The organism is Bremerella sp. JC817 (assembly GCF_040718835.1).
Classification (GTDB): domain Bacteria; phylum Planctomycetota; class Planctomycetia; order Pirellulales; family Pirellulaceae; genus Bremerella.
Map to the genome: position 1 here is coordinate 922,428 of NZ_JBFEFG010000280.1, position 115,343 is coordinate 1,037,770.

Here is a 115,343-nt window from a genome sequence, read left to right on the forward strand (position 1 = left end):
TGGATCGAAGACGAGAACGCCGCCGTGCATGCCATCGAAGCGGCTCGTCGTCAGAAGATGGACAAGCTGGTCGCGATGGGCATCGACCCCTGGGGTCAGCGCTTCGACAATCAGCAGCCTGTCTCCGAGGTGCGTGCCCTGGAAGGGGAAATCACCGAGACGACCAGCAACGAAAATGGTCGCGATCAAACCACCTACAGCGGGCCCAAGGTTCGCGTCGCAGGTCGTATCGTGCTGATGCGTCCGACCGGCAAGCTGATCTTCATCAACCTGGTCGATCGTACCGGCACCATCCAGTTGTTCCTCGGCCAGGCGCAAGTCGGCGAACGCAACTGGGAGATCGCTCAGTGTCTCGACTTGGGTGACATCATCGGTGTCGATGGCGAACTGAAGAAGACCAAGACCGGTGAACTGACAATCTTCGTCGAAGAGCTGCACTTCCTGACCAAGACGCTGGAAGCCCCGCCGGAAAAGCACAAGGGTCTGACCGATCCCGAACTGCGTCAGCGGATGCGATACCTCGACCTGGCCTATGGCGACGGCGTGCTGGAACGTTTCGTGCAGCGTACCCAGATCGTCCGTTCGGTTCGCGATACGCTGGTCGAAGAAGGTTACTTCGAGATCGAAGGCCCGACGCTGCACACCATCGCTGGTGGTGCTGCCGCTCGCCCATTTGAAACCTTCCACAACGCGCTCGGCATGCCGCTGGTGATGCGAATCGCCCTCGAGCTGCATCTGAAGCGACTGCTGGTTGGTGGCATGGAACGGGTCTTCGAGCTGGGACGCGTTTATCGCAACGAAGGGATCAGCCCGCGTCACAATCCAGAGTTCACCATGCTCGAATGTTACCAGGCCTTTGGTAACTACGAGACGATGATGGACCTGACGCAGAAGATCATCGTCAACGCCCTCGACGCGATCGGCTCGGGCTACAAGGTTCCGTTCGGCGACAAAGAAATCGATTTCACGCCGCCATTCCAGCGTCGCTGCTATCGCGATCTGCTAGCAGAACATGCCGGTATCGATCCAGCGAACGAAGCGGAAGTGATCGCTTGTGCCAAGAAGCTGGGGCTTGAAACCAAAGGCAAGCATCCCGACGTGCTGCGAAACGAAATCTTCGAAGAGACGGTCGAAGACAAGCTGGTCGGCCCGATCTTCGTGATCGACTATCCTGCTAGCATCTGCCCGTTGACCAAGCGGAAGACGGGCGAGCCGGAAATTGCCGAACGTTTCGAGCTGTTCATCCAAGGGATGGAACTGGCCAACGCCTATACCGAGCTGAACGATCCCGATCTGCAGGAACAGCTGTTCCGCACGCAGTTGGAAGGGATGTCGGAAGAGGACTCGATGGCCAAGATGGACAACGATTTCGTGCGTGCTTTACGCAACGGAATGCCGCCAGCTGGCGGACTTGGTATTGGCATCGACCGGCTTGTCATGTTACTAACTAACAGCGCGACGATTCGCGAAATCATTTTGTTCCCGCTGTTGCGGCATGAAGCCTAGTTCGAGGTGCCTCTGCTGACCTGGTTCGGCAGACTTGAAAGCGTTCGCTTTCACCCATTGCAAGCTTCTGCCTGCTGGATCGACCGGCAGGCAGTCACGCACCTCGATCCATTCGTACGGCCACCCTCTCCCCCGGGGGCAGTCCTGCGGTGCCGCGTTTGCCGAAGGATTGGCAATGTACAAGTTGATGCTCTGTCTGCGTTATCTCCGCACGCGCTACATCGCGCTGGCGTCGATTATCAGTGTGACGCTGGGCGTGGCGACCATGGTGGTCGTGAACGCCGTGATGTCTGGCTTCTCGCACGAGATGCACATTCGCCTGCACGGCATTCTGTCGGACGTGGTCATGGAAAGCCACAGTCTCGATGGCTTCTACCAATGGCAGAAGCACATGGATGCCGTCAAAGCAGTGGCTGGCGACGACATCGAAGACATGACCGTCACCGTCCACGTGCCAGCGATGTTGAACCTGCGCGTTCGCGATCAATGGTATCCGCGCCAGGTCACCGTCATTGGGATCGACGACGAGACCTACAACAAGGTCAGCGACTTCTCGAAATATCTGAAGCACCCAGCCAACCGTCAGCAGGTTGATTTCAACCTGAAAGAGAACGGCTACGACGGCCCCGACGACTCGAAGCTGGTTGAATCAGGTTGGGAGTATCGTCGCGACAAAATCAAATATCAGCGCGAGCTGGAAGACGAGATGCGACGTTTTGAAACGCTGCATCAAACCGGTCGTATGCCGGAAGCCCGGCGCACGAATCCGAACGAGTTCGCCGCGATGCCAAGTCCGCTGGGCGAGAACGGCGCAGCCGAGGTCGACGTGGTAACGCCGAAGTTTGCCGACGATCCGAGCGCACCACCGTTGCCGGGGCCACCGCCTTCCGATCTGGCGGATCGCATGGCGAAGCAGGCAACCCAAGCCGTCAATGCTTTGGCGGCCGCCGGTGGCGATCCTTTCGCCCAGCGATATAAGCAGCCGGAAAGCACAACCTTCGATCCGATGAAGCACCAGGCCCCTGGGATCATTCTGGGGATGGCCGTCGCCAGCATTCGCCAACGCGATGCCGATGGTAACGTAAAAGATATCTTCCTGGCGGTTCCTGGCGACGATGTTCGCTTGACTTTTCCCTCGGCTGAAAGCCCACCGAAGGCTATCAGTGAAACGTTCACCGTGGTCGACTTCTATGAAAGCAAGATGAACGAGTACGACGCCGGCTTCGCGTTCGTACCGCTCAGCAAACTGCAGTCGCTGCGCTACATGACCCATCCAGAACTTGGCTCGGCGATCTCGACCATTCAGATTCGCTTGAAGCCAGGGGCCAACCTGCAAGAGTTCACCAACCGCCTGCGATCAGAGTTCCCGGCCGAAGTTTATCCGTTCCGGATCCAGTCGTGGAAAGACATGCAGGGACCGCTGTTGGCTGCCGTGCAAATGGAAAAGACGATCCTGAACATCTTGTTGTTCCTGATCATCGGCGTGGCAGGCTTCGGCATTTTGGCGACCTTCTACATGATCGTCGTCGAGAAGACCAAGGACATCGGGATCCTCAAATCGCTGGGTGCCAGCGGCGGCGGGATCATGAGCATCTTTGTCGGTTATGGCCTTTCGCTGGGGATCGTTGGTTCTGGGGTCGGTTGCATTCTGGGGCTGCTGTTTGTGTGGAACATTAACCACGTCGCCCGCTTGATCGAGATCATAACCGGTCAGGAAGTCTTCGATCCGACAATCTATTACTTCCAGGAAATCCCGACGATTGTTGAACCGATGGCAATCGTCATGGTGGTAACTGGGGCGATGTTGATCGCCGTGATGGCAAGTGTTCTGCCGGCGATTCGTGCCGCGCGACTTCACCCGGTGGAGGCCCTTCGATATGAGTAACACGATGAGCGACAGTTACCTGACCACCACGCCAGTTCCTGCCGTGACGCCTCAAGCCAAACGGCCAGCCCCTCACATCAATACCGATCGTTTCGATACGCCGATTGAAGTGGATCGTCCCATCCTGAAAACCACCGGACTGTACAAGAGCTACCGCAAAGGTCAGCACATCATTCCGGTGCTGCGAGGGGTCGACTTCGTCGCGAATGAAGGACGTATCACCTCGATCATCGGCCAGAGTGGAAGCGGCAAGAGCACGCTGTTGCATCTGCTCGGTACGCTCGATGTGCCTGATCGGGGCGAGATCTACTTCGACGAACAGCGGACCGATAATCTGCCGACCCGTCAACGAGATCGTCTGCGGAATGGCCAGTTCGGGCTGATCTTTCAGTTCTATCACTTGCTGCCAGAACTGACGATGCTCGAGAACGTGCTGACGCCGGCAATGATTTCACACGGCTTGTTCAAGTATTGGGCCAACCGCAAACAGCTCAAAGACCGAGCCCGGCAGTTGCTGGAACTGGTCGGTCTGGGGCATCGTTTGAATCACAAGCCGCGTGAGCTTTCCGGTGGCGAGATGCAGCGCACGGCGATTGCCCGGGCGTTGATCAGCAATCCGAAGGTTCTGCTGGCGGACGAGCCGACCGGCAATCTCGATCGCCAGACCGGCCGAGAAGTTCTGAACATTCTTCGTAAGCTGAACGAAGAGCAAGGGCTGACCATCGTGATGGTCACGCACGACCAAAGCATCGCCGACGAAGCCGACTCGATCGTGCGGCTGGTCGAAGGATGCGTCGAGCACGTCTAAACTATTGCCGACAAAATCCCCTCTCCATCAAATCGGAGAGGGGCGTTCTCTTTCGTCTGCGAACTCTTATCGCATGACCGATCCGCCAATGATCATCGCGATGCCGACGGCGATCGGAATGATCGAGTACGACATCGTGTGGACCACGTAACCACCGACAGGTCCGTAGACCTGCTGCATCGCCTTCAACTTGCGAAACACCGCAGGGGTCGTCAGCCGTAGCACGAACGTGATCGTACCGAAGCAGATCGCGGCGAAGCCAAGCAGTTGAGTGGGATCGGACATGTTCCGGTGCTCGTGGAGGGATAGAGTGGGCACCAAAATTGTATCAGTCCAACTCGTCCGCTTCATCATCCTGCGCCGGCAATAGCGTCCGTTCGACGACGGTCACCTCCGGCAGATCGAGCCCGCTAAGCAGGTACTCGATCTCGCGCTCTGCATCGGGATTCAATTCGACCCGCAGGATCTGTGGATGATTCTGAGAGACGTAATGGATGAAGGCCCAGAACCGCTGCGGCGGCTCCGCTCCGGTTTCCGCAATCGTACGAACCACTTCGCCGAATTGCCGTAGGGTGTCGATATCGAGGTGATGATCGCTGAAGGCAATATCGAGCGACATGTCGCCGGTCGATGTGGTTTCGCACTGAGGGCAGGGGCAGATCGCCCCGAACTTGATTTCACCACAATTGAAACAGAGTGCCATCGTCATCTTCTGGTCTCCTGGGGATAGGATGAGATTTGAAGAATAGGACCAGGTCGTTGCCTGAGGGTTCAGGTCTTACGGTGGAAAAGAGTGGTTAAGCGACTGGAAAGAAAAGCAGGCTCTGGTCTGATTCTAGAAAGGTGAAGGCCTGTTGTCGCCAATTTTGTGGAAAACAGACCGTCAGCGATCGACAAGCGGTGACCAATAGATTTCGCACCAGGGCATCTCGGCCCGCAGTCGGTCGACAGCTTGTTGACTGGTCGGAGTTCGCCTTAAGCCGAGGCTTCGCAAATTTCTTAGTCTGCGGAATGAATCGAGCCCGGCGTCGGTGACTGCCGTTCGTTCAAGGGTTAGATGTTGCAGCGAAATCGGTAGATCGGCGATCGCAGCATCAGAAAACCAGGTATGCGATAGGTTAAGTTCCACGAGCCCCGTACGGCGAAGCTCTGGGAAAGGACCGGCTGTCAAGTGACTGCGCGGAGCAACCAGTTGGCCGATGCGCGTCGTACCTAGTGCCTTGGCCAACTGGGCCTGGGTGAAACGCGGGCCTTCCTTATAGGTGTCTAGTTCCAGCGAATCGAGTTGGTCAAGCAGTGCCACGGCTGCTACCACTTCATCGTATTCTTCTGGTTTCAGCGGCGTCGTAATCTTGACGGTTCGGACGCGCTGAAAGATCGGGGCGATGCCAAGTTGGGTCATCCAGCGGGGATCGCTGCGCTCCTTCACCTTATAGATCACCAGGTCCGTTGCCCGGGATGTGATAGGGTCATAGTTCGACGGACTGATCGATTGCGAGGAAAAGTTCCCTTCGTAATTCCAGCTCAGGCGAATCCTGGCATGACGATACGAATACGACCGACGGCTACTGATTTCGAGCAGCTTATCGCTCGCCATGCTATGAAGCTGGCCGACGCGATGCAGATAGCTGCCCCAAGCCAGCAGGCCACACAGCAGCGTGAACACGACGATCAACAGCCGCAACGAAATACGCAGCGGCAAACGCCAGGTGGGCTTCGCAGGAGAATCGTTCGTGGGAGCGGGTTCGGACATCGTTCGAGTTGCGCCTCTGTGGATCGCTGGGTCAGGTCACGACCCAGCACCAAGGCATTTCCTTTTGAAGGGCTTTGAGTGCCTGGCGAGAGATCCCGGCCTGATCGATATCCAGCTGCTTCAAGTTCTTCAGCCGGATCAGCTTCTTCAGGCCCTCTTCGGTAAGGTGATTTCCGGTAAGGGTGAGTTGTGTCAACGACTCTGGCAGGTCATCGAGCCCTTCGTCGCGGAGCGAAGTATGCGCGAAGGCCAAGTCTTCCAACTGGCTGCTCTTTAGGAACGGCATCGGCTCGCCACCGATCTGCTCGCCTTGCAGCAATAACGTCTTGAGACGGACCTGCTGGAGCAATCGCTCGACATGATCGTTGGTGACCTCAGGGCTGACGATGCTCAAGATTTCGACCTGGCCAAGCTGGCCGAACAAGTCGAGAAACGCTTCGAGCTTTTCCAGCGATCGTTCGTGATAGAAGACCAGGTCGACTCGCTGGAAGGCCGGTTCGATGTCCCAGGCAGCCATCCAGGTCGGTCCCCCTTCGACGCGAACATAGTCGCGGCCGATCCGCGAACCTTCCGAGTAAGCTCCTTTGGACGTAAGCGAGACATCCTGGATCAGCTTCATCTGCACGCGGGCACCCATCTCGCGCATTTGCTGAGCGGCTTGCATATGCAGATTGCCTTCCGCCATCCAGTGACGAAGCGTCAGACCTGCCGCCGTCAGCAAGACGATCACCACAATCAGTGTGGTGATCAGCACACGGCGGAAAGGGCCTCGCCGCGCAGTTTGGGGGCGAGGTTCAGAAGATGCGTCAGGCTGCGACAATGGTTGCCTTTAGTCTTGAGGGGGACAAGGAAGAAAGTCCTCTCAAGGCAGGCTATCGCGGCGGCGTGACGTTGTCAAATTATCGGCGGACCGTGACCTTCGAGCCGACCGACAAGATACCGTAAATGTCTTCGGCATCTCGCTGGCTCATGCTGATCGAACCGCCAGCACCGCCAGAGCCATGCAGCACGACGCCGCCATCCAAATGCACGGCAAAGCCGCCGTAAGGATTTTCGGGATCGTCCGAGGTCAGAATTCGTTGGGTCGAGTCGTCATAGAACTGCGGATTGGTTTCCTTTCGCAGCACTTCATGCTCGCCGGCAGGAATGATCGCGCCATTCTCGATGGTGATCGGGAAGCGGCCTGCGTAGCAGCCATCGACTTCCAGGATCAGTTCGTTGTGGGTCAGATCGACCTTGGCGGCGAACGGACCCCGCATGACTTTGATCTTCATGCCAGGCGTCAGGGCGTTCGGGTTATCGATACCATTGATTCGCTGCAGCAAGATCGAAGGGATCTGGAACTGCTGGGCAATGCTTTCGAGTGTTTCACTGCTGCCGACCGTGTAAGGCTCTTCCAGAGTGTGCTGCGTCGAGTAGACGACGGTACCGGCCAACTGGCTGAGCAGCAGGTTCAGCTTATCTTTCTGTGAAGGATTCAGTTCGAGGCTATTCCGCCAAGGGGTCAGGCGGCGCATTGCTTCGACCAGGTCGCCTTGCGTCAGATAGAGCTGGGCTTCGTCCCAATCGGCTTGAAACTGTCCGGAAGGAGGCGAGTTCGGGTTGCCACCCATCCCGCTGGGCATGGCTCCCATATCGCCATGGCTATAGACCGAGGCCAACTGGTTGCGCGAAGCATCGGGGGTGGCCGGAATGTGTGATTCTGGCGTGGGCATCGTGCCGGCTGGCTTGGTTGCGGTCGGGTTGTCCATGGGAGGGAAGTCGGACGCACCGGCGAACTTGGGAGCCGCATCGGAACCGCCGTGCGAAGCGTGATCTTGATGATCATGGTCGTCGTGCTGAGCCATTTCACGCTGAGGCGATAAGGTCGGCGTGAACGACGGAGCACCGCCGCCGGTGTTGTTCAGTTGAGGAGCGGTCAGACGGCCGCTGGCAAAGCCTGGGGCGTTGTCGTCGCTGGCAGGGGCCGGCATCGCGACCGAGGTGCCAGGCGAAGCCGCAGGAGCGCCGGTCGGCATCGGCAACGTCGAGAAGTCGGGGAGAGTCAGATCCATGTTGTCGGCAGCGTCGGCCACTTCGGGCGGAACTTCTTCCGGCTTGTTCAACACGGTATAGACGCCGTAGCCAATGGCCATGAGTACAATGACCATGCAAGCGGTTTTAATCGTTTCCACCTTCGTCCTCCCTGACGAATTCGGCTCATCCGCGGCAAATCCTTTTGCCGATAAGTGATGATGCCCTGGTGCGCTCTGACGTTTCTTAATCCATCTTAAATGCATGCACGACAGCGACGAGTACGACGACTGGATCGATGACGAGCCTGAAGATGACGATCAGGACTACACGATCACGTGCCCCGAGTGCGGAGCGGAAGTCTTCGAGGACGCCGACGTCTGCCCAGTCTGCCTGCATGCGATCATTCGAGACACCAGTCCCTGGGCAGGGAAGTCGCTCGGATGGGTCGTTTTAGGCATGTTGGGCATCATCGCCATGATTGTGGCGATGGTCATGCTAACTCCGTAGCTTGCCTGGTTCGGCAAGCGTTCTGCGATCCTACCGAAACGCGCAATTTGAACAAAGGCCGGTTTTTCTCGGCTGCTAGCTGTTGCCTGATTCCCGGCAATCTTGGGGGAAGCCTGGGAAAGAGCGTTTTGGGGAAGGGCTTTAGCCTTCCTCTTCCCCCCGCAATCGCTTGCGATAGACCTCAACACGTTTCTGCAGTGTCGCCTCGAAGCCTCGCGGCACCGGGCGATAATATTCGCGATCGATACCCAGATAACTTTGAGCGGCGATCCCATCGGGGGCGTTGTGGGCGTATTGATAACCATCCCCGTGCCCCAGATCTTTCGCTCCGCCATAGTGAGCGTCGCGCAGGTGCATTGGAACGGGCTCGACGCGTCCCTCGCGAATGTCGGCTCGGGCCTCGCCAATCGCGAGCGTCGCGGCATTACTCTTGGGAGCACACGCCAGGTAGGCCACCGTTTGCGAAAGGGTGAGCTGGCACTCCGGCAGGCCGATCATCTCGCAGGCCTGCATCGCCGAGACCGCGATCGTCAACGCGTGTGGGTCGGCGTTACCGATGTCTTCGCTGGCCGAGATAATCAGTCGCCGCGTGATGAAGCGAATGTCTTCGCCACCTTCCAGCATCTTGGCCAGCCAATAAATGGCCGCGTCGACATCGCTACCGCGAATGCTTTTGATCAACGCGCTGGCCGTGTCGTAATGCGTGTCGCCATCGCGGTCGTACTGAACCGCTTTCTTCTGGATCGACTCTTCGGCCAGTTGCCGCGTGAAATGGATCGGACTCGCTTCGGTCGACAGGACGCCAATCTCCAGCGCATTCAAAGCCCGGCGGGCGTCGCCATCGCAAACCTCTCCCAGAAACTGCGCGGCATCGTCGTCCAGCTTAACGTCGAACTTGCCGAGCCCCCGGTAAGGATCGCCGAGCGCGTTCTTCAGCACATCGTGGATCTCTTCCGGCGTGAGCGGTTCAAACTGAAAGATCTGGCTGCGGCTTACCAGGGCGCTGTTCACCGCGAAGAAAGGATTGCTGGTGGTCGCACCCACCAGAATCACAATTCCATTCTCGACGTCGGGCAGCAGGGCATCTTGCTGCGACTTGTTGAAACGATGGATCTCGTCGACGAAGAGTAGCGTCTTGCGGCCGCCGGTGGCGACTTCGCTTTGTGCTTCCTGCAAGACTTCGCGAAGTTCTTTCACGCCCGAGGTCACCGCGTTGAGCTGACGAAAACGCGACTTCGTTTCAGAAGCCAACAGTTGGGCCAGCGTGGTCTTGCCGCAGCCCGGCGGGCCATAGAACAGCACCGAGGTCAGCCGGTTCGATTTGATCAGCCGCCACAAAAGCTTGCCTTCCGCCAGGAAGTGCTTCTGGCCGACGAACTCGCCGAGGTTGCGCGGTCGCATCCGAGCCGCCAGCGGCTTGGCTTTGTCGAAGTTCTTCGCTTCCGCTTGGTCAAACAGAGACATCGAAGTGCAGGGGACTTATGGAGATTGAAGCAATAACGCTCCATTGTACGAAAATCGGCCCCAACAAAACCTGGCAAGAAAAAGTTTGCACTCCTCCGGAAACCATCCTATAGTTCAAGTGTCCGGGCGAATGGGCCCTTCTGGATGGTTGCTCCAACCGTCTGCGTTCGGACGAGGACACCACACGGAGCGTTAAGCAACCCCCGTGGTGTGAGCCCGACGTACGTTGATGCTTAACAAACGTACGCCGGGTTTTTTTATTTCTTGTCCGTCTCGGCGATGCCTTGGGCGATCAATACGCCAAAGCTTCTAGCATCCCGTTCCACAGCAATTGCCGGGCTTCGAGGCTGCGCAGAGCGGCGTCTTCCGCGGCTTGCCATTTGTCGTCGTCGTCGCCACAAAGATGCGAAAGCAGACGATGGGCCATCGGGCCGTGGTGATCGCCATCGAGCTCGATATGGCGTTCCAGATAAAAGACAAACTTCGAGGCCGAGCCCGACAGTTCGGAATTGACCTGTTCGACGATCTTCTGGAAGACGCCCGGCAGCAGATCTTCGCGGCCGTAGGTGAAGCCAGATGCGATCGCACACAAGTTATCGCTGGCGATCAAATCGAAGGTGTTGGTCACGAACTGCACGATCGAACGGGGCAGGTCCGATTCGTACAACGCAGCCGTCACGTCGCGGCCTTGGCCCAGTCGCGTGATGAAGCGATCAATCAGGTAGCCATCGGCACCCATCTGACGCATCGAGGCCTGGTACAGTTCGTAGTGACTGCAGAAGCCACCTTCGCCATCCTCGTCGCTCTCTTCGCCAAGGACGATCTCGTTCACCAGGCGGCGCCCCAGATTGTTCTCGGTCGGAAGCCAAGGCACCGCGACGCAGGTCAGTTTCTGCTGCAGCGCCTTCAGCAGGGACATGAAGTCCCAGACGGCGAAGACATGGTATTGCATGAAAGTCCGCAACGAAGCTGCGTCGCGAATCTTCTGGTAGACGTCGTGTTCCAGCAGCGCCTGGCGTTGGGGCTGCAGTACCTGTTCGATCCGATCCAGACGCTCTTGCGCGGAAGGTGGCATGACAATCATGGGACTTTGCATTTTGGGTAGTGGGGGTTGAACGGGCCTGAAATTACCAGGTCCGCATTGAGCTGGAGGCTATCAAAAATGCTACCGGGCGCAAATGCAGATGCGTAGGCTCGCCTGGGGGGGTCTCGCTACCCGTAGGGTTTGTTTCCGGAAGTTCTCACTTGCGTGTTCTGGCATACAGAAGTAGCGTGAAGGGACTTCGCAAAATGGTGTTATTACACATCATAATTGAAAGTATTTCCCGTCGCTTTGACAGGAGTGAAAGATGCAAAGTTCGAATGATTTCCCGAGTTCCTCTGCGGAAAAGTCTGACAATTTGGCCGACAACGCGTCGACAGGCTGCCAACATAGCTCTGCCACAAATTGGATGATGAAGTCCGTTTATGGCATCGCCGGGCTGGTGATGTTGGCCTTGATCATTACCGTGGTCTCGCCCGAGACCGCCGTTGCGGTTTCGCGCTATCTGCCAGAGAACGTCCAGCAGTCGTTCTTCGCCGCCACATCGAGCAACCATCGCTGCTGCAGCAAGGGACCACGGACCAATCGCACCGTGCCGGTCTCGACCGGAGCGAGTTGCAGCTTGGGCGAAGGAACTTGCCCGGCCGATTCGTGCTGCCCGATGGACCTGCAAATGACGGCGACCGAAGCCGACTTCATGCAGCTCTCGCTCGACGAAATGCTGGCCGGCGTCGACGCTGCCCCGGCCACTTCGCCGTAGGGGACTTCCGGCAGACTGCCTCGCAAAGGTTCCATGGCGGATTGAGATCGATTAATATCGGGACTGCGGCCGCGCCCCATTTGGCGGCCGTTCTCGTCGATTTCAACTTCCCCCTGACCAACCTGTCCGAGAACCTGCCCCATGTTCCGAACCATTCTGACCCCAGCGATGCTGCTGGGCGTGATGCTGCTCGCTGCTCCGACTTCCTCTCTTTGCGCGGACGAACCGACCGGCGATCCATCGGTCGTTTTGAAGACTCCTAACCTTGTCGCGTTCTGGACCTTTGCCGAAGAGGCAGGCGAACCGCGGAAGTCGATCGCACCGGAAGGAACCTATCCGCTCCAGGAAGTCAACGGTCCGATCCCTCGTGCTGACGAAGGACCTTACTCCGGGCATAGCCTGCAGCTCAACGGTAAGCAGTACCTGGAGCTCGACTACGCGAAGACGGGCAAGTTGAACATCAGCGGACCGAAGGCTCAGGTCAGCATGTTCGCCGTCGTGCGGATTATCGATCTTCGCCAAAGCCGAACGATCGCCGGGATGTGGAGCGAAGGGAAGGGACGCGACGACGACAGCGGCACGCGTCAGTATGCGATGCTGATGAACATGCCAACCTACGGCGGACCGAATCAGTTGGTTCCGCACATCAGCAGCGAAGGTGGCGTCACGCGTCGCGCGGATGGTTCCGCCTTCCCATGGTGCGCTGACTATGCCGCCACCAAGCAGCCGGTTCCAGAAGAAGAGTGGTGCACGCTCGCGTTCACTTACGATGGCGAGTACATCAAGGCGTACATTAACGGAACCTTTGAAGAGCGTAAGCTCGACGCGAAGAAAGATCGTCGCGACGATCGCTACTTCACCCAGGAAGGTCCCGACGGCAAAGATCGCGGGATGAATCCTTACTATCACGGTCGAGGCATCTTTGCTTACGACCCTGACAAGCATGCTGAAACGAAGCCAGATGGCGGGGCCGACTTCACCGTCGGGGCACGCTATGCGGTCGGTTCGTTTCTGCGAGAGGCCACCAAAGGGAAGTTCGGTGGATTGGCGGTCTTCGATCGGGCACTCACCGACAAAGAAATCGCCCAGCTCCATGCTTCGGCGAATGTCGATGCCTTGAACAAGAAGTCGCAGCCGTAGTTGCTCGACGCACGTTCCCACCCACTTGCCCCTTCAGGTCTTGCCCCCATGAAACGACGTACTTTCCTGCAAGCATCGATGGCCGCGGCGATCGCCACTAACGTTTACGCTGCCCCTGCAAAGCGGCCTCGCATCATCCTCCGGTCTTCGTGGCAGGTCGTGAACATCGGCGACATCGCCCACACGCCAGGCGTGATGGCCCTGTTGGAAAAGCATGTGCCTGAAGCAGAGGTCACGCTGTGGGCTTCCGGTGACTTCTCGGACGAAGTCCACCACATGGAACAAAAGCGGTTCCCGAACCTGAAGGTGGTCAAGGGTTCGATCGGCAAAAGTGGGAAGGCCTCCAACGCCGACCTGCAGGAAGCGATCAACGCCAGCGAGTTCCTGCTGCATGGCTCTGGACCGTCGTTCGTGGCTCGCCGCGATGTCGGTCAGTACGTCGCCGCCACTGGCAAACCGTTCGGCATCTATGGCATCACCTACGGTGGTTCCGATGCCGAAACCATCGACCTGATGAGCCAGGCCAAGTTCGTCTACTTCCGCGATACGGTCTCGCTGGCCAAGGGGAAGAAGGATGGCATCAAGAGCCCGGTCATGGAGTTCGGTCCTGATGGTGCGTTTGCGTGCGATCTGCGTGACGACGCTTCGGCGGAAGCGTACATGAAGGAAACCGGTTTGGAGGAAGGCAAGTTCGTCTGCTGCATTCCGCGACTTCGCTACACGCCTTATTGGCTGGTGAAGAAAGGGCGGACGCTCGACGAGAAGCGGCACGAACGAAACGAGGCGATGAAAGATCACGATCATGCCCCGCTGCGAGAAGCGATCGCGAAGATCGTGACCGAAACCGACTACAAGGTTTTGCTCTGCCCGGAAGACATGACCCAGATGCAGGTCGGCAAAGACAATGTCTACGACAAATTGCCGGACGACATCAAGCAGAAGGTTGTTTGGCGCGAGAAGTTCTGGCTGACCGATCAGGCCCTGAGCACGTACATCCGCTCGGCAGGCTTCTTCGGTCTCGAGATGCATTCCCCTATCATGTGTATTGGCAACGGCGTGCCGGCGATCGTCGGTCGCTTTGAAGAGCAGACCTCGAAGGGATTCATGTGGAAGGATATCGGCCTGGGCGATTGGTTGTTCGATATCGATCAACCGAAGCAGGTCGCCAGCTATCCTTCCACGGTACTCGAGATGGTACAGAAGCCAGAGCAAGCCCAAGCCAAGGTCGCCAAGGCACAAGCCGTGGTGGCTGACCGCCAACAGAAAACGATGGAAATGGTTCGACAGTGCGTGGGTGTCTAACCGCCACCGATCGAACGTCCCACTAACCAGTCCTTTCCTCCACGAAACCGATCATGAACCGAGTTCTAACATTCACGTTGCTCGCGATCCTCGGGTGCTGCTTTGTCAGTACATCCCAGGCCGAGACTAAAAAGCCCAACATCATCTACATCCTGGCGGACGATCTGGGGATCGGCGATTTGGGGTGCTACGGTCAGGAAAAGTTCGAGACACCTAACCTCGATCGCCTGGCCGCCGAAGGGATGAAGTTCACTCAGCACTACTCCGGCAGCACCGTGTGTGCTCCAACGCGAAGCGTGCTGATGACCGGGCTGCACACGGGGCACACCCCGGTGCGTGGCAATGCCGAGGTGAAGCCGGTCGGGCAAGAGCCTCTGCCAGGCGACACGGTGACCTTGCCGGAACTGCTGAAGACCGCTGGTTACGCGACCGGGGCGTTCGGTAAGTGGGGCCTGGGATATCCTGGCTCGGAAGGGGATCCGAACCATCAAGGCTTCGACGTCTTCTATGGTTACAACTGCCAGCGGAACGCCCACACCTATTACCCGACCTGGATGTACGACAACCAGACGAAGATTGAATTCGACGGCAAGACCTACTCGCACGATCTGATCATGGATCACGCCTTACAGTTCATCCGCGACAACAAAGACAAGCCGTTCTTCTGCTACTTGCCGATCACCATTCCGCACGCGGCCATGCATGTGTCGGAAGAATACGTGAAGCCATTCCGCGAGAAATTCTCGGAGTTTGAAGACAAGGTTGGCAAGTACGCTGGCCCACCGGTTAAGAACCCAATCGCGGCGTTCGCAGGCATGTGCACCAAGATGGATGACGACGTCGGCCGCGTGATGCACCTGGTGAAGGAGTTGGGGCTGGACGACAACACGATCATTCTCTTCTCGAGCGATAACGGCGCGCATCAAGAGGGTGGCCACGATCCGGTGTTCTTCAACAGCAACGGACCTTACCGCGGTCACAAGCGTGACCTGACCGATGGCGGCATCCGCGCTCCTTTCATGGTGCGTTGGCCAGGCCACGTGAAGGCGGGCACCGAAAGCGATATGATCAGTGCCCATTGGGACGTGTTGCCCACGCTATGTGAACTTGCCGGTGTCGAGGTTCCCACGGGGCTCGATGGCATCAGCATGGTGCCCACGCTGACCGACAAAGGAGACCAGCCGCAGCACGAATACTTGTACTGGGAGTTCTTTGAACGAGGCGGCAAGCGAGCCGTTCGCCTGGGCAAGTGGAAGGGGATTCAGCTGAACATGACCAACAAGCCGAACGCCCCGATCGAGATCTATAACATCGAAGAAGATCTCGAAGAGCAAAACAACGTCGCCGATAAGCATCCCGAAGTGGTTGCCCAGGTGAAGCGAATCTTCGACGAGGCCCACACCGAGAACGATCGCTTCAAGTTCAAGTTCGAACGCAAGTAAGCGGCGTCTGGCAGATCGCCGGCCTTACTTCAAGCGGTCGGCGAACTGCTTGCGGAACTTGTCGACCTTCGGACGGACGACCATCGCACAATAAGGATTGCCTGGGTTATTGGCCAGGTAATCCTGATGGTAGTTCTCGGCCGGGTAGTAGTTGTTGATCTCGGTCACTTCCGTGACGATCGGATCGGCGAAGGTGCCTGCGTCGGTCAACTTCTGAATGAATGCCTCAGCCGTCTCTTTTTGCTGGGGCGAGTGATAGAAGATCGCACTGCGATACTGCGGGCCGACATCGTTCCCCTGACGATCCTTGGTGGTGGGATCGTGCGTCTGGAAGAAGATCTCGAGCAGGTCTTCGTAGCTCACCTCGTCGGCATCGTACGTGATCTGAATCACTTCGGCGTGCCCGGTCGTCTTGGTGCAGACTTGTTCGTAGGTCGGATTGGCCACGTGACCGCCGGCATAGCCAGAGGTGACACTCTGCACGCCACGCAGCTCCAGAAAGACTGCCTCGGTGCACCAGAAACAACCACCGCCGAACGTTGCCGTTTGAATATCTGCCATCGAAGCGCCTTGATCGCGAGAGAGTTCGAAAATCACATCGGGGAAGAGCCCCACGGCGAATTATTCGCCGGCGTGCCCATTAAGCAATGGTTTGAGGTACTGACCGGTATAGCTCGCCTCGCAATCGGCGACTTGCTCCGGCGTTCCGGTCACGATAATCTCACCGCCGCCAGAACCACCTTCGGGGCCAAGATCGATCAGCCAGTCCGCACACTTGATCACGTCCAGGTTGTGCTCGATCACCAGCACCGTGTTCCCCTTGTCGACCAGCCGGCTCAAGACCGACAGCAGCCGACGAATGTCCTCGAAGTGCAGGCCAGTCGTCGGTTCGTCGAGGACGTACAGCGTCGAACCGGTTTCGGTTCGGGCCAACTCGGTCGCCAGCTTGATACGCTGGGCTTCACCGCCGGAAAGGGTCGTGCTGGGTTGGCCAAGCGAAAGGTAGCCAAGGCCGACGTCGCACAAACTGGCCAGCACACGATGAATGGTTGGCACCGCGTCGAAGAACTCGGCCGCTTCTTCGATCGGCAGGTTCAGCACGTCGGCGATCGACTGATCCTTGTATTTGACTCGCAGCGTCTGGCGGTTGAACCGTTTGCCATGGCAAGCGGGACACTCGACGAAGAGGTCTGGCAGGAAGTTCATTTCGATCTTCCGCAAACCTTGTCCCTGGCATTCCTCGCAGCGGCCACCTTTCACATTGAAGCTGAAACGTGACGCTTTGTAGCCATACTGTTTTGCCTGACGGGTTTCGGCGAAAACCTTTCGGATTTCGTCGAACACGCCGGTATAGGTGGCCGGGTTGCTGCGAGGTGTGCGGCCGATCGGCGACTGATCGATCGGGATCACTTTGTCGATCTGGCTTGTACCACGCAAGCTGGTGAACGGCCCAGGCCGCTGCGACGGCTGGCCAAGTCGGCGAAGCAGTGCCGGCGTGATCGTTTCGTTGACGAGCGAACTCTTCCCGCTGCCACTCACGCCGGTCACGCAGACAAACGCACCTAACGGAACCTGCACGCCCACGTTCTTCAGATTGTTGGTGGTGGCACCTTCCAGCGAGATCATCCGCGTCTTGGCAATCTTGCGCCGCGATGGGGGAATCTCGATCTTCTTTCGGCCGGAAAGATATTGGCCGGTGATCGAACCATCGACATCCGAGACCACCGCAGGCGTCCCTTCGGCGATGATCTGCCCGCCACGATGACCTGCCCCAGGCCCCACGTCGACGAGGCGATCGGCGACCCGCATGATCGCTTCGTCATGTTCGACGACGATCACTGTATTGCCATGGTCTCGCAGTTCGACGAGCGCTTCAATCAAGCGATGATTATCACGCGAATGAAGCCCGATCGATGGTTCGTCGAGGATATAGCAGATGCCGACCAGGCCACTGCCGATGCCAGTTGCCAGGCGAACTCGCTGCAGTTCGCCACCGCTGAGCGTATCGGCTGCGCGGTCGAGCGTTAAGTAATCGGCCCCGACCTTCTCGAGGAAGGCGAGACGCTTGGCGATCTCGCGAACGATGGGCGTGGCGATCAGGCTCTCGTGTTCGTCGAACTCAAGTTCATCGAAGAAGCCACGGGCATCGTTGATACTCTTGCGGACGATCTCGTGGATGTTGTGATCGGCGACCCGGACAGCAAGTGCCTCAGGACGCAGTCGTGCACCATGGCAGGCAGGGCAGGGGAGTTTGCCACGGAACTTCGAGAGTTGTTCAAGCCGCTTCTTCCGCGTGGTGGTGACAAACTCTTTCTCCAGAGCGATCAACACGCCGAGGAACTTGTCGCCATCGCCCGAGAGAAGCTTCGTCCGTTGTTCTTCGCTCCAGTCGCTCAGCTTCGACGTGCGATCAACCTTCTGCTTGGTCAGAAACGCATCGAGTCCTTTGCTGAGCTTCGTCAACGAGGAGGCGGTCACGCCCCGCCAAGGTGCGATCGCTCCATCATCCAGCGAAATCTCGCGATCAGGCACAACCAGGTCAGGATCGAACTCTTCGCAAATGCCCAGGCCTTCGCACTTGGGGCACGTGCCGTAGGGGCTGTTGAAGCTGAACGTCCGTGGCTCGATGTCGATAAAGCTCAAGTTGCAATCGACGCAGGCCAGTTCGGTGTTGAAAATCTGATCGATCCAGGTTCCCTTCGGGTGATCTGGGTCGACGACGTCGGTATCGAGGTGGCAAGACAGCAGTCGGCCGTCACCCAGTTTCAGGGCCATCGCTACCGAGTCGCTCATGCGCGAGCGAAGGCCTTCGCGGATGATGATTCGGTCGACGACCGCTTCGATGGTGTGATTCTTCTTCGGATTGAGTTCCGGGACTTCGTCGATCTGATAGACCTCGTCATCGACGCGAACTCGCAGCAAGCCTTCGCGTCGGATCCGATCGATGACTTCTTTGTGTGCCCCTTTGCGGCCTTGGACCATGGGGGCCATGATCATCAGCTTCGTTTCTTCAGGCAGGGCCAGAAGGCGATCCTGAATTTGTTCGGCCGTTTGCTGCGTGATCTCGAGACCGCACTTCCAGCAGTGAGGCTGCCCGAGGCGTGCCATCAGCAGACGCAGGTAGTCGTAGATCTCGGTGATCGTGGCGACGGTACTGCGTGGGTTCTGGCTGCCGGTTCGCTGGTCGATACAGATGGTGGGCTGAAGGCCGACGATCAGATCGACGTCGGGGCGTTCCATCTGGTCCAGAAACTGCCGGGCATAGACCGACAAGCTTTCGACATATTGCCGCTGTCCTTCGGCGTATAAGGTGTCGAGCGCCAGAGAGCTTTTCCCGGAACCGCTTGGACCGGTGATGACAATCAACTGGTCCCGGGGCAGGTCGATATCGACGTTCTTGAGATTGTGGACACGGGCCCCGCGAACGCTAATGCAAGAAGCATCTTGGGTCGGATCGATGGCAGACAGCTTGTCTCGATGAAAATCCACGATGGCAGACAATCATGCTGGGCTGGAAAGACCGGGCCACACGCCTGCCCCTGCCATGGGGCAAACCCGACCTTAAAGGTATAAATGACGAGCGCTAATTCAGTTCAGGCTAACAGGGCCCGTCAGAGGTGGCAACTAGAGGTTAAGGGCCGAACCACTTACGTGGGAGATGCCGCAACACCTTAGGTGAATTGTCAGCGTCTGCCGACCGCGCCGAACTTAGGCCTCTACTGGGAGTTACGGCCGATGGGCGATATCTTAAGGGGCGTAGCCGAAAGGGAACGATTCAGGGGCTGCAACCGGATGTGATTTGCCTTGCGAACCGCATCAACACCGGAAAACGAGAGGCGTCCCGCAGAAGGAACCATGCGAAGTTTCATGAATTACAACGAGCGAGAAGAGCGGCTTCTGGCGCCCTACGCGCTGCGGAGCCGACAATCGCGCGGTCGCGAGTTCGATGAGCCCGACCACCCTTACCGCTCGCCATTTCAACGCGATCGCGACCGGATCATCCACAGCAGTTCCTTCCGCCGACTGGCCGACAAGACGCAAGTCTTCATGAACATCAGCGACTATCATCGGACGCGTCTGACGCACACGATCGAAGTCGTCACCATTGCCCGCACGATCGGCCGCAGCCTGGGCCTGAACGAAGAATTGATCGAAGCACTGGGCTATCTGCACGATATCGGCCATCCACCGTTCGGCCATACAGGCGAAGACGTGCTGAAGGAATGCATGGTCGACTGCGGCGGTTTCTCGCACAACGCGTTCGGCCTGATCCTGGTAAAGCACCTGGAAGTTCGCAGTCCCCATTACGACGGATTGAACCTGACGTACGAGGTTCTGGAAGGGCAGCATACCCGCGTCGACAAGCGTCAGATGACCTTTCTGCGGCCGCTGCTGGAAGCCCAGACGGTCGAATCGTGCGACAGTATCACCTACGACGCGCACGATGCCGACGACGCCTTAAAGCTGGGACTGGTCACCTTCGACGAGTTGATGCAGATTCCACTGTTTGCGCAAAGTGCCGAACGGGTCTATCAGCGCTACGGCGAACTGACAGGACGCCGGCTGCGGAAGCTGGTCATTCGACAACTGATCGACCTGCAAGTGACCGACGTGACCGAGACGGCGCTGGAGCGTCTGGCGAAGTGGAATCCGCAGACGCCGGAAGAGGCGGAGATGTGCGAACCGATCGTCACCGTCAGCGATGATCTGCGTGCGCAAAAGACGCAGCTCGAACAGTTTCTGTTCCATCGTGTTTACCGCCATCCCGACATCGTCGAGTTCCGCGACCGGGGCCAGGACCAGCTTCGGCGGATGTATGACGGGTACCTTCGACGGCCGGAACTGATTCGCGGAAAGCTGGCGGAATGGGTCGACGTTTGGGGGCTGCCTCGGACGGTCGGCTATTACATCGGAACGATGACCGACTCCTACTGCCAACGGGAGTTTGACGCCCATTTTCGGTAGTCTATGGGGATGCTTTCCGAAGAATTGCGGAGTAGAATACGCACTCGGAATAGTGAACAGGTTTATCTTTTAAGGGGAGCTCGACCTGCCTGAATGGGGGTTGCTGGCGCAACCGCCTCGTATCGGGTCGGCTCCTGCAGGGTCTCTCGTGGCGCTGATCGTTCTTAGAATCGTTTTCATCCTGGTGGCGGCCGGGGTGGGCATCACCGTCATCCAGGTAGATGCCTTTCGTAGCGCGCTGCAAGATCAGCCCTTCTGGGCTTTTATCGGGGTGTTGATCCTGGCGTTTGGTGTCATCGGCATCGATATCGGCGTCAAGAACAAGCGATACGACACCATCTCAGGCGTCTACTTTGGTCTGCTGGTCGGACTTTCCTTAACGTATATCCTCGGGCTCATTACGCAGGTCTGGTTCCCTACGGAAAACCCTGGCGCCGTGACGGCTCACCGGGCACTTCAGTTGGTGGTGGGGATGGTGCTGTGCTATTCCTGTATCAGCCTCGTGCTGCAAACCAAAGATGACTTCCGCTTCATCATCCCTTACGTCGAATTCGCCAAGGAAGTGAAGGGGCCGAAGCCTTACGTGCTGGATACCAGCATCGTGATCGACGGCCGGATCGCCGACGTGGTCGAGACCGGGTTCTTCGACAACGTGCTGATCATGCCTCGGTTCGTTTTGGCGGAGTTGCAGGGCATTGCCGACAGCAGCGACAAGCTGAAGCGCAGCCGTGGACGTCGCGGGCTCGACATCTTGAATCGCTTGCGAAACAACGATCAGGTCGACCTGAAGATCCACGACCGCGAAACGCCCGACATGGAAGGGCAGCCGGTCGATATGAAGCTGGTCCTTCTGGCGAAACTGCTGGAAGGGAAGATCGTCACCGGCGACTACAACTTGAACAAAGTGGCCAAGCTGCATAACGTCGAGGTGATCAACCTCAACGAAATCGCCAACGCCCTGAAACCCGTCTTTTTGCCAGGCGAACATCTTTCGGTTCGGATTGTCAAAAAGGGGGAAGAAGACAGCCAAGGGGTTGGTTACCTGGACGACGGCACGATGATTGTCGTCGAAGGTGGTCGCGATCACATCAATTCGCAGGTCCGCATTCTGGTTACCAGTGTGCTGCAGACCAGCGCTGGCCGCATGATCTTCGGTCGCTACGAATCGCTCGAAGGGGGCGGATCTGGCGGTCACAAGACTCATGCGAATACCTCGGCCTAACCCTGGCCCACGTACCGAACTACATTCGTCTCCTGTTATCTGAAGCAATCGCGTGACTGATTCCGAAAAGCCTGAAACTCCCGCCGCCGGCGACAATCGCAGCCTTCAATTGGCCACGGCCGCCGCGCAAGTGATTGAAGACAACAAGGGACGCGATATCTGCATCCTCGACATGCGGCACCTGACGCCGATCTTCGACTACTTCGTCATTGGCACCGGTGGCAGCCGCCGCCAATTGCACGCCATGAGCGAAGAGATCGACGACAAGCTCGAAAAAGAGATGGGCGACCGCCGCATGGGCCGCGAGGGATACGACGAAAGCCGTTGGATCCTGCTGGACTATGGAACGGTCGTGTGTCACCTCTTCGACGAAGAGACCCGCGAGTACTTCCAACTGGAGCAGTTGTGGGGCGACGCCAAGAAGGTTGATATGACCAACATCCTTCGCAGCCCCGGCGAATAGTCTTTCCCCGGGTCCCCTTGGGACCGTATCTGGGTGATAATCGGAAACTGAGGCCTATCTGATCCAAGGTCGCTTGTTTCGCGTCTTTCCGTCCCCTCGCCCCTTTGGCGAGAGGGTTAGGGTGAGGGGTGAAGCAAGTACCAGCGTTCCAAATAGGTTCAGAGGTTGGCTCTCGATGGATGTCGAGAAGATGCGTCGACGCTTCTCTACAATTTGGCATCGAGGTCTGTAATCCCTCACCCTGGCCCTCTCCCTTCGAGGGAGAGGGGACAAGAAGAGTTACGACAGAATTTTTCTCTAAGCCAAGCTATGAACATTCTTGCTCTGTTGCGTGCCCGGTTTCAGCCTGTCCTTCAGCCGATGACGGACGATGTTGCTCCGTTGCTGGACATGATCCGCCCGGCTGGCGATCCGAAGTTTGGCGACTACCAGGCCAACTTTGCGATGGGCCTGGCCAAGAAGGTGGGCAAGTCGCCACGTGACCTGGCCGCCGAGATCGTGGCCGCGGTTCAGCTCGACGACTTGTGCGAAACGCCGGAAGTCGCCGGACCAGGCTTCATCAACTTGAAGCTGCGCGACTCGTGGATTCAACAGCAGCTCGATTCCGCCCAGGCCGATCCGCGCCTTGGGGTCGACAAGACCGAGACCGCCAAGACCTACATCGTCGACTACTCTTCGCCGAACGTTGCCAAGCCGATGCATGTCGGGCACATCCGCAGCACGGTGATCGGCGACGCGATCTGCCGAACTTTGAAATTCATGGGGCACAACGCCATCAGTGATAACCATCTCGGCGACTGGGGAACGCAGTTCGGGATGATCATTTATGGTTATAAGAACTTTGCTGACGCCGATGCCTACAAGGCGGCCCCGGTGCCTGAGCTGTCGCGAATCTATCGCGTCGTGCGTGGCTTGATGGACTACTTCGACGCCAAGAAGGAACTGCCGACGCTCGAGGCGAAGTTGGCCGAGCGCACCACGGAATGCGAAGCACTGAAAGCGGCCGGCGAACCTGCCGACAAGGCAGAAGCGAAGAAGCAGAAGAAAGAGCTTGGTCGCCTGCAATCGCAGATGGACGACTTGACCAAAGACATCGCCGCCACGCAGGCCAAGATTGCCAAGACCGAAGACTCACCGCAAGCAAGCGCGATGGCTGCCCAGCATGCCAACATCGCCGAGGCCGTTCTGCAAGAGACGGTCAAGCTGCACCAAGGGGACGAGCAGAACCTGGCGTTGTGGAAAGAGTTTCTGCCTTACTGCGAAGACGAAATCAAACGCGTCTACGAACGGCTGAAGGTCACCTTCGATTACCAGCTGGGCGAAAGCTTCTATCACGATCGCCTGGCATCGGTGGTCGAAGAGTTTGAGAAAAAGGGCTTGGCGAAGGAGTCAGAAGGGGCGACGTGCGTCTTCCTGGATGGCTTCAAGGCTCCGATGATCATCCGCAAGCGAGATGGTGCGTTCCTCTATTCGACGACCGACCTCGCCACGATTCAGTACCGCATGGAAACGTGGAAGCCTGACGCGATTCTGTACGTCGTCGACTTCCGCCAGGGCGAGCACTTCGACAAGTTGTTTGCCGCGACAAGGCTGTGGGGCTTCAACGACATCGAGCTGAAGCATGTCAGCTTCGGTACCGTGATGGGGGACGATGGCAAGCCGTTCAAGACCCGTTCCGGCGATACGGTCGGGCTGGAAGGCTTGCTGGACGAAGCCGTTGCGCGAGCCTTCAAAGTGGTGAGCGACGCCGACGATGCCGCTCCGGAAGGTCCTTCACTCGACGACGCCCAGCGGAAGCAAATTTCGGAAACGGTGGGGATCGCCGCGCTGAAGTATGGCGACCTGTCGCAGAACCGCGAGTCGGACTACAAGTTCAGCTACGACAAGATGCTGGCCCTGCAGGGGAACACGGCGACCTACATGCAGTACGCGTATGCTCGTGTGCAAAGCATCTTCCGTCGCGGTGAAGTCGACATCGCAACGCTACGAACCAGCGGCGCGAAGATCGTCATCGAGCATCCTGCCGAACGTCAATTGGCGATCGCTGTGCTGCGGTTCTCGGAAGCCCTGGACGATGTTCTGGCCGACTATCGCCCGAACTACCTGACGAACTACTTGTTCGATCAGTTGGCCAAGTCGTACAGCACGTTCTTCGATCAGTGCAAAGTGCTGAAGGCAGACACTGAAGAGCAGAAGAACAGCCGGCTCTTGCTTTGCGATTTGACCGCTCGGGTGTTACAACAAGGCCTGAATCTGTTGGGCATCGATACCGTCGAGAAGATGTAGTTGCCAGGGAGGCAGCATGCCAAGGAAGGGTTCCAAGAAGACCTCGCTCCAGTTCGCGTTGAATGCCGTCTATCACGGGCACTCGCGCGACGTGCTGCAAAGCTTCCCCGATGAAGTGGTCGACTGCGTGGTGAGCAGCCCTCCTTACTTCCAGCAGCGAAACTACGACGGCGACGACCAGATCGGTCAAGAGACCTCGCCGGAAGAGTATGTCCAGAGCCTGGTCGAAGTCTTCCGCGAAGTGCGCCGGACGCTTAAAGAAACCGGCGCTTTGTGGCTGGTGCTCGGCGACAAATACCTCGACGGCGAATTACTTGGTCTGCCATGGCAAGTCGCGTTAGCTTTGCGTAGCGATGGCTGGAAGCTGCGCAGCGATGTGATCTGGCACAAACCCAACGCCATGCCCAGCAGCGTGAAGACGCGCCCCACAACCGATCACGAGTATGTCTTTCTACTGGTGAAGAACAACCAGTACTTCTACGACGCCGACGCCATTCGCGAGCCACACGTTACCTTCAGCGAGAACAGCAAGATGAAGGGGGGCCGCAACCACTTTCATCGTCGCGGAAGCACGCCAGAGGCGGGCAAGAATGGAGGCAGCAGCAATCTGCACGATGCTCGCTGGGACCAGGCCTTTCATCCCAAGGGACGCAACAAGCGGACGGTCTGGTCGATTCCGTTGTCGAAGTTCCGCGACGCGCACTTCGCCGTCTTTCCAGAGACCTTGGTTGAAACCTGCATCAATGCGACCTGCCCGGAAGATGGCGTCGTGCTCGATCCGTTTCTGGGAAGTGGTACCACGGCGCTCGTTGCTCAGCGTTTGGGACGAAGCTATCTCGGCATCGATCAATCGCAGAAGTACGTCGAGATGGCGAAGGGGCGTCTTGCGGATGCCAGCCGCGGGCAGATGAGCCTGCCTGGCGTCGCGAAGCAATAGCGAACGAGTGGCCGGTTAAGCCGTCTTGGGGGAGGCAGGCGATCGCGATTTCCACGCCACCCAGGCAATCGCCACGATCGTTCCCAAAAGCACGCAGCCCAGCAGCGGCAAGCTGTGCGTCAGCTTCATCCAGCCAAAGCTTTCCAGGTACAAGTACCAGCGACGTGGTGGATCAGGCCGAACGACCGGCGTCAACAACAAACCGACAAAGAAGCTCGCGACGATCAGGGCCAGGGCGACATGGCTTCGCCGCAGATAGCTAATCGCCACCAGGGCCAGCAATGTGCCTGGCAGGTATTGAAGGTAGGGGAGCGAAGCGAAGACGACCTGACCACGAAAGGCGGCGAAGAGTCCGAGCACGAGGGCGATCAGGCCGAGTTTCCACGCCGGTGTGACCCAGTCGACGGGGGCTCGATCTGGAGCGGTTTCAAAGTCCATGGAAGTACCTTCGCAGAATCGCTGGCGGACGAAAGCAACTGCCAGTCAGCTTCGCATGATTCCGCGGATCCGGCAACGATTTTGCCGGATCGGATGCGTTCGGCCTACTTCATCGGTTCGGCCGTAGGGATCTTCAGCTTCGTCGGATCAAGCTCGACATGCTTGATCGTTTCGCGGCGATAGGTGTAGACGATATGCACCTTGCCGTCGGCAGTCTGAATGACGGCCGGGTACGAGTACTCGCCAGGCTGGCGTTCCAAGGTCAGTAGCGGATGCCAGGCCTGACCATCTTCCGAGATCGCCACGTTCAGCATGTTACGACCGGCGGGAAAATCCGATTCACGAACGGTGTGGTTGTAGACCAGCAGTTGGCGACCATCGGCCAGCGTGACCGCATCGGTTCCGGAATTTGGGTTCGGCAGTTCGGTCGGGCTAAGGGCGCTCCAGGTCTTGCCACCATCTTGCGACCAGCCGGAAGCAACGACGTTTTCTCGTGTTCGGCAAAGGATCTGCATCCGGCCATCCTGATAGGTCAGGATGCTAGGCTGGATGGCATTGAACAGTTTGGCGTCGTTGATCGGGCCGATCACTTCCCAGGTTTGACCTAGGTCTTTAGTCGCCTCGAAGTGGACTCGCCAGCCCTTGGTCTCGGTGCTGGAAGGACACAAAATCGTGCCATCCGCCAACTGGATCGGCTTGTTCTTCACAGGGCCCAGCAAGTGACCGATCGCTTCGTTCTCGCCCAGTCGCTTGGGCTCGCTCCAGGTCGCGCCGTTGTCGGTCGATGTCATCAGCATGCCCCACCAACTGGTTGGGCTGGGGCCGACTTTATAGAACAGCATCAGCGGTCCTTCTTTCGGTTGAAAGAGGATCGGGTTCCAGGTTGGGTAACGCAGTTCTTCCGATTCGACGCCATTGGCGACCTCAACCGGAGTGGTCCAGCCTTCGGGCGTGTGACGGGAAACCCAGATGCCGACGTCTGGGTTCTTTTCATGCGTTCCGCCAAACCACGCCGCAACCAGGCCTTCTGGCGTTTCGACGATGGTCGAAGCGTGGCTGTTGGGGGTTGGGCGGTTCTCGGCCGGAAAGATGTATTCAGACATGACAAACGCTGGCGTCTCGGGGCCGACGACGTTTGGCAGCTTCGGTGCCTTGGCATCCGCGGCTTGAACAAGGTGGGTGCCGGCCAGTAGCGAGGCTACCAGGGCAACGATTCCGATTGATTTTAAGGTCAGGTTCATGGCAATGCTGAGCAGTCGTTTGGGACTGGAAGTCTTGAGAGCAAGTGGGGCGGGGTGCGCGATGGGTTCACGCAGATGCACCAATGTTCGGACATTCGGCCAACCGTGTCAAAGCGAATCGGACAGGCAAAATTTGATCGGTCGAGATTTGTTCAAATCTACCCTAAGAAATGCGCGCACGAAAAAACCCTCGGAGGGAAGATCCATCCGAGGGTTTTGATGGTTTTGGCGGTTAAACCGGGCGAATTACATGGTGCCCAGCTTCTTGACCAGGTCGGCAGCACGGGCCGAGTAGCCAGCTTCGTTGTCGTACCACGAGACAACCTTGACCAGCTTGCCGCTGATGACCGCGGTGAACGGAGCAGCGAAGATCGAGCTGTGTGGGTCGCCGATGATGTCGGACGAGACGATTGGGTCTTCGGTGTAAGCCAAGATACCCTTCATCGGACCTTCAGCGGCAGCCTTCATGGCAGCGTTGATTTCTTCGGCGGTGGCTTCCTTCGACAGGTTAGCGGTCAGGTCGACGACGCTACCGGTTGGGACAGGAACTCGCATGGCGATACCGGTCAGCTTGCCCTTCAATTCCGGAATGGCCAGAGCCACTGCCTTGGCAGCACCGGTCGAGGTCGGAATGATGTTCTGGGCAGCAGCGCGAGCACGGTAAGGATCTTTGTGTGGCAGATCCAGAACCTGCTGATCGTTGGTGTAGGCGTGGATGGTGGTCATCAAGCCGTTTTCGATACCGAACGAATCGTTCAGGACCTTGGCGACTGGAGCCAGGCAGTTGGTCGTGCAGCTGGCGTTCGACACGGTGGTCATGTCGGCAGTCAGCTTGTCGTCGTTCACGCCCAGAACGCAGGTCAGATCTGGTTCGTCCTTGGCAGGAGCGGACAGGACAACCTTGCGGGCACCAGCGTCGAGGTGCGAGTCGTAGCCTGGCTTATCGCCGGTCTTCTTGCCGGTGAAGACACCGGTGCTTTCCAGAACAACGTCAACGCCCAGATCGCCCCAAGGAAGGTTGGCTGGGTTACGTTCTTCCAGAACCTTGATCTTCTTGCCGTTGACGGTCAGGCCTTCGCTGTCGAATTCGACCGTGCCTGGGAAGCGGCGGTGGGTGCTGTCGTACTTCAGCAGCGTCGCCAGCATCTCGTTGTCGGTCAGGTCGTTGATAGCGACGACCTCGAATTCCTCAGGACGAGCGATCATGTTGCGGAAGGTGAGTCGACCGATGCGTCCAAAACCGTTGATTGCAACCTTTACTGCCACGGTACGTAATCTCCTGAGGGGGTAACTTCTGCGAGCAGCGAGCGATTCGCTGCAAACTATTCGATGGTTGTGGTCTTCTCGGGAAGATCCCGAGTGGGGTGTATTCCCGGCGTTATAGCACGCATCGTACGCGTGCCCAAGCGGGCAAGACATCCGTGCCCAGAAAACCTAGCTTCTGCGCCAAGTGAAAAACGCTCGAAGAGCGGTGGCTTCGCCAGTGAAGGCGATTATACGACCCCTTAATTTGATACACAAGCGGCGTAAGGGGATCCGTCTAGAAGTGGGGCAACTGGCTTGCTAGGGGTGCGATCGGCCCGATAAAGCCGCTTTAGTGTGCACGAAGATGCCTCAGGTATAGGCAGAAATATTGCTTCTTCAGATATTCATCTGATTTTTCATCCGCCGAGAATGGTGTCCCTCGGCGAGCGAAGCGAATCGGAACCGAATCGAGCCCTTTATCGAGCCAGCGCGGCCGAATGATCGTGCGTGAGAGAATTGTCCGCGATCTTACCCGACAATGGTTGGTCGGTATCTGACATCGCGTCGGGAGGGGTGATCGAACTGCCGAATATCTTATGAATCCCGAACAAAATCGCGAAGACCGCACCCCAGGCCAACGGATACATCAGGATGCCTGGCCCCAGAACAAAGGCCCCCAGCACACACCATAGGGCGGCAATCGACGCTAAAAGAGATACCAATTTCATAGCTATTCATCTCCTTGGCGAAGCAGCGAACGTTTCACTCCTCGAAACGACCAGTTGGCCACTCTGGTAAATAGTGCCGCATTGGTGGCCATCTATGGGAATTATACGCTCCGGGTAGCAAGGGGGACCACACAAACTTTTCCAGCAAATCCGAGTCCAAATGTCGCTGTGGTCGCAATATATGGCTCTCACGCAGTAATTTATGGCCTTCTTGTCTGGGTTTTCGGTTGTTGGGTCGGTTATCTTAGGCGGTCAACTAGCAATGCCGCGGCAATCCGAGGGAGGAACCCGAATGAGCGACACCCAAGATAAACCCCATACCGACAACAGCATGCGAGGTCTGATCCTCATCCTGGTGGGCATCTTCTTAGGTGTGACGCTGGGCCTGGTCTATGGGAAGTCGATGTGGCTGGCCTCGGAAGGTCCCGAGAAGCAACTGACTCGTCTCGAGAAAACGATCGAGCAAAAAGAGGCGGACGCTGCCAGGTTCCGCGAGCAAGCGAAGACCGAGACCGATCCGCAAGAAGTTCAGCGGCTCAATAAAGAGGCCGACCGTCTGGAAGGGCAGTTGCCCAAGATCCAGGCCCGCATCGACGCGACCCGCGATACGGTCCAGGAGGTCGAGAAAGAAAAGGCTGCCGGCAACCTCGGCGTGCCGCAAGGCATTTACATCATCTGCGAGTTCTGTGGCGACTTGTTCCTGCAGGTCCTCAAGTTGTTGGTCATTCCGCTGGTGGTCACCAGCATGATCAGTGGGATCACTTCGCTGGGGGACGTTCGCAAGATGGGCCGCGTCGGTTTGTCGACGATCATCTATTACTTTAGCACCGGGGCGATCGCGGTATTCATCGGCATTCTGCTGGTGGTCATCATTCAGCCAGGGAACTCGGCCGACGATACCTTCGCGTATCGAACCGACTCGGTCGAAGCGAAGCAAGGGCAGACGACCATTGAAGTCTTCCTCGATGTCTTCCGTGGTCGTGAAGGAGATCCTGGCAGTGGTATGTTCCCGTCGAACTTGTTTCTGGCGGCGACCAACACCAACGTGCTGGCGTTGATCGTGTTCGCAATCGTCTTTGGTGGTGCTTTGACGACGCTCGGGGAGGAAGGGATGCTAGTCATCCGCTTCTTCAACGTCTGCAACGAGGCGGTCATGAAGATGGTGCACATGGTGATGATGTTTGCGCCGATAGGTATCTTCGGGCTGGTCTCTTCCAACATCGCCAAGAACGGCGGCGCGGCAGGCTTCCTCGAACAGCTGCAAGCGATCGGCTGGTACGTCGGAACGGTGGTGATTGGTTTGCTGTTGCACTCGATCGTGCTGGCTACGCTTCTGTGGGCGTTGGGCAAGCGGAATCCGTTCGTGTACACGTTCAACTTGTTGCGGGCCTTGTTGACCTCGGTCAGTACCGCCAGCAGCGCGGCGACCTTGCCGGTGACGATGGAATGCGTGGAAGAGAACAACGGCGTCTCGAATCGCTCGGCTTCGTTCGTGTTGCCATTGGGGGCAACCATCAACATGGATGGTACCGCGTTGTATGAAGCAGTCGCGGTGATCTTCATCGCCCAGACGCTCGGCATTCATCTCGATATGGCCGACCTGGTGATCATCTTCCTGACGGCGTCGCTGGCGGCGGTTGGTGCGGCCGGTATTCCGGAAGCTGGCCTGGTGACGATGGTCATCGTGCTGCAAGCCGTGGGGCTGCCATTAACCGGTATCGGTACGATCCTGGCGATCGACTGGTTCCTGGATCGCTTGCGAACGACTGTCAACGTCTACGGCGACGCTTGTGGTGCCGGGATCATCGACACGATGGTCGTGCAGAAACAGCAAGCCGAGGCAGAAGCGGCCGCGGCGCCTGGTTAGCCGGACGAAGGCATTTCGCGAAAACCAAGCACCCGGCGAATCTCCGCCGGGCTGGTGATGCCGGCCGCAAGCATGGCTTCGGCTTGCTCCCACCGCGAAGCCATGCCTGCTTCATGAGCCCAGGCTTCAATCATGGCCGTTGTCGCCGACTCGAGTTCGGCTTGGGCCAATCGATGCTTGTGCGGGACGAGCCATTCCCCGAGAAGCGTTCGTCCCAGGTAGCCGGTGCCTCGGCATTTCTCGCAGCCGACCGGCTGACGCATCCCTTCCAGGCGGAAGCCGTATCGCTGCGGCTCTTCGCAAGCAACCGCACAGTCGCACAGCTTGCGAACCAGCCGTTGATGCAGCACGCCGAGTAAGGCCGACTGGATCATGTAGGTGGGAATGTTCATGTCGATCAGTCGTCGGATCGCTTCGGCAGCGCTGCCGCTGTGAAACGTGCTGACGACTAACTGCCCGGTTAAGCTGGCCTGCATGGCCGTTTCGACGGTGACCGGATCACGCATCTCGCCGACCAGGATCACTTCCGGATCTTGTCGCATCAGGCTGCGAAGTCCCGTGGCGAAATCGAACCCGGCCGAAGGACGGATGTGACTTTGCGAGATGCCTGGGATTTCGGTTTCGATCGGATCTTCCAGGGTGACGATGCTGCGTCCGCCATCTTCCAGCGAGTCGATATGTCGCAAGCAGGCATAAGCAGTCGTCGACTTGCCGCTGCCAGCTGGTCCGGCGATCAGGATCATGCCGGATGACTCTTGCAGCAGGCTGGCCAGTTCGCTGGTGGTGGCGGTGTCGAGCCCGAGATCTTCCAGGTGATGCAGCGTTTCTTTCTGCCACAAGATACGAATGACGACCCGTTCGCCATGCAGGGCCGGGAAGGTGCTCACGCGAACTTCGTGTCCATGGGAAAGCTCGCTGACGCGGCCTTCCTGCGGGATGTCGGTGCGATAGGTGAGCAGGCCTGCCATGATCTTCAGCCGAGCAGACGTGTCGGTTTTCTCGCCACGCGGAAGATTGCCGACCGTTTGCAGCACCCCATCGATTCGCAGCTTCACGTCGAAGCCTTGCGCGGTCGGCTGCAAGTGAACGTCGCTGGCTTCCAATTGGATCGCGCCAGCCAGCAAGGTCTCGACCACACCTTCGGCGTAGGTGTCTTTGGTGCGGTCGTGGCGGAGTAGTTGCTGGTGAAGTTCAGACAGTTGCATCGGATAGTTCGCCCTGGGGGAAGAGGTCTCTCAGTCTATCGTCGCTTGCCAGGCGATGACAAACAACCCAACCGCAAAACACCACCACGCGAACCAGTGCAGGCGACCACGCTGGACCACCTTGATCAGCAGCACCAGCGAGAACCATCCCACCACAAACGAAATGGCCGCACCCAGCAGCAGTAGCCAAGCCGGTGTTTTCGAGGCGTGGTCCCAGTCGCCGATGCTCTTGGCGACTTTCAACGTGATGGCACCCAGAATGGCCGGGACCGCCATCAGGAACGAGAACGTCGCGGCCCCTTCGCGGGAAAGCCCCAGGGCCTGGCCGCTGCAAATGGTCGAACCGCTGCGCGAAATGCCGGGCAAGATTGCCAACGCTTGGGCACAGCCGATCCACCAGGCTTGCGACCACGAGGTTTGTTCGTAGGTTCGTTCTGTCTGCGGAAGTCGCTGCGACAGAAGCAGAATCGTTCCGGTCACCAGAAAACAAATTCCGGCGACCAGCGGCGACTCGAGCAGCGAGTCGGTATCGGTTGCCTTCAAAACCAACGCCGCGATCACGGCCGGAATGGTCGCGACCACCAGCAACAACAAAAGCCGCCGGTCTTTGGTCAGGGCTTCGTAAAGCTGCTGACGATAGACCACCAGGATCGATCCTAACGTGCCGGCATGCAGCACGATGTTCAGCCCCACCAGGTCGAAGTGGTCGGCGTCGGCATCGAGCAGCGTGGCCAACACCACCAGGTGCCCTGACGAACTGATCGGCAGGAACTCGGCGACGCCTTGGACGATCGCCAGCACGATGATCTGCCAGACAGGTAAATCCACGAAAGATACTTCCCGAAGTCGAATCGTTTGCACATACGTGCCAAAGAGAGCGCTTTCCGATGAAAGCCGAGGCACAAGATAGTTTTCGCCGTAGAGAAAGAAGCGGCGAGTGAGGCCTGGTGGTTTGTCAGGCTCGGCACCGATCGCAATCGTTGCGATCGGCAGATCCGGCATGTTCGTTACGGAGATTCTTCCGCAGCAGGTTCGCTTGCCGGCGTGACTGGTTCAGCAACCGCCAGCGGAGCGACCTCGATGTAGCGAACTACTGTTCCGATTCGTCCGGAACCATGGGCGTCGATCAGCAAGCGATAACGGCCGGGCTCTTGTGGCAAATCGACCGGAATCGAGACCCGGCCGTCGGAGTTGGTCGAAAGACGTGGCTGCCACAAGATCGGTTGCGGAAGCAGCTTTCGGCGAAGCGATTCCGATTCCGCTGGGATCGGATTATCGGCTGTCTGGGCCTTCAGTTCCATCGCTCGGCGTGGTTCCTGCATGCCCATTCCTTCCATCCCCATGCCTCGCATGTCACCGATGCCGCTCATGCCGGCATCGGCGGCTCGGGCCTGACTTCGCATCGCTCCCGGCATGCCTGCGCCAGGCATCGCACCGCCATAGCCACCCTTGGCGAGATTGTCGACGCTTGGTCGGCCCGTCTTCAAATTGATTTGTTGCTGTTCGAGTGCGATGCCATTGCGTTGGAACTCTGCCGCCGGCTGCAGCAGCTTCGCCGCGCTGACTTTCGGAGCACCTTTTCGTAGGGCACCATCTGGCAGCGAGCGTTCTTCGATAATCGCTTTCGCGTCGCTCAAGTCGTGGCGGTCGGCCATCATTGGTTTGGCGATCGGTTCGTTCAGCGCGACCATGTCAGGGATCGCCTTCGTCGTGCTCATGCTCGGCAGCGAAAGGTTCAGCGACATCATGCCCCACAGTATCGCGCCGAGGGCGACCAGCAGGCCAGGACCCCAAACCTTGATCTTCGACATGCCTTGCAGCACGGCCAAAGCGATCAAGCAAACAATCAGCACACTGCCGGCGATCGACAGAAGCCAACTGGAGGTGAGGCGAACTTGTTCGAGCTGATTCTCCCAGTCCGAATGCAGGGCAGCGATCGCCTTCTGATAGTCGGTCGCGATCGCCTTCTTGTTACTGCGTCGTAGCAAGGGAAGATCGACTGAGGTGTCAGGCAACGCATCGGCTGCTGGAGCCATCCCGAACGCCATGGCTCCCATGGAATCGACTTGCGTGGCATCGTTTCGCCACGACGAAAGGGCGAGCACCTGGTCGAACCAGACGGTGTCTTGTTCCAAATCGCGAACGTTGTCAGGCATGCCGGCAGCACCGCGAGGAACCTGAACGCGACGATTGAGGAACAGTTCCCCTTCCAGTCCCAGCGGTTGCTGCGATTGGGGAAGAACGTCCGACAAACGTTCCATCTGCACACCCAGCGTGGCCGGGGCAGGGGAATCGTATTCGTCGGTAACCGCAACTTGCAGATCTAGCTTTTGACCTGGCTGGGCGACCGTTGGCAGGCCATCGACAGCGATGTCGTACCGTTGAACCGGAATGCGATAGATGATGCGTTCCGCAATCAACTGCGGCTTCTGATCGGCGGTATCCTCGTCGTTCTCTTCCTGCGGGATGCTATAGAGCCGGACTCGCTGAGCACCGGTGGCCTCGGCAGGCAGATCGAGCTGAACCGGCTGCGTGATCGGAGCGTTTACGCCGACGTTCCAGACGTTATGTCCGATCGTGGCGTAGTCGTCACCGGCAACCAGCGCGAGCGTGGTGTTCGGCTGGGCGACGCGGACTTCTACTTCCAGTGGCTGGTCGGCGGGAGCGACCCCATTGTTGATTTGCAACGCGGCTGGCAATGGAAGGGCCTGAGCGATCGACTGCTGGATCGAATCTTTCGCGGTTTCGGAAACTTCCAGCGTGTAATCTTGCATCGCTTCAGGAACGAACTCGAAGTAGCCGTATGCCTGCTCTGGCTTGTTGCTGGCAGCGACCTGAGCTTCCGGGGCACCGTTGATCTGAAACTGCGGAGCTGTCTCCGGCTGATCGGCATCGACCCGGTTGGCCATGTAACGCAAGCGGTTTTTCACGCCGGCGACCAACTGGCCACCTTCCGGTTTCGCTTCGACGGGAGGCAACGCTGTGGCACGACTCAATAACGCAGCGCGGGCATTGTTGGATAGATTGTTACTGTAGACACTCTCGTATCGACGCTGCGACTCCGCGAGGTAAGCGTCGTCGCCGTTCAGGTGATTGTCGACGACCGGGACGGCCCGCTGCTGATAAGCGTTTTGAAGCTGCGGACTTTGCACACCGAGTTCGACGATCGGCGTTCGTTCGTCCGCCGGCAGCATCATTTGCCCTTGCGCGACACCCTTCAGCGTCGAACTCTCGGCACTGGCGATATGATTTTTGGGACCACCCTGGGCGAAGCTCCAGACGAAGTCGACATTGGCCGACTGGTCTCGATTGGTTTGTGGATCGAGGACGACCGCGCGGAAGTTGAGAAGCTCGCCCGGCTCGACCATTTCGCGATCGGTTTGCAGCACCGCAATTGGTTTCGGCGGAGCGACGGCCAGGTCGAGACCCAGTTCGCTCTTCGATTGGCCATGCTTGGCAACCACTTCCAGCTTGGCGGCGCTCGAAACTTCGTCAGGTGGAATCTGGCAAACGACCTGGCCGTTGACCGCTTGCGTCAGGCCGTAATAAACGGTGTTGCCTTCGGGTGACTTGAAGGTGTACTCGACTTCGGCATCGACGGGCTCGTCGGCGGCGTTCTCGACCGAGACATAGAAGTCGTTGCGAACGTCGGCCGCCATCAGCGATGGCCCGCTCACCGAGACGCTCAAGAAGTTGTTGGCCAGCGATTGTTGCTGCTTAGCCATCGCCAAGGTTTGTTCTTCGGTGTCGATGCTCAGCCGTGGGTAACCCAAGGCGGCGATCAGCAAGCAGGCTGCCAGGGCGGCGACGACTTGTAGGGTTCGCGAAGTCCACGTGGCGGCACCCTTCGGAGTTGGACGATCGTCGTTGCGATCCGCTTCCCGCTTCCACTTGTCGTAGTCGGGCTGGGGCTGATTGATCCGGGTCACTTCGGCCAGCAGCTCGGTTCGTTCTTTCAGCTCGGCATATTCGCGGGCCAGCTCGCCATCGGAACTGATACGATCGACCAGCTCTGCGGATTCTTCATCCGAGAGTAGGCCGTATATCAGTTCCAGCATCTGCTGCTGGAGTAGCTCGCGATCGTTCATGGTTAAATTTGTTGCTGCCGGGCACGAGTCGCCTCCGAGGCTTCTCGTACGCTGAAGGAAAGTTACAAGGGATTCTTTCGTGGTTGGTCTTCTGGGGCCAGATATTGTCGCAGGTGGGTCAGGGCCATACGCATTCGCGTCTTGACCGTTCCCAGCGGAATGGAAAGCGTCTCGGCGATTGCCTCGTACGTCAGGTCACCGTTCTGACGAAGCAGGAACACTTCCCGTTCTTCGTCTCGCAGTTCTGATACGGCAATCCGTAGGTGTTCCATTTGCTCGGACCTTTGAGCATGGAAGGCCGGGGTGGCCTCGTTGCTGGGAACCGCTTGCTGCTCGTCTCCCAGGGCCTGACGCTTCCGGCGCCAAGCCGTCATCCGCATATCGCGACCCGTATTCACGGCGATGCGGAAGATCCATGCCCTGACATTCTCAATTTCGGGAAGTTGATCTCGATGCCGCCAACACTTGATAAATGTTTCCTGAAGAGCGTCGTGCGCGTCCTCCATATTGCCCAAAAGGTGGTACAACGTGCCCAATAGTTCCCCGTGAAGACCCGAAAAATGGGACTCCAATAAATCCCCTCGGCTTTCCGATGGGGGGGAACTGCTTGCACGACGCGGATGCTCCACAATGGGCCTTTATGCTTAACTAGACGAAGTGACCGGGGAAAACGATTCCGCCCAGGCACCGATTTTTTAGCAGAATGGATGCGTTTTAACACCAGATTGCCCGGTTTTGTGGGTTAATGCCGGTCTAGTTCCCCCGGAATTCTACCTTGGCGGCTTGCTGCCTACCCCTCTCGACCAAAATAATAACAGTATGTGGCCGGAAACCGACAAAACGCAGCAGCTCCTGGACGGAGCCCGAAATGGAGACACTTCGGCTCGCGATGCGCTTCTTCAGCGTCATCGCGATTCGCTGCGCCGTATGATCGAGATGCGGCTTGATAAACGCATCCAGCAACGAGTCGACGCCAGCGACATTGTCCAGGAAGTTCTGGTCGACGCCAACCGCCGCCTGACCGATTACCTGGCAGAACCCAAGATGCCGTTCCATTTGTGGCTGCGGCATATGGCCAAAGATCGGATTATCGATGCCCATCGTCGGCACCGCGTCAGCGGCAAGCGGAGCGTCGACCGCGAGCAGAACTTGAACGTCGGGTTCAACATGGACCAGTCGTCGGTCGACCTCGCCGCCCAGCTGTGCGATCAAAATACCACGCCTGGGGCAGCGGCAACCATGCAAGAGCTGCATATCCGCTTTCAGGCCGCCATCGAAGAACTGGACGACCAGGATCGCGAAGTGGTCATCATGCGACACTTCGAACAACTCTCGAACCAGGACGTTGCCGCGGCGCTCGATCTGACACCGGCCGCGGCCAGCATGCGGTACCTGCGTGCGATCCGTCGTTTACGAGCCTTGCTGGGACCCACCGCCGTCGACGAATAAAACCTCTTCCCCTCAAAACGCTGCATGGCCACCGATCAGGATCACATCGACGAACAACTGGCCCAGCTGCTGGACGAGTTGACCCAGCGAATGCAAAAGGGGGAAGTGGTCGATCTGGATACCGTCGTCCAAGAGCATCCGCACCTAGCGGCAGATTTGAAGGAAGTGTGGGGCGCGGTCATGCTGGCTGATGCCGTCGCGCTGAATCTCTCCGTAACCCAGCCCGGCCCCGATGAAAAGCCGATGCCGGAGAAGCTCTCGCAGCTGCAGTTGCCGATTCGCTTTGGCGACTACGAACTGCTGGAAGAGATTGGCCGCGGGGGAATGGGGGTCGTCTACCGTGCCCGCCAGGTGAGTCTCAACCGGATCGTCGCGGTCAAGATGATCCTCAAGGCACAGCTTGCCTCGGAAGATGAACTGAGCCGCTTTCTGGCGGAAGCCGAGTCCGCCGCCCGGCTCAGCCACCCTGGGATCGTTCCGGTATACGAAGTGGGGCAACGCGATGGCCGTTACTACTTCAGCATGAAATACATCGAAGGGGAGACGCTTTCGCAGCGTCTGGCCCGGGGGCCAATGCCCGCCAAAGAAGCGGCCCAGATGATGCGGATCGTGGCCAGTGCCGTGCACGAAGCGCATCAGCATGGCATTCTGCACCGCGATCTGAAGCCGTCAAATATCTTGATCGACAAAACAGGCTCGCCAGTGGTGACCGACTTTGGGCTGGCGAAACAGGTCACCAGCGATGTCGACAGCATCACCCGCAGTGGTGCCATCCTCGGAACGCCTGCTTTCATGGCGCCAGAGCAGGCCAGTGGCGACCGAGGTGCCGTCGGCGTCCGCAGCGATGTCTATGGACTGGGGACGATCTTGTTTGCCATGTTAACCGGGCAGCCTCCGTTTCAAGGACGTACGCCGGTCGATGTGCTGCTGAAAGTTCTCGAGCAGGATCCGCCATTTCCGCACCATGTCAATCCGCGCTGCGATCGTGATCTCGAGATGATTACGCTGCGCTGTATGCAGAAGCCAACCGACTTGCGGTATCCCAACGCCCAGTCGCTGTGCGACGACTTCGAGGCGTACCTCAACGATGAAGCGATCTCGGCTCGCAGTGGACAATTCCTGCAGGTGTTCTCGCGGCTGTTCCGCGAGACACACAACGCCCAGGTCTTAGAGAACTGGGGCCTGCTGTGGATGTGGCATAGCCTGGTGCTGCTGATTTGCTGCCTGGCAACACAGTACCTGCAATGGAACCAGGATGGTCACCGTTGGCATTACATCGCCATCTGGACGGTGATCTCAGGAATCTGGGCGGCTTGCTTCTGGTATCTACGGCGCCGAATGGGACCGGTGACCTTTGTCGAGCGTCAGATCGCTCACGTATGGGGGGCAGGTCTGATTGGCGTGGCTTGCCTGTTTCCGATTGAATGGCTGTTGGGACTGGCACCGCTCGAGCTGTCGCCTTTGCTGGCGATCATCTCAGGCATGATCTTCCTGATTAAGGGAGGTATCCTGACAGGCTGGTTTTACTTCCAAGCCCTCGCGCTCTTCGCGTGCAGTATTCCGATGGCGATCTATCCTGACGCTGCCCACATTCTGTTTGGCATTGTCGCCGCAGGCAGCTTCTTTATTCCAGGTCTGCAGTATTACCGGCAGCGACTCCGCGTGCGACGCGAAGTCTTAGCGAGCAGCGGTTCTACTTTTGTAGAATGAGCTTGCCTGATTTGGTCTCGCACAAGCGATAGATCGCATCGCCATGCTGGATCCAAACTTCTTTCTCTCCGGCCATGATCTCCTCGGACTGGATGGTCCGTTTGGTGAACTGGGGAGCAGGGGCGTTTTCGTGTCCGTTTGAGGCGGGCGAGGTGATGTTGGCATCACGTTGCGACGTATTCATGCGAGAAAATCTCGAGGGAAATCAGGTCTATGGGAACCGAGGAAAATATCGCTGATGTCGTTGACACTGGCTAACGCTCTGGTAGGTTATAGCGATATTGATACTCGGTATCAACCTGTGCGGCGAGAAATTGCCAACCGCAGGTCGAATTCTCAGCGAGCTTGCCAGCAAGTCGTGCCAGCCAGCTTCAATCCAGGAAATTGCGATCTGGCTGGAATCCGGACGACATCCAACGCCCTGGCAGTTCTTCTGCCGTGGCCACGATGGGTGGTTTAACTTCCCGTTAAGGTTCCTTGGTCGCCATCCTCGGCCGATCGCTGCGGTCCTAAAATCGATCGAAAGTTTGCCGGCATCGGGCTGGCAGGCACCGTCGAAGACGTCGATCGAGGACGCAGCACGATGACTCGTTTCCGATTTCAAGCGAGTGTTGGCTTGGTGATGGCATGGGCCGTGATGATGATCGCCGGGTGTGGAAGCACGACCGGAGAGATCTCGGGCCGGGTCTTTTTGGATGGAAGGCCGCTGGATGGAGCGGTCATTCGGTTCAAGCCGAAGGGAAACCCTGAGGCGAAAGAGATCACGGCCGAGATCACGCAAGGAAGCTTTACCGTGACCAACTCGAGTTGGGTCAAACCTGGCGAGTACTACGTGACGGTCGTCGCGCAGCAGCCAGGGGCCGGAGCGATTGTGCAGTCGGTGGAGCGGGGCGAAGGGATCCCGGTACCGAAGGCATTTGTTCCGAAGGTTTACGAAAAGAAAGGTGTCCTTAGCGCGACATTTCACGCGGGGAAACCCAACCCACTACTGTTTCAATTAAGCTCCGGCGCGTTCTAGCCTTCGGGTAATGATCGCCGGCAAGCATCACTTACAACTTGTCTTAGGATCGTTACCGAAATGAAGTTTCGTCATTGGATCGCGACCTCGCTGGCGTTGACCCTGGTCGTTACGTTTGGATTGTCGGCGCACGCACACTTTGTCTGGGTTGCCTTGTCGCAGCCCAACCAGGCCTCGCTTTACTTCGGCGAAGGCCCCGAGCCGAGCGAAGCCGATTTGCTCGATCGCGTTCAGCAGTCGGAAGTCTTTGCCCGCATGGCCGATGGAAAATACGTTCCGCTAAAGCTTGAAAAGCTGGTGGAAGGAACCAACGGCAGTTGGACCGTGCAGCAGCCCGATGCTCAGTGGCAAGGGCTGGAAGCGGTTTGCGATTACGGCGTGCTGGCCAAGGGAGGCAGCCCGTTTTGGTTGAAGTACTACGCCAAGTACATCGATAACACGTCGCTGGCGAACGCGACTCTCTGCGACAGCCAGAAGTTGCCTCTAGACATCGTTCCTTCGCGCACTGCCGATGGCATTCAGCTGCAAGTGCAGTTCGACGGCAAGCCTGTCGCCGAAGCGGAAGTGGTCATTCAAGACGACGCGTACAACGAGACCAAAACCAAGACCGACGCCGCCGGCAACGTGCTGCTCAAGGATGCGAAGCCGGTCACTTACACCGTGCGTGCCAAGTTTGTCGAAGAAAAGCCGGGCGATCAGGACGGGAAGAAGTACGACACGATCCGTCACTACTCGACGGTTACCTTGAATCTCGCGGACGACTCGAAGTAGTCGACCGCCCAACGTTCTCTCCAGCAGAAGCCGCGAGCGGATTCCTTGTCGCAGGGGAATCCGCCGCGGTTGTTGTGTTTCTTGGCAAGCTATTCCGATTCGACCGAAGTCTCCCAGCCATCGTAGGTGCCGCCCGATTCCTGGACCTCGTGAACCAGGCCCAGCGTCAGTTCGTTGATCGCGTCGAAGTCCACTGGGTCAACTCGTTCGAAGCAAACACCAAACGGGCGATCGTCTTCCGGCTCTTCGCCGTTCATCAGGTCTTTGATTTCAAAGTTCTGCGAAGAGATCGTCATCACGAAATCGTTGCGGCTGGCATCGGTTGGGAAGTAAGCCCAGTGCGTTACAGTCCGCGGCTTCTCGAGCGAATCGCCCGACTCGGAAAGGGCCTTGAGCACCTTCTGGTTGTTCATGATCTGCATGTCGTACGGCGTGGGATAGAGGATATCCCAGTAGAACTCCCAATCGGGATCCTCTTGCGAATTACAGGCCCAGCGATGCGTTGTGAAGGGAGCCGTGGCGGCGGTGGTCACCTCTTCGAGTTGTTCGCCGCTGGCCGCATAAAAGCAGAGGATACGTTTGCCTTGCGTCGTCAGGTAACCGACATGCATGGCCCCCAGTGCCTGCTCGATCGCTTCGGCGACTGCTTCTTCGATGGGATAAAGGGCGTTGAATTCGTCCCTGGTCGGCAGGCCGTATTCATCCTGGTTGTTCAGTTGAAACGTCACTTGCAGTAGTTGCGGGCGTTCTGCTTCCGAAGCATCGTCCGAGGCTCCCATGTCCAGCAGAATGGCGGCGGGATGCTCGTTCACATTGGTCAGGTAAGCGTCCCATTGATCAGACATGGTCAGGCCTCGTTCAGAAGTAAGCGTTCGTTCACGCTAGTTAATATACGAGGCCGCCCAGGCGATCTAAACCATGCTCCAGCGTTTTCGCAGATACCACTCCCAGCCGAGCAGTCCAACAATCAACAGCAGGTTGATCCAGCTATCACGCGTCGATTCAGGCCAGGTCCATTTCGTCTGGACCTCGACTTCCGTTTCGGGAGGGCGGCTTTTGATCTCTTCCAGCAGCTGCGAGAACTCTTCCGGCGTCCACATCCGACCGCCAACATCTTGCGTGATCGCCGACAGGGCAGCCAACTGAGAAGGGCGGGCCGAAGGATCGCTCAGCTCCAGGTCTTGGTCGTAAACAAAAAAGCGTCCCTGACCGGTACCGACCGTCACGCCATTTTGCTGCGCGACCACTTCGATCGTGTAATCGCCGGTCTGCGGGCTGGCGTTGAAGTTCCCTTCCAGGATGTTATCGGCAGGAACCGCACGCAGCGGCGTTCGTGAACCATCGGGGCTGATCAGGGTCGTTTCCATTGTCACCCCTTTCAGCGGCTCGCCACTTTGCGAGTTGGCACCGGCGGTGAAGTGGATCGGAGCGCCTGGTACGTAACGTCGTTGACCGAGTTGCACCCAGACGTCGCGTGTTTCGAGGCCATCTTTTTTCGCCAGCCACAAAATGATCTGTCGCCAGAACTGCTTGTGGATATCGCCTTTGCCGGCGAAGACCCACAGCCAGGTGCTGTCGGCGGTGAAGGCCAGCGTGCGGCCAAGACCATATTCGCCAGCGACCAGTAGCGGCTGTCCGTTTTGGGTTTCCAGAATGGTGAGCCCGCGCGGTTTAACGCCTGCCAGTTTGTTCGCACCCGACAAAGCCGGAACGGCACTGAAGGCAGGCGTGCCGCTGTCATCGGTTCCGAGCGAAGACAGAAAATGGTTTCGCGAAGTGACAATCTGAATCGGACCGGGCAGATGCATGTCGGTCCGGATCGGAGCGTCAAAGTCCTGGCGATCGAAGCGGCTCATTTCGACCGGCAGCAAGTTCTGGAAGATTGTCGATTGATAACCGCCGGCACCAAACGCGTGAAAGCCCCCCAGCATGATCAGGCCTTTGCCATCTTCCACTTCTTTGGCCAGCATATCGAGCGAGGTTGGGCCGAACGCGGACGAGTCGACGTCGCCGATGATATAGACGTCGTACTTGCCCTGCGTGATCGTTTCGGTCAGATCGACCGGCCACTGATCGCGGCGCCGACGATCGATCACGCGGAAGTCGAGCTCCATGTCGGCCGACTGCGCGATGACGTTGCGAATCCACTTCTGTTCAGGTCGATCGAGCGTGCTGCTTTCGAGGTAAAGAATCTTTAGCCCGCCATCAAGCACGTTGACGTAAGCGCTCAGAATGTTGTTTTTGATCACCAGTTCGCCGTCCTGCTCCGGCACGACGACGCTTAGCTTGAATTGGCCTGCTTGCTGCGGCGTATAGCGGAACGAGACATCGACAATCTCTTGCGGCTTCGCGGTGGTCGCGTTCTGCGTGTCGATAATCGTCTTCTGGCCTTTGGCGTCTTCGATTACCAGTTGCACCGGTATCGGCTTGTTGGCCATCCCTTGGATGCGTACCGCCGTTTTGACCAGTAGGTCGTTCTTCACGAAGACGGTGTAATGATCCGAAAGGGTTTCGACCGCGGCGTCGCGGGCCTGGGTCGGATCGAGCGCTTTACCGAAGGGGATCGTGTGCAGGGGGGTATCGAGCCGGGCCAGGTCGCGGGCCGCTTGCTGCATTTCAACCTTGGGCGAATAGACTCGCTGCGATCCGTCGGAAAGCAGGATCACACCGGCAAGCTGTTTGCCGATGTTTTGCTGCATCACTTCCGCAATCGACGAGCCAATATCGGTGAAGCGACCATCCGCCGCGGCTGGCATCGCCAGTACGCCATCGACGAACTCGACTCGCTTGGCGGCTTCGTCAAACTGATAGACAGCGACCTCGAAGTTGTCGCCGAGGTTCGCCAGTTGCGGGGCCATTCGCTGCAGCAATTCCCGCTGCACATCCCAGCGCGGGACGCCATCGGCGGCGTCTGGAACGGTCATGCTGCGACTGGAATCGAACAGCACGACCAGCAGCGAGCCCTGGGTTTCTTTCACCGTACGAACCCAGGTCGGGCGAAGCAGTGTCAGCGCGATGAGCAAGATCACCGCGAACCTCAGCCCGGTCAGAATCCAATGGCGACGCGGCGTGAGACCCTGGAACTGCGGACGAATCGCCAGCAGCGCAACCAGCGCGAACACCAAGATCCCCACCAGGAGATAGCTTTCGCCCAAAGGTTGCAGATACCAGTACGACACGTCTTACGATTCCGTTGCTTGTTGTCGGTAGAAACGATTGGCCAAGACATTCTCTAGACCAAACACAATCACCACGATCAGCATCAGCCAAGGGAACAACGGAACCCCCAGTCGTGCTTTGCCTTGTTCGCGAACGATTTGTTCCTGCTGCCGAGCCAGTCGATAGCGACCTGCTCCCAGGATGTCGTCCAGTTGGGCTTCGGTCAGCTTCTCCATCCGCGTAGCGAAGGGAGGAAGGTTCACACTGAAGCCGGACGACTTGCCGCCGGTCCGGGGACGAACGCGATAGGTTCCCAGGCTGCTGGTGAACGGGATCGTGATCGTACCGGAGTCAGGCACCACTTCTTGTGGATCGAGTCCGTTCGGCGTGAACAGCAGATGAATTGTGGCCTCTTCGCCGGGGGCCGTTTCGACCGTAGCAACATCGCCGGCGGTATAGTTAAATCGTTGTTCGCCACCCCGGACAACGTAGCGAGCCATCTGGTTCGAGAGCACAAAGAACGGCCACGACTGAAACCCGGTGAACAGGGTGTTCCAGGCATCGTCCGTTGGATCGCTGACCGATGAAAGAAACGTCAGCACGATCCCTTTGCCAAGCCGTTGTTCGATGAGGGCAGGGGCTCCGTTGCTGAACGGAACGATCGTGTTGCTATCGGTGTCGATATCGGTCAACGACCAGAATCGATCGACCGGAAACTCACGCCACGGAACCGAAGCACCGATGTCGCGGAAAGGAGACAACACGACATGCTGATATTCGCGCGGGTCGAGATACCAAAGGTTATCGCCGGCTCGCCACTGTCGTGAAAGCTTGCCAGGCAGAACGCTCTGCGGGGCCTCTTTATCGAAGTCGGCCTTCACGGCGGCGCGTCCCAAAAATAGCATCAAGCCGCCGCCACGCTGCACGAAGCTTTCCAGCGATTCCCAGTTCGCGTCGGGCATCGGGCCTGGGTCAAGCAGCACGACCGCCTGGTATTCGTCCAGCTTCGCTTGCGTTAAATCGTCTTGCTTGATGATTTCGACCTGGAAGGCTCCTCGTCCCGCGTCGCGATAACTTCGCGGTGCCAACGCGTTGACCAGATCGCGGCTCTCGGCATTGGCCGACTCGACCACCAGCAGCGACCATGGCGTGCGTGCTTCGATGGTGAACCAGCGTTTGTTGTCGGCGCTCAGGCCATCATCGCCGAGTAGTTCGACCCAGCCATGATGGGTGCCGGCGGTCAACGAAGGGAGTCGAAACGGAACGGCGCGAGGCTGCCCGTCGACCAGTTCAATCGTCTGACGATTCCGCCGCGTCGCTTCTGGGACGATCAGCTTGCCGTTCTCGACGATGGGCAGGCGATCGTCTTGCTTTTCGATGAAGAGTTCGATCGTCTTCGGTTCCGAACTGCCGTCGGCCACGACCTCGGCCTGGAGCATGACGTCTTCGTTCTCTGAAACGCTCTCCGACGAAAGAACCAGGTCGCTGATCGCCACGTTGCGAACGTCGTCGGCTCCGACATCCACGATGTACAGCGGAATGTCAGGCTGTTCGGCGAGCTTCGCTTTCAAACGCTGGGCCTGATCGGCATCCCAGGCCGGCGCCGCGAGATCGGTCAGCACGTAGATCTCTTTCCGGGCCAGCGGATGGTCTTGCAGCATATCCAAGGCGTTATTGGTCAAGTCGATCAGCGACTTGCCACCCACCGCGATCTCGAGCCGCTGCAGCGCTTGCCGAGCTGCACCACGATCAGGAGCGAAAACGGCCGTTTGACCACGCTGATCGAGAATCGCCATCTCGCTGTCTTCGGGAAGCTGCGATGTCAGCCACATGCCCAACTCTTGGGCTTTCTCCAGACGCGTTTGATTCTGATGCCGATACAGCATGCGCGGTGAAGTGTCGGCGATGATCACCGCCGCGACGGGAGCTTCCTGTTCGCCGACGATTGGGCCGCTGCTGCTGGTCATCGCCATGACGCCGGTGCCGATCGTTCCTAAGCCGACCAGCGCCGTGATCGCGGTCAAAATATAGGCGAGCGTGCGGTTTTCGCCACCCAGCCATGCCGCGGCCGAGACGAACGCGCCAATTAACAGAATGATGCCGAGCGATCCGGTCAGCACCCATTTGCCAAGTGCCGCCGACGCGACCCCAGGCCGTGCAAGAGCCGCCACCAGCACCAGCACTGCCAGACAACGCAGGGCGAGCAGTACCCAGTGCTTTAGTTGCAAGCGACGTGTGTTTTGCACGCTGCGTTGCCGAACGAAACGCAGGGCAGGGAACTCGAGTTGTTTCGGCTGCTGCCGCATTACCAAATGCAGGACGATTGGCACCGCGATAAGCAGGCCTCCCAGCAGCAGGCCGACGTTGGCGAACTGCATGGGCTAAAACCTCGACTGCCGGCTGATGAGATACTCGGTCAACGCTTTGTCGAACTGCATGCTTGTGTCGAGCTCCACGTAGTCGATGCCTGCCTGAAAGCAGTCTTGGCGATACTTGTCGCGGAACGCTTTCAGTTCGGTCTGATAGTCGCGGCGATAGTTGTTGGCGTCGACCTTCATTCGCTCTTTCGTTTCGGGATCTTCCAGTTCGACCATGCCATCAAACGGAAAGGTGACTTCCGCTTCGTCCATGATGTGGAACAAGATCACGTCGTGACTGCGATGCCGCAGTTGGTACAGGGCACGCATCACTTCGTCGGGTTCGGCCAGCAGATCCGAAAAGATCATCACCACGCTGCGTTGCTTGAGCATGGCCGCCAATTGCGAAAGGCTGTGCCCGATATCGGTCTCGCCGGTCGGCTTCAAGTTGGCCAGCAGCGAGAGGACATCCCCCAGTTGTTTCCGTTTCGATTTCGGAGGAAGGCTCGCGCGGATCTTGGTGTCGAAGGTGACCAGCCCAACCGGGTCTTGCTGGTGCACCATCAAATAACAGAGTGCCGCAGCCAGGCTGATGGCGTAATCGAACTTGGTCATCTCTTGGCGATAGGTGTATGCCATCGAACGACTCAGGTCCATCGCCAGGTAGCCGGTGATGTTCGTTTCCGCTTCGAACTTCTTGATGTAGTAGCGATCGGTCTTGGCGTAGACCAGCCAGTCGATGTCCTTCGGATCGTCTCCATGTTCGTAGCGACGATGCTCGCTGAACTCGACCGAAAAGCCATGGTAAGGACTGGCATGCAGACCCTGCAGAAAGCCTTTCACCACGAACTGAGCGCGCAGGTCGAGCCGCGAGATCTGGCGGATCACCTCAGGCTTCAGATAACTTTCGGCAGTGGTCAACGGTCAAACTTTTCGATCTTGGGTTCGGGGATTTCTTCCAGCAGCCGCGTGATGACATCGACGTTGGTCATGCCTTCGGCTTGGGCCTGGAAGTTGGTTCCGATGCGGTGACGCAGCACCGGAATGGCGATCTTCTTGACATCTTCGATCGCGACCGAGAAGCGGCCTTCCATGGCGGCGATTGCCTTGCCGCCATTGATCAGATTCTGCCCGGCACGCGGACCGGCACCCCAGTCGACCAGTTCTTTGATGAATTGAGGTGCTTCGGAGTCGCGGGGCCGCGTGGCACGCACCAGCCGGGCCACATACTTGATCACGTATTCACTGACCGCCACCGATTGAACCAGCTTTTGAATGTTGAGGATCGCTCGGCTGGAAAACACCTTGCGAACTTCGACTCGTTCCTGACGCGTGGTCGCCATCAAGATTCGTTCTTCTTCGTCGAGCGAAGGATAGTCGATGATGATATTGAACATGAAACGGTCGAGCTGGGCTTCCGGTAACGGATAGGTCCCTTCCTGCTCGATCGGGTTTTGCGTGGCGATGGTGAAGAACGGCTCGGGCAGGTCCATCGTTTCACGGCCGACGGTCACTTCACGCTCTTGCATCGCTTGCAGCAGCGAGGCTTGCGTCTTCGGAGGCGTACGGTTGATTTCGTCCGCCAGCAGAATGTTGGTGAAGACCGGACCTTCGACAAAGCGGAAGTTGCGGCGACCATCTTCGTCTTCTTCCAGCACGTTGGTGCCGGTGATGTCGGAAGGCATCAGGTCAGGCGTGAACTGAATACGCTTGAACTGCATGTCGAGCACCTTGGCCAGCGTGCTGACCATCAAGGTCTTCGCCAGCCCGGGCACCCCTTCCAGCAAACAGTGACCGCGCGTAAAAATGGCCGCGAACAGTTGCTCGATGACTTCGTCTTGTCCAACGATTACCTTCTGCAGCTCTTGCTGCATCACGATGCGTTGTTGTTTGAACTCTTGAAGAACTTCGCCCAGGTTTCTGGTTTTGCCCACAATAGACGCCTTGTCTCGGATGGGAATCGTCGATGTTGAATAGGTAACGCTGGAAAGCGAAAGCCAAAAGTGGCGACTGGTTTGTACCAGCCACCTCGCCCGAAGGGGGCGTCTCAGGCGATCTTAGGGCAGCGAAAGCCTCGATAGCTTGCCCAATGTTCGCAAGTTGGGCCATTGTAAGTTACGCGAGGGAAGAGATTTGGTTTCCGTCGAACAAAACGAGCAACGCCGCCCAGTGATTGTAGAAACGTCCTTCCAACGAAACAACGCATCGGCATGTTGCTTGTGTCTTCGGAAGGGAATCCTAAGATGAAAAGAAGCAATCGCGACGTGTCCCTGGGAGAACTGCCGTTTGTTCCCGCTGAGAATCACTAGCTGCTGCACTCTGATTGTGGCATTTTTTCTGCTTACGCCGACTTTGCAGGCGCAGCGTGCGCCAACGCGCGGTGGGGTTACCCCGCAAGATGTACGCGACGCCATGGATCGCGCGATTCGCTATCTTAAGCAGGCGCAAAAGTCGGATGGAAGTTGGCCAAATTACCACGACTTCGACGGGGGGGTAACATCGCTCGTTACTTTGGCACTTTTGGAATCGGGCGTCCCGAAAGATGACCCGGTCATTCAAAAAGCGCTCACCTCGTTGAGGAACACACGCCCTCAAAAGACCTATGCCTTGTCGCTGCAGACGATGGTCTTTTGTGCCGTCGACCCGGAAAAAGATCTGCAGCTCATCAAATCGAATGCCGCGTTGCTGGAAAGCTTTCAGGTCGAATCTGGCGAACGTGCTGGCTTGTGGAGCTATGGCGCGACGCAGGGTGGCCCTGGCGTGGGCGACAACAGTAATAGTCAGTTCGCCCTGCTGGCACTCGACGAAGCGGCCGAGCATGGTGCCCAGGTCAAAGAGCAAACCTGGCGTCGCGCCTTCTTTCGCTGGGAATCGATGCAAAACGGTAGTGGATCATGGGGTTATTATCCGGGAGCCCCTGGCACCGGAAGCATGACCTGTGCTGGTATCACGTCGATGATCATCACGACTAAACGCCTGGAACAAGGCGACGTCGAAATCAACGGCGATAACGTCAATTGCTGCCTGCCGCTCAAGCAGGAATCGTCGGTCGATCGCGGCTTCGATTGGCTGGCCCGCAACATGACCCTGCGAACGAATCCATCGGAAGGTGGCGGCGGCGGAAACTCGCTGTTGTATTACCTCTATGGGATCGAGCGTGTTGGACGCTTGAGCGGCCGACGATTTCTCGGAACGCACGACTGGTATCGCGAAGGGGCCGAACTGCTGGTTGCCTGGCAAGACCGACTCCAGGGAAGCTGGAAGGGGACCGGCGTCGTCGAACTCGATAACCCGCTCATCTCGACCAGCTTCGCTTTGCTGTTCCTGGCGAAGGGGCGTCGCCCGGTGCTGGTGTCGAAGCTGCGTTACACGGCGAACGCGGACTGGAATCCACATCGCCACGATCTGCACAATTTGAATCACTACGTCGAAGGCTTGTGGAAGCAGCATATGACCTGGCAGGTCATCGACCTGGGCGCGGTGAAGTCGGCCGAAGAGATGCTGCAGACGCCGGTGCTGTGGATCAGTGCGAAAGATGGCTTCCAGATCAACGCCAAGAATGAAGAACTGCTCCGCCAGTACATCGAAGGGGGCGGATTCCTGTTCGCCGAAGCAGGCTGCGGTGGAAAGAAGTTCGACGAGGACTTCCGGGCGATGCTCAAACGTATTCTGCCTGACAGTGCGATGCGATTGCTGCCGCCGGATCATCCGGTCTGGTTCGCCGAAGAGCCAGTGAACGCGGACTATGCGATGCCGCTGTATGGTCTGGATGCATGTTGCCGCACAAGTGTCGTGTATACGCCGGGCGATTTGAGCTGCTACTGGGAATTGTCTGGCAGCCGCAGCTTTGTCGACGATCCATCGATTTCTCAGAAGGTTCGCGATCAGGTCAAAGCGGCCAACGCGATTGGTGCTAACGTGTTGGCTTACGCCACCGGTCGCCAGTTGAAAGATAAGCTGGAACGCGTCGAGTTGACCACCGGCGCTGGTGTCGAAGACTCGACCAATCGTAATCTGCTCAAGATCGCGAAGGTGCAACACGTGGGTGGCTCGGACGATGCCCCGGCGGCGTTGGCGAACATGGTCCGCGTGGCAGGCGATCACCTGAAGGTTCGGTTCGATCTCGAAAAGAAGATGGTAACGCTCGCCGACGAGTCGCACCAATACTATCCGCTGCTGTTCATGCATGGACGTCGCGACTTCGGTCTCAACACCGAACAGCGAAAGAACTTGAAAGAGTACCTGGAACGGGGCGGTTTTCTGTTCGCGGACTCGATCTGTGCCAGCCAGCCATTCACTACGGCGTTCCGCCGAGAGCTGGCGACGATCTTCCCTGGGGCGAAGCTCGAAGCGATTCCGATCGATCACCCGATGCTTTCGGAAGAGTATGGCGGTTATGACCTCAGCAGCGTCACGCTCAACGATCCGCAAACCCGCGGTAGCGACGAAGGTGGCTTGAAATCGGTGCAGCGGCAAACGACGCCGGAACTGGAAGGCTTGTGGATCGACGGCCGCCTGGCGGTGGTCTTCAGCCCGAACGATCTGAGCTGCGCGATGGAGAGTGGCACTTCGCTGCAGTGTAAAGGCTATGTGAAAGAAGACGCGGCCCGCATTGCGACCAACATCTTGCTGTATGCCATGCAGCAGTAACGACCGTCGGCCGCTGCATTTCTTTGAGCTCCCGTCGGGCAGAACCGACCGCGCATCAAAAAGCGAGACTCGCGTGGGTGCGAGTCTCGCTCTGTTTCTTGTCCGACTTACTTCGAGAGATCGAAGCTCAGCTCGTTGTCGCCGGCAGAGATGGTCGCGGTCAAACCGCTGGTCGCTGGGTTGGCGTAGCGAAGCGGCAGGATATTCTTGCCGGTCACAATGCCGCCCGATTCGGAAGGTCGATCGGAAGAACCTCCGGCGCCCGCTTTACTGTCGGCGCTTGGCTCCGAGATCGAGTTAATCGCGATCGTCGCTTCCCCGACCGGAACGCCATCGTTCTGCTCGAAGGTCGAAACGTTCACGATCTGGCCATCGACAATCTGTCCGTAGGCGGGACGATTGCCTGAGACTTCGATGATGATCGTGCCATTTTTCAGCGGCTTTCCCTGGTAGGTCACCGTGCCATGGACCTGGGCCAGGTTATGTCCGCCTGAGCAGCCACCGGCACCAGCGATGATGGCAACCAGGGCGAAGTGAACCAGGAAATACGCAGCGTATCTCATGTGATTACCCTTGTCTTGAAGATGCGTTGCGAAGGGAGGCCTTCGACATCCAGGTTATTGAAAGCCTTGAACCACTTCGCCACCGCTACGCGACGCACCGGCACGGTAAGCAGCACCATCCATGGTTTCTGGCAGGAAGCGAACCGAGCCATCGCACAGCAGGAAGTTGGCGCCGCCTGGGTGGAAGCTGCGGAAGTTGATGTTCTCGCGCCAATGAGAAACCGTTGGGCCGAGCGTTCCCTGGAGGAACTCGCGATTGCGATGATTGATCGGGAAGGCGGTATTGGCGAAGCATTCGGCTCCCCAGTTCTGCCAGTTCGACCATGCACCGACGCATTCGCCCAACAGGTAAGTATGCGAAAGGCCGTCGTTGATTTCCGCGAACTTGGCGCCGTAGTCCATCGTGCCGATCACGCCGCGCGGGATCAGGATGTCGTTACCTGCGTTGGTTGCCGTCACGCCGACACCAGCGATGCCGGTTTCATTCGGGTAGTCGCCGATGTTAGCCGCATAGTCCGATTCCGAGATTTCCCAGCCAGGATCAAAGTCGTGCTGAACCGCAGCCGCGTGGCTTTGCGAGTTGGAAGGGCAGTGGAACTGAGGATGTTCCATTCGCATGAACTTGTAGTTACAGATAACGCTCGGGTCGTCCATCATCGACACGTTCCAGCCGCTGGGGCGATCCCAGGCTGGTTTCGTGAAATCGAGCTGATCGAAGATCACGCTCTGTTCCATGTGGGCCATGATACGTGGAGCCCAACCCCATTCGCGACGCTGCGAACCAGTCAGGTCCGAGTTACATGGTGGCAACTGGCCGAAGGTGTCGTGATAGTTGTGCATCGCCAGGCCCAACTGCTTCATCTGGTTGGTGCACTGCATTCGGCGAGCGGCTTCCCGCGCTTGTTGCACGGCTGGAAGTAACAAGGCGATTAACACACCAATGATGGCGATCACCACCAACAGTTCGACGAGGGTAAAACCCCGCACAGGTCGAGACATCGTAACGCTCCTTGAAAAGCACGTTGTGGAGGAACAATAGGATAAATTGATGGAGCTTGGCAGATTGGGCGTAACGCAGTCTACTGTTGGAATAATTCCCGATCAACTAGAAATTTAGCAAAAATGCGCAGTCCGGCCCTTCTGGCTGGCTCGGATTTGTGTAGATCAGGGGATCCCGATAAGAAATCACACCGATTACCGCTAGTTTAGCGTAGAATCGCACATTAGGCATATCGGGCGATAAATGGGTTCTTCTGGGGGGTCAGGCCTGAAAAAACTGGCGCACGAAAGAGACACGCCCTCCACAACCTGGGGGCGTGTTTCGCCATTTTTGAAACCGGGCGACGACGAGCGATCGACAGAAGATCGCCCGAAATTAAACGTCCAGAAACTTGCCATGCTGCAGGAAGGTGAGCAGGCCGTGCATGTACGAACCGCCGCCAATCAGTTTGACCTCGGCCAGACGCTCGCGATCGAGGCCTGAATAGGTGTTCACCGAGTAAGACGATTCCTTCGAGATGTTCTTCAGCACGGGATCGAGGACATCGTACAGCTTGAAGATCTCGTCGGCCGTGTCAGGCTTCTTCTTCAGTTCTTCCGCTTTGCTGAAGGTCAGGCTCATCTGACGCACCAGGATACGGGTGAAGTTCTCGCCACCCACTTCCAGGCTGCGGAACCAGATCGAGTTGGCTCCGCAAATCACCAGGTGACTGGCATCGGAGCCTACATCGAGAATGCCCAGGGCCTGTTCGGTTTCTTCCATCTGCTCGCGATACGACGGATCCGAGAAAAGGTCGAAGTCGAAGAAGTTGTAGATCGCCAACTGATCGGTTTGCACCAGGTGCGGCGTGATCCCCAGACCACGCAAAAAGGCGAGACGTTCCTGCAGCTTGGAAAGACGCGTCGCCACCACGACGCAGTGCCGCTTTGCTTCACTTTCCAGATTCAATTCTTCCGAAGTGAGCTTGTCTTCCCAGACGTGATAGTCCCACGAAAGTTCTTCGATCGGGAAAGGAATCTGGTGGCGAACTTCGTACTGGACCGTCTTGGGAATCTTCTTGTCTTCGACCGGCGGCAGCGTCAAAAAGCGGCCCAGCACTTCGGTCGCCGGCAAGCTCAAGCAAACGCTCGTCTTGCCACGCTTGTCTTGCAGGGCGTCTTTGCCGACGATGCTGAAGAACTGATCGACCACGTCTTGAATCAGTCCCCGGCGATCGGCATCGTCCGCGCGGGAAAGAGGACGTTTGTAATCGAGCTTCACCATCTGTTCGATATGAACGACGGTGGTCTGGTTGGTCTTGTCCCCTTTGACTTCCTTGCGAAGCAGGATCGCCTTCAGCCCGGAGTTACTCAGGTCGAGCCCCCACGCCAGATCCGCGGCGGCTGCTTTCTTGCCGCCACCCAACAAGCCAAAAACGCCGCCGGACGTGTTGGGGATCAGGTTCGTTTCGACCCGACTCAAACCGAGTCCCTGCAAGGCGAGGCCTGTGGCCACGATGAACCCGGACGAGAAGTTCTCGAAGTGTTCGTTGTCGGCAACGGCGGTGGCGTTGAATTTGCGGAAACGTGGGTACAAGTCGACCGGCACCCCCAGCGGAGTCTGCTTCGGCATCTCGTTCCAGGTGCGGTCGGCGGTCGCGGGATTCTTCTTCGACTGTTCCCACTTTTGCGTGATCTTGTGCAGCCGATCGATGGCATGCTTGTCCTTCGGCATCAGCTTCACCAGGCGGCTGGCCATCCCGACCAAAGCAGGGTCGGCGTAGCGGGCCCGGCGCAAGTCGGCCGAGAGAAACGCTAGTTCCGAGACCTGGTCGAAGAACTTGATGAAGTTCTCGGTGCGCACCGATTCAGGCACTTCCGTCAGAACCTGGTAAGCACGTTCGTAGCGGAACTGCTTGATGTACTCTTTCGCCTTTTCAACCAGCTTCTCACGCTTCAAACGATCGGCCTGGTCTTGCGACTTGCGAAGCTTCTCGGCCAGTCGCTGAGCCGAGATGTCGTGGGGCTTCAGTTCCAGCAGCTTCTCGACCTTTGGCAGCAGACGCGAAGTGCGACGTTCCTGGATGGCCAGCTTGATCTCTTGCGCGAGTCGCTTGATTTGCTTTTTCGTTTCGCTGACTTCGTCGTATAGTTCGCGTAGCGATTCGTGCCACAAAGCTTTCGGGATCTCGCGAATAACCGAGACCGCTTTTTCGGCATGTTTGCCGTCACGAAGCTGACGGGCTTCGGCTTCCACTTCGGGAGCCTTCGCCAGCAGTTGTTCTTTTTCGAGCGTGATCTGCGTGATCAGCCGGGCAGCCCGTTTGGCGAACTCCATTTCCCCTTCGTGCTGCGCCTTGGTCAACTGCCGAAGCGTTTCGCAGGCCCGGTCGTGGCGACCATCTTTCAGCAACGCTTCCGCTTCATCGAACTTCGCCTCAAGAGCTTCACGCTGGGCGTTGGCCGACGCTTGCAGGTTCACACCGCACTCGCCGCAGAAGCGTTCGTGCACGGTGTTCATGCCACCGCACTGAGGACACGCCACGTACAGCGCATCGCCGCAAGCCGAGCAGAACCTTCGCGAAGGTGGGTTCGGCGTCGAGCACTTCCGGCAATCGATCCGATCACCGGCATGAGCCGCACCATGGCCATTGCTTCCGACGCCGTTGCTGCTGGCTGTCTTAAGTGTGGCACCATTCTGTTCGTGTTTCAGCTTCTTGTCGTACTCGTTTTTCTTATCGGGATCGGTCAACGTGGCGATCGCGTCTTCGACATGATTGAAGACATCGCGCCACTGGGCCGGGTCGATCTCGCCGAACTTCGCGTGGAGCTGCTTACGGGCTTTCTCGCCATGGCTGCGGATGAAGTTGATGTCATCCTCGTACAGGTCGAGCCGAAGCAGGGTATAGAAGTCAGGCGTCTTCCCCTCGGTCTTAACCCGAAGGAGACGGTCGTACGGATCGATAGTTGAGTCGGTGGTGGGCATGGCACCAGTGTATTTATGGATCATGAAGGCTGTATGAAGACAAATGCCAAGATCGGGTGGTTTATTCGACGTGGAATTCGACCAGAATGCCGGCGCGTTCCCCATCGGGGATGCGCTTAATCAGCGAGTGGTCGCTCGAGATCACGATGCGGCCAACGTGCTGGCCGTAATAGTTGCCCTTCGGCATGCCCGGCGGGATTTGAATCTGCAGTTGGAACAGACCGATTTTCTCGTCGATGGTTTCGATCTTCACGTCCATGCTCTCGGGGAAGCGAAAGACATCGCTCGGTTCCCACGGTTCGGCGCCTTGATCGACGCGGAAGTTGATCTTCAATACTTCGCTGCCGGTGGCCTGGTCGACCTTGCCCAGTTGAATGCGGCCAAAGCCGTCGATCGCAGGGGAATAGAAGCGATAGCCCGGCTGCTTCACGCGTACATCGACGGTCAATGTCGTTTCGGCGACCTCCTTGTCGGCGTCTTCGGCATCGTTGGCGGTGAAAACGATCTGCCCGACATGATGGCCTGCTTCCAGACCCTTAGGGACTTCCACGCGAACTTTGCAAGCGGAACGCGTATCGAGCTCGGCCAATTCTTCTTCCGTGAGATCGATCACTTCCACTTTCAGTCCAGGAATTTCGGTCTTCACGTGGAAGTCGACGTTCTCCATCTCTTTCCAGGTTCGCGAGTAGAGGTAACATTCGCGAAAGGCGCCTGCCTGACCGACAAGCACCGACGAGAAAACCATCGAAGGCTCGCTCAAGCCGAAGCGGGTTTCGGTCAGACCGAAGACAACGAACTCGATCTCTTTGCGCTGGGGATCGTTGGTATAGACGGTGGCGGACTGGCGAAAGCCACCTTCTTTGAACTTCAACGTCCACTCGAGCTTGATTTCTGCTTGTTCGCCAGGGGCGATCTCGTCTGATTCGAGACCCAGCAGGGTGCAACTGCACGAACTGGGACCTTGTTCCAGTTTTAGCGGAGCGTCCCCTTCGTTTTTGACGAGGAACGTGTGCGAAGACTGGGTGAAGCGAGGGAGCACACCAAAGTCGAATTCGGTTTCTTCGGTGACTGCCTTGGGGTGTTTTTTGGGGGGGGATTGAGGGGCAGCGTCGCTGGATGGATTCGAGCTGGCTGCGTGCTTGGTTTTATCGTCCGTGGTTGCCGTGGTCGCTTCAGTGCGAGGCTTGTGGTCGGCGATGGTCTTGGTCGCATCCGGTTTGCCGGATGGAGGATCGCTCGGAGAGCTCAGAAAGAAAACAGCTCCCAAAGTCACGATCGTTACCAGCGTGATCACCAGTGGGATAAAGCGGCTCATGGCGGATAGAAATCCTATGGATAATGAAAGAACAGATGAAAGTGAGCCTTGGGGTTTCCCCCAAGGCTCAAGCTTTCGAGATCATCGTAGATTTCGGTTCCTAGCTCGTCGAAGGAAGATCGAGAAGCTTATTTCTCGAACTTACCCTTCTGAGCCTTACGAGGCTGGAGGTCAACACCGCAGTAGATGTCGAACCAGTCCAGTTCCACGGTGTCGTCGGTGTAACCAACGTTGGCGATCAGAGCGGTTTCGTCCGAACCCGAGATCTGGAAACCTGGGTTGAAGAAGCCGTCGCCGTTGGTGTCGAACATCGACTTGACCGAACCGTCAGCCATCAGGATGTTGGCGGCACCACCCGACTTACCAACCGAGTGCCAGGCGAACCAGTCACGAGTGTCTTGAGCCCAGTTCTTGTCTGGACCGACACCGGCCAGACGCTGGCCAGCTTCGTTGTTGTAGGTACCTGGGGTAGCCGAAGTCATGGTCATGGCGGTGTAAGCCGTGCCCGATGGATTGGTCATCAGGTCTGGGCTGGCGTAGGTCTGAGGATCCTGCAGGTAGTCCCAAGCACCCGAAACGGTGTCGGTGTAGACAACCAGGTCGCCAGAAACGTCGTTCGCCAGGGTGACCTTACGATCAACACCGGTGATACCGGAAGCGGTGGTGCTGACAGCTGGACCGTCGCAGAACGATTCGGCCAGACGAGCACCTTGACCCAGACCAGCGTCCAGGCTGATGTCGGTACCGAGAACGGCTTCGTCGGTGTCACCAGGGGCACCGCAACCATGCAGAGGAATCGCCTGCGATGGGATGACGGCCGATTCAACGATACGCAGCGACAGACCACCGAGGGTACCTGGTTCGCCCTTCAGGCTCGAACCGGTGCCGCTCTTGTTCAGAGCCAGCGACTGACCGATCGCGGTGTAACGAGGAGCGGTACGGACAGCGAACCAGCTCGAAGCGTAGTTCGTGTTGTAACCGTTGTCGATGAAGTTGACCTTCACGTACTCGCCACGAGTAGCCGAGAGGTCGGCACCAGCCGAACCGCTAGCGGCACGGATAGCGGAGCAAGCACCAGCGGCCAGACGACGGGTGTCACCGTTGTCCTTGGCGTTGGTCGTGTCCAGACCCAACAGGTCGTTCAGCTTTTCCAGACCACGCAGTGGCGAGGTTGGGCAGAGCATTTCAGCCGGAGCAGCAGCACCGGTGTTCACCAGGTCGGCAACCCAACCGTAGGTGTCTGGGCAGCCGTCACGACGGAAGTCGTAAGCCGAGCTGATCAGACGACCGCGCTTGTCGGTGTTCGACCAGATGTACATGCCGATACCGAACTGACGCAGGTTGTTTTTGCACTGGGCGTTACGAGCAGCTTCGCGAGCACGCGAAACGGCTGGCAGCAGCAGGGCAACCAGGATACCGATGATGGCGATAACCACCAGCAGTTCGATCAACGTGAAACCACGTTTCTTCATTGAAAATCTCCAAGGATTTGATTACAAGCAATTGTGGAAAGAGTGTCGTAAGACGCTTTTCAGAGGGCCGTTGCACTGGGAGTTCCAAATCTAGTGCTTCGGTCTCTCTTTATTTCTGGCTGTGATGTTCCTTTGCGGGGTGGGTGTCTTGAAGGCGTTTGAGGCGCGATCCAGACCGTTTTCTCATCTACGAACAGGAACCGACTGACTACTCTGACCTCCTTTCATCAATGTGATTTGGTGAGATTGTTGATTGCGAATATCAACGTTGTGTGAACCTCGGAACGAAGTTTCAGTGAAGGTTCATTAGCCCCCTCACGCACTCTCATTCCGCCGCCATTTCTGGCCGTTATTTGTATTTCAGGGGCTTCAGATCCCAGCGCGAAAACATGTCAGTTTCGGGCACTTCAGGATCTGCGGCGGACGCATTGGTGATGTCGTAGCCAATCTGGTATTCCTCGACCGCGACATAGCCAGGGTTCAAGTAGCCGTCGCCATCGACGTCGGTCGTCGAGCGGACACTGCCGTCGGCCATCAGCACATTACAGACGTCGCCATGGTTCACGCCAAACTGACGCAGGTCCTGACGGGTTCTCTCCCACCAGACTTCCTTCCAGAGGCGTTGATCGGCACCCGAGGCAAACGAAGGCGGATTTAGCAGGGCAGCAGCGCCACCGCTCCACGAACCGCCCGAAGCGGCGTTGGTCAGACCGGCTGGATTGCAGACGCGTGGTCCCCAGGTCATGGCCGGAACCATCGGATCACCTGCCTTCATGGCTCCGGAAATGCCACGCGACAGAAGGCCACCGCCACCGGACAACCCGTCCCCCATGATCGGCACCAGGCTGGACGATGCCGCGGCATTGTCCAGAATCGCCGTGCTCAGCGGACCATAGGTCGAGCCGAGCGTGATTAGAGGATTGCCGCTGGTAGATCCTCGGACGTTGCCGTCGGGGCGACCTGAGACGTAGGTCATCTTCACGCGTGATCGGACCAGGAACCAATGAGCGGTGTAGTTGGTATTGTACTGCTGTTCAAAGATCTTGCTTTTGACCAGTTCGTCCCGTGCAGGGCCAATGCCCAGGCCGGTCGCGGCGATCTCGCGGCAAGGGTTAAAGCCCACCACGCCGCTATCGAAGATGGTCGATTCCGAGCCGAGCGACTTCCCTTCCGGGTCGGCAAACTGGGCATACAAATTCGGAGCGGTACCGGTGATCGATGTGTTCGTTTCCGAGATCAAGTCTTCATAGGTATCCGAGATCTGCGAGACGTTCGAGACGCAGGTCATCGAACCAATGGTCATCCCTGAGTTCACCAGGTCGGCCACCCAGCCCACTTCGGTCACGGCGCCATCACGGCGCCAACTGAAACTGCCGCTGCACATCCGACCGCCACGATCCGCGGCGGCGAAGTTCACCAGGCCGATGCCGATCTGTTTCAGATTCGACTGGCATTCCATACGTCGCGCCGAAGCACGCGCGGTCGCCACGGCTGGCAGGATCAAGCCGGCCAGAATACCGATGATCGCGATGACGACCAGCAATTCGACGAGTGTGAAACCTCGACGCGGTTTGGAATTCGATGGACTCATGGACATGGCTTACCTGCACTGGATAGGCATTGGGGCCGATTCGCCACGACTGGCCATGGGCGAAGGCCTGGTTTCAGTTGGTTCTTCAGAGAGTCCGCTTTCATGGCCTCGAAATGCCGTCCGCCGAGGCAGATTCGGGAAAGCGGATAGGGAATGTACGGGTTGGTTTTCAGCTTGGATGTAGGAACGCTTGCTTATGGATTGCTTGCCTTGCCGCTTGCAATCGCCCACATTCTGGGGACGTGGTGTTAAGAACGGATTTAGTCCCAGTTGTCTTCGCTTGAAGAGAGCGCAAGCGAATCGGGCACGATGTGTGATCGTGCGCAGAAATAAGAAAGATGAAGAGAAGTGTTAAGGAGTTTGTTAGGTTGTTAAGGTCGATGTTAAGAAATCAAACCACTCAGCCAATGGAAAAGGCCACTGCAAAACGCTCGGGATATCCGGTGCGTTCTTCAGCGGCCTCGTCCTGGAACTCACAAATTGCTTCGTAAACATTCTTGGAGGGAAATGTCTCGATGTGCTTGTTACGATCTCTTCACGGAAGTGGTTCGTTGCCGCCTGGAAATATTCAAGAAAGTTTCCGGCTCCGCGCATCGGCAGGGGAAAAGCTGACCATAAAATGTCGAAACCTGAGGGGGTGACGTTCATCGAAGGAAGAATGACCGCCACCAAATCTATTCCATTGTTGTCGTGGCGAGGCCATCGGTTAGAAGGGCTTAAATCTTGTCTGAAACGGAACTTATCGCAGCCGAAGTCGTACAGCTTGCCGTCGGGATGCCCAAGAGGTATGGCGACCCGGAATCGAGCGATCCGATGCACCGCGTCTGGACCACTGGCTTTTTCAAGCAGCCGGTCGAAGGCGAAGTCCAGCTAAACCAATTGGGTTTCGAGGGAGACGGCGTGGCCGACCTGGTCAATCATGGCGGCGTCGATAAGGCGGTGCTGTGCTATTGTGCCGAGCATTACCCGGTCTGGCGGAACGAGTTCCAGCAGATCGATAGCCTGGCGAGCTCGTTTCCGGTGAAGGAGTTCGGTAACGGGGCGTTCGGCGAGAACCTCACGGTGTCGGGCCTCAATGAAGAGACGGTCTGTCTGGGGGATGTTTACGAAATCGGGACGGCCGAGGTCCAGGTCTCGCAGCCGAGACAGCCTTGCTGGAAGCTGGGCCGGCGCTGGCAATTGAAGCAATTGACTGCCTTGGCGGTGACCACCGGCCGAATGGGGTGGTACATCCGGGTCCTGGAGGAAGGTGCCGTGGCGAAGGGGCAAGCGATGCAATTAATCGAGCGTCCGCTACCCGATTGGCCGATAACGCGGGTGAACGAACTGTTTTACCGCGATCGCCATAATGTCGAGGATGCCCGGACCATGGCCGATTGCCCCTTGCTAGCGGAAGTTTGGCGAGAAGATTTTCGGTCGCGGGTCAAAAAATCGGAAGGCTAGCAAAGTTTCGCAAATCGTTACGACTGTAGCAGATACTTCACGAATCAATCCGATTGCTGGTTTTAGTAATGCTGATCAGGGCGATCGGACGAACATATTCTTCATGCTTCCGCCTACCCCAATTGCCTTTGGGAGGTAAAATAGGGGAGCAACACAAAACATTTGGATCTAAGCCTTCGGCCTCCATCCGGCAGAGGGACCAATTTTTTGCGAATACCCGTTTCACAAACGGCTAGTGCAAGTGCACGCTAAGAAACGCGTATTTCTCGCAGCGACTCCACTCGTCGCATTGGCCGAAGGTTTACTTACAAAAGACGCCCCGCTGACTAAGCGGGGCGTTTTTTGTTTCTTGCCAGTAGGAAAGCGTCTCTGCCGATCGATTACGGGCTGATGGCCCCATCCAGCGGAACCAGGTTCTCTTTCGAGAGCCGCCGCAGCTGCCCGCACGCGGCGTTGATTTTGTCTCCCTTGCGATGCCGGAACTTCACGGTGATGCCGTGGCTCTCGAGGATCTCGCGAAACCGCTGCTGCGCTTGCACGGTCGGAGTCGCGTAGGGAAGCCCTGGGACCGGGTTATAAGGGATCACATTCAGCAGGGCAGGCCGACCCTTCAGCAGGCGAGCCAACTGCTGGGCATGTTCCGGGCGATCGTTCAGTTCCGAAAGCAACACGTACTCGAAGGTCAGGCGACGTCCGCTGACGTCGAAGTAGTGATCGGCCGCGTCGAGGATCTTTTGAATCCCGATGTTCTTATTCACCGGCACGATCTGGGTACGAAGCTCGTCGTTCGGGGCATGCAGCGACACCGCCAGGTGAAAGCGTGTGTCGAGCTTCGACAACTTATCAATGGCCGGCGGCAAGCCGACGGTGCTGATCGTTATGCGGCGGGCACTGATCCCCAGGCCATCTTCCGCCGAGGCAAAGTTCAGCGCCGGTAGCAAGCGATCGACATTCGCCAGCGGCTCGCCCATGCCCATGACGACGATATGGCTCAAGCGTTCGCCTGCGGGCAAAAGCATCTGCAGACGCAGCATCTGTTCGGCGATTTCGCCGGAGGTCAGATTGCGATCGACGCCATCCAGGCCCGAGGCACAGAATACACATCCCATCGCACAGCCGACCTGGCTGCTGATGCAGATCGTGCGGCGTTCTCCATCCCGCAGCAAAACGCACTCGATCCGTCCGCCGTCTTGCAACTGCACCAGCAGCTTCTCGGTGCCGTCGTCAGCGGTGGTGTGCTTGGCGATGGTGGTCGTCCAGATTCGGGCCGACTCAGCCAGCTTTTCCCGTAGTGCCTTGGGAAGGTTCGTCATCTCTTCGAACGAGTCGACGCGCTGCTGGACGATCCAGTCGCGCAGCTGCTTGGCACGGAATTTCGGCTGTCCCAGCTCTTGGACGGACTCTTCGAGCTGATGCTGGACGATTTGTTCTACGAGGTCGATCATTCAAAAATGGTACTCAAGCGAGCCCAGAAACCCAAGGATTCGCGGGAAAACAGCGGCCAATACGCCCCAGGGCGGAAGGACCCGCTCGCAGGCCAGTCGGGGCCGATTCGTTGCCAGCAGGCGATTTTGGCCCTTGTTTGTGGCCAGGAATGCCGTCGCTGGTCAAATCGGGGGAAAACGTCTTGCCCATGGTGAACCGCGTCAGAATGCGTTATATTAGCGAAATTCATCACTTCGCGATGGCGGGGCCAACTGGCAAACTTCTCTTCCGTCGATTCTCCGCCTCGCAAGTACTAGGTCAACTTCCCCAACGGCAAGATTGCACTATGGCCCGAAAAGTCGCTAATCGTAAAGAGTTGCGCGCCCAAGTGGAAGCTGCAGAAGCAGCCGACGCTCAGGATGATGGAGCACCCAAGAAGAAAAAGGCGAAGCGCAAATCCCGCAGTAAGAAAACCACAGAAGTCCGCATGAAGATGTTCTGGGGCGTTTTCAATCAGTCGATGAAGCGGGTCGCTCTCTACGAATTCGACCAAAAGGAAGAAGCAGAAGCGAAAGCCGCCGATCTGAGCAAGTCGGGCAAGCCGCCTCACTTCGTTCAGAAGGTCAAGGAAACGATCGAAGAAACGATCGAGTAAGCACGCGGTCGTTCAGCAACTTCTTGAACGGTCCCCCCCATGCATCGTTGCCTCGTCCTAGTACCAACCTCAACGTTCTGAGTGCGGGAGTTTCCTCAATGATGCTTCGATTCTATCTGTCTTCATGCGCTATTCTGCTGGGAATGGCGCTAGGATGTTCCACGGAGCCTGCCAAGCCGGCAGCTTCCGGTGGTGGAGGGACTCCTCCGGGGCCTGCGACCGCCGGTGGTCCTCCGATGTTTGCGCTCGCGCCTCCAGGCGACGCTACGCCTCCGCTGGACGATGGCAAGGTTCAGTCGACCATGCCGGCCGGGTGGAAGTTTCTGCCACGCTCCAAAGACTATCTGTTTGCCGCCTATCTCGAAGACAAGGCTGGCGTTCCGCGCATCGTCTTGAAGCAGGCCGATTCAGATGGCTTGCCAAATTCGGATTCCGACGCCGCAGTCGATCAGTTGGTTGCCAAAGTGACCGAAGAAGTGGGCAGCGACAAGAAGGCTGCCATCACGAAGATGAACCTCGGTGACAATCGCTTCGTTCGCTTCGAGAAAGCGATGTCGTTCCGCAGCCAGCCCGCCAGCGGCGTGACACTGGAAACGGTTTTGGGTGGCAAGCGTTACTCGATCGAGTTGTTGTCTTACACCAGCGACAACAATCGGCACTTGCCATCGCTATATCGCTTTGCGGCCGACTTGAAAGTCTCGGATGGCACGGCTGCCCCGGCGGAAGAGCCAATGGCAACCGAAGAGCCGAAGGAAGAGGCTGGATCGGAAGAAGAGCCAATGACCCAAGAGAAGCCAGGCGAGGAAAAGCCTGCTGAAGAATCGGCAGAAGAATCCTCGGCGGAAAGCCCTGAGTAGGCCACGCGCTTCTGAAATCTTAAGGGTGTGGCCCGTCGGCATCGACGAAGTGCCCACCCTCGTACACGATCAGTGCCTGGCGATTGGCGAGTAGCCACTTCCAGATCGGGTCGAGCGCGCTGCGGGTCGCTTCTTTCTCGTCCGCTTGCTGTGTCATGTCTTGAGCGGCGATCATGCTGGTCGCTTTTTCCAGCATGCTGGCCAGGTGTTCGCTGTCCTGCTTCTCTTGGGCATAGCGTTTCAGCAGTTCAACATCGTCTTCCATGATGCCATCCCCAGGGTGATTGAATTCCAGGACCGCCTTCGCTTCGGCATCGTGCAGGAGCAAGTCTCCTTCCAGGCGATAACGCCGAGAGATCTGCGGCAGCATACGTGCGAGCTGGTCACGCGTGAGATTGCCGTCCGTGATGATGCAACGGATGTATTGGCCCATGCCGATGAATCTCGCAAAAGGAATCCAAACGTCAAATGCGAAGTCTGGTCAGACAAGCACAGAATGTTCCATCTGGCTCAGGTGCGTGTTACTCGTCTGGAATGAAAAGTCCAAGCGCCGGTCAATCGAAGACGCGGCAGATCGCTTCCGATGCATTTGAATGGGTTGATGCTGCGCGATACGAAAACGAGAACCTTCGTAATGTGTGTTCCCGTAATTTCTGGCGACTCCTAACGACCCGCAATCGCGATGCCAGTCGTCGAAGAAGAGGCTGCCCCAGCCGCTCGCGTACAATCCTCGCACAGGCGGGGGGGATCGTAAAGATTAAGATGCTGCTAGAAAGCCAGATTTATAATGAAACAAACCGCATAGAGTTGCGGGCAGTTTCTCGTAATCTCCGCACGTCGAATGGGTGCGCTAAGTATGCTAGATTGAGCTCCTTCCCACTCCCACCTTTCTTCCTTTCCTTGCGAGCCCCCTCATGAAACGCGTAGTGCTCTTTCTTTGTCTGATTTCGTTTGCCGCCGTGGCGTACGCCGATAAACCTGCACCTCCAGAAACACAATTGGTGAAGCCTGGCGAGCGGATCACCTTCGACAAGCTCGATCAGGAAGAAGCGTTTGGCCGCAAAGGTAAGCCAGGAGCGAATGGCTGGCGGGCAGGCATTGGCGAGTGGAGCGTCGTCGACGGTGCCGGCTATGCCAAAGAAGAAGGCCCGAGCGAAAAGCGACCGCGTGGCCATGAAGCGGTGTGCGAACATATCGTCGACTTGGGCGACCTGGTGTTGACCGGCGAGTTCAAGCTGGGCCCGGCACCTCAGGTTGGTTTCGTCTGTCGCGACACGCATCAACCCAATCACCATCTTGGTCGCGTGCTGATCACGCCGTCCGCTATCTGGATTCAAAAGATGAGCGGCATTGCCAAAGAGACACGCAAAGAAGAGCTGAAGCGGATCAAGGTCGACATCGATCCAAACACCTGGCACAAAGTGACTGTCGAAGTCAAAGGGGATCGCTGGCTGGTTCGCGTCGACGATCACGTCCTGGAAGGGAGCCACGAACGTTTTCTCGATCGCAAAGGTCGTGTCGGCTTCGTCGCACGCGGAGAAGGGGCTCAGTTCCGCAACGTCGCCATCTGGAAAGCGGCTGAGTAAAGCGAGCGGCTTCGCTTCTCGCCACGATTATTCTTCGTACTCGTCCGGGTCTGGCTGCTGTAAGACCCGGCTGGCAGGGATGTCGATTGTCAGGCTTTGCCCAGGTCGCTGCTGGGCGAATGTTTGAATCCGCTTCAGGCTATCGATGATCGGCAACGAGATCTCACGGAAGTGGATCGCAACGGTGCCGCTGTCGTGCAAGAAGGCGGCCTGATCTCGCAGGTCTTCGATTGGTTCGACGTTCCAGCTATCCTCTTGTTGCTCGAACAGCTGACAGCGACCAATGCCAGCTTCAATGCGGATGGGCTCGCCACGCCAACGTAGGCCCCGGGTAACTTTCGCTTTTTGAACAATAGAACCAGCAGGATCGACGTATTCGAGATAGAACTGCCGTCGCATGGCGTGGGCATCGTCCTGAAGATAATCGATCAAGGTCGCTGCCGCGGCACCGACGCCTTCGCTCGTGACCACGCGGGCGTAGTCATCCCAGGGAGCCCCGAAGAGTATTTCAGTCGAGATCTGCTCAGGCTGCCACAGGGCCTGAATCACTTCCATGTCAACCGGCGATAATTCAACCGTCAGATGCTCTTCATCTGCCTGGAGGAACATGTTGAGGTACATACCGTACTGCTCGATTTAGATGGCGTGATAAACAGATCGTTCACAAGGCATTTCGTAACTACGTATGTTGATATTAAAAAATGCACCTGGCAATCACAGATCGCGAGGTGCATTGTTATGAGAGTATATTTTCGTCGTTTTACGTCATGGGGACCTATCGGGTCGCACACGACGGGTCGTCGTCGCAGGTGTAGTCGAAGAACTTACGGTCCTTGATCACTTTGGCGACCGGGGCTGGAACCATCGACTCCCACGAAAGGTCGCACTCTCCGATCTTTCGCAGCACGTCACGCGAGAAAATACCGAGGCAATCTGGATCGTAATTATCCAGATTGTTGATCCCGCCACGCTCCAGCAAATAGCCGTAAAGCTTCTTTAGCTCGGGTTTGATTTCCAGGTTTTCGCAAGTCATCAACTCGCCCGTGTCGCGATCGAGCAACGGATAGCAGTAGATCTTCAGGTCGTTCTTGAACAATCGGCCAAACGATTCGAGAATGCCGCCGTCGAGCTGCGTGTAGTACTTGTCGTCGAACAGCTCTCGCATGCTGCCGGCACCCATGGTGATGGCAATCTTTTCCTTGGTATAGCGGGACAGGTAAGCCGCCAGGCGGTAATACTCGAAGTAGTCCGAGATTAGCACCGTCATCCCGCAGGCCGCCATAATGTCGGCTCGGGCCAGGAAGTCGCGTCGATCGATCTCCCCCTCGGCCTTCAAGTTCCGCATGGTGATCTCCATGATCTGGGCCACCTCTTTCCCTTTCACTTCGGGAAGCTGCGAGAACTTTTCATGGGCACACTGCAGCATATCGACATTGACGTTGCAGACCGGACGGAAGCTGCCGCGTTCGACCAGCAGCGGCTTCTTGTAGAGGAACTCGGATGGCTGCAGCACGGTGCCGTTGGCAGCAAACATGGCGGCACCGCTCAAACCGAGTTCGACCAGCTTCAAGCTCATCAGGCGGTTGTCGACCCGGCGGAAAGCGATCCCGGAGAACTCGATCATGTCAATCTCGATGCGCGAGGTCGACAGACCATCCAGCAACGAATCGACCAGCATTTCGGGCTCGTGATGGTAATGGAATGCGCCGTAGACCAGGTTGACGCCGACAATGCCCAGGGCTTCCTGCTGGAGAGCCGTTTCGTTGTCGAGCATCCGGACGTGGATGATCACCTGGCTGTCTTCGTCGCGCGGGTGAGCTTGGAACTTGATGCCCATCCAGCCATGGCATTCGGCGCCACCTTTGTAGCCACGTGCGGCCACGGTGTCGGCGAAGGCGAAGAAGGTGCTCGTCTCGCCGCGCATGTCGGTCAAGCGTTCGAGGTTGAGTTTATGTTCCTGGTCGAGCATCGCCTGCAAGCGTTCGCGGCAGACATAGCGGGCGGCGCGGCCATAGATGGCATCGCTCACCTGCATGTCGTAAGCGGACATACTTTTGGCGATCGTGCCCGCGGCGGCACCCACGCGGAAGAACCAGCGGACAACTTCCTGGCCGGCCCCGATTTCAGCGAAGGTTCCGTAGCGGCGGTTGTCGAGGTTGACGGCCAGCGCCTTTTGATGGGTGTCCAGCGGCTTATTAGCGGAGGAGATTTCGAGCATACGATTTTGCGGTGTAGGTCGTGAAATTGAGTATGGATCGAACGAATGCGACGTCCTTCGCAAGTGAGTCTGAGCGAAAGACACACTGCGATAACATAACCCTTCGACAACATCGTGTCACAACTTTCTCTTCGGTTTCGCCGTCAGCAAATCCGGTCTTTACGGCGGAAAAGAGGTGCGTAAGAAAAGTCCGCGTAGACCGGCGTTAGGGGAAGAAGGGGGACTGTTCGATGCCAGCAGCAATGCGAATTACGTCTGTGGCTGTTTTTGGAAAAACAGGGGTGCTAGCGTAGTTAGAGAATGTGCTTTCGCCATTTGCCTCGGTTTCCCGCTCGCCAGTTCGCACATTGCTTTTGTAGCGAACGAATCTCGCCGGTTCGATTTCGAGTGCGTCTTTCGCGTGCACGACCGCGCATAAAAAAGCGGCCACGGTGGGGATGGATGCCACCGCGGCCGCTTGGCGAAAAGGTAAAGGGAGGAATAAAGAAGAGCAGGGTTGGAGCGAGTTCTAACCGAAGAGCGATGTAACGGCTTCGGCCTTGACTAGCTCGCGAGGTTGATTGAGGTGGTTGTAAACGATGGTCTGCGGATCGATGCCGATCGCGTGATACATCGTGGCTAACAGTTCGGTGGGATGGACCGGATCGCTCTTGGGAGCGGACGCGGTTTCATCCGATTCGCCATACACCTTGCCGCGGCCGATCCCGGCACCAGCAAGGCATGCGGTGTAACAATAAGGCCAGTGATCGCGACCGTCGGCGCTGTTGTTATTGCCGGAGGTGCTAACGCCGCGCTGCGGACTACGACCGAACTCGCCCACGGCAACGATCAAGGTTTCTTCCAGCAGGCCGCGGTCGTCCATGTCGGAGATCAGTGCCGATAAGCCGGAGTCGAGCAGCGGAGCCGATTGGGTCTTCATCCGTTTGGTCAGCTCAACGTGATGGTCCCAGCTGTGGTTGTCGCTGTTGGCAACCTTCGGCCAGATCACCTCGACGACGCGGGTACCAGCTTCCACCAACCGACGAGCCAGCAGCAAGCTTTGGCCAAACGTATTGCGGCCATAGCGATCGCGGGTCTTGTCCGACTCTTTGGAAAGATCGAACGCGTCGCGTGCCCGACCGCTGGAGATCAGATTGAGGGCCGTTTCGTAATACTTGTCGAGATCGTACGACTCGACCGCTTTGTCAAGCGCCGGCATGCCGGCGTTGATCATGTCGCGCAGGCGAGCGCGGCGACCGAGACGTGTGCTGGTAATCTCGGGGCGGAGCTTCAAGTCGTCGACGTTGATACGCTCCATCTTGTTCATGTCCATATCGTCTCCGTTGGGGAAGAGATAATACGGATCGTACGCGCGGCCGAGGAAGCCAGCGGTACCTGACTTGTTGACGACGTTACTTTCCTGCAGCGGGCGAGGCATCATCACGAACGGCAGCATCGGAACTTCGGGCGGCTTGAACTTGATGATATTGCAGCCGAAGTTCGGGAAGTCTTTCGGTGTCGGCGGTTCTAACTGACCGCTGGGGCTCACCTTGTCGGCGGTATAGCCGGTATGCATCTGATAGATGGCGGCCGTGTGATTGAACAACCCAACCGGTGTATAGCTCATCGAGCGGATGAGCGTCAGCTTGTCGGTTTCCTGCGCCAGCTTCGGCAGGTTCTCGGTCAGGTCCATGCCTGGCACTTTGCTGCCGATCCGCTTGAACGCACTGCGGACGTTATCTGGAACGTTGTCTTTGGGGTCCCACAAATCGAGATGGCTGGGTCCACCTTGCAGGTAGACCAGGATGATGCTCTTCGCTCTGCCGAAGTGAGCACCATGCGAAGTCACCGGCGCGGCTTGAGCTTGCTGCGATTGAATGTTCAGCAGTTGCCCGAGGGTGAGCCCTAGCATCGCCGATCCACCGACGCGAAGCAGATCGCGGCGGGAAGGTGCCAGGTGGCTATCGCAAACGTCCTTCGCTTTACTTCCAGGAATGACCAGCATGAGGAATGCTCCTTGGTCAAATGGGAGGATCGCCATCACGGGTGAAGTGATGGCATGCGAGCGGAGGTAGGATGGCCGAATCATCAAGTGATAGATGAACGAGAGAGAAGGTCTCTCGGCGGGCATCCGGCGCTTGCGGGGAGAGCGCGGTCCTCGACAAAACAGCCTGTCATGGTATTACCCCTCACACGAAGGCTGCAGGCCGCAGTATGACAATTCGAAAAGGCAAAGTCAAGCTGCGCATCCGCGATCGGTTTTAGTGGTGCGATATGCCCCTTAGGGCGGTCGATTCGCCCTGCTAGCGTGTGTTTCGGCCCGATTCGTTTTCCATCTTCCGGCCGAAACGCCGTCGCTGGTTGCTCTTGTCGGGGGCGGCTTCTTTTTGGTACCTACCGCCACGGAATTATCTTGACTGAGAAGGAGTGTCGAATATGCGACGTCAATTTTTGAAGTGGATTGCTAGCAGTTTTGCATTCGGAGCCGCGTCGGCACTGGGTGGTAACCGGGCCTTCACGTCGCAGTTGATGGCGGCCAATACGGTCGACCTGAAGGACACTTTGGAAAAAGATTTATACGCTCGAACGCCAGAGCAATTCGAGTTTATTGAGACGGTTGTGCTGCTGGTCGCCAACAAGATTCTTTCACCCAAGTTGGTTTACTCTACCTTTAAATGGTCTCTGCAGTACGACAAGGGGCGACGTTTTTACTACTTCGAAGCTGCGATGCGAAAACGCGCCAAGCAACAGGGCGTGGAAATCTAACAATCGCCAGATAGTTCGTCTACAAACTCCTTGACCGCTAAGCGGTTTCCCCGAGAATCGTCCAGACAGAGCGACACTTGCGCTGTGCTGCGCGGTTTACTCTAGAAGGCGACCCACCCCATCCCACCTCGGTCGTCTCGAATCTTGGAACAGATCGACAGAAGAGAAAAGTCCCATGACGGAAACGACCCGAAAGAACATTACCCAGCTTATATTGCCAGGTTTGTTCCTTTTCGGCGCCCTAGTTTACATGCACGGCCCCGGTTACGTGCAGTTCTTTCGCAAGCACATGCTCGCCTACAGCATGCAGCGTGATTCGTTGTTTGGCCCCGTGAAGTACAACGTTCGCCTCAAGGCGATGTTCACGGACGAACTTGGCGACGAGTGCATGGTCTATGTGATCACCGACCTGGAGCAGTCGAAGTCAGACACCAACAATCACGAAGAGCTGCTTCTCGTGGATAAGTGGAGCAAGGTGATCGATCGAAAGGTCGAAGCCAACGCCGGTTTCATCCGCAGCACGCATCTTTCACCGCAAGATGGTTATGCCGTGCTCGAAATTGTGCGCGACATTCCGCAGCAGTCGCATCGGATGGCCCAGGTCGTCCACTATCAGATCTCGCGTGAACAGATTGCTATGACCGATAGCGAAACGCGAGACATGTTTCCTGAGAACGGCTGGCACGACCGATGGCGTAACCCTCATGGTCGTCATCCTGGCTGGGGACGCCGCGGACCAGGTCCTCCGGGACCACCTCCGACACAAGAGCAGATCCAGGCCTGGCACGAAGCTCAGCAGCGTCAGAGGGAACGCCGCCGCGACCGTCAGCGCGACGACGAAGTTGCCGACACCGACGAGAATCGTCGATCACGGCAGAAGCAGGAAAACATGGAGCGACCGCGCCCCATGGGCACCGATAACCAGCGACTGCTCGATGTCGGCAGTCTTGGACGGGCCCGAGACGAAGCAACCAAAATCGTTGCTCTGCCACGATAGCCGGCGATACGCTTCGGCCATGTTGTGGACGATCGCTTCTTCGACATTACCGCTGGGACATGGAATCACCAGCGCGATGTGCTGGGGAATGAACAACACGACGCGATGACGAATCTTCGCGTCGGTTACCCAGACGGCACCATTCTCGGCCACGGCAAACTCGCCTGGCAGTACGGCAAAGTCGACATCTTCCAGTTCGTGGGGATCTTCCACGCGGTCGATATCAACCGTTCCCATCAGCCCGTCGATGCAACTGACGGTCTTTCGGCCTTCGGTATAGACCGGGATCTTGGCGAGTTCGGCCGATAGCCCATCGATCCCTTCGACCACGACGGCCGTTCCGCCGACCGCTTGCAGCACATCGCCAAAGTGCGCGACCGCATCGCCGTATTGGATCCAATCTTGATCGAGGTTGGGCAGGTCGGCCGCGGGCACCATTTTGTTGCGGACCGATTTCAAAATGTCGTCTTTGCTGCTCATCAACGTTCGCTCTTCTGGGACTTCTTGCGCTGGGCGTATTGCTTGCGGAAACTTTCCGGCGGGGACTCGGGCATCTCGCGATTGCGGCCCCAGGGATTCAATCCGTTGTAGATCAGGAAGCGGGGCATGGTCCGCAGAAAGAACTTGCCGATCCCCCCCAGCCAGGCATAAAGCTTCGGCCGCTGGAAGACCCACGAGGCGATCTTCATCGGCATGGTCTTCGAGACCGGTAACTGTTTCTGGCGATTCACTTCGCTTCGCAGCGTCAGCAGTTGCTCGTGCAGATTGATCTTCACCGGGCAGACGTCGCTGCAACTGCCACACAGCGTGCAGGCAAACGGCAGCGACTTGTGATGCTTGGCGTCGCGCAGTGGATTGAGGATCGAACCAATCGGCCCTGGCACCGTGGCGGCATAGCTATGACCACCACTACGGCGATAAACGGGGCAGGTGTTCATGCAAGCGCCACAGCGGATGCACTTCAGCGAGTTGCGGAAGTCGTCGCTGTCCATCAACTTGCTGCGGCCGTTATCGACCAGCACGATGTGCAGTTCGCCACCTTCGACCGGGCCATGGAAGTGGGACGAGTAGGTCGTGATCGGCTGACCGGTCGCGCTGCGAGCTAACAGCCGCAGAAAGATGCTGAGGTGATCCACCTTCGGGATCAGCTTCTCGATGCCCATGCAGGCAATGTGAACCTTCGGCAGCGAAACACCCAGGTCGGCGTTTCCTTCGTTGGTGCAAACCACAAAGCCGCCAGTTTCGGCGATGGCGAAGTTCACGCCGGTGATGCCGACATCGGCTTGCACGAATTTCTGCCGCAAATGCTGCCGAGCCGATTCGGTCAAGTAATTCGGATCGCAGTTGCCTTCTTCGGTCTGCAGATGTTCATGGAACGTATCGCTGACATCCTCTTTCTTCAAATGGATCGCCGGCATCACGATGTGCGAAGGAGGTTCTTCGCGCAGCTGCACGATGCGTTCACCGAGGTCGGTGTCGACGACTTCGATGCCATGCTTATCGAGCCATGGGTTGAGGTGACACTCTTCGGTCAGCATCGACTTCGATTTGACGATGCGTTTGGCTTGATGCTTTTGCAGAATCTCGAGCACGATGCGATTGTGCTCTTCAGCATCTTTGGCCCAATGAACGGTTGCACCGCGAGCGGTCGCGTTTCGCTCGAACTCTTCGAGGTAGTCCGCCAGCTTGCTGACGGTGTGCGATTTGATCTGCGAGGCACAAGCACGCAGCGTTTCCCATTCGGGCAGACTGTTGGCCATGCGGTCGCGTTTCTCGCGAATGAACCACAGGGCCGAGTCGTGCCAATGGGTACGCGACTGGTCTTTGTTGAACCGGTCGGCGTTGGTGGGATGGTCGTAGCTTTTCACGGCGCTCATTGGGGGACTCCGTATCCGGCAAGGATCTCGGCAATATGCATGACCGAGATCGGCTGCTTGTCACGGCGAATCAGTCCGGCGAGGTGCATCAAGCAAGACATGTCGCCGGCGGTCAGCACCTGGGTGCCGGCCTGCAAGTGGTCGGCAACGCGATCGCGACCCATTGTGCAACTGACTGCCTCTTCTGAAACCGCAAAGGTTCCGCCGAAGCCACAGCATTCGTCTTTCCGCTTCAAGTCGGCGATCTCGATACCATCGAGCATCTCGAGCAGTTGCAGCGGCTTGTTGAAGCTAGGGGCGTTCAGTTCGCTGTCGCTCGCCAGGCGAAGTTCTCGCAGGCCATGGCAACTGGAATGCAGCCCGACCTTGTAAGGAAACTTGACCGGCAGCGATTCAATCTTCAGCACGTCGACCAGGAACTCGCACAGTTCGTAGATCCGCGTTCGGATCGTTTCGTAACGAGCGTCTTCGTGCACCAGGTGGGCGTAATGGTTCTTGACCATCGAAACGCAGCTTCCACTCGGAGCGACGATCGCATCGTAGCCAGAGAAGATGTCGAGAAAGCGATCGGCCAGCGGCAACGCATCCTGGTCGCAACCAGAGTTCAGCATTGGCTGACCACAGCAAGTCTGGGCTTCAGGGAACTCGACATCGAGTCCTTGCTGCTCCAGCAGGTCAAGAGTCGCCATGGCAACGCGCGGGTAAAGCTGGTCGACATAGCAGGGAACAAACAGGGCAACGCGCATGGCAAATTGAACAGCGAGAAGGGGGGATCCAAGAAGCAAAAGCAGGGCTGGTGTAGTCCAGCATTATAACTGGTTAGCCGGGCTTTCCGACGCAGATCAACCAATTGCCGGAGATTTTTCTGACAGCGTGTCCGATTGGGTCAAATCGGTGACGGATAGCTCAACCCTCAGCGTGGTGCCGATATCTTCCTGGCATTGCAGTTCGCAGTGGCCATGCAGCAGTTCGACACAGTCGTCGATTCGTTGTCGGCCGGCGACCTCTTCATCATGCATTAGATCGCAGGTTCCGTCGTCAATGATCCGCAGCAGCAGGTGATCGTCGTTCTGCTGAAGGTCGAGCGTCACGTGTTGGGCATGGCGATGGCGGCGAATCACGTCGAAGGCCTCGCGGACCAGGTGAACGATGGCACACTCGCTGAGCGGGGTCAGTCGATCAAAGTCGACATCGTGCCGGAAGGTAACCGTACGAATCGACTGCTCTAACTGCTCGGACAAACGTTCGAGACTGCCAATCACCCCTTCGTCGTGAACCAACGATGGGCTGAGGCAATTCATCACGCGGCGCGTTTGAAACAGGCTCTCGCGAATCATGTCGATGGCCTGGGGAAGGGTTTCGTCATTGAGTTGGCCGCGACGGCTGAGTCCTTCCAGGTGAAACAGCGCAGACGTCAAATTCGGCAAAGCCATGTCGTGCAGGTCGAGCGCCAGCAATTGCCGCTCACGATCTTGATCGGCCCGTAAAAACTGGAAGAACGCTTTATCTTCCAACAAATGGCCATGGGCCGACCGCAACGCATCGCACTGTTCCAGCAACTGACGGAGCTGATCTTGAAGTTCGGCAGTTGAGTTTTGTTTCTGCTGCGCTCCGGCGGAAAAAGCCAGCTGCCAAATAGCTACTGCGGCGATCGCAATCCCTACCAAAGAGGTTGCCAGGCCAAGACTTGAGAGCATAGTTGGCACGGTGAATGCACTGAGGCCCAGCGCGGCCGTCAAAATACCTAGGGCGGCAATAGCAGAATGGCAGTTTCGGTCGGCAAGCACGAGATGAGACCTCTGTGCATCGAGATGCGAGGATGAATCGTCAGTAAGCATGGTGATAACACCCCGCTAAGTGAGAAACAGCCCCTCCCTCAGGTTGCATGGCCGGGCCGTCGTTATAATTTGCCTAAAATACATAAGAACCTAATTTAACCAGCGTTCTGTAGCCGTTAAAATCGGCTCTCGCGAGCCACTTTGAGAGAATGTCCTACTGTTGAAGAGTCGCCTGAAGCTGGCGGCCATACGCATCTATTTGTTTTTCAGAGTGATCTGGGGGAAAGATTGACTATGCTTCGTGTTTGTTTGATTCTGACGATGACCTTCTTAGCACTGCCTCAATTGGCAGAAGCTGGTCGCCGTCACCACTGCAAGACTGCTTGTGTCGCTGCCTGCGACGATGGTTGTGGCACTGCTGCTTGCTCGACTTGCGGTGAAGCCGCACCTGCCCAGATGGTCGAAAAGACCGTCATGGTACCAACGAAGGTCATGGAAACGCGCACCGTTACCAAGACCGTCTGCAAGCCGGAAACCCGTGAAGAAACCTACAAGGTTTGCAAGCGCGTTCCGGAAACCAACTACGTGACCAAGGAATACACCGTGAGTGTTCCAACTTGGGAAACCAAGATGGTCGAGTACACCGTCTGCAAGCCTGTCTATGAAACCAAGACCGGTACCAAGACGGTTATGGTTCCGACCTACGAAACCAAGTTGGTCGACTACACCGTTTGCAAGCCAGTCTACGAAACCAAGACCGGTACCAAGACTGTGATGGTCCCAACTTGGGAAACCAAGATGGTTGACTACACCGTTTGCAAGCCAGTCTACGAAACCAAGACCGGTACCAAGACCGTGATGGTTCCGACCTGGGAAACCAAGGTTGTCGACTACACCGTCAGCAAGCCAGTTTGGGAAACCAAGACCAAGACTTGCACCGTGATGGTTCCTACCCAGGAACAGCGCACCGGTACCAAGACGGTCTGCAAGATGGTTCCTGAAACCGTCACCAAGACGCGCTGCATCGACAAGGGCTGCTGGCAGACCAAGACCAGCACCGACTGCTGCGGTTGCCCAACGACCTGCAAGGTTTGGGTTCCTAACGTTGTCGAAGAAGCCTACGAATGCACCGTTAGCAAGCCTGTTACCGAGCAAGTGGAATACACCTACACGGTGTGTGTCATGAAGCCGGAAGAACGCACCACGACTTACAAGGTCTGCAACATGGTCACCGAGACCAAGCAGAAGGAAGTCAAGCACATGGTTTGCGTCCCGGAAACCAAAGAATACACCTACCAGGTGTGCAAGATGGTTCCGGAAACCCTGACCAAAGAAGTGAAGTACATGGTCTGCAAGCCAGAGACCCGTGAATACACTTACCAGGTCTGCAATATGGTTTCTGAAACCAAGCAGAAGGAAGTGAAGGTCAAGGTTTGCGTGCCAGAAACTCGCGAGTACACCTACCAGGTCTGCAAGATGGTTCCTGAAACCAAGACCAAGGAAGTGAAGTACATGGTCTGCAAGACCGAAACCCGCACCAAGGAAGTTCCGGTTACGACCTACAAGACCGTCTACGAAGACAAGGTTCGTACCTGCACCGTCATGGTTCCAACCACCGTTACTGAAGAAATTCAGGTTCCGGTTTGCAAGATGGTTCCTAAGACCATCATGGTTCCAGCTTGCGGCAGTGCCCCGGTTGCTTGTGGTTGCGGTGGCTAAGCCCAACGCCCAGGCCTCCCCGGTCTGAAGCTAAATACGAAAAGGCCTGCGGTCGAGAGATCGTGGGCCTTTTTTTATGCGCGGAGGTCAGCGGCCGAAAGGGAGGCCACAATGGGCCACGCGTTGCGGGAGAACCGAAGGGGAGGGGAGTCCGGCGGTTAGGGCTGCTCTAGAACGCTTCAGGGCCGACGTAGGCGAAGCGAGGGATCTGCTGACCATCGATCTCGACGGTCTCGGTAAACATCGTCAGAGGACGCACCCAGAGGCTCTGATCGCCGTAGTCTTTGCGATAAACCACCAGCGGCTCTTCAGTCTCGCTATGCCGGGCCACGCCCAGCACGACGTACGCGGGGCCTTTGTAATGACGATAACGTCCCGCAATGATGGTTTCTGGGGGCAAATTCGACATGGGGCAGAAGCGCCTCTCAAGCGACGCCAGGCGAAGAAACGCCAATGGCAAGGAAGAAAGAAAGGGTGGGCGGAGGGATTCGAACCCACGACCCCTGGAACCACAATCCAGTGCTCTAACCAACTGAGCTACGCCCACCACGATCGAAGCGACTTATCTTAAATACCGGGCCGAATCTCGTCAATCGGCCCCCAAGGGCGATTTTCGCAAGATTCGCAATTTCAGGCACTTACTGCCCTTCGTTTACCTCGAAAGGAAACGAATCGTCGACGTTCGCCGCGGAAAGTTGGACCAGGAACGGGGCCAGTCGGTTCGCCAGGATCTGCAAAAGTTGCTCCCCTTTTTCAGCGGTCGCCTCGTGAGGGTTTCCGGAGCCGGAGTTGGTCGTCAGCAGGTGCCAGGGACGGGTAATCGACACCCACCCTTTCTCCAGTGCCTCGAATTGCATCGGTCTGACCGCTCCCGAATCAGCGTCGAACGACCCATCTGATCGTCGGGCGACCAACTCGGGGTTATAGGCAAGGATTAGGGATGTTTCCATTTCTCCGGCGTGGTCTTCGTTGTGCTTGAAGATCTGGTGATAGTCGTCGCCGTCGAGGACTTTGAACCAGTTGCACAGAAAGACATGCGCCTCGGTCTTGCCGTACAGTTCGCGAAGCAGCGGCTTCATCTCGTTCCCGCCATGGCTGTTCAGCAGCACTACCTTCTTGATCCCACTTTCGACCAGCGATTGGACCAGATCGGTCACCACCGCGTACAGCGTCGATGGATTTATGTTCATCGCCAGCGGAAACTTCCGCATGTTGGTCTCGGTGCCGTAGGGCATGGTCGGCAGCAGGATCACTTTCGCCCCTTGAGCATGCGCCGCTTCGCAGATCCGCTCGCCGATCATCGTTCCTTCGTAGTCGTCGGTCCCGTATGGCAGGTGCAAGTTGTGCGGCTCGGTAGCTCCCAGCGGCAGAACGGCGACCTCGTATGAAGTCTCTTTCACGTGACCATAACGGACTTCCGATAGTTTCCAGGGACGCGGGGCAGGCATGGTGAAGCTCCAACGAGAAAGAGAAACGTGGCAGGAGCTTTCGATTGTACGAGGCCAGCTATTGGTGAACTACCACGCCGGGCAACGATTGCTTCAGCCGGGCCACTCCGTCCGCGGTGACCTTGGTTTGGCGAGCATCGATCATTTCCAGATTCTTCAGCCGAGCTAAAGCAAGCAGGCCTTCGTCGCTGACCTGGGTAACTGCCATCCGCAGCACTTTCAAGTTCGACAGTCCACGCAGTTGGGCGATCCCGGCATCGGTGATCCGGGTGCCGCTGATGTCGAGTTCTTCGAGCCCCTTGAGCTTGCCAATGGTTGCCATCGATGCGTCGGTGACGCTGGTCGAAGCGACGCACAAGTCACGCAACTTCTGGCAATCTTTCAGGAAAGGGATGCCGGCGTCGGTGATGTTGGTGACTTGCAGGTCGAGCCAGCGAAGCTGCGGGAACTTGCCGATGTGCTCTAGCGCTTTGTTGGTTAGCTTCGTCGCGCCGCATAGCGATAGATCGGTGGTCGGTCCATCAGCGGGAAGGGCCAGCACTTCGTCGTCGGTCACTTGCAGATAGCTGAGATAACCGGCGTCGATCCGAGGGTATTCCTGGCCGGTTTCCTGCATCAATGTCAGCGGAATGTCGTTTCCTTGATACATCTTGTACAGCGTGCGGATGAACGGCTCTCGCAGCGAACGCTCGTCACCATCCAGCAAGTACTGCGTCAAGCCAGCCGAGTGGCTATAGATGGCCGAAATGTCTTCGCGTTTCTGCAGCTTCTCGCGGCCGAGCTCGACGATCTCGGCCAGCGGCATATGAAAGTTGCCGACGAAATAACGGTTCCGGGCATACTGTAGCCGCGAAGCATCGAGCCCCCCCAGCGTCATGTAGCCATCGAAGATCCGCAGCGATTCGAGATACATCGCCACCCCTTCGACTGCCCACGCGTTGAAGTTCAGCCCGACATCTTTGCTGGCCGAACGATACTCTTGAAACAGTTGGTGCGACACCTCATGGTGCCAGGTCGCATGGGCCGTTTCGTCGTCGCTGTGAAACAGATAGACCTTTTCGTCATCGAACTGATAGATCCCCAGCGTGATGCCGATTCGCGGCTGGACTGGTTCCAGGTAGCTGACATATTCGCCACGCGACTTGAACAGCACAACTTGAAACTTCTTCCGCACCGGGCTGGGCGTGCTGCCGTTAAAGTAACTGGCCAACTGGCGAGGGTTGCTCCAGAACGAGAAGAACATCTGCTCCCACGCCGAGTAAACCACTTCCAGCCGTTCCCCCAGCTTCAAGCCTTCCGCTTCGCTGTGGTTGGTCAGGATCTCGAAGTGAGGCGTATCGATCTGCCAATAACTTCGCGCTGGCCAGCCGAGCTTGGGATGTTCGTAACGGGGCTGCTTGGCGCGGGTCACTACGCCAGGGCGACGCCATGCGCCGTTGACGTTGGCATAGCCCAGGATCCGCCGGGCTTCGGCGTGATCGGGATTGTTGCGTAAGACTTCGTGCAACGTTTGATACGAGGCCGCCCCTTGTTCCGCGTCGACCAGTTTGCGGGCATGCTCGAACAACGCATCCGCGTAAGCGTTACGAAGTGAGCGGAACTTGGAATACCAAAACTGCTCGAGCTGCGGAGCGCTGCTCTTCGGTTCAAGCGGATCGGACTCTGGCACCAGGTAAAGCACGTTCGCTTCACCCATCGCAGGAATCAGCCAGTCGCGGGTTGTCTTCGCTTGTGCCGGCAGGCCGACTTCATCCGCCTTCTTGGCCAACGCTTCCAACTCGGTCTGCATCCGCGTATCGATCTCGCTACGCGACGGCGCGGCGGTATCCAAAGCGACAGCCGAAAGGATCAGGATGGCGGCGGTGGTCAGATGCACGATGGTTTCCGGAAAGAGGAGAACGGACTCGATAGTCTAGTGTGATCCCTGGGGCGGTTTCTTACCAATTATTGGCATCGGCGCACGAAAAAACCGAGCGGGCCATTTCGATCTGCTCGGTTTTTTTCGGTTGTAGGGCTTGCCGTGGCAAACCGGCTCGGCCGTCGTCTCCCCAGCCCAAAGCGGGGGCGACAGGCGATTTACTGCTTTTCTTTGTCGAAAGCGGAGTCGAAGGCGACATCGCTGGGGGCGAAGTCGATGCTGCGAACGAATTCGCACGACTCTTCCGCACCATGCAGACGATCCATGCCGCTGTCTTCCCATTCGACACTCAGTGGACCGGTGTACTGGATGTCGTTGAGGGCACGGATGATTTCTTCAAAGTTCACGCCACCATGGCCTGGGCTGCGGAAGTTCCAGCCGCGACGATGATCGCCGAAATCGATGTGGCTGCTCAGGATGCCGGTGCGGCCGTTGAGCGTGGTGATCGCGTCCTTGATGTGGACGTGATAGATACGATCGGGGAAGTAACGAATGAATTCCACAGGATCGATACCTTGCCACAGCAAGTGGCTAGGATCGAAGTTGAAACCGAATTCTTCGCGGTGACCGATCGCTTCCAGGGCACGTTCGGCACTATAGATATCGAAGGCGATTTCGGTCGGGTGAACTTCCAGGGCGAACTTGATGCCGCATTCGCCGAACACGTCCATGATCGGGTTCCAGCGATCGGCGAACAGCTTGAAGCCGTCGTCGATCATCTTCGGAGGAACCGGTGGGAAGCTATACAGCAGGTGCCAGATGCTGGAACCGGTGAAGCCGTTCACCACCGGCACGCCAAACTTCTGGGCGGCGCGGGCAGCGTTCTTCACTGCTTCGGCAGCGCGATCGTTGACGCTGGCCGGATCCCCATCACCCCAGACCGATTCTGGCAGGATCGACTTATGGCGTTCGTCGATGATGTCGCAGACAGCCTGACCACAGAGGTGGGTGCTGATCGACCAGCAGCCGAGGTCGAACTTGTCGAGCTGTTCGCGTTTTTTGTCGCAGTAGTCGTCCTCGGTGACGGCGCGGTCCACTTCAAAGTGGTCCCCCCAGCAAGCCAGTTCGAGACCGTCGAAGCCAAAACCTTTCATCGTTTTAGCCAAATCGTCCAACTTCATATCGGCCCATTGGCCGGTGAACATCGTGACTGGGCGAGCCATGCCGTGCTCCTTTTCGGGGGTGAAAACGCGTCGATGGAATGTCTATTGAAAATTGTGGGGACATTCGGAATCGGTATTTTGTCGGTTGCTGCTGCCAGTTGCAACCAGACAGACCACGCCAGTAGGTGATTTCCAAGGGTAGCGATTCTGCCGATTTCCGGGCTGGCGGCGAACTGGGTGCTATATTGAATCGTGAACCTGAACAAGAGGACCCGAGGCAATGACGGCACTTCGTACCTGGCTAACTACGTTCGTTTTTCTCGCCACCACCAGCGCGGCCCTGGCGGACCATCATGTTTCGCTGGAAGTGATCACCGAAAAGGGGATCTCGATTACCGCGCTGCAGGCCTGGAACAAACTGCTTAACGGCAAAGGAGCCGATTCGGTTTCGATTCGCTCTGGTCGCGAAGGAGAGAAGGTCGGTATCGTCGAGTCAGGGCAGGGAAGTTCCAAATCGTACCGCGTGACGGCGATTCTGTCGCGGAAAGAAACGCTGCACTTGCCGGACGGCACGAAATTCACCAAGCGAACGATCGGCGAACTGCCCACGTGGTTCAACAAGATCAAAGTGGGTGGCGAAGAAGAACTGAAGCGTCGCCCTGGTGGCGACGGCATGACCGCTACCGAACGCGGCGAAGTGAAAAGCAGCCTGGCGAAGGTGGTCGACTTCGAGACCAAGGGTCAGCCGATGGGCGATCTGCTCGGCTCGATGCGCGAGCTGACCGGGCTCGAGTTCCGCGCGACGCCGGCGACCATTGCCCGCGTCAAAATGGAAAAAGCGGAAGACGAAGTGAAGGGGATCTCGGCCGGGGCCGCGATGGCCATTCTGCTGCGGGCCCATGGCTTCGCGTTGGTTCCCAAGCGAGAAGTGGGTGGCGCCGTCAATCTACACGTGGTGAGTCTTAGCGAGGCAGAAGACGCGTGGCCGATTGGTCAGCCGCTGACACGCAGCCCAGCCGATACCTGCCCGGTGCTGTTTCAGTTTATCGATGTCGAGATCAATCGCACGCCGCTCGAAAAAGCGATGGGCGCGATCGGAGGCCGGTTGAAGACACCGATCTTCTACGACCACTACAAGATCGCTCAGGACAAGATCGATACCAACATCGATGTCCGTTTTCCCAAAGACAAAACGTTCTATAAGAAGATCCTCGACCACATTCTGTACCAGGCCTTTCTCAGCATCGACCTCAAAGTGGACGAAGCCGGAGCCCCCTTTCTGTGGGTGACTTCCGCAAAACGGGGGTAATTCTTTGTTCAAATTAGCGCAGGTCCGCTTGGCGCTGTTTAGAATGGCGCAACCGTGATGTCGCCGACATCGTTGTGCTGAATCGACCTGCCATGTTGACCGCTGAATGAACTCTGCCATGACTTCCCATCGATCTTTGTTTGGGGGCGGCTTCTATGTGAAGTTGCCAGGACTGTTGCTGTTGTTGGCTGCCGCGTGGGGAATGACTTTCCCTGGGCAAGCATCTGCCGCCGATCTGGCTGCCTGGAAGAAGGCGGGAGAGAAGCCGAGCTACTTCGTCGAGATCGGCGATGGCAAGTGGGTGGAAGCTCAAGAGGAAGGTCGCGTTTTCCAGTTCGAGCAACTCTCGCGCGATGCCCGCAACGTCGAACTGATCGACCGTCGCCGCAACATCAAAATCAAACTGCACAGCGATCACGCGGAGCTCTCGAACCAGGGACGCCCTTACACACGTTGGCTCAACGGTAGCTGGACGAACTATAAGAAGTTGCCAGAGTTCGCGCAGTTCTCGCCGATCGATCACAAGGTGCGACTGGTTTACTTCGTGCCCACCGATCGCGAACCGACCGCCAACTATCGCGAGAAGATCAACACGTTGATGTCGATCGTCAACGACACGTACAAGTTCGAGTTTCAACGTCGCGGTCTGCCCGATCGTGGTTTGGAATTTCAATTGGATGAAGATGGCCAGCCGATCGTGCACCTGGTGCGGGCCAAGCATCCGGCGCAGCACTACAACGGCGCACCGAACTACGACACCTACTACCAGTTGCGACAGATCTTGCCCGAGATCCCCAACAGCATCGGCTCCGAGCAGACCCATTTGCTGGTGACCTTTGCCGAAACGTACGATCCCGGTCCGAACCGTGTTGAATGGCCCGGCGGGATCGCGCTGGGTGGTTGGCGTTCGCCCGATGGCGGCACGGCAACGTTCTCGGCCTGGGTGCTGCAAGATATGTTCTGTGCGACCACGGTCAAAGAGCAGCGCAAGTTGTTCAACGATCGCACGCCGATCGAAGGCCGCACCGCGCTGGGGCATGGTCGAAAGAATTCGCCCCGCTTCGAGTTCATCGAAGATGGCATGGGCGCGGTCGTGCATGAAGTGGGGCACGCGCTGGGGTTGCCGCACGATCAACGTGACGATCGCCATTACATCATGGGCAATGGTTTCCGCACGCTACGATCGAACCTTGATCCGAACACCGCGGTCGAAGACCGAGCCCGGTTCTCGGACGCGAACGCTGGCATTCTGGCTTCTTCGCGTTTGCTGAATCCGGAAGTCGACAAGACCGACGCGGTTCCGCCAACGGTGGAACTAAAGGTCGAGCCGACCGACAAACCGAATCGCTACAAGGTCCATGTGCTGGCCAAAGATGATCGCGGCGTGAAAGCCGTTCTTTACTACGACGACGTGCGCGGCTGCGTTGCCGAAGGGAAGGGACTGCAAGGAACGGAAGCGGAAGACGAGATGGAACTCGAGTTTCAGACCGATCGAGAAAAGAACGAAGTTCGCATCCAGGCTCGCGTAATCGACCAGGGTGGCAACATTACGACCGTTCAGAGCATCCTCAAGCCATAAGGTTTGACGATGGTTGCCATAGAAAAAACGCACCTGAGACGATCGCCTCAGGTGCGTTCATGATGGTTACGGGATGGGGTGTCGTGTCGGCTTGTAAATTAGGGGCGAGCCGGACGACGTTCCGCAGTGCTAATCTGCAAGGTTCCGACGCCCGCCCGCGACATACGATCGTGATGGTCGCTTCTTATACTGTCGCCAGGCATCGCTATGAACTCGGATCCAAAAGCATCCACATTCGGGTGTGGTACATCTTCAGGTTTCCTGAAGCTTCGTGAAATCTGGTAAACGATTCCTCCCCACGAATCCGAAGTAGTTGCCACTATTATTCGCGGCTAGGGGCTGATGCTCTCGGAAACCTTGATAAGATCGGTCGGTTAGGCCTGACAGCGGTTGGACATTTAGCCAACTCAGGTCGACTCGCTCTTGGCACTGGTCATTCTTCTGGTGTCGGCGTGCGGCAGCCACCCAGAGCATCATTCCCCTCAGGCGATCGGTTCATTAGAAACCGATACCAATGCTGAAACCGGGACCGTAACCATAGCTACGATATCCGCCATAGCGGGGACCGTAATAGGAAGGTCGGTAGTAGCGTGGGCCGTAATAGGCACGCGAATAGGGAGCGCGATAGACCGATCGACGGCCTGGATAGCCATAGTATCCGCCGACACGAACAGCCGGAGCTCGGTAATAACGACGTCCGCCGGCATCGGCCTGCGACGTGTTAGCAAACATAAAACCGCCAGTAACCAAGGCAGCTAACAAAAGCGTTCGAAACATGATAATTCTCCTTAGTGCTGAGAGATAACTGGTGAGCCTCCCCCAAAAACCACAGCACTAACAAGCAGTTGCCATGCCAAGCGGCCCGGAAATGCGCCGCATCCCGCTATGGGCATAGATAGGGGGCCCCACGCAAACGCAATTGCGGCAGCGATTCGACCCGCTCGAAATAGATATCGACCACTTGGTGGTCCCCCAGGATTCCCGATGCTGGTGTGTTCGAGGTGATGGTCACTTCGTAGATGCCATCTTCCAGCAGCAACTGCTGCGACTTGGGACAATCTGTTTCCCAGTCGGCTAAATCATTCAGGTCTCGAAAGCAGACGCGGCCTCCCTGGCAATTCAAAGCGAGCCGCAACTGAAACTCTTCGTCGGTCGCTTCCAGATCTGGGGCGTCGCGCAAAATGCGTAACTCGAAGTTGCCGGCCGTCCCGGTGCAGAAGCCAACGATCGATCCTTCGCGAACATGGCGTTCAACGTCGTGGGCCTCCATATAGTGACGACCAAAGTAGTCGTCGCCTTGCTCGATATGCGCGACGCTGCCAGGCGAATAAAAGATGATCCCCAGGCCGGAGGTCTCCAGGAGAATGGTTTTGACGATGCCACTCATGCGTTTGCTTGCCCTACGCGTGGTGTTCGATCTGCGGGATGTCACGGTGCACGGATCGCAATCGGGCATCGCTTGCTGAAGGCGATACCCGGGTCGCTGATCCTTCTAAGAGAAAGCTTAACCGATACTGACGACCGGTTCGCCTAAAACGTCCATGCGTGGCGAGATCCCGAGACCTGGCTGCTGCGAGGCCTGCATCCGGCCATGCACCCGCTGCGGGGCACCTTCGGCGATGCTGGTGGTGACGTAGCTGTTGAAGTCGGTCGAAGTGAAAAGATGCTCGGTCGGCGTGCTGTGGGCCAGGTGCGAGATTGCCGCCGTGACGATGTCGCCACCCCAGCTATCCTCGATCGTGACGACCAGGCCCTGCGAAACGGCCAGGTCGCGGGCCAGCTTCGCCTTGGTCAGCCCGCCGAACTTGCTGATCTTAATATTCACCGCGTCGGCGGCGCGTTCCGAAATGCAACGGACCAGCATGTCGTGCCCGTCGATCACTTCGTCCAGCACGAATGGCAGCGGCGTCTTCTCGCGAATGACACGGCACTCTTCATAGGTCGCACAAGGCTGCTCGATATAGACATCGACATCGCGGACGGCGTTCACGACACGCAAGGCATCGTGCGGCAGCCAACCAGTGTTGGCGTCGGCAATCAGCTTGTCGCCTGGTTCCAGCACTTCGGCCACGGCACGAATTCGGGCGATGTCGTCGCTGGCCTGGCCGCCTACCTTCAACTGAAAGCGGCGGTAACCCTCTTCGCGATAACCAGCAACCTTGGCCGCCATTTGTTCAGGCGACTGCTGCGAAATCGCTCGGTAGAGAACGTAGTCTTCGCCATGGCGTCCGCCAAGCAGTTCGCAGACCGGCAGACCGGCGACCTGACCCAGGATGTCCCAACAAGCGATGTCGATCGCCGACTTCACATAAGGGTGACCCTTCAGCAGATAATCCATCCGGCGATTGAGCGGGCCAAGCTGTGTCGGATCAACTCCCAGCAGTTGTGGGCCGATCTCTTGCAAGCCGGTGCGGACACCTTTCGCGTATGCCGGCAAGTAAACCGGACCGAGGGGGCAGACTTCGCCGTGACCGACCACGCCGGCGTCGGTTTCGACCCGGACGACGGTGCTGTCGAAGGTGGTGACACTCTTGCCTTCGCTCCAGGCATAGTTGCCTTCGACCAAAGGAAGATCAATTTGGTAGGCGGAAATGCGGGTGATTTTCATGAGGAGTCGTTCCCGGAAGTGTGGTTGCGATCGGTTGATTTTAAGGCAACGGGACTCCTCGCAATACTTGGCTGCGCAAATTTTCTCATTTACGTAAAGCTGGGAAAGCTTATCGTTTCCAGAACTGCCACCATTTGGCAGTGGGGAGAAGCTGGACGAAGCTTCGCGGATGGTCGGCGGTGGGCTCTTCGTAGATCGCGAAGCCTGTTAGCTGCCGAGCGACTTCCAGCGGGACTTCCAGAATGCAGTCGACCTCTGGCTGCTGATCGTCGCAAAGGGTTTGCTGGGCGACGAATTCTTCGCACACCCTTTGGTAGCACGCTGGAAGGGTGCCCGATGTGGTGAGGTGATGATGCCCAGCCGGTTGATGGCTGTCGTGATGGATCTGCCAAAGCTGTTGGCCATGGTGCCAACTGGCCGAGGTCGCGATCATCACATGTTCTTCGACCGCACAGCAAATCACTTCGCCAAACTGCGAAAGCCCGGCCAGGTCTTGCGCCGCGGCAAAGTCGGCATCTTTCGCCACGACGACGTACCAGTCGTCGTCCAACTGCATGCCGGCCAGCGGCCAGGTAGGGTGCGTCCCTTCTTGATCGGTGGGCTGAAGATCGAGATGCCGCAGCGTGTTCGACGCACTAGCGCCGCGCACCGCGAGCCAGGAATAGGCGAATCCCACGTGGTTGTCTCCTTCGCTGCTGCACGTCCGAAAGCGAACCCAACAGCATCATACGGAAACCGGCCGCCTGGAAATACAAAAGGCACGGAGTTTTCAGTCCGTGCCTTTGAAGTTTTATGCGAAGAGTCGATGAAGACTACAGCAGGTCATTCAACTGATCGACCAGGCTCTCGAAGTGGCTCAGTGCCATGTCGACAGGTTTTGGGCTCTCCATGTCGACACCAGCATCTCGCAGCAGATCGAGCGGATACTTCGAGCAACCACCCTTCAGGAACGACAAGTAATCGGTCAGTTCCTGCTTGCCGCCATTGAGCACTCGCATGCTCAGCGCGATCGCTGCCGACAAACCGGTCGCATACTTGTACACGTAGAACGCGCGGTAGAAGTGCGGAATGCGGAGGCATTCCAACTGCAACTGCGGGTCGATCGCGAAGTCGGGACCGAAGTAGCGTTCCAGCAAGCCACGATAGACTTCCTGCAGCGACTTCGAGGTCAGCGGTTCGCCTGCTTCACACATGGCGTGCGTGATCTTCTCGAACTCGGCGAACATCGTCTGACGGATGATCGTGCCACGAATCGCGTCGATGTCGCGGTTGATCAGATAGGCCCGTTCCAGATCGTTGGTGGCGTTCTCTTGCAGGTACTGGCTTAGCAGCTGTTCGTTGAACGTACTGGCAACTTCCGCGACAAAGATCGTGTAGTTGTAGTACTGATACGGCTGCGTCTTGGCCGAGTAATAGCTGTGCATCGAGTGGCCCGCTTCGTGAGCCAACGTGAAGACGTCGTCCAGCACGTCGACTTTGTAGTTCATTAAAATGAACGGAGCCGCGTCGAACGTTCCGCAACTGAAGGCACCACTCTGCTTGCCAGCGTTCGGGTAACGATCGCACCAGCGAGCCTTGGTCAGGCCATCCTTCAGGACGTCGCAATATTCCGGACCGAGTGGAATCATCGCTTCCATGATCATGTCGACCGCTTCGTCCCACGTTTGCTTCTTCTTGATCTGGTTCAAGATCGGCACGTAGGTGTCGTAGTGGTGGATGTCTTTCAGCTTCATCTTGCGGCGGCGAAGTTCCAGGTAACGGTGGACTGCCGGCAGATGGTTGTGGACCGAATCGATCAGGTTGTCGTAGACCGACTCTGGAATGTTATCGCTGTACATCGCCTGGTGACGCGCACTCTCGTAACCACGCACGCGAGCGTAGTAGACATCTTTCTGGATCGAACCAGAAAGGGTCGCGGCCAGGGTGTTCTCGTGGGCCTGGAACTGATCGAAGTATTGCTCGAACGCCTTCTTACGAACCTTGCGTTCTGGCGACAGCAGGAACTCGATGTAGGTCGAGTTCGTCAGATCGCAGTCTTCGCCGTTCTCGTTCTTGACGGTGCCGAACTTCATGTCGGCATCCAGCAGTTGGCGGAACGCCTTGGACGAGGCACCTGCCATTTCGCTTTGCATGGCCAGAAGGCGTTCTTCCTTCTTGCTCAGCGTGTACTTCTTGTAGCGTGTCATCCGTTCGAGGACGAGACGATAGCCCTTCAAGACCGGATCGTCCATCAACTCTTGCAGACGCTTGGCAGGGATCGCTTGAATTTCGGGAGCGATGTAACTGGCGGCCTGGCCCAGCTTGCTGGCGACCGACTGGAAGCGAGCCAGGCGACGCTGATTGTCGTCGTTGGCCTGGTCTTCGGTGGTGCGGAGATAGGCATACACGCCCAAGCGTTCGCCGAGTCGATCGACTTCGGTATCGAACTTCAAGCAGGCCAGCAACTCTTTGGCACCATTGGCCAGCGTTCCTTTGAACTTGTCGAAGCCTGCTTCTTTCTTGGCCAGCTTGGCGAAGTCTTTTTCCCAGGCGTCGGCATCCGGGTAAAGGCTACTCAGATCCCAGGTATCGCCAGCGGCGACTTCCTCTCGTTTGAGGGTCTTTTTGACAGACTTCTTCGCGGCTTTGCCAGTGGTGGCCATGTTGGTTCCTTTACGGGGTTCTTCAATCGGCATGCTTCCACGCAATCGTAACGCGTTAAAGCATACGATTAAAGACGAGCATGTGCGGCGAAAAGCGTACCGCTGAGGGGTATTCAGACGGCCGAAGGGCCTGATCTTCGGCCTAACCAGACGTGGAGAAAGCCTTCCGTGAAGAAATGGACCGGCCGAAGTGTCGCTGCCGGGACACTTACCACTGGAAGACGGTCGTGCCCCACGAAAGCCCGGCACCAAAGCCGCATAGCAGAATGCGATCGCCTGGCTGGACGAGTCCCTTTTGCATCGCTTCGTCGAGCACAATCGGAACGCTGCCCGCCGACGTGTTGCCATAGCGGTCGAGGTTCACAATCATCTTCTCGCGCGGGAAGCCAAGATTCTCGCAAGCGGCGTCGATAATGCGGACATTTGCCTGGTGCAGCATCACCAGCGAGATGTCGTCGACGGTCAGGTTCGCGTGATGCAGCACGTCGCGGATCGAGTCTTCGATCACACGCACCGCCCACTTGAAGACCCCGCGGCCATCCATATGCAGGTACTGCTTGCCTTCGGCCAGGTTCTCCGCCGTCAGTGGTTCGCGCGAGCCACCACCAGGGACGCACAGCATCTCGGCCCCTTCGCCTTCGCTGCCGAGCGTGTACGAGATCATGCCTTGCTCTTCCGAGCCAGGACCCAGGACTACCGCGCCGGCACCATCACCGAACAGGGGATAAGTCTTCTTGTCGTCGGGATTGGCGATCCGCGACAGAAGGTCGGCACCGACGACCAAGGCCCGACGGCTGGTTCCCGTTTTGATGAACTGGGCCGCGGTGATCATGGCGTAAAGAAAGCCGGCACACGCAGCGCTGACATCCATGGCCGCCGCACGAATCCCCAGACGCTGCTGCAGCCGGCACGCGGTCGACGGGGTGAGCGAATCAGGGGTGAACGTCCCGACGACAATCAGGTCGATCTCGCTGGCATCGACACCGGCCGATTCCAACGCGGCGATCGCCGATTCATACGCCATGTCGCTGGTGGCCAGGTCCGCAGGAGCATGCCGACGTTCCTGAATCCCGGTGCGCTGGATGATCCATTCCGGATCGCAGCCGAGCGACGAAAGGTCTTCGTTCGGGACTACGGTCTCTGGCACGTAGCTGCCGGTACCGAGAATCTGAAAACCCATCAACGAACGAAGGTGGCTCCGATCGGAAGGAACCGGACGCGTCGAGTTGGCTTCGCTACGGGGAGAGGAATTAGGTTGCGCCGTCGCCATGCTGTCGTTTACTGAGAGAACCGGAGCGGGAAAACGGTGTAATGTACCACAATTGCCATTGGCCCTCATGCCTATTTCGAGCGGCGTTGCGCTGAAAGTAACGAGAGAGCCGGCTTGGCAATTATAGAAGTTCGGCCCGCAAAGCTACCGCATCGACAAACACAGGTCCGTCGAACGGCGTGGGGAAGACCGCCACTTTCATCCGCATCCGGGTCAGTTTATCGACCCAGCGTTCGTTGAAGCTGGAGAGTTTGATTGCCTTAGGGGCATGTTGTCGCCACTTATCCGTAGCGCAAAGGCGGGCGTGCTGTTCATCGGGCCAAACGACCAGCCCTTTCTTGCCATTGTCGTCGGAGGCTTCCGCCCAGCCGTCGACATACAGCCCCCACAACTCTTGCGTCTCGGATACCTTGCGAATGAATACTTGCAGGCGATCAGGACCACTCAGGTCGACCATGCCGGCATACTTGCCTGAGGACATTGGGCCTCTCCCAATTTGTTGCTTGCTATTTGCTGAGAAAAGATCCGGAGAACTTGCCACTTTCTCCGGGCATCGCTGGCCACTACGCGGCACGGTGGGGATCGTGCCGCGTTAAAAGGGAAACATTTCGTAGTCGATTTGAGAACCGACTGCTACACAGGTTCGTTCGGGATATCGACCCAGGCCCGCTTTTCGTGCGACTCGAGCACCGAGTCAGCCACGATCTGCGCCATCAAACCTTCGTAGTAGCTCGGCACCGCTTCGCGACCTTCGCAAATCGCCGAGACAAATTCCCAGATCAGATCATAGCGGAAAATGGTCGCCGCTTCACCCATATCGGTGGTGCGTGGGCTCCCTGCAGGGGTCAGGAACTCTTCCGGCACGGTGACCGGGTGAAGGTCGTCCCCCGTCTTGCCCAGCAAGATGGTATTCGGTTCGTGCAGCTGATACACGGCCGAACCTTCGCTGCCGTTGATCTCGGCCCACTCGTGACCGAAACCGTTACGGTGATAGCCTTTGGCGAGGGTCGTGCCTTCCCAGACACCGACCGCGCCGCACTCGAATTCGCCGATCAGCGACGACCAGTCATCCACTTCGCTAGGCGGGCAAGGCTTGCCGTCGGCGGTGACATCGCGCTTGGTGAACTGAGCCACCGCGCCGCAGACGCTCTTGATCGGGCCCAGCAGATCGCGGGCGAAGTCGATACGGTGGATCGTCATGTCGAACAGGTCGCCGGCACCTGCTTTGTCTTTGTACTGACGCCAGCCCCAGCTCGTTTCTGGCCAATCGAGGAATCGCTGGCTACGGAAGTGGCGTGGTTCGCCCAGTTGGCCCGATTTCAACAGGCTTCGCAGGTACCGCATCGACGGAGCAAAACGGTACGTAAACGCGGTCATATGAACGACTTTGTTGTCGCGAGCCGAGTGATACATCTCGCGAACTTCGCCGGCGTTCAGCCCAAGCGGCTTCTCGGCCATGACATGCTTGCCGTTCTGCGAGGCAAGCAGCGAGATCTCTCGGTGGGTGAAGTTAGGGGTCGCGATGATCACGGCGTCGACTTCCGGATCAGTACAAATCTCTTCCACACTTGTGGTGGTCTTGGCGACTCCCCAGTCCTTCTTTCGCTGCTCAAGCAGCTCGGTGCTGGTATCGCAAGCGGCAACCAACGTGGCCCGCGGATCGATGTTGATACCAGGGACATGGTGATAGTGACTGACAGCGCCGGCGCCGATAATAGCGATTTTGACGGGGTTTTCGGCAGAATGCTGGGACATTGGGGCAATCTCTTGGGATTAGGTCAGATAGGGTGGATTCCTTAAAAGTGGGGCCAATGGGCATGATTTAGCCACTGGTTTCACACCACCTTCAGGGAGCCCTCCGGGAAAGTTGTTTTAACAAAAATTTAGGTACTCGACCCCCATTAAAGGGTGTCCGAAAGGTGAAAAAAGAATAGACTCAAAAGGATTAGATCAGCCTTGGGGCGTGACCAGGGTACCGACTTTTTCTAACCTCTAGCCCCGCTCTTTAACAATATGTGCCTATTGGCAATCCAATACCGAAGCGTTCCCGAGGCGCCGATTCTCCTCGCCGCAAACCGGGAAGAGTTTTACGATCGTCCCACGTTGGCCCCTTCGATTCAATCGGGGAAGCCTCGAGCTTTGTGTGGAATTGATCAACAAGCCGGGGGTACCTGGCTCGGTGTCAATCAGCATGGGCTCGTTGTCGGATGCACCAATCGCCGCAAAATGAAACGACCTGCTGTCCCCCGTTCGCGTGGGCTGCTTTGTCGTGAATTGTTGCGGGCCAGCAGCGCTCAGGCTGCGGTCGAAGTGGCGATGGAAGGGCTGATGTCGGAACAATACGACGGTGTCAACTTCATCATGGCCGACGCTGACAGCGGTTGGGTCGTGCATGGTGGCGACGACGTGAATGCCCAGCGTCTGGAAGATGGCTTGAACCTGATCGGCGGCATGGATCTGAACGATCCACGCGACGAACGTGTTCAGTTGGCCCATCGCCTGATGACGCTGCAGACCTTGGACTCGGCTGTGAAATTCCTGGCCGTCTCCAGCAAGGTGTTCGCACGTCCACCAGCAGCTCAAGGCCGTCCTGGCATGGTCATCGAAGGGAAGGAATGGGGAACGGTCAGCTCCACGCTGATCTCGCTGGGCAAAAAGCCTCGCGACGCCATCTTCCAATACGCAGAAGGTGCACCGACCAAGGTTGGTTACGAAGATTACTCGCCACTGCTGCGAGATATCCTCAGTCGCGGTCTCCGCGAAGCACGTGCCTCGCGAGCCGAAGCCTAGTCTCCGCTGGACGCAATGCAAACAATTGAAAGGGCACTTCACTGTGGTGAGGTGCCCTTTTTTCGTACCCTTGGTTTCAGTACCAGGATGCATGAGGGCTTGCTGAAGCAGGCGGCCAGGTATCCTTCGCAGGCGATCGGATGGAAACAAGCAGTTGGCGACCAACAGCGTCGCTCGAAAATCTGAAGCACCGTAACCAGGTCACCCAGACCTTGCGGCGTTTCTTTCTGGGGAAAGGCTTCTGGGAAGTCGAGACTCCGCTTCTCTCACGCGACACGGTGATCGACACGCATCTCGATCCGGTGCCGGTCACGCTGGCCTGGGACCCGGCACGGCCAGACCAGGGAGACCGCTACTATCTTCAGACCTCGCCGGAGTTCGCCATGAAGCGGCTCGTCGCGGCTGGTGCCGACGCGATCTTTCAAATCTGCAAAGCGTTTCGCCTGGCCGAGGTGGGCGCGCACCATAATGTCGAGTTCACTCTCGTCGAATGGTATCGCGTCGGTGACGACCTGGCGGCCGGCATGCAGCTGTTGTCCGATCTGGCGGAAGCGGTCCTGCAGCGCGGTCCGGCCCATCAACTGAGCTACCGCGAAGCCTTTCAGGCGCACCTCGATTGCGACCCGCTCGAAGCATCCGGCAAGCAGTTGCGAGCGATTGCCGAGACGCACAACGTCGACGTGCCAAGCTCTTTCACTGACGAAGATCGTGACGCACTGCTCGAGCTCCTGTTGTCCGAGTTGATTCAGCCGAAGCTCGGAACGCTGCAGCCAGTGATCTTGTATCACTATCCCGCATCCCAGGCCGCCTTGGCTCGGATCGATGCCGACGATGCCCGCGTGGCGTGTCGCTTCGAGCTTTTCGTCGACGGGATGGAGCTTGCCAACGGGTACGACGAGTTGCTCGATCCGGCGATCCTGGTCGAGAGAAACCGGGCCAATAACGAGGCCCGCGCGGCGCTGGGCAAGCCGACGCTGCCGGAAGAAAGCCAGCTGATCAACGCCATGCAGGCCGGATTGCCAGCATGCAGTGGCTGTGCCTTGGGGCTCGATCGATTGCTGATGGCCGCCTTGCGGGCGAGTTCGATCGATCAGGTGATTCCATTTCCGACGCGGCAAGCGTAGTCGCTGCCGCCGATCGTTATTCGACGACCAGCGGAAGCGGCAGATACTGGGGTGCCCGAGGGATGAAGTACGGAATCTGAAGCTGCGAGATCTCGCGGGCCAGCGACCGGATCTCGGCGTCGTTCAATTGCTTCTTATTCAGTCCATCGAGGAAGCCGTTGGAACTGCTCAGGCTGAAGGTGTGTTCCCAGATCGGATCCGGGTTTCCGCCCCGTAGCAGCGCCAGCTTGGCCTGGCCAAGGCGATGTTCCAGCGATGCCGGCTCCACATTGAAGCGGAACGTGATGTCCTGGTCTGCCGCGTACGACATGCCATACTGGCGAAGCTGTTGGACAATCGCGTCGCCGATTTGCGTGCGTGCTTTCTCGATCGATTCGCCTGACTCGCCGCGCATGTACACCAACAGCGACGCCTTCACGCCAGGGCCGACGATGCAGTTCTCTGGTGTCTTCATCGCTTCCAGCGAACGCTCGACTTCCTCCCACGGAATCGCAATCATCGTGATCACTTCGGCGTCTTCGCCAAAACGCCCCAGCACGAAATAGGGGTCGAGCACGGCGATCTGATCCGATTCGCGTTGCGGGCGTTTGATCTGGGCGGTGATCTTGCGTGACTCGCGATGGATCACGTTGCCATCGACGATCCAGCCTTTGTTGTCAGGCAGCCAGGTAAGGCTGTGTTCGTTGAAGCGGCCATACGGAATATTCACCGGAATATCGTGTTTGATCTGTCCGCTGCCATCCCACACGATCAGCCGCTGTACGTCGAACGAGCTGTAGATCGCCGCCATCTCTTGGCCATCGGGCGAGAACTCGAGGTCTTCGATCGAGTTCGCACCCAGGGTCGATTGAAAGCGTGCCGTCGGGTCTTTGATCGGTGCGGCCAGGTTACCGGCATAGCGGCCATCGGCCAGTGTCAGCACCGAGACTCGGTCCCCTTCGACCAGTGCCAGGTACTTACCATCGGGCGAAACGGTCAGCTGGCCTTCTTCGATTCTCGTCGTGCGAACCTTGATGTCGCGCGTCCGGCGGTTCTCTTGCAGGTCCCAGATCACCAGCGTCTCGCCACCATCCGGAGCCACCAGCAGGTAGCGGTTGTACATGATCTTCATCACTGGATAGCTATAACGCGACTGACCCGGCACGGTCGCGACCAGTTCGCCACTGACCAGATTCCAGACGTTGACCGACCTGCCTTTGTCGAAGTTGCTGCCTCCATAGGCGGCGAAGTACATTCCATTGGCGCTCAAGCAACGAAAGTCGCCGATCTCGGGCGATTCAGGCAGCGTTTGAACGACCCGCTTCGACTTCACATGCCAGACGTCGTTATTGACGATCACCACCGGGCAACCAGGAGGACCGGTGGTGATCTGAGCTTTCTTATCCGCAGGAATGCGAATGTCGGCCGCTTCAATCCAGGGAGACTTTTCGAGTTGTGCGAAGCACTGCGTGCTAGGAAGCGACATCGCAGGCAGAAGCAGCGTGGCGAGGCACGCGATCAGGGAAATTCGTACCGAAAAAGGCATGACTTCAGTCGAGTGATTGAGTGAGCTGGCAAGTCTGTTTCTGGCTACGATTATGCATACCCAGCCTAGGGAGGGGAATGCGAAAAACGCGCAGGCGGGCGACTTTCCTCGACCTTTCGCGTGATGGGATACCTTGTTAGACGAACTTCGCGAAAAAAACGTTCTCGATTTAAAAACCTGTCGAAACGTCTGTATCCTCCGTTGATTTCACGGGATGACTGGTCTGTCGCGCGGTGGAAGTGGAACTGGGCCATTTCGGGCAACCGTTTCCTGGAGTCGTTTTGACTCTTGGGCTAAAAAGAACGCAGGAAATGCTGCTGGCAGCTTGCCAGAAACGACTTTCAGCCGAGGTCATCTATGAGTGCCAAGCCCGGCCTGTTTCTCAAGAAGGCGAACGACGACCTTGTCTCGCATTGCAAATGTTCGCCGTCGGTCTGGATCGCCGGCCCAGGGCAGCTTGATTGTCCGTGGTGTGGTTGTGGTTGGCTTTTCATCTGTCCACAGTGCCGCCGGGCATTCACCTTTGCCGTGGCCGAGTCGTGTGACTTGACCTGGGAAGAACTGGCCTGGCACGACCTGAAGACTCGCTACTCCGAACCTCCGACAGACGAAGAAGTCGAAATGTGGATCGACTGCATGAAGTCGGTCGTGGGTGATCTGGAAGAAGGGAAGCAGTACGTCTATCTCGATTTCTACGCCATCCCGGTCGACGCCGAGAACTTCGACTTCGACGGAATGTTCTCGCAGCACAAGCTGCTGTGGGTCCCCCAGGTCCAAGCCCTCACTAAGCCCGCCATCGTGGACGAAGTCTTATCGAACCCCGACTACTGGCTCGACCGCCGCATCGACATCGACGACGAATACGACGTGCCGGGGTGAGGGTGATTCAATCGCAACACGACCCTTGATTTGAAGCCGCGTGAAAATCCATCTCAGGCGAATTGAGTGTTGCGTGGATGGTATCTGTTTTGGGTGGGCGGGCGACTGTGAAGATTAGGTTCATTTTCAATCGCTGCAGTCTGGTGTCTCGTGGAGGGAAGGGGATTGTTGGGGGTTGGCTTGAAAGAGAATGCGAGTTTGCGGCGACCTTATTGCTGCGTTTGAGCAGCGATCTTGGTTGTTGCTTGTGTCGTCAGAAAATTTCGAAAAAACAGGGAAAGAGCGATAGGCGAAAGGTCGCTCGAAGTTGCTCCTTGTTGCGACGTGACTCCCTCGACTAGAGTGACGGGGACCGGTTCACTTGGTCCCACCCTCACCCGCGCGATTCTGTCCCTGGAGTCATCCCAATGCGTAAGCGTTTCGGCTTTACTCTCGTCGAACTGTTAGTTGTGATCGCCATCATCGGCATTCTGATTGCCCTGTTGTTGCCGGCTGTTCAGCAGGCACGCGAGGCAGCTCGTCGGATGCAGTGCACCAACAATCTTAAGCAGCTGGCACTGGCGATGCACAACTATCACGACACGTTCCAGGCCTTGCCGGCGCGGGTTGGTGGTACGTTGTCGAACCAGCAGCGTTTGAGTGGTTGGATCGGGCTGCTGCCGTTTCTGGAAGAGAAGCCGCTGTACGATCAAATCGCCAGTGGCAACGGCACCGCACCTCCATTTGGCATCAAGCCTTGGCAGGATTTCGCTCCGTTCAACGTGCAAGTTCAGAAGCTGCTGTGCCCGTCCGATTCGGCGGAAGGCATCGACCCGAACAAGTATGGCGGCAAGGGTAGCTCGAACTATGCGTTCAGCATTGGGGACTGTGCGCGTTATACGCTCGATCATCAGGCGTACGAATCGCGCGGCGTGTTCTCGTTCTACAAGTACTGCAATTTCAAAGACATCACCGACGGCTTGAGTAACACGGTGCTGCTGGGCGAAAAGGCCTTGGGCACCGACCAGAAGAAGTTGATCGGCGGCATCGTCGTGACCGGCAGTCCGTGGGTGATCAATCAACAGGATGGTATCAATCCTGGCATCTGCCTCGCGATGCGTCCGCTTGGTGGCACGTACGACAACAGCGTTGCCTTCGCCGATTTCAACGGACGTCGCTGGACGGACGGGGCGGTCAACCTGCAGGGGTTTTGCACGATCCTTCCACCGAACGCTCCAAGCTGTTCGCGAAAGGCCAACGATTGGTCGGAAGGCATCATCTCGGCCTCCAGTTATCACCCAGGCGGAGCCAACGCGGCGATGAGCGATGGTTCAGTCGCCTTCATTCCTGAAACGATCGACACCGGTGACCTTTCGCAAGTCGCACCAAGCAACGGCCCTTCGCCTTACGGTGTGTGGGGTGCGATGGGATCGAAGTCGGCGGGCGAGTTCGCCCAGGTTGCCAACTAAGGTGGCTGCCTGAAAAGCCTCAGTGAATCGTAAGTCGGCCAGCGAACGTGCGGTCGACTTGCCCCACGAACTCACTTTCTTTCTGGTCGACTTGATGGAACCACGCCCCATGCTGACGTCACTTCGCTTTGTTTTGCTTTGTCTTATCATGCTCTCCTTGGCGGGCTGCGCGGCAGAACCGCTGCTGGAAGGTGCTGCCAAAACGACGGTCTCGGTGACACTCGATGGTCAGCCGGTCGAAGATGCCGCAGTCGTTTTCACGCCGGTCGGTGGAGGCCGTTCCGGCGTCGGGCGAACCGATGCCCAAGGGATCGCCAAGATGGGCACTTCCAACTACGCCGACGGGGTTTTCCCAGGCGAATACAAGATTGTGGTCGTTAAATCGATCGACGATCCCAGCAGTGCACCGTCGCCTGCCGAGGATCAGCACGAAGTGCAAGGACGCGGCCGGCCGGTGTATGCCAAGCAGTTGTACCTGGTCCCGGAAAAGTACATCAGCACCAGCACGTCGGGGCTCAGCACCATCGTCGAGGCGGGCGTCGAGAACGAAGTAACGCTCGACCTGACCAGCGACCAATAACGGATCGCGTCGCCCGCTTGCGTGTCGCGAGCAAACACCGCGCATGAAAAAGGCCTGACTTGCCGTGGCGAGTCAGGCCTTTTTTCTGCTTCTTGGAGGGTAGGGCGAAGGTTACTCGACCAGCATGTGGCTGATCGCTTCCCAGCGGCCGCTGCGTTCGCTGCGGAAGACCGCTTCGATCACTTCCATGTTGGCTACCGCATCCGAGATTGGCGTGGGGACCTCGGTGTCTTCCAGGATCGCCTGGGACATCAGGTCGCCTTGGACCGTGTACTGGTCGGCGGTCGGGACTTCAATCTCGGTGATCTCTTCCCCTTGCTGATGCCACAAGATGCAGGGCTTGTCGGGCGGAGCGTTGAACGGAATCTGGATTTCGACGCGTCCTTCGGTTCCGTGGATATGCACGCGCTGGTAAGGAGCGAGCTTCGTTCCGCAGGTGAACGTGCTCATAATGCCGCCGAAGTCGATCATCACCGAAGCGACAACGTCGGTCTTGAACTCTTCGTCGCGGGTCACCGAGGCGATCACCTTTTCCGGTTCCCCCTCCAGGATGAAGCGTGATAACGAAATCGGATAGCACCCGATATCCATCATGCCGCCGCCACCCCATTCGGCGTTGTTGCGGATGTCGCCAGGGTTGTTATTGAAGTAAGAGAAAAAGCTCTGGATGCTGACCGGCGTGCCGATGCCACCGTTGCGAACGATTTCGCGAGCCTTCTGCCACTGCGGATGGTGCCGGTACATGAACGCTTCCATCACCTTCAGGTTTGGGTGCTGGTGGGCGATGTCGGCCAGTTGGCGGGCCTCTTCGACGTTCAATCCGATCGGCTTTTCACACAAAACGTGCTTACCAGCGTGGATCGCCTTGATGGCCCATGGCACGTGCATATGATTCGGCAGCGGGATGTAGACCGCGTCGATGTTCGGGTCTTCCAGCAGTTCTTCGTACGAGCCGTAAGCATTCGGGATGTGCAGCTTGTCCGCAACCGTGCGGGCGTTGTCGAGCGAGCGCGAGGCAATCCCGGTAACTTCGCAATAGGTTCCGCGCTGCATGCCGGGAATAACCTTCACGGTACCGATTTTCGCGGTGCTCAGCACACCCCAACGAACTTTACTCATCGGGCCTGTTCCTATCTGTTATGCAATGATGTGTGGGGAGACGAGATTTGGGATCTGGCAGGGTCAATTTCAGTGTAACGAGAGCCTCGCAAAAGACCCAGCGACAATGAAATATTGCGATAAAAAATCCTATAAACATCCTAGGATAAAGGCAATATTTGAGAAATTTGATGCCAGCTATTGAGATTTATTCCAGTAGATCTTCACGTTATGCGTTTGGCGTCCAACCGCGACGATATCGGCCCGATTGTCTCCGTCCAGGTCGGCTACGGCCAGGTCCTCGATGGCAACCGCACCTGGGTCGATAACATACCGCTTGAACGAAGTCCCATCTGCCGCTGTCGGATCAAAAATTCTGAGACCGCGACGCGAGCTATCAGGCTGATCGTCCCGAACGCCAATCACCAGTTCTTCGTCCGCATCCCCATCAATATTGGCACACCAGACCGCATGACCCCAGCGAAGCTGGTCGTCCAGGACCTGGCGATGCCAAAGGCTACGAATCGGCTGGCCTTTCTCTTTCGTGTAGACAACCACCTGATTGCCGTGCCAAGGCTCGATCGTGGCGATATAGCGATCGCCGTTGGCCAGTTTACCAACCTTCACCTCGCTGGCACCGCGGCTGGGGCTCGAAATCTGGTCGCCGGAGCCGAGCTGGGTTTTCTTCCAGGTCCCGTCCTCTTGCAGCTCATGAAGATGGACACCTTCGTAGCTGGCCGAAATGATGTCGGTTTTGCCGTTGCCGGTGAAGTCGATCGGCAGGAAGTTGTGCATCACGTGCAGCGAGTTATCGATCATGTGGACTGGCCACGGATCGGTCTGCGGCTTCTCGGGGATTTCGAGAGCAAGCAGGCGAACCGGCTGCTCGGCGAAGTGCGGCGCGGTCGTGTTGGGGCCGAACAGAGGGCCGACGATCAGCTCAGGGCGTTCGTCGCCGATTACATTCGCAAACTTGATGCGATGTGTGCTGTGCTCGGTGCGGATCGGATACACGTTCCAGTGCTGGTCCTGGCTCCCGCTAGAGGTGATCCACTGGATGGTGCCACGCTCCGTTTTGCCACCTCCCCAGCCGGCTGCGACCGCGAAATCGAGCTTGCCGTCGCCATCGATATCGGCCGGAGCGAACGCCACGTTGTCGGCGTTGGTTTGGCCTGGGCCCAGGATCTGGTGCTCGGTCCAGGTTGGGTTTTCGAGCCAAACGATGCGCTGCTGATCGACGATGCAGATGTCGAGCTTGTCGTCGCCATTCATGTCGATCAGTCGAACCGCATAGCCGACGCCAAGCTCGGTATCGAGTTGCTGCGGTTCAAACTGGATCTCGCCCGCGAAGCTGTTGCCGGCGAGCAAAACTAGACAGGTGAAACAGGCAAGTGCGTTCCGCATGATGCGTTCTCGTTGAAGGCGAGGAAGTTGGGTTGGCCACGAGGGGTACTTCATCGTACCGCAACGGTTGCCTGGTTTCACCGAAAACTTCCGGCACGCTACGTCAGCAGCTTCTCGACGCGGGTGACCAGTTGCAGCGTCAATCCCCATGGGTCGCGGAGGAAGCAAACCAGGTCGCCGTTAGGCTGGGTGTTGATGGGGCCTTCTGCCTTGGCACCTGCTTCGATCAGACGGGTTCGATCTGACTCGATGTCGTCGCTGACGAAGGCGAGGTGGAAGTGGGCTGGCGGTACGGCCGATTGATCAGGCACGTCGAACTGCTCGTTGTGATAGATCTCGATCAGCATCTGCCCGCCGTCATCGGCCAGAAAGTGGGCGAAGGGTGGCTGCTTGCTGCCGCGCTGAATGGTCATGCCCAAGTGCACGACGTACCAGCGAGCCATCGCGACCGGGTCGGCAACTTGAAGGGCGAAGTGTTCGATTTTCATGGCGATATCTGCGGTGGGAGGGTAGCGATAAAAAAGGCCGCTGCCTGATTGCCAGACAGCGGCTCTTGAATTTCAACAAACCGGGCAGTCGATTAACGACGGGCCGCTTCGTGCTTCAGTGGCAACCAGGCGCCATCTTGCTGGCTGCTGGCGACACACTGCTGAATGAAGTACATCCCTTCGACACCATCGTGGATGTTCGGGTAGATGGTGTCCTTCTTCTCGAAGTCCTTGCCGGTCGCACGCAGGGCCATCGCATCGTAGGCAGCGCGATAGACGTTGGCGAAGGCTTCGAAGAAACCTTCTGGGTGACCCGAAGGAATGCGGCACGAAGCGTCGGCCAAGGGCTTCATGAACGAAGCACCTGGGGCACGGGTATAGATCTTGTGAGGCTCGCCATTCTGACGAACGATCATTTCGTTCGGGTTCTCTTGACGCCAGCTCAGGGCCGCCTTGGTGCCGTCGATTTCGATCGACAGATCGTTCTCGCGACCATGGCTGATCTGCGAAGCGGTCAGCGTGCAGAGGGCACCATTTTCGTAACGAATGACGGTGGTACCGTAGTCATCCAAGCGACGGCCTTCGACGAACGTGGCCAGGTTGGTGCTGACCTTGTCCGGCAGCAAACCGGTCATGAAGCGGCCGAGGTTGTAGGCGTGGGTACCGATGTCGCCATAAGCACCAGCGGCGCCGCTCTTGGCTGGGTCGCTACGCCAGGCGGCTTGCTTCTGTTCGGTGTCTTCCAGCTTGGTTCGCAGCCAGCCCTGGATGTACTGAACGCGGATCGCGTTGATCTCGCCCAGGTCACCATTGAGGATCATCTCGCGAGCCTGGCGAACCAGCGGATAGCCGGTGTAGTTGTGCGTGACGGCGAAGACGGCGCCCGACTTCTGCACGGTTTCGTACAGCTCTTCGGCCTGGGCTAAGTCCAAGGTCATCGGCTTGTCACACATCACGTTGAAACCCGCTTCCAAGGCAGCCTTGGCGACTGGGAAGTGCATGTGGTTCGGCGTGGCGACCGAGACGAAGTCGATCCGCTGATCTTCGGGCAGAGCGAGTTCTTTTTCGATCAGTTCCTGGTAGCTGGTGTAAGCGCGAGCTTCAGGAATGTCGTAGTCAGGAGCGGAAGCCTTGGCACGTTCCGGATTCGAGCTGAGGGCACCGGCGACCAGGGCGGCGCGGTTGTCCAGCACGGCGGCGGTGGCATGCACGCGGCCGATAAAGGCGCCAGAGCCACCACCGACAAGGGCCATGCGAAGTTTTCGATTCAAGTCACCGTTGGTAGCCATGGGGGCACGCTCCTCACAGAATGGGATGGGCTAAGCTTCGAGGTTAATCCGATAGGGAACGCTTGTTTTAACACACCTACGAGGGCGTGTCATTCAGGCGTCCCGGGCCCCCCTCGCTGTGGAACGATTCGCAGACGTCGTTATCACTTAGCAGCATCATTCCCCAGGCGGCCAAGCCCAGCGGCAGAACCAGGCACATCGCTGGATAGGTGAAGGGGATCATCGCCAGAATCATGCCGGTCCGTGCCGTCGAATAGCTACGGAACAAGCGGACTTCGTTCAACGCGAACAGCGTGACGATCTGAGCCCCCAGAATCACGATCGACCCGCACAAGGCAGCGATTCGTCCCAGGTTGTCCGAGGATTCGTCGATCAGGCGAATCAGCTGCATGGTCACGCTCAGGCCATTGAAGATCAAGAAGAGAAGGCCAATCGCGACCAGCACGATCGACAGCGTCGCCAAGGTCGAGCGCCGACGGCGGAGCATCGCTTGCCGCATCTCGACGGTATCGACCGGGGGCTCGGCGTGAGGCAGGGCGACAGGGTCGGCAGCGAAGGGATTGCTGCCGACGGCCGGCCCCGATTCAGAAGGTTCCCACCGCGATTCGGTCTTGCCGCTGATTCCCAGCGGATCGTCGGCATCTTCCAGCGGAGCGACCTGGTCGGGATCGATCAGTTGCACGCTGCCACTGAAGGGGACCTTGCAGATCGAATAGCACCCAGGGCAACGGGTTTTCTTGCCTTCCGATCCATCCGGGACATGGATGATCTTTCGGCAGATACCACATTGAAAACTGAGAGCCATACCGGTTCGTTCCGCTTCGATCGTTTAAGAGGCTTAAGGGAGGCGGAAGGCGGCCTTCACCGACTCGTTGCACATCACGACGATTCCCCAGATACCAAACGCCATCGCCAGGATACAGCCGCAACCGCCCGAGAACGGCGTCAGCGACAGCACGAACCCACACATCACCAGGCCATAAGTGCGGACCTGCATCGCGCGGACCATCGCCACGCACGTAAACAAGCTGAGCAGCGTTGGCAGGCCGAACATGATGCACAGCACCACGTATACGCCAACGCGTTCTTCCGGGTCGTTGATGCCGGCATCGTTCTCGACTTGCATCATCGAGGCGATCCACCAGACGATGTTCAGCAGCAGGCCCAGCACAGTCGAGACCAGCACGCCGATCGCTGGGCCAATCAGTTGGGCGCGAGCTGCCGATCGCGTGGCGGCTTGTTGGCCGTAAGCGTGGGAGTGGCTCGACGGGGAAGCGTAAGGATTGCGGGCAGGCGGTCCGAAAGGATCGTTCGTTTCGCCGAATGGATTGGAAGGAGCCGCGCCGCCGGTTGGCGACTTATCCTTTTCACTGCTGAGTGAATCCCACAGCGAGTCGCTTTTCTCGGACGAAGGCTCCGGCTTAGGTGGCGAGGCAGGGGGCAGTCCGCCTGCCGGAGCGTTGGGAATGACTTGGATTTCCTGGCACTGCGGGCACTTGGTCTTTTTTCCTTCGGTTCCGTCAGGAACGCGGATCGTACGCTGGCATTTGGAACAGGAAAAATCAATCGACATGGAAGCGAGCCCTTAGGTGCGAATTTGCCCACAGCGAGAACCTTTGTCCCGCTATCCGTTGAATTGCCTCTGAATACTGTTATCGGCCAGAAGCATCATTCCCCAAATGCTAATCGGTAGCGACACCACAAAACAACACGAGCAGGGAAGGGCGGCAATAATGAAGCCGGCCCATGCCAGGCCATAATTTTTGAGGTCGCGGGCCTGCAACAGTCCAAAACAACCGAACCCTTGCAGCCCAACCGCGAAGCCAAACGTGATCGCATAGGTGGCCAACGCGACGACGGTGTTGGCGCCCTGGGCTCCTTGGCCGTTGACCTGGATGACCATGGTGATCAGCGAGATGATATTGAACACGATCCCCAGCGCCAGCAGTCCCAGGCAAGTCAGGATCGGCGTTTGGAGCTTGCTCATCGCTTCCATGCGTGCCGAATTGGCGGCCGCCGTATTGCCTGGCGTTTGCGGAGCGGCATACGGATTATCGTGAGCCTGACTCGATTCTTCGGCGTAAGGATTGCGCGAAACGTTCTGGTTGGGGGGCGACATCGGCTGGAAGACATCGTCCAGCGGAGAACTTTTCGGCGGGGCAGGCTCTTCCAGCGAGTCTTTTAGCTTCAATTCGTCCGCTTCCGACGGAACCGGCTGGATTGCGTGGCACTTGGGGCACTTGGTCCGCTTGCCTTCGTTTCCGTCGGGAACACGAATCCTGTTTTTGCAGACAGCGCAATCGAAGTCGATCGGCATCGGGATATAGCTTTCTGGAAGCAAGCGGAGTGGAGATAAGCATGTCGCCAGACGACGCTGAACCAGTCTATTCCAATTTTTGCGGCTCCTCCAGCTTAGCGGCCCGACTTTTCCGCTTGTGGTGGGCAGTCAGCCCGAATCCCGATAGAGTGAAGGATCGGGCAAAACGGCAAACGGTCACAATCAGTCAAGCAAACACGGATGGAAAACCTGAGCATCGACGACGTTCTCGGCCCTCAGGGGCTGATTGCTCGGCGATTAAAGCAATACGAGGAACGCCCGGAGCAGATGGCCATGGCCAAGGCTGTCGGGACGGCGCTGGCCAAGAATCGGCATCTGGTGGTCGAAGCAGGCACCGGCGTCGGCAAAAGTTTTGCCTATCTGGTACCCTCCATTTTGTGGGCCTGTGGTCATCAAGGCAGCGGAGAGAAGTCGCGGCGGGTGGTGATCTCGACGCATACGATCAGCCTGCAAGAGCAGCTTCTGGAGAAGGACATCCCGCTGATCAACGCCTCGGTGCCGCTCGAGTTCACGGCCGTGCTGGCCAAGGGCCGGGGTAACTACGTCAGTCTGCGGCGGCTCGGTGCGGCCTCGCTGCGGAGTGCGAGCCTGTTCGACAAAGATGACGAGACCGCCCAACTGCGGACCCTCAAAGATTGGTCGAAGAAGTCGACCGACGGTTCGCTCAGCGATCTCGATTTTCGCCCGGCCGTTCGGGTCTGGGACGAGATCGCCAGCGACAGCGGCAACTGCCTTGGCCGAAAGTGTCCGAGCTACGACGACTGCTTCTATTACAAAGCACGTCGCCGGATGCAGAACGCTCAACTGCTGATCGTGAACCACGCGTTGTTCTTCAGCGACCTGGCACTTCGCCGCAGCGGTGTCAGCTTGTTGCCTTCGTACGACGCCGTCATCTTTGACGAAGCCCACACCCTGGAAGGTGTCGCCGGCGATCACCTCGGCATGTCGGTCACGTCGACCCAGGTCGATTTCGCATTGAACAAGCTGTTCAACGAGCGAACCCAGAAAGGCCTGCTGGTTCATCACGACTGCCGCGATGCAATGAACCAGGTTGTGCATACCCGGTATCGAGCGCAACAGTTCTTCGACGAACTGGATGCCTGGCTCGAAGAAAACCCGGGCGGCAATGGTCGCGTGAATGTGCCTGAGCTGATCCCGAACGTCCTTTCGCCGGCGATGGCCAAGTTGGCTTCGATGGTCAAGCAGGCAGGCGATCGGTTCGAGGAAGAAGGAACCCGGCAAGACTTCCATTCGCTGTCGGATCGCATCTTCCTGATGGCCGACTCGATCGAAGCCTGGCGGATGCAGAAGATGGAGCACACGGTCTATTGGGTCGAAAGCAGTCAGCAGCGAGGCCCTTATCGCCGCGTGAAGTTGTTCGCCACGCCGATCGAAGTGGGACCGGTGCTGCGAGAAGAGTTGTTCCAGAAGGTCGACAGCGTGATCTTGACCAGTGCCACGTTGTCTTCGTCCCCTGATCAAGGGTTCGACTTCTTCAAAGACCGCATCGGGATGACGCGCAACGAAGAGCTGACCGTCGGCAGTCCGTTCAACTATAAGAAGAACGTCAAGCTGGTGCTGGTCAAAGGGATGCCTGACCCCAGCAACCGCCGCGACTACGACCAGGCCCTGGGCGAGATGGTCAAACGCTACGTCGAGCAAACCCAGGGGCACGCCTTCGTGCTGTTTACCAGCTACGACATGCTGCGGAACTGCGCCTCTCGAGTGTCTCGCTGGATGGGGCAGAACGGGTACACGCTCTTCAGCCAGTCCGACGGCATGCCACGCGGGCAGATGGTGCAGAAGTTTAAAGAGACGCCTGGCTCGGTGTTGTTCGGGACCGATAGCTTCTGGCAGGGAGTCGACGTTCCGGGAGACGCCCTGCAGAACGTGATCATCACGAAGCTGCCGTTCAGCGTGCCAGATCATCCGCTGCTTCAGGCCCGCTTGAATCAAATCAAGCAGCGTGGCGGGCAACCCTTCTCGGAATATCAACTGCCAGAGGCCATCATCAAACTGCGGCAAGGCTTCGGCCGCCTCGTCCGCGGCCACACCGACAAAGGGATCGTCGTGATCCTGGACCCACGCGTGCAAACCAAAGGCTACGGCCGCGCGTTTCTCAAGTCGCTCCCCGACTGCGACATCGTCGAAGACAACTTCGCCGGCGCCGGCTCGGCCCGATCAGAGTGGGACGATTATTTTTAAGACAATTCGCTATGGATTGATTGTTTTCGAGCCGAGTCCGGGTGCGGTGAGTCCATCAGTCTAAATTCGGCCAAGGTAGCTGGTCCAAACTTTTGCCACACTCTGGTGGAGGGATGAAGTTGGCTTCGCGGAAGTGTTGAAGCATGGAGCCAAGTAGGCCTACGTCGTGTATCTCAACATCGTGCGAAAGTGCCACAGGCCAAAGCCAAACTCCGTCCGATTGAAATTCGCTTGCAGAGAGGCCAAGCCCACATATTTCGCAAGGAACATCAGGTATCGAACCGCAGATAACTATTGGGGATGCTTTCATATATGCCAGTGTTTTTCTTTTGGTCTCGGGATCCCACTCCATTCCCATGACATCGTCGAGGGTTATGGAAGAGCCATTGATCTCCCATGGATGAGTAGCAGTGGCAAAGAAGCCGTACCATTTGTGTGGCCAGTTATTTAATATGGTGGGAATCATCTTTTCTGTGTCTTTCTGACATCGTTGGGGCAGGCTAAATAATTAAGCACTGCATGGATGGTGTCCTTCCGGTTACGGGCGATTACGAAGCCAACGCTTGGAGTTTTAAGCGTGACTTCCTAGACGATTGCTTAGAGACGCCCACGATGACAATACTGACGAGTGACGGAAACTTGGTGCACCATGACTCCCAATAATTTGTGTCGTACTTTAATTGTCTATGGTTCGTATGCACCTGGTAATCCGAACCATCATTGCTTTGCGGATCTGCCGGGGACATGGCGCAAGGGCAAGATCCTTGCTCACATGCTTACGCGGCCGGACGGCATTGGTCCAGGGGAATGCGACGTCGTCGAGGCATGGACCATCGAGTTCGACGATTGCCATGCCGAGATGTTCACGCCCGGATGGGAAAATCAAAGGAAAAGCCTGCACCGTCGCTGGACTACTTTGGATGCCACTATGGGGCCCGCTTGGGCTCGTACTGAAAGAAGATGGTGGCCAGAGAACAGCGATCCCATGCCCTCCGATCCGGGCATGATCGTGGTGAACATCTATGTTCCCTTGGAGCACTTTCCGTATCTTGCATCGCAAAATGACATTCCGTCCCCGGACGACGAAGATGACATATTTGAATTGTGGCGGCAGCAGAAGGAGGGGGAGAAGGATTACGATTCAGGAGTATTCATCGGCCTGATCAAGGATTCTCTTCCAGCGGATTTGCCCGAGCAGTTCGGCGACCTGCCAAGAGGGGCGGAGTTTGTTTCACGCCTGTCCCGTTTCTTTGAAGATCACCTGCTAAGCAGCGGCAATTTGCTTTGCGGGGATGAAGATAGCTTTTATCTGTATGTTTGGCCCCTTCAACGCAATGCGCTTCCGCCGTCGCAACTAGTAGAACTCGCTCGGGCCGACATTGCGCAGCACGCCAATCTTCTGCGATCCAACGGCAGGGCAAAGGATGCGAATGCTCTCGCCGCGCTGAGGTTCGAGTTTGGTGAGCCTGTCGACGATAGTTCGTGGTCCCACGATGATCCAGGCGTGGAGGCTCTCGATAGTGCGGCTGACCTGTGTCTTGAGCTTGTGACGAGCGACGAGCCGTGGTTCTATTGTTTGTCGGAGGCGTGCTACGGCCTTGCGGCGAGCTTTGCTCTCCGTGATTGGCTCATGTCGGTTTGGTATCAAAGCGGATTTGACTTCACGCCTGCCTATCTGCTTTGGAAGGCTGGTGGAAAATATAGCCTGAAAGATGGCGTTTGCGTTGTCTACGAGGTAGAACGCAGACTGGGCTAATCGGTGCACAGCACGAGGGCTCTCTCTGGCAAGCAACGACCCGCTGCGATGGATCGTCTTCACAAATCTCGACCGCGACCATCAAACCGCGAAAAATTGTCGGCAGCCACATCGCTTCACGCGGATTCGCATCCTTTCTCTAGCAGGCTCCTGGCGATGGCCACTGTCATGAAACGATCCAGTTCTTGGTTGTTGTAAGCTCGACGGATCGCGGCGAGGTCTTGATGGGCATCGACAAACCTTGCATAGGTGCCGGACAGGAATGACTCCAGTATTTCTATCGATTCCTCCTCACGGAAGCGTGGATAGTCCAAGACCAAGGCACGCATCACGCGATCTCCCTCGTCCGGAAAGGCTTTCTCGACTCGGGCACGTAGGTGGCAGTGATTCTCTGCTGGGAATTGTTTGTCGTTGTCGAGTGCCCGCAAGAATAGAGAAGTGTTCATGTCATAGTACTCGCCATAGCCAGACTTTTTCAGCATGACGACATGAATGACATCATCCAGTGTTCGATGCCAGGTTGTCCTGGTCTTGGTGAAGTTGAGCCGTTTTAGTTGCGTCTTAAAGATGGGAACAACTTTGCTCTTCTCAAGCATGCGAAACAGGCCTTCAGGGTTGTGCTGAACATCTGCACTCACATCAAGCGTTCGGGCAGCTGGATGTTTCTAGCAGGTGGTCGACCAGCGGGGCGATGGCTGCGATGGCTTTCGCTTGGGAGTCGGCGAAGCGTTGGTCGCCGAATTCTTGGTATTCGATGTGGATCGTCTCGTGGCGGTCGACGCCGAGCAGGCGCGAGGCTTCGATGATGTGGGGATGCAGATGATTCTTGTGCGCAGCGTAGCTGCCGAGCAGGCCACCTTCGCCAGCGGCGGTCAGCATGACCAGGGTCTTGCCGCTTTGGACCGGCTCGATCGGCTCGTCGCCGCGGGCCAGGTCGAACGTGAAAGTCTTGTTAACTCGGATCACCTGGTCGAACCAGGCTTTCAGCGCCGCAGGCATGCCGTAGTTATACATCGGGGTCGCCACGACCAGGATGTCGGCCTGAAGGACCTCGGCGATCAGCTCGTCCGAGAGCTCGAGGGCCTGGTTCTCGGCTTCCGTCCTGGCTTCTGCCGGCTTGAAGGCGGCGGAGATCCAGCTTTCATCAACCGCCGGCGGGGGCGTGCTGCCGACGTCTCGGCGGACGATCGGGTCGCCGGGGGCCAGCGAGTTCCAGGCAGAAACGAACCTTTGGGCCAGATCTCGGCTGAGGGATCGGTTTTTTCGCGCACTGGCTTCGATCAACAGGATATGGCTCATGAGTGGGGCTCTTTTCCGCGAAAACTAACGATTGGAAGGGTTGTTTGTTTCGCCTTTCCGATGCCAGGGCAGGGGCGTCGGTTTCAAACTGGGCGATTACCGACGATTGCTGGCCATGCCCAGGTGGGGTTAGTTGACCCTGGCGTTTGTCCGGCTTACAGTAGATTTGCCTATCTACGGGCCCTTTTCTGGGTTCGAAGTCCACCTTGCAACCCTTTCTGAAAGCTGCGGTTAGCATCGATGTTGGCCAGCCGTGTGATTCCTTGTTTGGACGTGAACCAGGGTCGTGTCGTTAAAGGAACGAACTTCGTTCAACTTCGCGACGCCGGTGACCCGGTCGAAGTCGCTGCGCGCTACGAGCGTGAAGGGGCGGACGAACTGGTCTTTCTCGATATCACTGCCAGTCACGAACAGCGCGACATCATTCTGGATGTGGTGTCTCGGACGGCGGAAGTGGTCTTTATGCCGCTGACCGTTGGTGGTGGCATTCGGACGATGGAAGACATTCGCTCGCTGCTGAATGCTGGTGCCGACAAGGTTTCGATCAACTCGGCGGCCTGTAAAGATCCCGAGTTCGTGCGTCAGGCCGCCAAACGCTTTGGCAGCCAGTGCATTGTGGTGAACATCGATCCGAAGCGGGTGCAGAAAGATGGTCGCGAAGTGTGGGAGGTCCATATCAATGGCGGCCGCAAGCCAACCGGGTTGGAAGCGGTGAGTTGGGCCCAGCAGGTCGAAGAACTGGGAGCCGGCGAGATTGTGCTGACGAGCATGGATCGCGACGGAACCAAAGATGGCTACGACCTGGAAGTGACCCGAGCTGTCAGCGAAGCCGTGACCGTCCCGGTGGTGGCAAGTGGCGGAGCCGGTCACCCGGAACACCTGGCCGATGCAATCCAGCAAGGCAAAGCAGATGCGGCCTTGGCGGCGAGTATCTTCCACTTTGGCCAGTTCACGATTCAGGAAACCAAAGAATTGATGCGTGACCGAGGAATTTGTGTCAGGCTTTGATTCTGGGGTTGGTGCGAATCAAACTAAAGGGCTTGCCCTGCTTTTCAGGAACAGAGGGATAAAGAGTCATGGCTGAAATCGACGCAGCGATAGCCGAGAAGTTTCTCGGTGCGGATAAAGAATACGAAGTCGACAAGATCTTCCGGGCTCTGGTCAAGTTGGAAGGTTCCGACTTGCACATGAAGGTGGGGCGTCCACCGATTGTTCGCGTGAACGGCACGTTGCGGAACTTGAACCGGGGACCGGTCGAAGCCGAAGAAATGCTGCGGCTGCTGTGGCCTCTGTTGGACGAACGTAACAAGAAGATCTTCCAGGAAAATGGCGGGGCTGACTTTGCCCATACGGTCGACGTCGATGGCGAACGCTGGCGTTTCCGTGTGAACATGTTCACCCAACTGGGTAACGTCGGGCTGGTGGCTCGTCGTATTAACAACTGGATTCCGAACTTCGAAGGGCTGAACCTCCCACCGGTGATGGAAAGCCTTTGCAAGTTCGACCAGGGGATGGTGCTGCTGGCCGGGGTGACCGGTTCGGGTAAGTCGACCACCATTGCGTCGATGCTCAACTGGATCAACCGTCACTACTCGAAGCACATCCTGACGCTGGAAGACCCGATCGAATTTGTCTACACCGAAGACAAGTGCTTGATCAATCAGCGCGAGATCGGGCAGGACGTGAAGAACTTCGAGATCGCGATGGGGCACGCGGTGCGTGAAGACCCCGACATCATCCTCATCGGTGAAATGCGTGATCAGGAAACGTTCCTCACGGCCATTCACGCGGCGGAAACGGGTCACTTGGTGTTCGGAACGATCCACGCTTCGAGCTCCTCTAGCACCATCGGTCGTATTCTCGACTTGTTCCCCGAAGAAATGCATGGCTCGATCCGGAGTGCCATCGCGTTCAATATGAAGGGGATCGTCGCCCAGAAACTGCTCAAATCGATCAAGCCGGGCGTCGGCCGTGTGCCCACCGTCGAGATCATGACGATGAATCCAACCGTCCAGAAGCTGATTCTGGAAGGAAAAGACAGCAAGCTGCCTGACGCGATCCGCATCGGTAAAGACGACGGCATGCAAGACTTCACGATGAGCCTCAAGTCGTTGATCGACAAAGAACTGATCGATCGCGAAACCGCTTTCGCCGTGGCACCAAACGTCGAAGCGCTGAAGATGGCACTCAAAGGCATCAATGTGGCACAACCTGGGATGGTTTAATGCGAAGATTCGCTTTACTGGCTTTTTGCCTTCTTATGCTAGCGCTCGCTTTGAGTTGGGGCGGTTTCGAGCCCGAACTCTTGGCTCAAGAGAAAACCTCCGTCGCGACGCATCCAGAGAAATACAAGTTCGCCGAACAAGAGTACGACTACATCAGCCCATTGAAGCTGGTGCCAGTCTTTCTGCTCTTCTTCCTGTGGGTCTACACGACCGACTGGGTCGGCCAGGACTGTATCGATCGTAAGCTTTCGCAGCCGGCATGGGTGATGCCCAACACGTTGATCTTCGCGATCACGTTCTGGTGGCTATGCGCCTCGGTACCGTTCTTCATCGGCTATTTGCTGGCGATCGCGGCGTGGGGCGTACCGCTGATGTTGTACATCAAAACCCGCAACGCCCTGGTCGATCCGCACGAACGGGTCATGACCAAAGATCACATCCGCTTCGTCCTGGCCAAGATGTCTGGCGGCAAGATGGAAGCGGAAGTGAAAGATGCGTGGGCGGTTGGCCCGCAGATGGAAATCAAGGCGCTCGGCGCTCCCGACGAAAACAAGAACACCGAGAACTTGTACACGGCTCGCAAGATGCCGGATGCCTACGTCTGGGTGAAAGAGCTGATCGCCGAGATGGTCACGCGACGTGCCTTGAAGGTGATGATGGACTACACCAAAGACACGGTCGCCATGCGTTACCAGATCGATGGTGTCTGGCTGGCAGGCGAGAACCGCGATCGTGAATCGAGCGATCAGATGCTGGCCGTGCTCAAGCTGCTGTGCAACTTGAACCCGAACGAACGCCGCGCTCGCCAGGCCGGCGAGTTCTTCGTGAAGTACGACGGCAAGAAGTTCAACTGCGAGCTGATGTCGCAGGGAACGCAGACCGGCGAACGCGTCATCTTCCATGTGCCGGTTTCGCTCGGCAAGCTCGAAACGCTGGAAGACCTCGGCATGCGAGAAGCCATGATTCAGGAAGTGAAGGGGCTGATGGGCGAGCAGAACGGCTTGTTCGTCTTCGCCGCGCGTCCTGAAGGTGGTTTGACGACGCTGACCCGCGTCGGGCTTTCTTCCACCGACCGACTGATGCGTGACTTCGCCGGTATCGAAGCGAAGAGCTCGCGCGAACCGGAAATCATGAACGTCGCCCTCAAGATGTACGACACGGCCGCTGGCGACAAGCCGGAAGAGATGCTGGCCGGCGTGATCCGCAACCAGCCCGATGCCCTGGTCGTGCGGCGGATTGAAACCCCGGCGATCTTCAACGTCTTGCTGGAGCAAGCCAACGACAAGCGTATCTGTTTCACCAGCATCAACTCGAAAGAAGATGCGGCCGAAGCGGTTTTGCGGTTGTTGTCGCTGAAGGTGCCGGCCGACGAGTATGCCAAGGCGCTGC

The 115,343-nt window shown here is 57.6% G+C and carries 98 protein-coding genes and 1 tRNA gene (2 of these 99 cut by a window edge); 37 read left to right on the forward strand and 62 right to left on the reverse strand.

The window, feature by feature from the left end:
* From lysS to AB1L30_RS22160, 3 genes are all read left to right on the forward strand, one after another.
* On the forward strand, window positions 1-1,506 hold the 3' portion of the coding sequence (gene lysS / locus AB1L30_RS22150) for a lysine--tRNA ligase (protein WP_367016468.1). The gene continues 24 nt to the left of window position 1, outside the view; only the last 1,506 of its 1,530 coding nucleotides appear in the window; its start codon lies off the left edge, out of view; the stop codon is at window positions 1,504-1,506.
* 175 nt (window positions 1,507-1,681) lie between these two features.
* Entirely contained in the window at window positions 1,682-3,391 is a 1,710-nt protein-coding gene (locus AB1L30_RS22155; protein ID WP_367016074.1) for an FtsX-like permease family protein, read from the forward strand.
* Complete coding sequence (locus AB1L30_RS22160) at window positions 3,384-4,199, forward strand: ABC transporter ATP-binding protein (protein WP_367016076.1); 816 nt, start codon at window positions 3,384-3,386, stop codon at window positions 4,197-4,199. Before AB1L30_RS22155 ends, AB1L30_RS22160 begins: the two co-directional genes overlap by 8 nt.
* A gap of 66 nt (window positions 4,200-4,265) precedes the next feature.
* On the opposite strand, the gene AB1L30_RS22165 is transcribed toward AB1L30_RS22160, so the two are convergent.
* The 5 genes from AB1L30_RS22165 to AB1L30_RS22185 form a co-directional block, all read right to left on the reverse strand.
* Window positions 4,266-4,484 carry a hypothetical protein gene (locus AB1L30_RS22165; RefSeq protein ID WP_367016078.1) on the reverse strand — a complete coding sequence of 73 codons (219 nt, stop codon included), beginning with the start codon at window positions 4,482-4,484 and terminating at the stop codon, window positions 4,266-4,268.
* 43 nt (window positions 4,485-4,527) lie between these two features.
* Window positions 4,528-4,908, reverse strand: a complete 381-nt coding sequence (locus AB1L30_RS22170) for a hypothetical protein (RefSeq protein ID WP_367016080.1) — start codon at window positions 4,906-4,908, stop codon at window positions 4,528-4,530.
* Window positions 4,909-5,082: 174 nt separating this feature from the next.
* A complete protein-coding gene (locus AB1L30_RS22175) occupies window positions 5,083-5,952 on the reverse strand; it encodes a hypothetical protein (RefSeq protein WP_367016082.1) in 870 nt (289 codons plus the stop codon).
* 31 nt (window positions 5,953-5,983) lie between these two features.
* Window positions 5,984-6,706 carry a hypothetical protein gene (locus AB1L30_RS22180; RefSeq protein WP_367016084.1) on the reverse strand — a complete coding sequence of 241 codons (723 nt, stop codon included), beginning with the start codon at window positions 6,704-6,706 and terminating at the stop codon, window positions 5,984-5,986.
* Window positions 6,707-6,851: 145 nt separating this feature from the next.
* On the reverse strand, window positions 6,852-8,126 hold the full coding sequence (locus AB1L30_RS22185) for a LysM peptidoglycan-binding domain-containing protein (protein WP_367016086.1): 1,275 nt from the start codon (window positions 8,124-8,126) through the stop codon (window positions 6,852-6,854).
* Window positions 8,127-8,229: 103 nt separating this feature from the next.
* Between AB1L30_RS22185 and AB1L30_RS22190 the strand changes: the two genes are divergently transcribed.
* The gene (locus tag AB1L30_RS22190) at window positions 8,230-8,475 is read left to right on the forward strand and encodes a hypothetical protein (RefSeq protein ID WP_367016088.1); all 246 of its coding nucleotides are present in this window, start codon (window positions 8,230-8,232) and stop codon (window positions 8,473-8,475) included.
* 141 nt (window positions 8,476-8,616) lie between these two features.
* Here the strand turns inward: AB1L30_RS22190 and AB1L30_RS22195 are convergent, their stop codons facing one another.
* Both AB1L30_RS22195 and AB1L30_RS22200 read right to left on the reverse strand, forming a co-directional pair.
* Window positions 8,617-9,939, reverse strand: a complete 1,323-nt coding sequence (locus AB1L30_RS22195; protein WP_367016090.1) for a replication-associated recombination protein A — start codon at window positions 9,937-9,939, stop codon at window positions 8,617-8,619.
* A gap of 292 nt (window positions 9,940-10,231) precedes the next feature.
* A complete protein-coding gene (locus AB1L30_RS22200) occupies window positions 10,232-11,023 on the reverse strand; it encodes a DUF3050 domain-containing protein (RefSeq protein WP_367016092.1) in 792 nt (263 codons plus the stop codon).
* 367 nt (window positions 11,024-11,390) lie between these two features.
* Between AB1L30_RS22200 and AB1L30_RS22205 the strand changes: the two genes are divergently transcribed.
* The 4 genes from AB1L30_RS22205 to AB1L30_RS22220 all read left to right on the forward strand — a co-directional run bounded on the left by AB1L30_RS22205 (window position 11,391) and on the right by AB1L30_RS22220 (window position 15,625).
* On the forward strand, window positions 11,391-11,741 hold the full coding sequence (locus AB1L30_RS22205; RefSeq protein WP_367016093.1) for a hypothetical protein: 351 nt from the start codon (window positions 11,391-11,393) through the stop codon (window positions 11,739-11,741).
* A gap of 141 nt (window positions 11,742-11,882) precedes the next feature.
* Window positions 11,883-12,881 carry a hypothetical protein gene (locus AB1L30_RS22210; RefSeq protein ID WP_367016095.1) on the forward strand — a complete coding sequence of 333 codons (999 nt, stop codon included), beginning with the start codon at window positions 11,883-11,885 and terminating at the stop codon, window positions 12,879-12,881.
* A 48-nt stretch (window positions 12,882-12,929) separates the two neighbouring features.
* Window positions 12,930-14,183 (forward strand): polysaccharide pyruvyl transferase family protein, encoded by a 1,254-nt coding sequence (locus AB1L30_RS22215; protein WP_367016097.1) that lies wholly within the window; start codon window positions 12,930-12,932, stop codon window positions 14,181-14,183.
* A gap of 53 nt (window positions 14,184-14,236) precedes the next feature.
* Window positions 14,237-15,625, forward strand: coding sequence for an arylsulfatase (locus tag AB1L30_RS22220; protein WP_367016099.1), 1,389 nt, complete (start codon window positions 14,237-14,239; stop codon window positions 15,623-15,625).
* 24 nt (window positions 15,626-15,649) lie between these two features.
* Here AB1L30_RS22220 and msrA read toward each other — a convergent pair whose 3' ends face one another.
* Complete coding sequence (gene msrA / locus AB1L30_RS22225; RefSeq protein ID WP_367016101.1) at window positions 15,650-16,186, reverse strand: peptide-methionine (S)-S-oxide reductase MsrA; 537 nt, start codon at window positions 16,184-16,186, stop codon at window positions 15,650-15,652.
* A 60-nt stretch (window positions 16,187-16,246) separates the two neighbouring features.
* Window positions 16,247-19,057 (reverse strand): excinuclease ABC subunit UvrA, encoded by a 2,811-nt coding sequence (gene uvrA / locus AB1L30_RS22230; RefSeq protein WP_367016470.1) that lies wholly within the window; start codon window positions 19,055-19,057, stop codon window positions 16,247-16,249.
* A 423-nt stretch (window positions 19,058-19,480) separates the two neighbouring features.
* Here uvrA and dgt point away from each other — a divergent pair, with 423 nt between their 5' ends.
* The 5 genes from dgt (at window position 19,481) to AB1L30_RS22255 (ending at window position 25,498) form a co-directional block, all read left to right on the forward strand.
* Window positions 19,481-20,590, forward strand: coding sequence for a dGTP triphosphohydrolase (gene dgt / locus AB1L30_RS22235; protein WP_367016103.1), 1,110 nt, complete (start codon window positions 19,481-19,483; stop codon window positions 20,588-20,590).
* A 148-nt stretch (window positions 20,591-20,738) separates the two neighbouring features.
* On the forward strand, window positions 20,739-21,812 hold the full coding sequence (locus AB1L30_RS22240; protein ID WP_345088600.1) for a PIN domain-containing protein: 1,074 nt from the start codon (window positions 20,739-20,741) through the stop codon (window positions 21,810-21,812).
* 52 nt (window positions 21,813-21,864) lie between these two features.
* Entirely contained in the window at window positions 21,865-22,275 is a 411-nt protein-coding gene (rsfS, locus tag AB1L30_RS22245; RefSeq protein ID WP_367016105.1) for a ribosome silencing factor, read from the forward strand.
* 309 nt (window positions 22,276-22,584) lie between these two features.
* Entirely contained in the window at window positions 22,585-24,561 is a 1,977-nt protein-coding gene (argS, locus tag AB1L30_RS22250) for an arginine--tRNA ligase (RefSeq protein ID WP_367016107.1), read from the forward strand.
* Window positions 24,562-24,577: 16 nt separating this feature from the next.
* Window positions 24,578-25,498 (forward strand): site-specific DNA-methyltransferase, encoded by a 921-nt coding sequence (locus AB1L30_RS22255; protein WP_367016109.1) that lies wholly within the window; start codon window positions 24,578-24,580, stop codon window positions 25,496-25,498.
* A gap of 15 nt (window positions 25,499-25,513) precedes the next feature.
* Here AB1L30_RS22255 and AB1L30_RS22260 read toward each other — a convergent pair whose 3' ends face one another.
* The 4 genes from AB1L30_RS22260 to AB1L30_RS22275 form a co-directional block, all read right to left on the reverse strand.
* On the reverse strand, window positions 25,514-25,936 hold the full coding sequence (locus AB1L30_RS22260) for a hypothetical protein (RefSeq protein WP_367016111.1): 423 nt from the start codon (window positions 25,934-25,936) through the stop codon (window positions 25,514-25,516).
* Between the two features lie 104 nt (window positions 25,937-26,040).
* Complete coding sequence (locus AB1L30_RS22265) at window positions 26,041-27,177, reverse strand: sialidase family protein (protein ID WP_367016113.1); 1,137 nt, start codon at window positions 27,175-27,177, stop codon at window positions 26,041-26,043.
* A gap of 246 nt (window positions 27,178-27,423) precedes the next feature.
* Window positions 27,424-28,443: a type I glyceraldehyde-3-phosphate dehydrogenase gene (gene gap / locus AB1L30_RS22270; protein WP_367016114.1), complete on the reverse strand. Its 1,020-nt coding sequence runs from the start codon at window positions 28,441-28,443 to the stop codon at window positions 27,424-27,426.
* Between the two features lie 455 nt (window positions 28,444-28,898).
* Window positions 28,899-29,150: a hypothetical protein gene (locus AB1L30_RS22275; RefSeq protein WP_367016116.1), complete on the reverse strand. Its 252-nt coding sequence runs from the start codon at window positions 29,148-29,150 to the stop codon at window positions 28,899-28,901.
* Window positions 29,151-29,442: 292 nt separating this feature from the next.
* On the opposite strand from AB1L30_RS22275, the gene AB1L30_RS22280 reads away from it, so the two are divergent.
* Entirely contained in the window at window positions 29,443-31,017 is a 1,575-nt protein-coding gene (locus AB1L30_RS22280) for a cation:dicarboxylase symporter family transporter (protein WP_367016117.1), read from the forward strand.
* Here AB1L30_RS22280 and AB1L30_RS22285 read toward each other — a convergent pair.
* The 4 genes from AB1L30_RS22285 to AB1L30_RS22300 form a co-directional block, all read right to left on the reverse strand.
* A complete protein-coding gene (locus AB1L30_RS22285) occupies window positions 31,014-32,222 on the reverse strand; it encodes a GspE/PulE family protein (protein ID WP_367016119.1) in 1,209 nt (402 codons plus the stop codon). The two genes, AB1L30_RS22280 and AB1L30_RS22285, sit on opposite strands and share 4 nt — an antisense overlap.
* Before the next feature lie 30 nt (window positions 32,223-32,252).
* Window positions 32,253-33,050: an undecaprenyl-diphosphate phosphatase gene (locus tag AB1L30_RS22290; protein ID WP_367016121.1), complete on the reverse strand. Its 798-nt coding sequence runs from the start codon at window positions 33,048-33,050 to the stop codon at window positions 32,253-32,255.
* A gap of 179 nt (window positions 33,051-33,229) precedes the next feature.
* The gene (locus AB1L30_RS22295) at window positions 33,230-36,310 is read right to left on the reverse strand and encodes a hypothetical protein (RefSeq protein WP_367016123.1); all 3,081 of its coding nucleotides are present in this window, start codon (window positions 36,308-36,310) and stop codon (window positions 33,230-33,232) included.
* A gap of 62 nt (window positions 36,311-36,372) precedes the next feature.
* Window positions 36,373-36,939, reverse strand: a complete 567-nt coding sequence (locus AB1L30_RS22300; protein WP_367016125.1) for an RNA polymerase sigma factor — start codon at window positions 36,937-36,939, stop codon at window positions 36,373-36,375.
* Window positions 36,940-37,129: 190 nt separating this feature from the next.
* Here AB1L30_RS22300 and AB1L30_RS22305 point away from each other — a divergent pair, with 190 nt between their 5' ends.
* Together AB1L30_RS22305 and AB1L30_RS22310 are read left to right on the forward strand one after the other, a co-directional pair.
* On the forward strand, window positions 37,130-37,759 hold the full coding sequence (locus AB1L30_RS22305) for a sigma-70 family RNA polymerase sigma factor (RefSeq protein WP_345088575.1): 630 nt from the start codon (window positions 37,130-37,132) through the stop codon (window positions 37,757-37,759).
* 24 nt (window positions 37,760-37,783) lie between these two features.
* Window positions 37,784-39,469, forward strand: coding sequence for a serine/threonine-protein kinase (locus AB1L30_RS22310; RefSeq protein WP_367016127.1), 1,686 nt, complete (start codon window positions 37,784-37,786; stop codon window positions 39,467-39,469).
* Here AB1L30_RS22310 and AB1L30_RS22315 read toward each other — a convergent pair.
* Complete coding sequence (locus tag AB1L30_RS22315; RefSeq protein ID WP_345088572.1) at window positions 39,453-39,653, reverse strand: hemin uptake protein HemP; 201 nt, start codon at window positions 39,651-39,653, stop codon at window positions 39,453-39,455. The two genes, AB1L30_RS22310 and AB1L30_RS22315, sit on opposite strands and share 17 nt — an antisense overlap.
* A 399-nt stretch (window positions 39,654-40,052) precedes the next feature.
* On the opposite strand from AB1L30_RS22315, the gene AB1L30_RS22320 reads away from it, so the two are divergent.
* Together AB1L30_RS22320 and AB1L30_RS22325 are read left to right on the forward strand one after the other, a co-directional pair.
* Window positions 40,053-40,487 (forward strand): hypothetical protein, encoded by a 435-nt coding sequence (locus AB1L30_RS22320; protein WP_367016129.1) that lies wholly within the window; start codon window positions 40,053-40,055, stop codon window positions 40,485-40,487.
* A 60-nt stretch (window positions 40,488-40,547) separates the two neighbouring features.
* On the forward strand, window positions 40,548-41,258 hold the full coding sequence (locus tag AB1L30_RS22325; protein ID WP_367016131.1) for a DUF4198 domain-containing protein: 711 nt from the start codon (window positions 40,548-40,550) through the stop codon (window positions 41,256-41,258).
* A gap of 89 nt (window positions 41,259-41,347) precedes the next feature.
* On the opposite strand, the gene AB1L30_RS22330 is transcribed toward AB1L30_RS22325, so the two are convergent.
* The 5 genes from AB1L30_RS22330 to AB1L30_RS22350 form a co-directional block, all read right to left on the reverse strand.
* On the reverse strand, window positions 41,348-42,103 hold the full coding sequence (locus AB1L30_RS22330) for a DUF695 domain-containing protein (RefSeq protein ID WP_367016133.1): 756 nt from the start codon (window positions 42,101-42,103) through the stop codon (window positions 41,348-41,350).
* A gap of 66 nt (window positions 42,104-42,169) precedes the next feature.
* Window positions 42,170-44,437 (reverse strand): glutamine amidotransferase, encoded by a 2,268-nt coding sequence (locus AB1L30_RS22335; protein ID WP_367016134.1) that lies wholly within the window; start codon window positions 44,435-44,437, stop codon window positions 42,170-42,172.
* A gap of 3 nt (window positions 44,438-44,440) precedes the next feature.
* Entirely contained in the window at window positions 44,441-46,795 is a 2,355-nt protein-coding gene (locus AB1L30_RS22340) for a BatA domain-containing protein (protein WP_367016136.1), read from the reverse strand.
* 3 nt (window positions 46,796-46,798) lie between these two features.
* A complete protein-coding gene (locus tag AB1L30_RS22345; RefSeq protein WP_367016138.1) occupies window positions 46,799-47,695 on the reverse strand; it encodes a DUF58 domain-containing protein in 897 nt (298 codons plus the stop codon).
* Window positions 47,692-48,648 carry a MoxR family ATPase gene (locus AB1L30_RS22350; protein WP_367016472.1) on the reverse strand — a complete coding sequence of 319 codons (957 nt, stop codon included), beginning with the start codon at window positions 48,646-48,648 and terminating at the stop codon, window positions 47,692-47,694. Before AB1L30_RS22350 ends, AB1L30_RS22345 begins: the two co-directional genes overlap by 4 nt.
* Before the next feature lie 538 nt (window positions 48,649-49,186).
* On the opposite strand from AB1L30_RS22350, the gene AB1L30_RS22355 reads away from it, so the two are divergent.
* Complete coding sequence (locus AB1L30_RS22355) at window positions 49,187-51,424, forward strand: DUF4159 domain-containing protein (RefSeq protein ID WP_367016140.1); 2,238 nt, start codon at window positions 49,187-49,189, stop codon at window positions 51,422-51,424.
* A 107-nt stretch (window positions 51,425-51,531) separates the two neighbouring features.
* Here AB1L30_RS22355 and AB1L30_RS22360 read toward each other — a convergent pair whose 3' ends face one another.
* The 7 genes from AB1L30_RS22360 to AB1L30_RS22390 form a co-directional block, all read right to left on the reverse strand.
* The gene (locus tag AB1L30_RS22360) at window positions 51,532-51,987 is read right to left on the reverse strand and encodes a hypothetical protein (RefSeq protein ID WP_367016142.1); all 456 of its coding nucleotides are present in this window, start codon (window positions 51,985-51,987) and stop codon (window positions 51,532-51,534) included.
* Window positions 51,988-52,041: 54 nt separating this feature from the next.
* On the reverse strand, window positions 52,042-52,986 hold the full coding sequence (locus AB1L30_RS22365; protein WP_367016144.1) for a DUF1559 domain-containing protein: 945 nt from the start codon (window positions 52,984-52,986) through the stop codon (window positions 52,042-52,044).
* A 376-nt stretch (window positions 52,987-53,362) separates the two neighbouring features.
* Window positions 53,363-55,975 carry a pilus assembly protein PilM gene (gene pilM, locus AB1L30_RS22370; RefSeq protein WP_367016146.1) on the reverse strand — a complete coding sequence of 871 codons (2,613 nt, stop codon included), beginning with the start codon at window positions 55,973-55,975 and terminating at the stop codon, window positions 53,363-53,365.
* 37 nt (window positions 55,976-56,012) lie between these two features.
* A complete protein-coding gene (locus AB1L30_RS22375) occupies window positions 56,013-57,266 on the reverse strand; it encodes a DUF1573 domain-containing protein (protein ID WP_367016148.1) in 1,254 nt (417 codons plus the stop codon).
* A 128-nt stretch (window positions 57,267-57,394) separates the two neighbouring features.
* Complete coding sequence (locus tag AB1L30_RS22380) at window positions 57,395-58,738, reverse strand: DUF1559 domain-containing protein (RefSeq protein WP_367016150.1); 1,344 nt, start codon at window positions 58,736-58,738, stop codon at window positions 57,395-57,397.
* 349 nt (window positions 58,739-59,087) lie between these two features.
* The gene (locus tag AB1L30_RS22385) at window positions 59,088-60,329 is read right to left on the reverse strand and encodes a DUF1559 domain-containing protein (protein ID WP_367016152.1); all 1,242 of its coding nucleotides are present in this window, start codon (window positions 60,327-60,329) and stop codon (window positions 59,088-59,090) included.
* Between the two features lie 363 nt (window positions 60,330-60,692).
* Complete coding sequence (locus AB1L30_RS22390; RefSeq protein ID WP_367016154.1) at window positions 60,693-60,998, reverse strand: hypothetical protein; 306 nt, start codon at window positions 60,996-60,998, stop codon at window positions 60,693-60,695.
* 54 nt (window positions 60,999-61,052) lie between these two features.
* On the opposite strand from AB1L30_RS22390, the gene AB1L30_RS22395 reads away from it, so the two are divergent.
* Window positions 61,053-61,772, forward strand: coding sequence for an MOSC domain-containing protein (locus AB1L30_RS22395; RefSeq protein WP_367016156.1), 720 nt, complete (start codon window positions 61,053-61,055; stop codon window positions 61,770-61,772).
* 380 nt (window positions 61,773-62,152) lie between these two features.
* Here AB1L30_RS22395 and rlmN read toward each other — a convergent pair whose 3' ends face one another.
* A complete protein-coding gene (gene rlmN / locus AB1L30_RS22400) occupies window positions 62,153-63,217 on the reverse strand; it encodes a 23S rRNA (adenine(2503)-C(2))-methyltransferase RlmN (RefSeq protein ID WP_367016158.1) in 1,065 nt (354 codons plus the stop codon).
* A gap of 149 nt (window positions 63,218-63,366) precedes the next feature.
* On the opposite strand from rlmN, the gene AB1L30_RS22405 reads away from it, so the two are divergent.
* Both AB1L30_RS22405 and AB1L30_RS22410 read left to right on the forward strand, forming a co-directional pair.
* Window positions 63,367-63,852: a hypothetical protein gene (locus AB1L30_RS22405; protein ID WP_367016160.1), complete on the forward strand. Its 486-nt coding sequence runs from the start codon at window positions 63,367-63,369 to the stop codon at window positions 63,850-63,852.
* Between the two features lie 98 nt (window positions 63,853-63,950).
* Entirely contained in the window at window positions 63,951-64,709 is a 759-nt protein-coding gene (locus AB1L30_RS22410; RefSeq protein WP_367016162.1) for a hypothetical protein, read from the forward strand.
* Window positions 64,710-64,728: 19 nt separating this feature from the next.
* Here AB1L30_RS22410 and AB1L30_RS22415 read toward each other — a convergent pair whose 3' ends face one another.
* Window positions 64,729-65,142 (reverse strand): hypothetical protein, encoded by a 414-nt coding sequence (locus tag AB1L30_RS22415; protein WP_367016164.1) that lies wholly within the window; start codon window positions 65,140-65,142, stop codon window positions 64,729-64,731.
* Window positions 65,143-65,623: 481 nt separating this feature from the next.
* On the opposite strand from AB1L30_RS22415, the gene AB1L30_RS22420 reads away from it, so the two are divergent.
* Window positions 65,624-66,295, forward strand: a complete 672-nt coding sequence (locus AB1L30_RS22420) for a family 16 glycoside hydrolase (protein ID WP_367016166.1) — start codon at window positions 65,624-65,626, stop codon at window positions 66,293-66,295.
* 27 nt (window positions 66,296-66,322) lie between these two features.
* Here AB1L30_RS22420 and AB1L30_RS22425 read toward each other — a convergent pair whose 3' ends face one another.
* The 3 genes from AB1L30_RS22425 to AB1L30_RS22435 all read right to left on the reverse strand — a co-directional run bounded on the left by AB1L30_RS22425 (window position 66,323) and on the right by AB1L30_RS22435 (window position 70,497).
* Window positions 66,323-66,916 carry a hypothetical protein gene (locus tag AB1L30_RS22425; RefSeq protein WP_367016168.1) on the reverse strand — a complete coding sequence of 198 codons (594 nt, stop codon included), beginning with the start codon at window positions 66,914-66,916 and terminating at the stop codon, window positions 66,323-66,325.
* Between the two features lie 154 nt (window positions 66,917-67,070).
* On the reverse strand, window positions 67,071-68,513 hold the full coding sequence (locus AB1L30_RS22430; RefSeq protein ID WP_367016170.1) for a TonB-dependent receptor: 1,443 nt from the start codon (window positions 68,511-68,513) through the stop codon (window positions 67,071-67,073).
* 508 nt (window positions 68,514-69,021) lie between these two features.
* Window positions 69,022-70,497: a DUF1501 domain-containing protein gene (locus AB1L30_RS22435; RefSeq protein ID WP_367016172.1), complete on the reverse strand. Its 1,476-nt coding sequence runs from the start codon at window positions 70,495-70,497 to the stop codon at window positions 69,022-69,024.
* 431 nt (window positions 70,498-70,928) lie between these two features.
* On the opposite strand from AB1L30_RS22435, the gene AB1L30_RS22440 reads away from it, so the two are divergent.
* Window positions 70,929-71,258: a hypothetical protein gene (locus AB1L30_RS22440; protein ID WP_367016174.1), complete on the forward strand. Its 330-nt coding sequence runs from the start codon at window positions 70,929-70,931 to the stop codon at window positions 71,256-71,258.
* Between the two features lie 868 nt (window positions 71,259-72,126).
* Here the strand turns inward: AB1L30_RS22440 and AB1L30_RS22445 are convergent.
* The 4 genes from AB1L30_RS22445 to AB1L30_RS22460 form a co-directional block, all read right to left on the reverse strand.
* A complete protein-coding gene (locus AB1L30_RS22445) occupies window positions 72,127-72,735 on the reverse strand; it encodes an LUD domain-containing protein (RefSeq protein WP_367016176.1) in 609 nt (202 codons plus the stop codon).
* A complete protein-coding gene (locus AB1L30_RS22450) occupies window positions 72,735-74,132 on the reverse strand; it encodes a lactate utilization protein B (RefSeq protein ID WP_367016178.1) in 1,398 nt (465 codons plus the stop codon). Before AB1L30_RS22450 ends, AB1L30_RS22445 begins: the two co-directional genes overlap by 1 nt.
* The gene (locus tag AB1L30_RS22455; protein ID WP_367016180.1) at window positions 74,129-74,878 is read right to left on the reverse strand and encodes a (Fe-S)-binding protein; all 750 of its coding nucleotides are present in this window, start codon (window positions 74,876-74,878) and stop codon (window positions 74,129-74,131) included. The genes AB1L30_RS22450 and AB1L30_RS22455 overlap by 4 nt, the downstream gene beginning before the upstream one ends.
* A 96-nt stretch (window positions 74,879-74,974) precedes the next feature.
* Window positions 74,975-75,829, reverse strand: a complete 855-nt coding sequence (locus tag AB1L30_RS22460; RefSeq protein WP_367016182.1) for a histidine kinase — start codon at window positions 75,827-75,829, stop codon at window positions 74,975-74,977.
* 375 nt (window positions 75,830-76,204) lie between these two features.
* Here AB1L30_RS22460 and AB1L30_RS22465 point away from each other — a divergent pair, with 375 nt between their 5' ends.
* Window positions 76,205-77,629, forward strand: coding sequence for a hypothetical protein (locus AB1L30_RS22465; RefSeq protein ID WP_367016184.1), 1,425 nt, complete (start codon window positions 76,205-76,207; stop codon window positions 77,627-77,629).
* Window positions 77,630-77,798: 169 nt separating this feature from the next.
* Here AB1L30_RS22465 and AB1L30_RS22470 read toward each other — a convergent pair whose 3' ends face one another.
* From AB1L30_RS22470 to AB1L30_RS22490, 5 genes are all read right to left on the reverse strand, one after another.
* Window positions 77,799-78,038, reverse strand: a complete 240-nt coding sequence (locus tag AB1L30_RS22470; RefSeq protein ID WP_367016186.1) for a DUF1653 domain-containing protein — start codon at window positions 78,036-78,038, stop codon at window positions 77,799-77,801.
* Between the two features lie 64 nt (window positions 78,039-78,102).
* A tRNA-His gene (locus tag AB1L30_RS22475) sits at window positions 78,103-78,176 on the reverse strand.
* A 91-nt stretch (window positions 78,177-78,267) separates the two neighbouring features.
* A complete protein-coding gene (locus AB1L30_RS22480; protein ID WP_367016188.1) occupies window positions 78,268-79,077 on the reverse strand; it encodes a creatininase family protein in 810 nt (269 codons plus the stop codon).
* A gap of 58 nt (window positions 79,078-79,135) precedes the next feature.
* Window positions 79,136-80,953: a hypothetical protein gene (locus AB1L30_RS22485; protein ID WP_367016190.1), complete on the reverse strand. Its 1,818-nt coding sequence runs from the start codon at window positions 80,951-80,953 to the stop codon at window positions 79,136-79,138.
* 200 nt (window positions 80,954-81,153) lie between these two features.
* Window positions 81,154-82,158 (reverse strand): sugar phosphate isomerase/epimerase family protein, encoded by a 1,005-nt coding sequence (locus AB1L30_RS22490; RefSeq protein WP_367016192.1) that lies wholly within the window; start codon window positions 82,156-82,158, stop codon window positions 81,154-81,156.
* A gap of 220 nt (window positions 82,159-82,378) precedes the next feature.
* Between AB1L30_RS22490 and AB1L30_RS22495 the strand changes: the two genes are divergently transcribed.
* Window positions 82,379-83,407: a hypothetical protein gene (locus AB1L30_RS22495; RefSeq protein ID WP_367016194.1), complete on the forward strand. Its 1,029-nt coding sequence runs from the start codon at window positions 82,379-82,381 to the stop codon at window positions 83,405-83,407.
* Between the two features lie 118 nt (window positions 83,408-83,525).
* Window positions 83,526-84,986 (forward strand): hypothetical protein, encoded by a 1,461-nt coding sequence (locus tag AB1L30_RS22500; RefSeq protein ID WP_367016196.1) that lies wholly within the window; start codon window positions 83,526-83,528, stop codon window positions 84,984-84,986.
* Window positions 84,987-85,484: 498 nt separating this feature from the next.
* Here the strand turns inward: AB1L30_RS22500 and AB1L30_RS22505 are convergent, their stop codons facing one another.
* The 8 genes from AB1L30_RS22505 to AB1L30_RS22540 all read right to left on the reverse strand — a co-directional run bounded on the left by AB1L30_RS22505 (window position 85,485) and on the right by AB1L30_RS22540 (window position 93,261).
* Window positions 85,485-85,763 carry a hypothetical protein gene (locus AB1L30_RS22505; protein ID WP_367016198.1) on the reverse strand — a complete coding sequence of 93 codons (279 nt, stop codon included), beginning with the start codon at window positions 85,761-85,763 and terminating at the stop codon, window positions 85,485-85,487.
* 106 nt (window positions 85,764-85,869) lie between these two features.
* Entirely contained in the window at window positions 85,870-86,373 is a 504-nt protein-coding gene (locus AB1L30_RS22510; protein WP_367016200.1) for a hypothetical protein, read from the reverse strand.
* 117 nt (window positions 86,374-86,490) lie between these two features.
* Window positions 86,491-87,594 (reverse strand): cis-3-hydroxy-L-proline dehydratase, encoded by a 1,104-nt coding sequence (locus AB1L30_RS22515; protein ID WP_367016202.1) that lies wholly within the window; start codon window positions 87,592-87,594, stop codon window positions 86,491-86,493.
* 109 nt (window positions 87,595-87,703) lie between these two features.
* Window positions 87,704-88,270: a hypothetical protein gene (locus AB1L30_RS22520; RefSeq protein ID WP_367016204.1), complete on the reverse strand. Its 567-nt coding sequence runs from the start codon at window positions 88,268-88,270 to the stop codon at window positions 87,704-87,706.
* Window positions 88,271-88,406: 136 nt separating this feature from the next.
* On the reverse strand, window positions 88,407-90,236 hold the full coding sequence (gene pepF, locus AB1L30_RS22525; RefSeq protein ID WP_367016206.1) for an oligoendopeptidase F: 1,830 nt from the start codon (window positions 90,234-90,236) through the stop codon (window positions 88,407-88,409).
* 208 nt (window positions 90,237-90,444) lie between these two features.
* Window positions 90,445-91,506 (reverse strand): beta-ketoacyl-ACP synthase III, encoded by a 1,062-nt coding sequence (locus AB1L30_RS22530; RefSeq protein WP_367016208.1) that lies wholly within the window; start codon window positions 91,504-91,506, stop codon window positions 90,445-90,447.
* 121 nt (window positions 91,507-91,627) lie between these two features.
* Window positions 91,628-91,987, reverse strand: a complete 360-nt coding sequence (locus AB1L30_RS22535) for a DUF2750 domain-containing protein (protein ID WP_367016210.1) — start codon at window positions 91,985-91,987, stop codon at window positions 91,628-91,630.
* Window positions 91,988-92,139: 152 nt separating this feature from the next.
* Window positions 92,140-93,261 carry a Gfo/Idh/MocA family oxidoreductase gene (locus AB1L30_RS22540; protein ID WP_367016212.1) on the reverse strand — a complete coding sequence of 374 codons (1,122 nt, stop codon included), beginning with the start codon at window positions 93,259-93,261 and terminating at the stop codon, window positions 92,140-92,142.
* Between the two features lie 258 nt (window positions 93,262-93,519).
* On the opposite strand from AB1L30_RS22540, the gene AB1L30_RS22545 reads away from it, so the two are divergent.
* On the forward strand, window positions 93,520-94,296 hold the full coding sequence (locus AB1L30_RS22545; RefSeq protein ID WP_345088486.1) for an NRDE family protein: 777 nt from the start codon (window positions 93,520-93,522) through the stop codon (window positions 94,294-94,296).
* 140 nt (window positions 94,297-94,436) lie between these two features.
* The gene (epmA, locus tag AB1L30_RS22550; RefSeq protein WP_367016214.1) at window positions 94,437-95,420 is read left to right on the forward strand and encodes an EF-P lysine aminoacylase EpmA; all 984 of its coding nucleotides are present in this window, start codon (window positions 94,437-94,439) and stop codon (window positions 95,418-95,420) included.
* A gap of 16 nt (window positions 95,421-95,436) precedes the next feature.
* Here the strand turns inward: epmA and AB1L30_RS22555 are convergent, their stop codons facing one another.
* Window positions 95,437-96,945: a hypothetical protein gene (locus AB1L30_RS22555; RefSeq protein ID WP_367016216.1), complete on the reverse strand. Its 1,509-nt coding sequence runs from the start codon at window positions 96,943-96,945 to the stop codon at window positions 95,437-95,439.
* 357 nt (window positions 96,946-97,302) lie between these two features.
* Here AB1L30_RS22555 and AB1L30_RS22560 point away from each other — a divergent pair, with 357 nt between their 5' ends.
* The 3 genes from AB1L30_RS22560 (at window position 97,303) to AB1L30_RS22570 (ending at window position 99,852) form a co-directional block, all read left to right on the forward strand.
* Entirely contained in the window at window positions 97,303-97,824 is a 522-nt protein-coding gene (locus AB1L30_RS22560) for a hypothetical protein (protein ID WP_367016218.1), read from the forward strand.
* Window positions 97,825-98,231: 407 nt separating this feature from the next.
* Window positions 98,232-99,272, forward strand: coding sequence for a DUF1559 domain-containing protein (locus tag AB1L30_RS22565; protein WP_367016220.1), 1,041 nt, complete (start codon window positions 98,232-98,234; stop codon window positions 99,270-99,272).
* A gap of 22 nt (window positions 99,273-99,294) precedes the next feature.
* Window positions 99,295-99,852 carry a hypothetical protein gene (locus AB1L30_RS22570; protein WP_367016222.1) on the forward strand — a complete coding sequence of 186 codons (558 nt, stop codon included), beginning with the start codon at window positions 99,295-99,297 and terminating at the stop codon, window positions 99,850-99,852.
* A gap of 111 nt (window positions 99,853-99,963) precedes the next feature.
* Here AB1L30_RS22570 and AB1L30_RS22575 read toward each other — a convergent pair whose 3' ends face one another.
* The 7 genes from AB1L30_RS22575 to AB1L30_RS22605 all read right to left on the reverse strand — a co-directional run bounded on the left by AB1L30_RS22575 (window position 99,964) and on the right by AB1L30_RS22605 (window position 106,448).
* Entirely contained in the window at window positions 99,964-100,971 is a 1,008-nt protein-coding gene (locus tag AB1L30_RS22575) for a Gfo/Idh/MocA family oxidoreductase (protein WP_367016224.1), read from the reverse strand.
* 177 nt (window positions 100,972-101,148) lie between these two features.
* On the reverse strand, window positions 101,149-102,354 hold the full coding sequence (locus tag AB1L30_RS22580; RefSeq protein ID WP_367016226.1) for a VCBS repeat-containing protein: 1,206 nt from the start codon (window positions 102,352-102,354) through the stop codon (window positions 101,149-101,151).
* Between the two features lie 98 nt (window positions 102,355-102,452).
* Window positions 102,453-102,842, reverse strand: coding sequence for a VOC family protein (locus AB1L30_RS22585; protein ID WP_367016228.1), 390 nt, complete (start codon window positions 102,840-102,842; stop codon window positions 102,453-102,455).
* A gap of 92 nt (window positions 102,843-102,934) precedes the next feature.
* A complete protein-coding gene (locus tag AB1L30_RS22590; RefSeq protein WP_367016230.1) occupies window positions 102,935-104,131 on the reverse strand; it encodes a Gfo/Idh/MocA family oxidoreductase in 1,197 nt (398 codons plus the stop codon).
* A 76-nt stretch (window positions 104,132-104,207) separates the two neighbouring features.
* Window positions 104,208-104,936, reverse strand: coding sequence for a hypothetical protein (locus tag AB1L30_RS22595; protein WP_367016233.1), 729 nt, complete (start codon window positions 104,934-104,936; stop codon window positions 104,208-104,210).
* 33 nt (window positions 104,937-104,969) lie between these two features.
* The gene (locus AB1L30_RS22600; protein ID WP_367016234.1) at window positions 104,970-105,704 is read right to left on the reverse strand and encodes a hypothetical protein; all 735 of its coding nucleotides are present in this window, start codon (window positions 105,702-105,704) and stop codon (window positions 104,970-104,972) included.
* Between the two features lie 51 nt (window positions 105,705-105,755).
* Window positions 105,756-106,448 (reverse strand): hypothetical protein, encoded by a 693-nt coding sequence (locus AB1L30_RS22605; RefSeq protein WP_367016236.1) that lies wholly within the window; start codon window positions 106,446-106,448, stop codon window positions 105,756-105,758.
* 201 nt (window positions 106,449-106,649) lie between these two features.
* Here AB1L30_RS22605 and AB1L30_RS22610 point away from each other — a divergent pair, with 201 nt between their 5' ends.
* Together AB1L30_RS22610 and AB1L30_RS22615 are read left to right on the forward strand one after the other, a co-directional pair.
* A complete protein-coding gene (locus AB1L30_RS22610) occupies window positions 106,650-108,674 on the forward strand; it encodes a helicase C-terminal domain-containing protein (protein WP_367016238.1) in 2,025 nt (674 codons plus the stop codon).
* A 649-nt stretch (window positions 108,675-109,323) separates the two neighbouring features.
* On the forward strand, window positions 109,324-110,430 hold the full coding sequence (locus AB1L30_RS22615) for a hypothetical protein (protein WP_367016240.1): 1,107 nt from the start codon (window positions 109,324-109,326) through the stop codon (window positions 110,428-110,430).
* A gap of 116 nt (window positions 110,431-110,546) precedes the next feature.
* On the opposite strand, the gene AB1L30_RS22620 is transcribed toward AB1L30_RS22615, so the two are convergent.
* On the reverse strand, window positions 110,547-111,068 hold the full coding sequence (locus AB1L30_RS22620) for a DUF4304 domain-containing protein (RefSeq protein ID WP_367016242.1): 522 nt from the start codon (window positions 111,066-111,068) through the stop codon (window positions 110,547-110,549).
* Between the two features lies 1 nt (window position 111,069).
* On the reverse strand, window positions 111,070-111,729 hold the full coding sequence (locus AB1L30_RS22625) for an NAD(P)H-dependent oxidoreductase (protein WP_367016244.1): 660 nt from the start codon (window positions 111,727-111,729) through the stop codon (window positions 111,070-111,072).
* A 240-nt stretch (window positions 111,730-111,969) separates the two neighbouring features.
* On the opposite strand from AB1L30_RS22625, the gene hisF reads away from it, so the two are divergent.
* From hisF to AB1L30_RS22640, 3 genes are all read left to right on the forward strand, one after another.
* Window positions 111,970-112,737, forward strand: coding sequence for an imidazole glycerol phosphate synthase subunit HisF (gene hisF / locus AB1L30_RS22630; RefSeq protein ID WP_345088453.1), 768 nt, complete (start codon window positions 111,970-111,972; stop codon window positions 112,735-112,737).
* Between the two features lie 68 nt (window positions 112,738-112,805).
* Entirely contained in the window at window positions 112,806-113,954 is a 1,149-nt protein-coding gene (locus AB1L30_RS22635; protein ID WP_367016245.1) for a PilT/PilU family type 4a pilus ATPase, read from the forward strand.
* Window positions 113,955-114,034: 80 nt separating this feature from the next.
* Window positions 114,035-115,343, forward strand: partial view of an ATPase, T2SS/T4P/T4SS family gene (locus AB1L30_RS22640; protein ID WP_367016247.1) — the 5' portion only. 392 nt of this gene lie beyond the right edge of the window; the window shows 1,309 of its 1,701 coding nt (coding positions 1-1,309); its start codon is at window positions 114,035-114,037; the stop codon falls past the right edge of the window.

Coding starts and splice junctions, on each gene's coding strand:
- AB1L30_RS22155 (WP_367016074.1), top strand. CDS start 1,682: ATGTACAAGTTGATGCTCTGTCTGCGTTATCTCCGCACGCGCTACATC.
- AB1L30_RS22160 (WP_367016076.1), top strand. CDS start 3,384: ATGAGTAACACGATGAGCGACAGTTACCTGACCACCACGCCAGTTCCT.
- AB1L30_RS22165 (WP_367016078.1), bottom strand. CDS start 4,484: ATGTCCGATCCCACTCAACTGCTTGGCTTCGCCGCGATCTGCTTCGGT.
- AB1L30_RS22170 (WP_367016080.1), bottom strand. CDS start 4,908: ATGACGATGGCACTCTGTTTCAATTGTGGTGAAATCAAGTTCGGGGCG.
- AB1L30_RS22175 (WP_367016082.1), bottom strand. CDS start 5,952: ATGTCCGAACCCGCTCCCACGAACGATTCTCCTGCGAAGCCCACCTGG.
- AB1L30_RS22190 (WP_367016088.1), top strand. CDS start 8,230: ATGCACGACAGCGACGAGTACGACGACTGGATCGATGACGAGCCTGAA.
- AB1L30_RS22195 (WP_367016090.1), bottom strand. CDS start 9,939: ATGTCTCTGTTTGACCAAGCGGAAGCGAAGAACTTCGACAAAGCCAAG.
- AB1L30_RS22200 (WP_367016092.1), bottom strand. CDS start 11,023: ATGATTGTCATGCCACCTTCCGCGCAAGAGCGTCTGGATCGGATCGAA.
- AB1L30_RS22205 (WP_367016093.1), top strand. CDS start 11,391: ATGATGAAGTCCGTTTATGGCATCGCCGGGCTGGTGATGTTGGCCTTG.
- AB1L30_RS22210 (WP_367016095.1), top strand. CDS start 11,883: ATGTTCCGAACCATTCTGACCCCAGCGATGCTGCTGGGCGTGATGCTG.
- AB1L30_RS22215 (WP_367016097.1), top strand. CDS start 12,930: ATGAAACGACGTACTTTCCTGCAAGCATCGATGGCCGCGGCGATCGCC.
- AB1L30_RS22220 (WP_367016099.1), top strand. CDS start 14,237: ATGAACCGAGTTCTAACATTCACGTTGCTCGCGATCCTCGGGTGCTGC.
- msrA (WP_367016101.1), bottom strand. CDS start 16,186: ATGGCAGATATTCAAACGGCAACGTTCGGCGGTGGTTGTTTCTGGTGC.
- dgt (WP_367016103.1), top strand. CDS start 19,481: ATGCGAAGTTTCATGAATTACAACGAGCGAGAAGAGCGGCTTCTGGCG.
- argS (WP_367016107.1), top strand. CDS start 22,585: ATGAACATTCTTGCTCTGTTGCGTGCCCGGTTTCAGCCTGTCCTTCAG.
- AB1L30_RS22255 (WP_367016109.1), top strand. CDS start 24,578: ATGCCAAGGAAGGGTTCCAAGAAGACCTCGCTCCAGTTCGCGTTGAAT.
- AB1L30_RS22260 (WP_367016111.1), bottom strand. CDS start 25,936: ATGGACTTTGAAACCGCTCCAGATCGAGCCCCCGTCGACTGGGTCACA.
- AB1L30_RS22265 (WP_367016113.1), bottom strand. CDS start 27,177: ATGAACCTGACCTTAAAATCAATCGGAATCGTTGCCCTGGTAGCCTCG.
- AB1L30_RS22275 (WP_367016116.1), bottom strand. CDS start 29,150: ATGAAATTGGTATCTCTTTTAGCGTCGATTGCCGCCCTATGGTGTGTG.
- AB1L30_RS22280 (WP_367016117.1), top strand. CDS start 29,443: ATGAGCGACACCCAAGATAAACCCCATACCGACAACAGCATGCGAGGT.
- AB1L30_RS22285 (WP_367016119.1), bottom strand. CDS start 32,222: ATGCAACTGTCTGAACTTCACCAGCAACTACTCCGCCACGACCGCACC.
- AB1L30_RS22295 (WP_367016123.1), bottom strand. CDS start 36,310: ATGAACGATCGCGAGCTACTCCAGCAGCAGATGCTGGAACTGATATAC.
- AB1L30_RS22305 (WP_345088575.1), top strand. CDS start 37,130: ATGTGGCCGGAAACCGACAAAACGCAGCAGCTCCTGGACGGAGCCCGA.
- AB1L30_RS22310 (WP_367016127.1), top strand. CDS start 37,784: ATGGCCACCGATCAGGATCACATCGACGAACAACTGGCCCAGCTGCTG.
- AB1L30_RS22315 (WP_345088572.1), bottom strand. CDS start 39,653: ATGAATACGTCGCAACGTGATGCCAACATCACCTCGCCCGCCTCAAAC.
- AB1L30_RS22320 (WP_367016129.1), top strand. CDS start 40,053: ATGACTCGTTTCCGATTTCAAGCGAGTGTTGGCTTGGTGATGGCATGG.
- AB1L30_RS22325 (WP_367016131.1), top strand. CDS start 40,548: ATGAAGTTTCGTCATTGGATCGCGACCTCGCTGGCGTTGACCCTGGTC.
- AB1L30_RS22330 (WP_367016133.1), bottom strand. CDS start 42,103: ATGTCTGATCAATGGGACGCTTACCTGACCAATGTGAACGAGCATCCC.
- AB1L30_RS22340 (WP_367016136.1), bottom strand. CDS start 46,795: ATGCAGTTCGCCAACGTCGGCCTGCTGCTGGGAGGCCTGCTTATCGCG.
- AB1L30_RS22350 (WP_367016472.1), bottom strand. CDS start 48,648: ATGCAGCAAGAGCTGCAGAAGGTAATCGTTGGACAAGACGAAGTCATC.
- AB1L30_RS22355 (WP_367016140.1), top strand. CDS start 49,187: ATGGATCGCGCGATTCGCTATCTTAAGCAGGCGCAAAAGTCGGATGGA.
- AB1L30_RS22360 (WP_367016142.1), bottom strand. CDS start 51,987: ATGAGATACGCTGCGTATTTCCTGGTTCACTTCGCCCTGGTTGCCATC.
- AB1L30_RS22365 (WP_367016144.1), bottom strand. CDS start 52,986: ATGTCTCGACCTGTGCGGGGTTTTACCCTCGTCGAACTGTTGGTGGTG.
- pilM (WP_367016146.1), bottom strand. CDS start 55,975: ATGATCCATAAATACACTGGTGCCATGCCCACCACCGACTCAACTATC.
- AB1L30_RS22375 (WP_367016148.1), bottom strand. CDS start 57,266: ATGAGCCGCTTTATCCCACTGGTGATCACGCTGGTAACGATCGTGACT.
- AB1L30_RS22380 (WP_367016150.1), bottom strand. CDS start 58,738: ATGAAGAAACGTGGTTTCACGTTGATCGAACTGCTGGTGGTTATCGCC.
- AB1L30_RS22385 (WP_367016152.1), bottom strand. CDS start 60,329: ATGAGTCCATCGAATTCCAAACCGCGTCGAGGTTTCACACTCGTCGAA.
- rlmN (WP_367016158.1), bottom strand. CDS start 63,217: ATGATCGACCTCGTAGAACAAATCGTCCAGCATCAGCTCGAAGAGTCC.
- AB1L30_RS22405 (WP_367016160.1), top strand. CDS start 63,367: ATGCCGTCGCTGGTCAAATCGGGGGAAAACGTCTTGCCCATGGTGAAC.
- AB1L30_RS22410 (WP_367016162.1), top strand. CDS start 63,951: ATGATGCTTCGATTCTATCTGTCTTCATGCGCTATTCTGCTGGGAATG.
- AB1L30_RS22415 (WP_367016164.1), bottom strand. CDS start 65,142: ATGGGCCAATACATCCGTTGCATCATCACGGACGGCAATCTCACGCGT.
- AB1L30_RS22420 (WP_367016166.1), top strand. CDS start 65,624: ATGAAACGCGTAGTGCTCTTTCTTTGTCTGATTTCGTTTGCCGCCGTG.
- AB1L30_RS22425 (WP_367016168.1), bottom strand. CDS start 66,916: ATGTACCTCAACATGTTCCTCCAGGCAGATGAAGAGCATCTGACGGTT.
- AB1L30_RS22430 (WP_367016170.1), bottom strand. CDS start 68,513: ATGCTCGAAATCTCCTCCGCTAATAAGCCGCTGGACACCCATCAAAAG.
- AB1L30_RS22435 (WP_367016172.1), bottom strand. CDS start 70,497: ATGCTGGTCATTCCTGGAAGTAAAGCGAAGGACGTTTGCGATAGCCAC.
- AB1L30_RS22440 (WP_367016174.1), top strand. CDS start 70,929: ATGCGACGTCAATTTTTGAAGTGGATTGCTAGCAGTTTTGCATTCGGA.
- AB1L30_RS22445 (WP_367016176.1), bottom strand. CDS start 72,735: ATGAGCAGCAAAGACGACATTTTGAAATCGGTCCGCAACAAAATGGTG.
- AB1L30_RS22450 (WP_367016178.1), bottom strand. CDS start 74,132: ATGAGCGCCGTGAAAAGCTACGACCATCCCACCAACGCCGACCGGTTC.
- AB1L30_RS22455 (WP_367016180.1), bottom strand. CDS start 74,878: ATGCGCGTTGCCCTGTTTGTTCCCTGCTATGTCGACCAGCTTTACCCG.
- AB1L30_RS22460 (WP_367016182.1), bottom strand. CDS start 75,829: ATGCTCTCAAGTCTTGGCCTGGCAACCTCTTTGGTAGGGATTGCGATC.
- AB1L30_RS22465 (WP_367016184.1), top strand. CDS start 76,205: ATGCTTCGTGTTTGTTTGATTCTGACGATGACCTTCTTAGCACTGCCT.
- AB1L30_RS22470 (WP_367016186.1), bottom strand. CDS start 78,038: ATGTCGAATTTGCCCCCAGAAACCATCATTGCGGGACGTTATCGTCAT.
- AB1L30_RS22480 (WP_367016188.1), bottom strand. CDS start 79,077: ATGCCTGCCCCGCGTCCCTGGAAACTATCGGAAGTCCGTTATGGTCAC.
- AB1L30_RS22490 (WP_367016192.1), bottom strand. CDS start 82,158: ATGGCTCGCCCAGTCACGATGTTCACCGGCCAATGGGCCGATATGAAG.
- AB1L30_RS22495 (WP_367016194.1), top strand. CDS start 82,379: ATGACGGCACTTCGTACCTGGCTAACTACGTTCGTTTTTCTCGCCACC.
- AB1L30_RS22500 (WP_367016196.1), top strand. CDS start 83,526: ATGACTTCCCATCGATCTTTGTTTGGGGGCGGCTTCTATGTGAAGTTG.
- AB1L30_RS22505 (WP_367016198.1), bottom strand. CDS start 85,763: ATGTTTCGAACGCTTTTGTTAGCTGCCTTGGTTACTGGCGGTTTTATG.
- AB1L30_RS22510 (WP_367016200.1), bottom strand. CDS start 86,373: ATGAGTGGCATCGTCAAAACCATTCTCCTGGAGACCTCCGGCCTGGGG.
- AB1L30_RS22515 (WP_367016202.1), bottom strand. CDS start 87,594: ATGAAAATCACCCGCATTTCCGCCTACCAAATTGATCTTCCTTTGGTC.
- pepF (WP_367016206.1), bottom strand. CDS start 90,236: ATGGCCACCACTGGCAAAGCCGCGAAGAAGTCTGTCAAAAAGACCCTC.
- AB1L30_RS22530 (WP_367016208.1), bottom strand. CDS start 91,506: ATGGCGACGGCGCAACCTAATTCCTCTCCCCGTAGCGAAGCCAACTCG.
- AB1L30_RS22535 (WP_367016210.1), bottom strand. CDS start 91,987: ATGTCCTCAGGCAAGTATGCCGGCATGGTCGACCTGAGTGGTCCTGAT.
- AB1L30_RS22540 (WP_367016212.1), bottom strand. CDS start 93,261: ATGTCCCAGCATTCTGCCGAAAACCCCGTCAAAATCGCTATTATCGGC.
- AB1L30_RS22545 (WP_345088486.1), top strand. CDS start 93,520: ATGTGCCTATTGGCAATCCAATACCGAAGCGTTCCCGAGGCGCCGATT.
- epmA (WP_367016214.1), top strand. CDS start 94,437: ATGGAAACAAGCAGTTGGCGACCAACAGCGTCGCTCGAAAATCTGAAG.
- AB1L30_RS22555 (WP_367016216.1), bottom strand. CDS start 96,945: ATGCCTTTTTCGGTACGAATTTCCCTGATCGCGTGCCTCGCCACGCTG.
- AB1L30_RS22560 (WP_367016218.1), top strand. CDS start 97,303: ATGAGTGCCAAGCCCGGCCTGTTTCTCAAGAAGGCGAACGACGACCTT.
- AB1L30_RS22565 (WP_367016220.1), top strand. CDS start 98,232: ATGCGTAAGCGTTTCGGCTTTACTCTCGTCGAACTGTTAGTTGTGATC.
- AB1L30_RS22575 (WP_367016224.1), bottom strand. CDS start 100,971: ATGAGTAAAGTTCGTTGGGGTGTGCTGAGCACCGCGAAAATCGGTACC.
- AB1L30_RS22580 (WP_367016226.1), bottom strand. CDS start 102,354: ATGCGGAACGCACTTGCCTGTTTCACCTGTCTAGTTTTGCTCGCCGGC.
- AB1L30_RS22585 (WP_367016228.1), bottom strand. CDS start 102,842: ATGAAAATCGAACACTTCGCCCTTCAAGTTGCCGACCCGGTCGCGATG.
- AB1L30_RS22590 (WP_367016230.1), bottom strand. CDS start 104,131: ATGGCTACCAACGGTGACTTGAATCGAAAACTTCGCATGGCCCTTGTC.
- AB1L30_RS22595 (WP_367016233.1), bottom strand. CDS start 104,936: ATGGCTCTCAGTTTTCAATGTGGTATCTGCCGAAAGATCATCCATGTC.
- AB1L30_RS22600 (WP_367016234.1), bottom strand. CDS start 105,704: ATGTCGATTGATTTTTCCTGTTCCAAATGCCAGCGTACGATCCGCGTT.
- AB1L30_RS22605 (WP_367016236.1), bottom strand. CDS start 106,448: ATGCCGATCGACTTCGATTGCGCTGTCTGCAAAAACAGGATTCGTGTT.
- AB1L30_RS22610 (WP_367016238.1), top strand. CDS start 106,650: ATGGAAAACCTGAGCATCGACGACGTTCTCGGCCCTCAGGGGCTGATT.
- AB1L30_RS22615 (WP_367016240.1), top strand. CDS start 109,324: ATGACTCCCAATAATTTGTGTCGTACTTTAATTGTCTATGGTTCGTAT.
- AB1L30_RS22625 (WP_367016244.1), bottom strand. CDS start 111,729: ATGAGCCATATCCTGTTGATCGAAGCCAGTGCGCGAAAAAACCGATCC.
- hisF (WP_345088453.1), top strand. CDS start 111,970: ATGTTGGCCAGCCGTGTGATTCCTTGTTTGGACGTGAACCAGGGTCGT.
- AB1L30_RS22635 (WP_367016245.1), top strand. CDS start 112,806: ATGGCTGAAATCGACGCAGCGATAGCCGAGAAGTTTCTCGGTGCGGAT.